Origin of the sequence: Pseudomonas sp. SWI44 (genome assembly GCF_002947915.1) — a bacterium.
GTDB lineage: Bacteria > Pseudomonadota > Gammaproteobacteria > Pseudomonadales > Pseudomonadaceae > Aquipseudomonas > Aquipseudomonas taiwanensis.
Genome location: NZ_CP026674.1, coordinates 5069478 through 5184296, shown reverse-complemented (window position 1 = coordinate 5184296; position 114819 = coordinate 5069478). Strand labels below are relative to the sequence as shown.

The window sequence follows — 114819 nt, the reverse complement described above, 5'->3', positions numbered from 1 at the left end:
GCGCCGCGTGCGGAAGCGGCCTTTTCCGGGTCCACCTGGGGCCCCGCCAGGATCGCCAGCGCCCAGGCCGCATACTGCTCGATCTGCTCTGGCCGGTCTTCGGGAAAACCGATCAGCGAATAAATCACACGGATGGGGAAATACAGCGCGAAGTCCATCAGATCGGCCGACCTGGCCGGCACCATGGGCTTGAGGTATTCCTCGCGAATCACCCGGTCGATCCGGGTTTCCTTCCAGCGGTTGACGGTATCGGGCATGAACACCGGCTGCAGCAGGCTACGGATGCTCTTATGCGCCTCACCATCCATCGCGGTCAGGATCAGACCATCGAAAAAGGCTCCCAGGCCCTCGGCGATAAAGCCGCTGGTAAAGTTGCCGGCATCGCGCATCACAGCCATCACGTCGTCATATTTGAACAAGGTGAAGGTAGGCCGCGTAGCGTCAAGCCCGGCGATCGATGGCACGCCGAGGCGTGCCATGAAGTTGTCTTGCAGGACGGGGGAATTGACTCGCATGTCGCGGTAGGTGGCGTGCAGGTCAATGTCGCTGGTGCCCCGATAATTGCTTGCTACATCACTGAATACCTTGGTCAGGTCGCTGTGTTCCGGTGTGGACATGATCATCTCCGGTTTTATTGTCATTATTTTTTATCGGGGCATGCTACAGCCCCTATATGCTGAAGTAAGGATAGGACCTATTCGAATAAAAATGAACAAATATACTTTTTCTGAACATATTTATTGATGCACGACAGCTTTCAATATGCCTGTTGCACCAGAGTCATGCGCCCACCGGCCAACATCAGCGCACAGTACATACCCAGTTCGGCTATCTGGGCGGCAGAAAAACACCCTTTGAGCTGGCTGAAATGCTGGTCATCGATGGCCAGATAATCGCTGGCGAACAACTCGGCGTAGCGCAGTGCCGCCCTTTCCTGCGGGCTGAACCACGCGCTGTCGCTGGCCATGCAGGCGATGTCCTGCTCGGTAACGGTGTCGGACTTGCGCGCCAGCTGGCAGGCCTGACAGGTGGTGATGCTGGCGATCCTCAGGCGCACCAGTTCGCGCAGACGCTCAGGCAGCAGGCTTTCGCTGTGCAAGTTTTCCATCAGTTCCAGCCAAGCCAAAGCGGCCGCAGGACGATGCGCCCAGACCTGGACCGGAGTAACAGAGCTGAGCATGCGGCTGCGCTGTCCACGCTCGACCGCGTCCTGCAACGCGGCCGGCATGTCACCCAGGGCAACCAGAGGCAGGCGGGCCACCTCAATCGAGCCGTTCGATAAGGGTAGCGGTGCCCATGCCACCGGCACAGCAGATGGCCTGCAGGCCGAAGCGGCCACCCCGGCGCTCAAGCTCGTTGAGCAAGGTGGTCATCAGGCGCGCACCACTGGCCCCCAGCGGATGCCCCAGGGCAATGGCTCCCCCGTTGACGTTCAACTTCTCATGGGGTACGCCAGTCTCCAGCATCCACGCCAGCGGCACCGAGGCAAATGCTTCATTGACCTCGAACAGGTCGATGTCATTGATGCTCAACCCGGCCTTGGCCAGCACCTTGCGGGTGGCAGTAATCGGCCCGGTCAGCATTAAGGTCGGGTCGGAGCCAACCGTGGTGAAAGCGCGAATGCGCGCACGCGCCTTGAGCCCAAGTTTTTTCGCCGTGTCGGCATTCATCAGCAGCAGCGCGGCAGCACCATCGGAGATCTGCGAAGAATTGCCTGCGGTGATGCGCCCGGACTCGGGGCGGAAGCTGGTCTTGAGCGTCGCCAGCTTTTCCCGCGAGGTATCCCGGCGAATGGTTTCATCGCGACGCAACACGCCAGCCGGCTCGGTCAGTGATTGCTCCTTCAGGTCATCGACCACGACCTGCACGATCTCGTTGTCGAAATACCCCGCGTCGCAAGCGGCCGCAGCGCGCTGATGGCTGGCAAAGGCGAAGTCATCCAGGGCGTCGCGGCTGAGCGACCATTGGTCGACGATCCGCTCGGCCGCCTCGCCTTGGCTGGTCAATTCATAGCGTTGCACCGCCATCCAGCCGAACGCCTCGCCGTGAAGGTCTCGGTTGCTGCCCATCGGAACGCGGCTCATGTTTTCCGCGCCACCGGCCACTACCACATCCACCGCGCCACTGGCGATGGCGCCAGCGGCCAGGTGCACAGCGACTTCACCCGAACCGCATTTACGGTCGATGGTCAACCCGGGAATGCTGACCGGCCAGCCTGCACCCAACAATGCGGTACGGGCGATATTGGCGGACTGCTCACCGATCTGCGTCACGCAGCCGAAGATCACATCTTCGACCTGCTCAGGAGCCATATCTACGCGTTCCAGCAAGCGGCTGATCACCAGCGAGCCCAGATGATCGGCGCGCACTCCCGCAAGGCTGCCACGAAACCTGCCGATGGGCGTGCGCACCGCATCAACGATAACGACCTCGTTCATAGTGCACTCGCCTTGAGGCCGGACCCTGGAACCTGCTTGCCATCGGCATAGCGATACACGCCCTGCCCTGTCTTGCGCCCCAGGCGTCCGGCCGCAACCATCTTGATGATCAGTGGGCAGGGGCGAAATTTCTCGCCCAGAGTCTGATGCAGGTAGCGCAGCACCGACAATCGCGTATCCCAGCCGGTCAGGTCGCCCAGCTCCAGCGGCCCCATCGGGTGATTGAAGCCCAGGCGCAGTGCTGTATCGATGTCTTCGGCGGTCGCGGTACCTTCTTGGAGCATCCACATCGCCTCATTACCCAGCAGCGCAGACATGCGACTGGTGGTGAGCCCTGGCGACTCATTGACGATGATGGAGGTCTTGCCGATCTGCTCGCACAGCGCGCGCGTGCGTATCACCACCTCGTCGCTGGTGGCCAGGCCACGTACCAGCTCCACCAGCTTCATCTTGTGCACCGGGTTGAAAAAATGCATGCCGATGACCCGGTCGGCACTGTCCACCGACGCGGCAATTTCGGTCACACTCAGGGCCGAAGTGTTGGTGGCGATGATCGCGTCGGCGGCCAGCAGCGGGGCTGCCTGGCTGATGACTGCCTTCTTCACCGCCAGTTGCTCGGAGACGGTTTCAACCAGCCAGTTCGCCCCGCTAGCGGCTTCGCTCAGGTCACTGGTGGTCAGCAAATTAGCCAGTGATTGCTGCGCCTGCTCCTCGCTGACCTTGCCCAGACGTACGCCATCGCCAAGGATCTTTTCGATGCTGGCCCGCGCGTGGGTCAACGAGGCCGGCTTGGTATCGACCACGACGGTGGCGAAGCCGGAACTGGCGAAAGCATGCGCAATGCCGGTGCCCATCAAACCGGCACCCACGACCACTACTTTCTCTTTATTGTTGGTGTTCATGTCTGGCTCTCGATTGGCTGCGGTTTTTTACCGACTACATTTCGCAATGTGCCGATGCCTTCGACGCTGGCTTCAACCACGTCGCCCTCCTTGAGATACAGCCCTGTGCCCATGCCCACGCCCGCCGGCGACCCGGTGAACAGTACGTCGCCCGCGGCAAAGCTGGAGCGTTGCTGCACAAAGCTGATTAACTGCCCCACGTCCCAGGTCATCTCCGCGGTGGAACCATCCTGGCGAACCTCGCCATTGACCTTCAGGGTCAAGCGCAACCGCGGGGAGCCCTCGGCAAACTCGTCCTTGGTGACGATCCACGGGCCTAGGCCCGTGGTCTGGTCCTGGCTCTTGGCGGCGAACAGGTCCATGCCGATGCCGGGCGGCCCGCTGCGCTGCAGGTCACGCGCACTCACGTCGTTGCCGACGGTGTAGCCCAGCACGCAGGCCAGCGGGTTTTCGACGTCGATCTCGCCCGTACCGATCACCGCCACCAGTTCAACCTCGTGGTCGAGTTCTTCGGTCAAGGGCGGAAAGCGAATTGGGTCCCTGGCGCCGATTAACGCACCGTAGGCCTTGAGGAATGCGACCGGCTGCGCCGGTGCATTCAATCCGAACTCCACCAGGTGCTTGGCATAGTTGGCGCCCGCCACCACTACCCGATTGATCGGTTCGATCGGTGGCAACAAGCGCACTTTCGACAGCGCTAGCGCCGGGCCGGCGAGCCGGACGGAGCTGATGCCCCGCCCCGCCGCCACGCCCGGCGCCCAGTCCCTGAAGTCGCCGGAAATAGGGGTTACCTGGTCCTGGGCGACATCGACCACGGCCCAGAAAATACCGACCGCCGAATGCTCACAGCGTGCCAGCCTCATCAGGCACCTACCTTGCCCAGCTTGGTGGGATCCAGATGCAGCAGGCGGCAGGCGTTCTCATAGCGGATCTTGCGCAGATCGGCATCCGAAAGCTTCAGGCCATGGGTCAGGTCATGACGCACCGCATCGCTGCCGCCGAAGTTGCTGCCGTACAGCACATGGTCGGCACCGATGATATCGACCAACGCCTGGCGCATCGGCACTTCGTGCAATTCGACATCGAAGTAGAAGTTCTTCATGTAGTCGAGCAACGGCTTCTTGTTGTATTTGACGTCCAGGTTCTCGTTGGTCTTGGCCAGGCGCCCAAGCTGATACGGCACGTAGCCGCCGCCGTGGGTGATGTACACCTTGAGGTCGGGGAAGCGGTCCAGCACGCCACCGCAGATCAGGTTCCAGAAGCAGCGACTTTCGTCGTACTGCATGCCGACGATGGCGGTGGTTTCGTAACGGTCGTCGTTGGCGTTCTTGCCCCAGGTGACCGACTGATTGTAGCCGTGGATGAACATCGGCAGGTCCAGGTCGCAGAGGGTGCGCCACACCACGTCAAGCTCCGGCGAATCGAACTCCAGGCCGCCGAAGTTGGCGCCACCGGCTACCATGCCCTTGGCCCCCAGCTCGGTACAGGCATAGCGCAGTTCGGCGGCGGCCGCCTCGGGCGCGTTCAACGGCACGTGGGCCCAGAACATCAGGCGGTCCGGGGCCGCCGAGCAGTACTCAGCCAGCGTCGTGTTGACGGTACGTGCAAATGGTACGGCGAACTCGGCCTCGGTCCAGTACATGTAGCAGTGCGACGGCACCGAGATTACCTGCAGGTTCTGCCCTGCCGCATCCATGCCGGCCAGGCGGACTTTCGGATCCGCCCAGCGCGCGAAGTACTCTTCAAGCTTGGGGCCGTTGCCAGAACGCACGGCAGCCTTACGCTCAGGCGAACCGAGCCCCAGAATCCATTCCCCCACCCGCAGCTTGATATCGCCATCGGCGTGCTGTTCGAAGAACGGCCCCCAGTGCGGGTGCTGGTTGTAGTAGCCCGGATGGGGTGCGTGAGCGTGCAGATCGATAAGCATGTGCAGGTACCTCGAAGTTGGCACTTTTTTGTTGGTTTGCAGCGGGGTGCCTTTGCGCGGTCACGGTCAACCGACGCGGGAAGGGGAACAGCAAGGCTCGCTACTAGGCCAGAGCTTAAAATTAATTTGAGCAGAAATCAAAATTCTGTTCATATTATTTTAAAGCCACCCTGAAACCCCCGAGGCAGAGCCTGCCCCCAACCTAGGCAAGAGGGCTTGAACTGACCAACAAGCGCGAAAATGAGGAAGAGGAATTTCGACAAAATCGAGTAGGAGGCGGCTTCACAGCCGCCGTCCTCTCACACCACCGTGCGTACGGTTCCGTACACGGCGGTTCAGGTTATGCGGCTAAGCCGGTTAATTGTATCCAGTATCGAGACCAGTCCGAGTCTATCCCATAGCTTCTTCGGTAGCGCCTGATTCACATGAGATGCCCCGGAATTCCACCACGGGCCTCGACCATTGGAAGCCGATTTACAGGCACGCTCCGCACTCAAGCCCAGGCGCATCAGGTTACGCGCCCTCGTTGAGGGCCGTTTCCACTGCCGCCAGATGACGCAGCGAAGTTTGTGCCTGACCCAGCCGTCCAATTTCTCAAGTGGGCGTTTGCTCTGGCTGAGCTTGAAATAGCCAGCCCAGCCTCGCAGGACAGGATTGATTCGCTCGATGACGGTCGCCACTTTGCGAGCCCTTACACTGCGCAGCAGTATTCTGAGTCGGTCGCGTAAGCGCCCCAGGCTCATTGTTGCCACGCGCAGCCTTGGTTGCTGGTGCCTGCTCATCCCGTAACCCAAGTAGTCACACTTCCAGGCCCCTGCCACTTGGCTCTTCTTCCGGTTCACCGTCAGTTTCAAACGTTGGCACAGGAAGCGCTCGACGCTGGCCAGCACCCGCTCACCAGACCGAGGAGTGCGCACATAAATGTTCGCATCATCGGCGTAGCGCACGAAGCGATGGCCCCGCCGCTCCAGTTCGCAGTCGAGTTCATCGAGCAAAATATTCGACAGCAACGGCGACAGCGGGCCGCCTTGCGGCGTCCCCTCCTGCCGTTGGCTGACGATTCCGTCTGACATGATCCCGGCTTCGAGGTAACGGCGGATAAGCCTGAGCACTCGCTTGTCTTCAACCCGATGCTGCAAGCGAGCCATCAAGATGTCGTGATTGACTCGATCAAAGAACTTTTCAAGATCAAGCTCCACACACCAGCGATGACCCGCCGCCACATGGGAGCGGGCCATTTCAACGGCTTGGTGAGCGCTTCTGCCCGGACGGAAGCCGTAGCTGAAGTCCGAAAATAGAGGGTCGAAGATGAGCGTGAGCTGCTGCAGCAGTGCTTGCTGAATTAGACGATCCACGACGCTAGGGATTCCCAGTTGCCGTGTGCCGCCCTGCGGCTTGGGAATTTCAACCGCCCGCACTGCCTGGGGATGGTATTCACCGGCCAGCAACCTGGCCTTGAGAGTTGGCCAATACTGTTTCACGTAGCCCGCCAAGTCAGCGACCGTCATGCCATCGGCACCCGGCGCTCCCTTGTTGCTGACCACGCGTTGATACGCACGCCTGAGGTTGGCCGGCGCAAGCACCCGCTCCATCAGCGTGTCCGGCTCCGCGTTCGTCCACGTTACTGACGCCGTCGATACCTTTGCACTGTCATGCATCACCCTCGGCTTCTGGCCGGGACTCAGGGTGACAGTTTCCGTTGTGGGAAATTTCTGCATTACGGTTACCAACGAGACAGTGACGCCTACTGGCGGCATAACCTGTTCGGCCCTTGGTGACGCGGTTAATCGCCACTTACTACGGCCTCGGCTGACTTCTGCACGCTCATCCCGTCGCCTCTCGACGCTCGGTAGCACAATGGCAAACGGGCAGATCTCCCAGGGTAATTCGCGTGACTTTCCTGCTTATGCCTGTCGGATTTACGTCACAGCGCTCCGTGCAAGTATTGGGCTTTGGCGATATGGGCCGACTTACCCCGCTGTGTCGCCTCTATCCGCTTCCTGTTCGTCAGGCCAGCATTTTGCCTCGGGCTTCCTTCAGATTCGCAGTCACCCACGACACCCTTGCCTCTGGCTAACACTTCCCCTTGCCGGGTGTGTAGAGGACTTTCACCTCCAAGTCACCCACTCGGCCACCACAGCCAAGCGGGTTGCGCTGACGCGCAACGCGCCATGCCTGGCGCACCCACAAAAAACCCCCGACTGACGGGGGCTTAGGGTGTACAGAATGGAGAAAGAAGGTATCAGCGGCGGGTGCGCGAGGTAGACCCCATGATCAATGCGCCAAGCAGCTTTTTCACGCGTACCGGGAATAGTCGGCGCCCCGCCGCCTCCGGCACCAGGATTTCGCTCAACACATAGCGAATGATCATTTCGCAGATCAGTTCCCGATCCAGGCGTACGCCCAGGCGGTCGTCCCAGTCATCGAAGACAATGCCCAGGCCATCCTGAAAGCGAACGATCGAGTCGTGAAAAATCCGCCGAAAGAACCCCAGCGCATAGTCTGGCGCGACCACCAGCAGGCGCCGCGCACGGCTTTGCTCAAGGTAGTTGTCGAGGTAGGCGAACAGTGCGTTCAGCCGCGCTTCCGGGTCACTGATGTGGCCCAGCTCCTGCGACAACGAGGTGTGGAAGCTTTCACGCTTGTGCCGTGAGAAGGTGTCCAGCAGGTCTTCCTGGGAAGAGAAATAGCGGTAAAAGGTACCGCGCGATACACCCGCGACCTGGCACACATCGAGGATGGAAATGCGATCGGCGCCCGACATCAGCACCACTTCTTCGGTCGCCTTGAGGATGTTGGCGATGGTTTCTTCCGAACGGCGGTTGGGCTTGACTTTATTGCCTGCCACCGTCGGGCCATTGCGCCGTTCAACGGTGTTGACGGCTTTGGCGCCGCTCGCAGGGGCGTCAGGTGCGGCTTTTTTCCTGGTTTTGGCAGCGGCCTTAGGCGCTTCTGCCAGCTGAGTAGCATTTTTTGGCATGGACTTGCAGGCTCGTGGAGAGTAATGATGAGGCAACGTTAGCACAGAATCTGCGCACAAATAATCGTATATGTTCAACTTTATGCTAAAGACAATTTGATATTTTGCATTTAGAATCAGATTCTCTATTTAAAACAAAAACCAGGCAGACCAGCAGTTTCGGGGCCTAAACGGAGAAAACTCATGGGTAGCAGTGGGAATCCAGACACTTGGGCGGTAGGAGAACGAGACACGGTCATTGATGCGCTAGAACGTGCGGTGGCACGGCATCCGGACCGAATCCTGCTGGATTTCAGTGGAGAGTTATACACATACGGTGAAGTTGATTCACTTTCGACAAAAATGGCCAACGCCCTGGCGTCGCTCGGTATCAAGCCGGGTGAAACTGTACTGACCATGCTCGACAACAATATCGATGCGGTCATCACCTGGCTGGCCATCAACAAGCTGCGCGCAGTAAGCGTGCCGATCAACACGGCACTCAAGGGCGAGTTTCTGCGCCACCAGATTGCCGACACTGGCACCTCGCTGGTGATCTGCGAAGCTACCTACCTGCAGCGCATCACACCGCTGGCAGAACAGCTGCATGACGTGCACCACATTCTGCACCGCGGCAACCTCGACAGCGTGCCCGAGTGCGCGATTCGCATTACCGCGCTGGACAGCTATCGCGGCCAGGACGCCACCCCGCAGGCCACTAAACCGCAACCTTCCGACCTCGCCTGCCTGATCTACACTTCGGGCACCACCGGCCCGTCCAAAGGCTGCATGATCAGCTACAACTTCATGTGTAACCTAGCCCGCTTGCAATTGCGTGCAGGACCTGCCAGTGCCGATGACGTCACCATTACACCGCTGCCGCTGTTCCACATGAATGCCCTGTGCGTGTCGATCATCGCCAGCATTCTGGTGGGTGCACGTGCCGCCATCCTGCCGCGCTTTTCGGTGTCCGGCTTCTGGCCGGAAGTGGAACGCTCGGGCGCCACTATCGCCTCGATTCTCGGCGGCATGGGCGGGCTCCTCGCACAGGCGCCAGACAACGAGGCCATGTTGCGCTGCGTCGGGCAGATACACACCGCTCGCGGCAACCCCTATACCGAAGAAACCAAGAAGATCTGGCGCGAACGCTTCGGCACGCCGCTGGTGGGTGGCAACGGCTATGGCCTGACCGAAGCCTGCGTGATCACCTCGCTGGCAGCCGGCGAATATGCAGCGCCCGGCTCCTCGGGCAAACGCATTGCCGACTTCGATGTACGCATTGTCGACGACCTTGACCAGGAAGTCCCCCCTGATACCGCCGGTGAAATCGTGGTACGCCCACTGCGCCCGGACATCATGTTCCAGGGCTACTGGCGCCGGCCGGAAGACACCCAGAAGCTGATGCGCAACATGTGGTTCCATACTGGCGACATCGGCAAGTTCGATCATGACGGCTTCTTCTACTTTGTCGACCGCAAAAAGGACTATCTGCGACGCCGTGGAGAAAACATCTCCAGTTTCGAGATGGAGGCGGCCTTCGGCGTGCATCCTGCCCTGGCCGAAGTGGCGGTACATGCGGTGCCGTCCGACAAAGGCGAAGATGACGTGAAGGTCACTGCAGTTTTGCATGAAGGCGCCACGCTGCACCCCGAAGACCTGTTCCACTGGGCCGTGGAGACGGTGCCCTACTACGCCCTACCGCGCTACATCGAGTTTCGCCCCAGCTTGCCGAAGAACCCACAGGGCCGTGTTTTGAAATACCTGCTGCGCGACGAAGGCAAAACCTCTACTACCTGGGACCTCGAGACTACCTCGATCAGCGTTGCCAAGAAGTAGCCGCTTCACCCAGCACGCGAAAAGCGCGGCACTAGCCGCGCTTTTTTTTTGGTTTCAGTATTCGCGCACGGGGATGCCTTTGGGCCGAGAGTTGTAGCCAGGCAGGTGCAGACCGCCGTCGACGTGAATGGTTTCGCCGGTAATGAAGCGCGACATCTCGCTGGCCAGGAACACCACCACCGGACCGATATCGGCCTCAGGCTCGCCACAACGCCCCAGCGGGCGCATGGAAGCAGACATTTCAGCGAACCCCGGGTTCTCTGCCGCCAGCTTGTGGAAAGTGGCGCCCATCGCGGTGGGCGCGATGGCGTTGGTGCGAATGTTGAAGCGCCCCCATTCAGAGGCCGCGCTGCGGGTCAGCCCCACGATGGCCGATTTTGCTGTGTTGTAGTCGCCATGCAGCCAGGCACCGATCTCGATATCGATCGAGTAGAAGTTGATGATCTTGCCGCCCCCGCGCGCCTTCATGTGCGGGAGCGCCGCCTTCATCGCCCACCAGGCTGCCCACACGGTCGAACCCAGTGTCTGCGCGAGCATCGCATCGGTCTTGTCTTCCAGCAACACGTTGGGCGTGGGCGCAAACGCGTTGTTGACCAGTATGTCCAGGCCACCGAACTCGTCTACGGCCAGTTGCACCGCGGCTTCGATATCGGCCTTGCTGCAGACGTCCGTGCGAATGAAAACCGCCCTGGCGCCAAGCGCCTTGAGATCCGCTACCACCGCTTCCCCGCTGGCTTCATCCAGTTCTGCGACCACCACCGCAGCTCCCTCTCTGGCGAAGTTCAGCGCGATGCCTCGGCCGATTCCGCCCCCTGCGCCGGTAATCAGCGCGACCTGTTCGTTCAGCAGGGCCATAACCGCTCCTTTTCTTGTTTTTAGTGAACATTATAGTATTTAGTGTTCAAATATAGCCGATTTCAGCGACCCCTTACACCCTTTGCAAAAGGACACCAGGATGACTGTATTTCGACGCCGCGTAGACATCATTGCCCACGCAGACCACGTTCGTGCGGCCCTGGAAGATGATTTTCACCACTTTCGCGTATGGGCCAGCCACACAGCCGGCCATGTCACGGCCATCGGTGGCGAAGCGCTGCGCTACCCCTATTCGCTGTGCCCGCAGGCTGGCGACCAACTGCAGGCACTGGTAGGCATGCCACTGGCGCGCATTGCGCATTCGGTCACCCGGCACACTGACGCCAGCCATCAATGCACCCACCTGCTCGACCTGGCCGGCCTGGCTATTGCGCGCGCCGCCCGCGGCGCCGGCGAGCGGCGCTACGAGATCCAGGTCGGCGCACGTATCGACGGGCATACCCGCGCCAGTCTGAGCTGCAACAGCGGGCAGGTCCTGAGCTGGGAAGTGAACGGTACGATGATCGAAGGGCCGCCACCCTTTGCAGGGGTCAACCTTCGCGAAGGGATGGCGCGCTGGGCGCTGGGCACCCTCAGCGAAGACACCGCCGAAGCGTCGCTGCTTCTGCGCCGTTGCACGCTTATATCGATGGGGCGCGCCTACAACCTCGACGAACAAGCCCACGCCGTCAGCAGCGGTCGCTGCTACAGCCAGCAACCGGCCCGCGCCGAACAGGCACTGCGTATGCAGGGCTCGACCTTGGATTTCAGCAACAACCCACAGGCATTGTGCGCCCAGGACCAGGCGTGGCTGCGTGCCATGCCCGGTGACCACGCGGCGTGACACGCCGCGTGGCCTTTACACGACGCTTTAGAGGAAGATGGCCAGGTTGGGGGTGCCCAGCACCGCCTGGTCCAGAATCACCTCGCGCCGCGCCAGCTTGAACCCGGCCGCCCCCAGGCGCAGCACATCGCGCCGCTCACCGCTGATGATGTCGACGTGGTGGTCTTTGAAACGGCTGCGCGTGAGCAACAGGTAACTGGTGACCACGAACTCGTCAGGCTTCTGCGTTTCCTCCACGAACACGTTGGTCACCAGCCGGCGGGTACGCGAAGGCGGGTCTTCTGCCCAGGCGCTCTTGCCGGACAAGCGCAGGATGCGCCCCATCATCGAGCGGTAGTCGTCGTGGTAGTGCTGCACGCTGCGCACGATGGTGGTCTTAAGTTCCGAGGCCAGGCGCGTTTGGCGCAGCGGCACGGTGTAAACCAGGTCGGTGTCCAGGCGCTCGGCCCATTCCTGAAGGCGAATCTGGTCGAGCAAGGTGGCCTCCTCGAAAAGGAAGGTCACCACGTCGTTGTAGACCGCCGACCCCACCGGCACTCGCCGTGTGCCGACCGGGGAGCCAGGCTGGATCTCCTCCACGCCGCGTTGCTGAACCTGCGTCATGAGCAATTCCTCATTGTTGTTCTTCTACTTGAAGGGTGACGAGTTGACGCGACAGCGCAGGAAGGGCCGCTTCGAAAAGCGAGCCTCCCCCATGCTCATGCCTCATCCGCGGCGGTCATCAGCTCGTGCCAGTACAGCCACCAGTGCCACTGCGTGTCGTCCTTGGTAAAGCCTTCGTTGACGATGCCCGGGCCGGGCCAGCCTTCAGGCGCACCCGTCTCGTAGCAGGCCTGATACTTGAGGGTGCTCTTACGCCCCATCGCGCCCTTGGCGGCCAACGTCATGTGCGGCCAGGTATCGGAGTCATCCTGCTCGACCATGCCGGAGGTGCCGAATAGTTGAATGGTCTGCTTGAGCATCTTGTCTCGCAGCTCTGGTGGCGCGCCCTTCTCGGCGAACACCCAGTTGACGAACTCCAACTTGTCAGGGCCTTGCGGCACATAGGCGTGCAGGGTCATGGAACCGACGACGCTGCCGTCGGGCTGTGGAATGTAGACAAACCCAAAAAGAATATTCGGGAACATTCCACCCACTTGTGGAGGCATGCTGGTGAGCACCTGCAACTGCTCGTCGCTCAGGTTGCGTGCCAGCTGCTCGACCATCCCGGCGGTCATACCGGCAGGTGGCAGTGCTTCAAGCTTCTGCTGCACGCTCAGCTCGGCCGGGTCCAGGCCGGTAAGGCGCTTGATCTTGCGGGCTAGGTCGATGCAACGCAGGGCATGGCCATGCGGCGAGCTGATCTCGACACCGATCATTTCCGGGCTCAGGTCGGCGGTTTCACCCTCGCCCTTCTTCGCATAGTTGCCCACCTCGCCCAGCCAGCGGTGCAGGGTCAGGGTGTGGAAGCCGTCCGCGGCGGACTGCTCGCCAGCGGTTTTCCAGTTGGCGTTGACGATGAAGCGCTGAGGCGGACCGAGCACTTCCATGCCCTTGTCGGAACGACAGAACAGCATGTCGTAGTACCACTTAGCGTCGCCCAGAAACTCCTCGAAGGACGGCCCCTCGGTGTTCCAGGTGGCAAACACCAGGCCGCCATACAACGTGACCCGCGCCTTTTTCAGCCCCAGCTCCTCTTTAGGCATCATCTTGCCGTGCATGCACTCGCGCTCCACCGGCGAACCGATGAAATCCCCGTTCGGACGGAATGCCCAACCATGGTAGATGCATTTATGGATCTGGGTGTTGCCGCAATCGGCGGTGGTGATGCGCATGCCGCGGTGCGGGCACACGTTTAAGGTGACGAACACCTCGCCTTGTTTGCCACGGGCGACGATCACCGAGTCAGAACCCAGGTCGCGAACCATGAAGTCCCCGGCGTTAGGGATCTCCGTTTCATGGCCCAGCAGTACCCAGATCTTGCCGAAGATCTTTTCCATCTCCAGCTCGTAGATTTCACGGTCGGACAGCACGCGCATCTGCACTTCGCGAGTGTTGGGATAAATGAGGTCCGAGACCTTGGTTCCATCAGACAATACGGGGCTTGTTCTTGTTAGCATGATTGCCTCCTGCTCAGGGTGTCACGGCGGGCCCGCAACGAAATATAAGACACTTTATTAATTTTTGTATACTTAATTCACGTTCAAAAAAGTAGACCCTTGGCGGTTCAGTGTCAGGCCTCAGTAGCCGCCTTGCGGCCAACCTGGGTGCGCAGCATGCCGATACCGTCGATTTCCAGCTCGACCACATCGCCAGGCTTGAGGTAACGCAACTGCTCCAGGCCACAGCCGTTACCCACCGTGCCCGAGCCCAGGAACTCGCCGGGGTATAGAGTCTCGGAGCGCGACACATGGGCGATCACGTCTTCAAATCGCCAGCGCATGTCCCGGGTGTTGCCACGCCCCCACTCCTCGCCGTTGACCCGCGCCACCATGTTAAGGTCGTAGGGGTCTCCCAGTTCATCCACAGTCACCAGGCATGGGCCCATGATGTTGGCAGTGTCGAAGTCCTTGCTCTTGGCTGGGCCGAGCATGCCGGGCATTTCCAGAGCCTGGGCATCGCGGGCGCTCATGTCGTTGAAAATGGTGTAACCGACGATGTGCGCGCCAGCGGCCTCACGACTGATGTCCTTGCCCCGCTTGCCAATGTAACAGCCGAACTCCAGCTCAAAATCCATCGCGCAGCTGAAGCTGGGCCACTGGAACTCGTCGTCGATGCCCACCACGGCAAAGCGGTTACCCTTGTAGTAGATGGGCTGCTTGTTAAAGGTCTCAATCACTCGGTCGTCGGCACGCGTATTCATGGCCTTGAAGGTCGCTTCGGGATCGTCGGTACGCAGCGCTCGGGCACGCCGGGCGGCGGCAAAACTCTGGCGTAGGTGCAGTTCGAAACAGGAGCAATCGCGCATTTGCGGTGGTGGCTGGATCGGTGCTCGCAACTTGACCGCAGAGCGCTCCAGCACAGCCGCCGAGGGCGCCTTGGCTACCAGGGCGCGGGCCAGCTCCAGCGCCGCATCACCGCCTTCTACCAACGCAAGGATGCTACCCAGAGCGGCGCTGTCGCCCCCTTGCATCACCCGATAGGCCGTTTGCAGATCGAGCACCTGGCGGTCCTGGTCGAGCAGTGCACCGGCACGGTCAACGCCATTGGCGTCCGTATAAGTGACCAGCCTCATACCCGACCGCTCACAGGCAATAACGCGCCGGTCACGACGGCCGCTTCATCGGACAATAGGAACGCGACCACCCCCGACAATGCCTGCGGGGTCACCCAGCGGCTGCTGTCGGCGTCAGGCATGTCAGCGCGGTTGGCTGGGGTGTCGATGATGCTGGGCAATACCGCGTTCACCGTCACGCCACGGTCTTTCAGCTCCTCGGCCAGGGCTTCGGTCAGCCGGGCCACCCCCGCCTTGGAAGCAGCATAGGCGCCCATGCCGGCAGCGGCCTTGACCGATGCCAGCGCGCCGACATTGACGATTCGCCCGGCGCCGGACTGCAGCAGGTAAGCCAGCGCCGACTGGGCGCTTACCACGGCGGTGCGCACGTTCATCTGGTACAGACGGTCCCAGGTGTTCAGGCTGCCACCCTCGAGGGTTTCCCAGGCAAACCCGCCGGCGACATTGACCAGGCCATCGACGCCGCCCCAGTGCGCTGCCACCTGTTCGAAGGCGGCAGCGGCCGACTCGGTCGAGGTCAGATCGACGCCGCCCAGCCGCAGCAGGTTGTGCGTATCGAGCAGGTCGGCAGGTGCCTCGCTGCGGTCCAGCAGGGCCACTCGCGCGCCCTGCGCCAGCAAGTACTTGCCCAGCGCGCTGCCCAAGACACCGAAACCGCCCGTGACGACTACCCTTTTGTCCAGTAATGACTGGGACATAGCCAAATCCTCTTGTTGTTTTACCGCGCGAACGGTCGATTCGTGCTTTCGCCCGAGCCAATATATGACACTTTTCCAAAATATGTGCAAATGATACTGTGTGACTTCATGTCAAACATTCACCACGGACTGCTGATGCCTAGAAAACTCCCTGCACTGAACGCCGACAACCGCGCCTTCTGGCAAGGCGGTGAAACGGGCCAGTTACTGATCCACCGCTGCGCCGCGTGCAGCCGCTACTTTCACCCGCCTGCTCCGCTCTGCCCGCAGTGCGCCAGCTTTGAGGTGGGCCCCGAAGTGGTGTCTGGCCGGGGCAAGGTGCTCAGCTTCACCATCAACTATCAGGGTTGGACGCCCGACCTAGAGGTGCCCTACGTGGTGGCGGTCATCGAACTCGCCGAACAGGCCGGCTTGCAGTTCATCAGCAACGTAGTGGGCATGCCGGTCACGGATGTGCACATCGACATGCCGGTTCGGGTCAGTTTCCTCAATGTCGAGGACGTGTGGCTGCCCCTGTTCGAGAGGGCTCAATGATGTTCGATCACCGTTACGAAAAAGACGTGGCCATCACCGGCATCGGCCAGTCGGAAGTCGGCCGGCCGTCGGACAAATCAGCCATGCGTCTGACCCTCGATGCGTGCCTGCAAGCGATTGCCGACGCAGGGCTGCAACGCAGCGATATCGACGGGGTGGCCTGCTGGCCCGGCGACAACAACAATGGCGACCCGTTTTCCCCGGTGGGGCCCAGCGCACTGAAGAGTGCACTGGGGCTCAACGTCAACTGGTTTGGCGCAGGCTACGAAGGACCGGGTCCCCTGGCTGGGGTGATCAACGGGGCGATGGCGATCGCCGCCGGGTTATGCAAGCATGTGCTGGTGTTCCGCACCATCACCGAAGCCTCGGCACGCGCAGTCAACCGCCAGGCCGGCGCCTTGACCGCCAAAACCCAGGGCCGCGACAACAGCTACGCCTGGCAATGGTTCACCCCATTCAATGTGCATTCGGGAATCAACCTGATGGCCCTGTATGCCCAGCGCCATTTTCACGAGTACGGCACCCGCCCCGAGCAACTGGCACAGATCGCCCTCACCTGCCGACGCAATGCCATGCGCAACCCCAAGGCGGTGTACCGCACGCCCATGACGATGGACGACTACATGAACGCGCGGATGATCTCCTCGCCCCTGCGCCTGTTCGACTGCGATGTGCACTGCGATGCCTCTACCGCGATCATCCTGTCGCATCGCGATGTCGCCCAGGATCTGCCGAACAGGCCGATCCGCATCGAGGCGATGGGCGCCGCGCTGAACCAGCCCTGGTCGTGGGACCAGATTTCACTGACCCGGATGGCCGCCTTCGATGTCGGCCAGATGATGTGGGCGCGCACCGACTACACCCCGCAGGACGTCGGCTCAGCGCAGCTGTACGACGGCTTCTCAATCCTGACCCTGATCTGGCTGGAAGCCCTGGGTCTGTGCCCGGTGGGTGAAAGCGGGTCCTTTGTCGAAGGTGGAGGGCGTATCGCGCTGCAAGGCAGCTTGCCGATCAACACCAATGGCGGGCAGTTGTCAGGCGGGCGCACCCACGGGCTGGGCTACGTGCACGAGGCGTGCCTGCAACTGTGGGGGCGCGCCGAAGGCCGGCAAACCCGCGACCATGGCGTCAGTACGGTGGCCGCAGGCGGCGGCCCGCTGGGGGGCAGCTTACTGTTGGTACGCGAATAGCGACGGGGTTCAGTAGAGTACGCAGGCCACTTCGTTGCAGAACTCGATCAGCGCCTTGCCCATCTCGGCAAGGCCCTCTTCGTCGCGCTGGCCGCGGAACATCACCGCCGAAACGGTGAACTCGATGCTGTTGGAAGGAGAATAGATCGGCGCTGCCACGGCCAGGATACCGCCGGAAAAATGCCCATCGTCCATCGCCCAGCCGCGCTCGGCAGCCACTTTGACGTCCTCGCGGTAATTTTCCAGAGACAACGGCCGGGCCCAGCGGATCTTCTCGAAATTACTTTCCACCAGCGGGTCGTGCATGTCGAGCTGAGTGGCGAACAGTCGCCCGCTTGCGCCCATCAGGATCGGCAGTCGTTGGCCTTCGGCCATGTCGATGCGCACATCGGTGGGGCTGGCCGCGGAGCTGACGATCACGATCCGGTCCGGACTCATCTTGCGCCACAGCGTGATGGTCACCCGCAGCCGCGACGCAAGGTTCTGTAACAACGGCTTGGCCATCTGCACGCGATGACCCTGGGTCACCAGTTGCTCCACCAGGCGCGCCAGGCCGGAGCCCACTGAGTAGCGTTTGGACAGCGGGCTGAAATCGACCACATCCTCCTGCACCAGGGTACGCAGGATGTTGAAGCAGGTACTGGGGTTGATGGAAAGCTGCCGGGCGATATCCAAGGAGCGTTCAGGTTTGCCGACCTGGCTCAGATGACGCAGGATGCGTATGGCGTTGGATACCGGCTTGACGAGGGTTGCATTGGCCGATTTGGCGGTGTCGCTCATGTCTGAAGTGTCCATACTGCGTCCGGTAACTAGTTGTTACCAACATTCTAGCCTGAGAATTACTCGCCCCGTAAAGTTTTACATGGGAATTTACCGCGATCCGGAGCCTATGGGTTCAGCGGCGGCTGGTAGATCAGCCGGCGGGTTTGCAGGTCTTCGCGGCGAAACTGCTGCAAAAGCCCTTCCAGAGCCAGGTCGGCCTGGGTCACCCGCACCTGCTGGCGCAAGTAGTCGAGCCAGGACTCGACGATGAACCGTTCGCTGTAGCGTTGCGTCTCGGCCATGTCGCGGTAGAGCCGCCAGTTCTGCGCGCCATTGCGCCGCCGCGCCTTGCCTACCGCATACACCGCCAACAGAAAATCATCTCGCTGCGGCGCAGGCACCTCGTATATCACCTCCACCGAAACCGGCCCGTCGGCGTGCGCCACTGGGGCCTGCAATTGAAGGTTGTCGGTCAGCGGCGCCTGTGCAAAGTCGGCTTCTTGGCCCAGTTCCACACGGCCGTTACGCGTCAGTAGCACCCCGGCGAACAGGCACAGCGTCGACACCAGCAGGCTTGCCTGCAGCCCCGCATACTCGGCCAGCGCCCCCCAGGCGGCGCCACCGAAGGCCATCGCGCCCATCAGGGTCAATACGTACATCGACGCTACGCGGGCGCGCACCCAGTTGGCGGCATAAGTCTGCACCACCGAAGAGAGCGTGGCGTTGACCGCCATCCAGCCGAACCCGGCACACAGCATCATGACGCACACTAGGTAGCGGTTGCTCGACAACGCAGCGGCCAGCGCGGCGGCGGCAAAGGCGGCGGTACCGCAGGCAATCAGTTGACGCAGGCCGAGCCTGCGATGCAGGCGAGGTGAGTTCAGTGCAGCCAGTACCGCCCCCGCCCCCAGGAATGCCATCAGCAGGCCGTAGCCACCGGCGCCCATGCCCAGTTGCTGGCGCGCAACCAGGGGCATCAGCGCCCACAGAGCACTGGCGCTGGCAGTGAACACCAGCACCTGCTGCATTGCGCTGGACAGTACCGCCGAATGGCGAATGTAGCGCAGCCCGCTGCGCATACCGCCTATCAGGGTTTCCGGCGGAAGCCCGTGGACAGGCGGTGCCGGCGCCAGGCGCAACAGAAAGAACATCACGGCGGCCATGCACAGCGCGATCAGCACGAACACAGACGTGTTGTTCCAGTAGGCAATCAACGCCCCGGCCAAGGCCGGCCCCAGGGCACGGGTGGCGTTGACCGCAATGCCATTCAGGGCGACCGCTGCCGGTACCTGATCACGCGACAGCACGCTGATCATGGTCACCATCCACGCCGCCATACCCAGCGCGCTGCCGGTGCCCAGCACGAAGGTGAAAGCCAGCAGCCCCCAGGCTTCGAGGCGCTCGAACCCGGCCAACAGGCTGAGCATGATGGCCGCGAACACCATCAGGCACTGGGTGACGATCAGCCAGCGACGTCGGTCGACCAGGTCGGCGAGCACCCCGCCCGGCAGTGCGAATAGAAAGACCGGCAGTGTCACCGCGCTTTGCACCAGCGACACCATGATTGGTGAGGCGGTGAGCGTGGTCATGATCCACGCTGCGCCGACCGTCTGCATCCAGATCGCCAGATTCACCACCGCACCGGCCAGCCACAAGCCCCGAAAGGCCCGGTTGCGAAATGGCGCCCACGCCGAACCCTCGCTCATCATTGCTCCTTAGAACGTCTAGCCCATCAGGGTTTAGTGATCCAGCGGCAGCCCCAGGCGCCCCACCGCGCGGGCCGGGCCGAGCGGGCACGGCGCAGCAATGGTATTGCGCAGCTGGCCGATGCCGGAGATTTGCGCCACCACCTGGTCACCCGGTTGCAGGAAGCGCCCGCTTTCCAGGCCCACCCCGTGCGTGGAGCCAGTGAACACCAGGTCGCCGGGGCGCAGCTTGATCCGTGCATCCAGGTAATTGAGCAGCTCGTCCAGGGGGAAGATCATGTGCTGGGTATTGTCGTGTTGGCGTACTTCGTCATTGACGCTCAGGCGCATCTCCAGCGCAGGCTGCTGCTCGCCGCCCAGCTCGTCAGCCGTCACGATCCACGGCCCTGCGGGCGTGGTGCAGTCCATGGCCTTCTGGGTCAGTAGGTCGAGCCGCCCGATCTGCTGGCCCGCATCGCGTGCACTGATGTCGTTACCCACAGTGAAACCCAGAAGGCAGGCGCTGGCGCGGGGTTCATCCTGCAGCGCTCGCCCCACTACCGCCACCAGCTCCACCTCGTAATCCAGTTGCCTGGTCAGCGGCGAATACCTGATCGGGTCATTGGCCCCGACCAAGGCCGACTCGGGCTTGAGGTAGGCCAGTGGGTGTGCCGGGGCCTGACTGCCCAGGCGTTCGAGGTGGCTCAGGTAGTTCAGGCCCATGCCGAACACGCGGCTGCCCGGTTCCAATGGCGGCAGCAAACGTGCCCGGGCCAACGGCAGGCGTTCGCCAGCCAGGTCCAGAGCGTCCAGGTGCAGCCCCGCGCCCAGCCGCGCCCAGCACGCGAACGGCGCCCGAACCCGCCTGCAGTGCTCGCTGCTGGCGTCTACCAATGCCCAGAACGCCTGCCCGCCCAGCTCGATCCGCGCCAGGCGCATGTCACTGCCGGGCCAGGTAGGTAGGCAGATACTCGGCGTCATGGACCTCTTCGGGAGTCTTGACACTCGGTCCCAGGATGGGCCCCACCATCTCGTGGCCCCACAGGCTCAGTTTTTCGGGGTTCAGCTCGTAGGGGTCGCCTTGCCACGGCTCGATTTCAGCAATGGTTTCGAAGGCAAAACCCGAGGGGTTGTAGTGATAGAAGGACAGGTGCGGGTCTTGCGCATGCTGGCCGAGCGTCATCATCATCGGCAGTTCGCGCTGGCGCACGATATCGTAGGTCTCGCCCACATCACGCACGTTGCGAACGAACAGCCCGACGTGCTGGACGCCCATTCGCCCGGGCCCATGGCCATAGGCGATGTCGTGGCTGGTGTGATGGTTGAGCCGGGAGCGGAAGAAGCCGGTACGCCCCTTGCCCGCTCCCGCGCCATACCAGCTGAAGCCCATGACATTGAGCAGGAAGTCTTCAAGTTCCGGGGTGTACTCCGGAGTGATCAGCACTACGTGCCCTGCACCGCGCTCGTCGGCCAGAAAGCCGCTGTGGGGGCGCCCTGGCTGAAATGAACGCGGCAGCCATTTCTGTCCGTAAAACAACTCATGTTGGTAGCCGACCGGGTCACGAAAACGCACCACCTCACGCACGCCGCGGGTCTCGCACAGCTGCGCGTCACCACGGGTGTAGGCCACGTTGGCGGCCTCGAGCTTCCTGATCCCATCCTCGAACGCCATGCGCCCGATGGCTTCCCAGCCGATATACGCGATGCGGTCCACCTTACCCGGATGGAATGCGAAGCGGTGACGGCGATCATCGATTCTGAAATACAGCGACGCCGGGTCGCCGGGCGGATTTTTGCCGATACCAAAGCCCATCACCTGCGGGCCATACTCGCGCCAGGCGTCAAGATCAGGGGTTTCGAAGCCCATATAACCGATACCAATGATGTCCAATTTGTTCACCTTGTTCTTGTTCGAGATGAAACGATGCCAACTATCGCTCGCGCTGTCGCAGCAGGGCTAGACCGCCAGCAGCCCGCCGTCTATGACAAAGTCCGAACCGGTAATGAAGGAGGCCTCTTCGGAAGCCACGAACACCGCCAGCGCCACCACCTCTTCAGGTTCGCCGGGGCGATCCATCAGCACACCGTCGAGCAGCATGGCGCGGGCCTTGGGGTTTTCCAGAAACGCTTGAGTGCCAGGCGTGGCGACGAAGCCAGGACTCAGGCTGATGGCACGAATACCGACGGCTGCTCCCTCCACGGCCAATTGCCGGGTAAACGACACTACCGCGCCTTTGGCTGCCGCGTGGGCACTGATACCGGCCACCTTCGAACCGCCCCACGCCGCAGTGGAAGAAACGTTGATAATCACTCCGCGCTGCTCGGCCAGGTATGCCCAGGCGTACTTGGTGGTATAGAACAGCAGGTCGATTTCATTACGCAGGGTGTACTGCCAGTCTTCGATCGACAGCTCACTCACCAGGCCGAAGCGCGCTGCTGAAGCGTTGTTGTAGAGAACATCAATGCGCCCGTGCTCGGCGACGGCCGCCTCGATCCACGCCCTGGCCTGCTCGTGATCGCCCAGGTCCACGGGGGCAGTGCCATACAAGGTAAACCCCTCGTCGCTCATCAGGGCACGGGTCTGTTCGTGGCCCTCGGCATTGAAGTCGCACCCGACCACGATCGCCCCTTCACGGGCAAAGCGCAGCGCTGCCGCACGGCCTTGGCCGCCTCCGGTGCCGGTAATCAGGGCCACCTTGTTGTGTAAACGTCCCATCAGCACCTCCTCAACTCGTTGGTAATGACACCCTCTCAAGTGAGTGTGTACTCAAGCGGGGCAGTCTTGGGCGTCGATGGGCTCCAGCCATACTGCTTCGGCCGGGCAAGCAGCAGCGCCCTCGCGGGCATCTTCTTCAAGTTCGGGGGGCACCCGAGCGTCATCGAAGTACACCAGGCCGTCGGCATCGAGCTTGTACACACTGGGGCAAATGGTGGCGCACAGGCCGTAACCACAGCAGCGGCTACGGTCGGCAACAGCTTTGAACTGCGCTTTTTCTGAACTCATTTTTTTCTCCTTATCAGGTTCAGCCTCAGCAAATTATGAACACTTATTTATTTTATGTGCAATTTATTTTTAGCGAGGATATGCTCGGCCTCAGTTGCAGCAGTGAACCACGGTTGCGCCCTGGCAAACGCTCTGCGGTCAGCGCGATGTTGAACATGGCGTGACCGAGGGTGATTCAACTGGGTGCGCAGCGCAGCACATTCGTTTGTCTGTGAGTCATACGGCTGTGCTGGACAAACCGGAAATCACGGTTTTCACACAAAAAATGCAGTGTTTGGCTCAACAAAACCTACAAGGAAGCCAACTCATGAACCCTTCGAAAAACCAGGCGGCCATCGACCTGCACGAGTTCCGGCACAGCTGGAGAATCCTGCTTCTGTCAGTTGCCGGCGTGGCCATCAGCATCAATGCCGCGCTTCTGTACGGTTTTGGCACGCTAGTGGTACCGCTGGGCGATGCCTTTGGCTGGGGCAAAAGCGAATTGCAGGCGTGCATCACCTTCCTGTTTGGCGGCGCGGTGGTGTCGCTGCAACTAGTGGGCTGGTTCAACCTGCGCTTTGGCATGAGGCGCGTCACCGTGGTGTCCCTGTTGCTGCTGTCGGTCGGCTACCTGGCCACCACCCAGGTCAGCTCTTCGATCTGGTCGATGTACCTGGCCTTTGCGCTGCTGCCGATCGTGGGCATGGGCGCACTGGCCGTGACCTGGACCCAACTGATCAGCCTTTGGTACGACCGAAATCGCGGCCTGGCGCTGGCCATTGGCCTGTCAGGTACCGGCGTCACCGCCGCCACCGTTCCCCGGCTGATGACGTGGGGCATAGAGCAGTGGGACTGGCGTGCGGCCTTCGTGATCCTTGCGCTGCTCAACCTGCTGGTGCTGCTGCCGCTGATCCTGCTGTGGTTCAAGCTGCCCAAGGCCGCCGATACCACCCGGCAGGACGCCCTGGAGCAATTGCCGGGCATGAGCTTTCGCGAAGGCATGGGCTCGCTGAAATTCTGGACCTGCAACCTGGCGCTGGGCCTGGTAATTTCGTCGATTGTCGGCATGGTCACCAGCACGGTGCCGATGCTCCAAGCCAAGGGGCTACCGGCGGCAGATGCGGCCACCATTTTCAGCGGCTTCGGTATTTCGCTGATCCTGGGGCGTATGGTCATCGGCTATCTGCTCGACCGCCTGTGGCCGCCGGTGGTCTCAGCGTGCAGCCTGCTGCTGCCCGCTGTCGGCTGCCTGGTATACCTGAGTGGCACCACCGAGTTCATGCCCCTGATGCTGGCAGCCGTGCTGGTCGGGTTCGGCGCCGGGGCAGAGTTTGATATCGCCGCGTTCCTGATTGCGCGCTACTTCGGCCTGCGTGAATACGGCCGGTTATTCGGTGTGCACCAGGGCCTCAATACCGTGGCATCGGCCTTGGCGCCGCTGCTGTTCGCCTTCCTACTCGCACGTACCGGCTCATACACCGCCATGCTGGTGTACAGCGCCGCATGTTGCGTGGTCGGCCCGCTGTTGCTACTGACCCTTGGACGAGTGCCGCGCTTCGACGCGCAGCCCTTGCCCAGCCACTCCTGAGCCCACAAGAAACGGAGCAGAACATGCCCACACTGACCTTTATCGAACATAACGGCACCCACCATCAGGTCAACGGCGAAGTCGGCCAGTCGGTCATGCAGGCCGCCACGTTCGCTAGCGTGCCGGGCCTGCCCGCCGATTGCGGCGGCGCCTGCAGCTGCGCCACATGCCACACCTACGTAGACGAAGCGTGGCTGCACAAGGTGCAGGCACCGGAAAGCATGGAGAGTGACATGCTCGAGTACGCCTTCGAGCGTCGTGACAACAGCCGCCTGAGCTGCCAACTGATTATCAGTGAAGACATGGAAGGCATGGTACTGCACCTGCCCTCTTCGCAATTCTGAATGCGTTGCAAGGAGTACTCATGACCCTCGCCTCAGTCGTTATCGTCGGTGCCGGCCAAGCCGGATTCCAAGTGGCCGCATCGCTGCGCCAGGAAGGCTATGAAGGCCGTATCACCCTGATCGGCAATGAACCCGGCCTGCCCTACCAACGCCCACCACTGTCCAAGGCCTACCTGCTCGGCAAGATCCAGGAAAACAACCTGCTATTCCGCCCGGCCGAGTTCTACGCCACCCAGCGCATCGAGCTGCTGCACGACCCGGCCACCGCCATCGACCGGCTCAACCGCCGCGTCGTGCTGGCTTCCGGCACCGCCCTGAGCTATGACCATCTGATACTGGCGACCGGCGCGCACAACCGCCCGCTGCCAGTGCCTGGCGCGGAGCTGCCTCAGGTGTTCGGCATCAAGACCAAGGCCGATGCCGACGCCCTGGCGCCGCTGGCCAGGCAGGCGCGCAACGTGGTGGTGGTCGGCGCAGGCTTTATCGGCCTCGAGTTTGCCGCGGTAGCCGCCGCCCAGGGTGCGCAGGTGCATGTGCTGGAGCTGGGCGAGCGCCCCATGGCGCGTGCGGTGTCGCGGGAAATGTCCGAGTTGTTTCGCCAGGCGCATGAGCAGTGGGGCGTGCACTTCGATTTCCGCCAAGGCCTTGCCCGCATTCTCGACGACAACGGCAAGGTGTGCGGCGTGCAAACCGCAGATGGCCGCACCCTGCCGGCTGACCTGGTGGTATTCGGCATCGGCGTTATCCCCAATACGCAACTGGCCACCGAGGCCGGCCTGGACATCGAGAACGGCATCAAGGTGGACGCCCACCTACTCACCTCTGACCCACAGATTTCCGCACTCGGTGATGTGGCCAGCTTTCCATGTGTACAGAACGAAGAGCAGCACACCCGACTCGAGTCGGTGCAGAACGCCATCGACCAGGCGCGTACCGTGGCCGCGCGCCTGATGGGTAAGCCCTCGCCCTATACCGCCCTACCCTGGTTCTGGACCGATCAAGGCGACCTAAAGCTGCAGATCGCCGGGCTGTCCAGCGGCTACGACAGCACGGTTGTGCTCGGTTCTGCCCATGACCGGCAACTTTCGGTGCTGTGCTTTCGCAATGAGCGCTTGGTGGCTGTGGAGTCTTGCAACCGCCTGGGCGACCACATGGCCGCGCGCAAGATTCTCGCCCGCGCGCCCAGGCTGACGGCGGCTCAAGCAGCAGCCGAAGGTTTCGACCTCAAGACTTGGGAAGCGGCTAACCGCGACTGACAGCCCTCACCCACATCTCGCCGCACTGTACCCCCAAGGGCCCAGCGCGGCGTTTGCGCAACCTGATGGAGCGATGCAATGAACAAGGTCTGGTTTGTTACCGGTGCGGGCCGCGGGTTGGGCGCCGCCATTGCCAGGGCGGCATTGGCGGACGGTGACTGCGTGGTGGTCAGTGGCCGGCGCCTGGCGCACCTGCAAGGCATGTTTGCCGAGTACGGCGACCGGGTGCTGGCGGTGCCCCTCGAAGTCAGCAATCAAGCGCAGGCATTGGCCGCCGTGGAGCAGGCAGTGGCCCGCTTCGGTCGAATCGACGTGCTGGTCAACAACGCCGGGTATGGCCAACTGGCACCCTTCGAGGACAACCTGCCGAGCGATGCCGAAAAGCAGTTCGCCACCAATGTGTTCGGTGTGTTCAACGTGTGCCGCGCCGTGCTGCCGGTGATGCGCGCACAACGTAGCGGCCACCTGTTCAATGTGTCGTCCATGGCCGGCGTGTTAGGCATGGGAGGCGCCGCACTATACTGCGCCTCCAAATTCGCGGTGGAGGGGTTCTCCGAATCCCTGGCCCAGGAGGTAGCGCAGTTCGGCATCAAGGTCACGCTGGTGGAACCCGGGGTGTTTCGCACCGACTTTCTCGATGCCAGCTCCGCAATGTTCGGTGAACGCGGGCTGCAGGACTACGCCGCGTTCACGGCCAAGGTCAAGGCTGCGTCGGCTGCCGGCAATCATCAACAGGGCGGCAACCCGGCGAAGCTGGGCGAAGCCCTGGTGCGCCTGGCCAACACCGACCAGCCACCATTGCGCTACCTGGCCGGTTCCGACGCCTACGGCCAGATCAGCGTCAAGCTCACCGGAATGCTCGCTCAGATAGAAGCCTGGCGCGAGCTCTCCTGTTCTACCGATGGTTCTACTGGTTGATGAAGTAACGCACGGACAACCGCCCCCCTTCGAACCGGTACAGCTCGATCGTCTCTATGCCACCGTCCTGCTCGCGAAAAGCGTTCAAGTGGTGGCACGCCACTTCATTGCCATTGATGATGCACTGGCGTACCTCGACCCGAACTTTGGGTTGCTGTTGCGCCCACATGCCCTCCAGCACCTGCCAAGCGTCATGCTGCGGCTTGCCAACATACTCGATACTCAAGCCATTGGGTGACACGCTGCGGTAGTGGGCAAAAAAGCCTTCCTTGTCGCCGCGGTTCCAGCAGTCGACCTGGCCGTGCAGAAAGTCTTCGATCACGTGTTTGTCCATTGTCATGTAAGGGTCGTCCCTAGGCAGTTTGTTGTTTGAGCTGACGCTGCAGCGCTTGAAATGCCGGTTCCATTCTCAGCCACAGCAGAATGATCGGGCCGATGATGGCGCAGAAGAAGCAGCTCACCAGTACTGCCGAATAGCTGCCGTACACATCGAACAGGTGGCCGAAAAGCATCGGCACCATGCCGGACACGATGGTGATCAGGCACAGGTGCAGGCCAAAGATGCGCGCGTAGTCCTTCAGGCCGAAGTAGCGCGCCATCAGAAACGCCGCCAGGTCAAACTCGGCGCCGGCACTGGCACCGATGCACAGGGTCGCCAGCATCAACAGCGGTACGTGCTGCGAGCCGCCAAAAAAGAAGATTGCGCACCCCAGTGCCGGTAACGCAAGGCTCACCGCCGCCACCAGCGACGGCGAGTAGCGGTCCAGCAGGTACCCCACCAGCAGGCGCCCGCCAATGATCGAAATGCCGAACGTACTGAAGATCTGGCTGGCCTGCTGCGCGCTCAGGCCCTTGCTTTGCAGCATCGGCACAATGTTGGTGACCATGCCCACTGTCAATGACACTGATAGGATCAACGCGATATTGAAACCCCAGTACTTGCCCGAGCGCAGCGCCTGTCTGAAGCTCATGCCCGACAACGACGGTTGCGGCTGCGCCGTCAAAGGGTCGGCCGCGGCGACCTCGACCGGCATGCGCAACCACATCAACGCCAGCGGCAGCGTGAACAGCAGCGGCATCGCCCCCAGGGCAATGAAACCGGCCTGCCAGCCATAGGCACCTATCAGCCGGGACAATAACGGAGGCAGGATCATCGCCATCAGACCGGTGCCGCACAGGATCACCGCCAGGGCCAGCCCCCGGTTACGCTCGAACCACAGGTTGACCAGCTGCGTCCAGGTGATGGCGATGGTACCGGCACAGACGATCGGCATGCTGAAGAACGCCAGGTACAACCAGGCGATTGCCCCCTGGATCTGGGTGATGGCGAAGTAGCCGACGATCTGCAGCATGATCGAGACGATGGCGACCCGACGCAGGCCGTAGCGCCGATACAGCCAACCGACCATCTGGGTGGAGATGGCCACCCCGGCGAACAGAAAGGAAATCGAGGCCTGCAAGTCGCCCCGGCTCCAGCCGAAGGCCTGTTCCAGCGGAATCACCAGGGTGCCGAACGCATACAGCAAGGCGGCGGTGATGCTGGTGCAGATGCCGAACAGCCCCAACAGCACCACGCGCCAGCCGCGCCTGAATTCGGAAAAATCGTTGCCAGCGCGTTGGCGCTCACGTGTGTCTGTAGTCATGCACTTTCACTCCCGTAGCAGCGCGGCGCGTTACTGGCCCTTGAGGATTTCTTCGACCTTGGGCAACGCCACCATGGTGGCGCCCCCGTCCACCAGCAACGAGGTGCCAGTGATATACGACGCCTCGTTGGAGGTCAGGAACAGCACCGCATTGGCAATGTCGGCAGACTCGCCCAGACGCCCGACCGGAAAATGCGCCGCCAGCTTGTGGGGCAGCTCCTCGCCCAGGGTTTCGAGCATGTGATCAGTGCCAATAAGGCCGGGCTCGACCACGTTAACCAGAATGTTCATGGCGCCGAATTCCACCGCCAGCCCACGGGCGAAGGCATTCATGAAAGCTTTGCTGGAACCATAGGCGATCAGCCGCGGGGTGTATTTGCGGTTGGCTTCACCGGAGGAGATAAAGATCAGCCGGCCCTTGTCGGGGGCCTTGGACAGGTACGGCGCGCTGTCCTTGGCCAGCCAGAACAGCGACTGGATATTGCTGCGCACGATGTGATCGAACGCGTCGTCCGGCATCTCGGCGATCAACCCGTGACGGGTGTCGGCGGCACAGTGCACCACGATATCCAGGCCGCCGAACTGCGCCACGCCGCCCTCGACCATCGACCTGATGGCATCGCGGTCGGCAATGTCGCCGCCCACCAGGCATGCCTGGGCGCCCAGTGCGCGGATCTGCTCGACGGTGTCTTCACCGTAGCGCGCAGTACGTGCCGAGACCACCACCCGCGCCCCTTCGCGCGCGTAGGCCAGTGCAATCGCCCGACCCATGCCACGACCCGCACCGGTTACCAGTACTACTTTGTCGCGAAACTTCATCGCGGTTCCCCGTTGTTGTTATTGGTTGAGGGTTTTGCTTTATGCATACGCCTGCCCACCGAGGCAGGCGCACAGTGCAGCGTTACAGATCCTTGCCAGGCACATTACGCGCCGAACCGTTGCGCCGGTCAGATTCACCCCAGCCCAGCCAGTGCGACGGCTCACGGGTATCGCCTACCCGACGCCAGCGCCCTTCCTGCTGGGCAGTGATCGGGAAGCCGCCGACAAAATCCATCATCTCGCCCCGCTCGTCCGGCAGGAACTCCCATTCTTCCTTGCCTTCCAGCACGATCCGCGCCGACTTCAGGAAGTAGCTACCGTCCTTGTGCTCGGTCTGGCCTTCGATGTCGGTGGTCACCCGCACTTCGCCTTTTTCATTGTTGAAGAAGGCATAGCCGAGATGGTCGTGGCCGACCATGAACGAGCCGGTATCCCAGGTGCCGTCCTTGTACACGGTGACGAACGACCACCAGATCACGTGCTTGTTGTTGTTCACCACCAGGTCTTTCTTGAAATGGATGGCGCCGCCTTCAGCCATGTAGAACTGGTCCAGCGCCAGCGCACCTTTGACCGGCCGACCCTCGCATACGCCCGCCACATCCCACAACTGCGAAACATAGAACGTACCCCACTCCACGCCCGGCAAGTACCATTGCAAACCCGGCCCGAGCAGGCGACCCTCGATAGCGAACAGGCCCTCCTCCTTCCAGGTCAGGCGTTCGCTGCTGGCAGTGATTTCCCAGGCATTGCCCGGTTCCCCCGGTTGGCTGGCCCAGCGCGCGGTATCACCGTCGAGGCTGTGCACGGGCATGGGCGTTAGCGCCTGTTTGGCCATCTTCTCGTGGTCCATGCGCAGGTTGACCTTGTCGACATGATTGTTCAGGTAAAAGAACTTGGTCGGGTTCGGCGTGCCGTTGGGGGCCATCAGCGAGCGAACGAAGGAATAGATGTTGCCTTGCTCATCGCGCACCGATCCGAAGGGTGAGCTCTTGCTCAGGTGCAGGCCGAAAAAGCCGCGCTCGGCCGACATCGAGGCGCCGCTTACCTTGTGCGGGCCCACCAGTTGCTGGAAGCCGAAGTCGCCGCGCTCTGGAATGGTCTTGAACGTTCTCATAGTGCCCTCTGTTGTTTTTGTAAGGCCGTAAAGCTAAATGTGGTATCCGAGGTAGGCTCAGTCCCAGATCACTGGCAACCTGGATACGCCGCGCAGCTGCGCGCCGCTAATCATCGGCAGCGGTTGGCTGGGGTCCAGGCGCAGGTTGGGCAACAGGTCGAGGATGGCGTTGACCGCGCAACTGATCTCGACCTTGGCGACAAACTGGCCGATACACATGTGCGGACCGAAACCGAAGCCGAAGGAAGGCTTGGGCTTGCGGTCGATGTCGAACACGTCAGGGTTTTCGAAGGCGTCTTCGTCGCGGTTGGCCGATACCACCATGCACTGCACGAACGAACCCTTGGGGATTTTTACGCCATGGAATTCGACGTCCTTGGCCGTCTCGCGCACCTTGAAGGTGGCCACCGGCTCGAAGCGCGTGGTTTCGTCCATCAGCTTGGCAATCAGGCTGCGGTCGGCCTTGACCCGCTCCAGCAGGCCCGGCGTGGTCAGCAGCAGGGTCATGACCGAGCCGAACATGCGCGTGGTGGTTTCACCTGCCGCCGGCAGCAACGAGCGAGTAAAGGTGATGACCTCATGGTCGTTCAGCGTGCGCCCCTCGTATTCGGCGCGCAGTAGGCGGCCCACCACGTCGTCGCCCTGGCTGCCCGCCTGACGGCGTTGCACCACCACTTCGGCCAGCGCGTCGTATAGCCCTTTAACCGCGATCCCGGCCTGGCGGCGCGCCTCGACCATCTTGCTCGGGTCGATCTGATTGCCCCCCACGATGGCCAGTGCCCAGGCCGCGTACTGCTTGTATTTGGACGGGTCGTCGGAGGGAAACCCCATCAGTGCGTACATGATGCGAATCGGCAGCTCCAGGCCGAACTTCATCAGGTCGGCCTTTTTCGCCGGCAGCATCGGATGGATATATTCCTCGCGGATCACCTGGTCGATCTGCGGACGCCACTTGTTGACCGTTTCGGGCATGAACGCCGGTTGCAACAAGGCGCGCACCTTGCGGTGCTCGTCACCGTCCATAGCCAGGATGATCAGTCCATCAAAAAACGCACCAAGGCCCTCAGCGATGAAACCGTTGGTGTAGGTGGCGCCGTCGCGCAGCACGCTCATCACGTCCTGGTACTTGAACAACGCGAAGGTCGGGCGCGTGCCCTGCTGAGTGCCCGCATTGGTCGGCACGCCGAACTGGGTGATGAAATCGCCTTCGTAGATGGGTGATTTCAATCGTTGCTCGCGGCACACCGCGTGAATGTCCAGATCGGTACCGCGGTACATTTCCGACACGGCGTTGTACGCCGTTGCCAGGTCCAGGGCTGCACTTTCGTTGCTCATCAGGATCTCCTGTGTTGTTTTTATTCTTGCCTGCGCACCGATATTTCTGCGCTTTACGTAGGATGTATCGCCTGCCAACCTATGGTATGCCCTTGTCTGTAAGGGGCGGCTCCGATTCGTTTGACTCGGGGTCAAACGAAGGCAGCCGGGTAAATGCTTCAAGGTGTGAACAACAAGGGCCAACACCGGCATGAGGAGTCCAGGGTGGTAGTCAAAGCAACAGACGGTGTCGAACAGGGCAAGCGCAGCACGATGAAACGGCTGCTCGCGGCTGCACGTGTCGAGTTCGCCAAGAAAGGCCTGGCTGGGGCACGGGTGGAAGAAATAGCTCGGGAGGCCGGCGTCACCAAACAGCTGGTCTACCACTACTACGGTTCCAAGGAAGGCCTGTTCGTAGCGGTACTGGACGAGTCGTCGAGCCACATCATGTCCGAGCTGGTGAACCTGGAGGTCGAGCAACTGCCACCGCCTGTGGCGCTGCGTGCCGTCCTCAATCACTTCTTCGACCAGTACCGGCTCGACCCCTTCCTCGGCAGCCTGGCGCTGGAGGGCATTCGCTATCACGACGCCCACGAAACACCTCGTAATCATTTCCAAGAAATGGCGCCGGCACTGATTGCCAAGCTCGACGCCATCCTACGCAGGGGCGCCGCCAGCGGGGATTTTCGCGCCGACATCAACCCACGCCTGCTACTGGCCTGTGCCTCGCTGGTGACCACGGGCTGGTTCACCAACCGCTATTCGATGTCGACCCTCGCTGGCCTGGATACCGACTCTGCCGAAGGCATGATTACCTGGCGCCAATACTCGGCCGACTTCGTCATTGCGAGCCTGTCTCTGAACGCAGAAAAGAAAAACGGCAGCCTCTGACGGCTGCCGGTTTCGTCTGTCTGCGGCCCCTGTAGACGGGGCGCTTTTCAGCGCCGCGACTTGCTCAGGTAGCGGCTGACCCGCCTGGCCGCCAGCCGGCCTGCCATGCCATTGACTCCACCCCCAGGATGGATGCCCGCACTGCCCAAGTACAACCCCGCCACCGGCAGCGTATCGCCACCCAGGCCGTGCGCCGGGCGCATGGTGCTGGAGCGCATCGAAGTGGTATCGATATGCACCACGCAACCATTCACGGTATTCAGGCGCGCGGTGAAGTCCGGGGCAGCCTCGATGCGTCGGCCGATGATTTGCCCCTCGATACCGTCGACATAGGCGTACAACTGCTCGATCACCTGATCAGCCACTCGCTCACGCAGGGCATCCCACCCTTCATTCGGGTTGACCGGCATCACCGGTGGGTAGATGTACAGCACATCCTGGCCCTCAGGCGCCTGTGACGGGTCGGCGGCGCTGGGTACGGCCATGGTGATGTAGGGCAAGGTCGGCACTTCGGCCCGCGCACAGGCGGCAAAGTTCTCCAGCACGGCCTCTTCGGTGCCGATCAGCAGACAGGTGTTGCGCAAGTCGACACCATCGCCGCGCACCGCCTCGAAGCGTGGCAGCGAAATCTGCCCGCGTAGGGCCACATCCACCTTCAACGGGCCCGAGCCCTTGGCGTTGGCCGGGGCCATGGCGATGCGGGTCAGCAGATGCTTGGGAAGCTGACCGGCAGTGACCATCTCCAGCGCCGGCCGGGGGTGGCAGCCGGCAATCACGGCGCGGGCAGAGAAGGTACGGCCATCGGCCAATTTCACGCCTTTGACCACGCCGTCACTGGCCACGATTTCACTGACGCTGGCCGACACCAGCACCTGGCCGCCCAACGCCTCCAGGCGGGCCCGCATGGCATTGCTCAACTGCTGCATGCCGCCCATCACCCGCCCCACACCGAAGCGGTGCAGGAACCCTAGCAGGGCGTAGTAGATGCCACCGCCGTCGGCTGTGATGTCGCCCGCAAGCCCGGTAAGCGCGCACATCGCCGAGCGGGTGATCGGATGCTCGAATCGTTCGCGCGCCGCCTGCAGAGCCGACCCAGTCATCAGCGCCATCAGTTCGGGCTTCAGGGCCCTATGCCTGATTGCTGTGGCGACCATCCGCAGCTTGACCCCCAGGTTGGCCTTGGCCGGATCGACCCGCATCATCGGCAGCGCGATCTCCAGGAACAGGTCGATGACCTTCATGAATTCAAGAAACGCGTCGGCGTCGCGGGTGCTGAAGCGGCGGATCTCGGCAGCGGTACGCTCGCGGTCACGCCAGAAGATCAGCGATTGGCCGTCCGGGTGCAGATACACATACCCCGGCGCCAGTTCCACCGATTTGAAGCCGTGTTGCTCCAGGCCAAGCTCCGCCGGCACGTGGGCGTGCACGCGCATCGACATCATGTCCAGCGCGCAGGGGTGAACCAAGTGCTGCGGCGCCTCAGGTATCAGGTAGCCCGAGGAGGCCATGCCACCCACCTTGTCCAGGGCTTCGAGCACCAGCACTTTCTTGCCCTCCATGCCCAGGTAGCAGCCAGCAGATAGGCCATTGGTGCCCCCGCCGACCACGATCACATCAAAATCAGGGTTTACTGCGGATTGCGTCTGGTTCATCACATGCTTCCAAGTCGAAGGTCAGCTGCGGCGACGCAGGTACGCGTCGCCGCGGGGGTCACATGCCAGTTCTGCCCATCTGCGCGAATAGCGAGCGCATGGCCACCAATGAAGGGGTGTGGGTACTGAACCCGCCATCGGCCACCAGTGTGCTGCCGGTAACGAAGGACGACTCGTCGCTCGCCAGGAACGCCACGACATCGGCGATCTGGCGCGGGGTGCCTAGTTCGGCGGTACAGTGGTTGTCGCGCAGGATGTCTAGCAACGCCGGCGGCATGGCGTGCTCGGAGGGCGCCAAACCGATCTGTACGGCATTGCCGCGAATGCCCTGCTTGCCGTACTGCGAGGCCACCATGCGCGGTAACATCATCAGGCCGGCCTTGGAGGTAGCGTATCCGGTCAGGGACATGTCACCCTGCATACCGAGCCCCGAGGTGGCGAAAATGATCGAGCCCTTGCCCAGTTCCAGCATGGCCGGGATCACGTGCTTGGTGCACAACACCGCGCCGCGCAGGTTAACGGCGATGGCGCGGTCCCAGGCCGCCATGTCGAGATTGACGAAATCGCGGTCTGCCTGGCGCTGCTCAGCATTGAGGATTGCCGCATTGTTGTGCAGTACGTCGATACGACCAAACCGCTGCCTGACCTGGGCAACCATCGCCTGGACGTCGGCCTCCGACGACACGTCGGTGCGAATCGCCAACGCCTGGTGCCCTTCGTCGAGCAACGATTGGGCAACCGTCGTGGCCCCGTCCAGGTTGATGTCGACCACGGCGATGCTCGCACCATGGGAGGCGAGCACGCGGGCGCATTCTGCCCCCAACCCGCCACCGGCGCCCGTGATGATGGCCACCCGTCCTGCCAGCTTGCCTGTACTCATGTGGATTTCCTTGTTGTAAGTGAGCCCGTCACTCGCCGGTGAAACGCGGCTCACGCCGGTCGCTAAAGGCCTGGGCAGCCTCGCGCGCGTCGTGGGTAGGTGCCAGCAGCGCGAACAAGTCGAGCTCCAGGTTCAGTCCGCTCTTGAGGTCCAACTCCAGCGCGGCACGGGCCGCCTGCTTGACGAAGGCCGATGCGGTGGGCGGCTTGGCGGCGATACGCCGGGCAAAGGTCGTGACCTCCTCCAGCAGGCCGTGGTTATCGCTGGCCACCCGACTTACCAGCCCGATGCGCTGCGCTTGTGCTGCATTCATGCGATCACCAGAAAGCAGCATGTCCAGTGCCTGGCCCGGTGCGACCACACGCGACAGACGTTGCGTGCCGCCGCCACCGGGGATCAGCCCCAGGCCGGTTTCCGGCAGCGCAAACACCGCATTGGGCGCCGCGAAGCGAATGTCGCAGGCCAACGCCAGTTCCAGCCCGCCGCCCATGCAGTAGCCGTGGATGGCCGCGATCACCGGCTTGGCGATACCGTCCAGAGCTTCGATCCAGCGCACCTTTTCCATGCGCTGGCGAACCTGAAGGCTGGATTCAGGGCCACGGCGTTCCTTGATGTCGGCGCCGGCGCAGAAGCCGCGCTCGCCTTCACCACGAATCACGATCACGCGAATCTCGGGATCTTGCTGCAGCAGGGTCAGCGCCTGCGGTACCCCCTGACGAATCGCGTCATTGATGGCGTTGATCTGGTTGGGGCGAGTCAGTACCACCCAGCCGACCCGTGCGTCACACTCCACGCGCACCGCCTCGTTGATCACCTGCTCGCTCAGCGCTGTGCTCATGCAGGGCACTCCTCAAACTCGAACACCTGACCATTGAGCTCTTGCGGGTCGACCTTGATCAGCGCCCGGCCGTCCACCGCCTGCGATGACTCAACCCACTCAAAACGGGTGCCGCGGGCGCGCAGGTCCTCGGCCTTGGCGGCCAAGTCGTTGACGCCGATGCGGATGTAGTAAGGGCCCGGCCCCCAGTTGTTGAGGTAATGGCCGGCATCAGTGTTCCAATAAGTGGCCTCCAGTACATCGAGGGTGGCGCTGTTGGGCACGCTGAACCCCATGCGTGCACGGCGATATCCTTCACCGGCGATATGCTCTACCGGCCCGCTCGGTTCCCAGTCCAGGTTGGTGGAAATCTTGCGCAGAGTTTCATCCAGGTCTCGCACCAGGAACCCACGGGCGGTCACGCGCACCATGTCGCCGGGCTTGAGATCTCGCGGCTTGACCGGCGGCAGTTGGTAGGTTTCGGCCGGCATCTGCAATGGCTCGGTCGGCATGATCTCGATGCACAGGCCCCCATCCACGGACGGCTGGTAACAGGGCTTCTCGGGGGTCGCACCGAGCCATAGACGATCGAATGGCATTTCCGGGGTACGCTGCGCCATGCGAAAAGGCAGGCGACGGCGCATCAGCTTGTCCACCAGCGCATCGAACTTGTCACCATGCAGCGCCAGCACGATGGAGTGGGTCAGCATGGGCCGATGGCGGCCCTGGTAGTCCTTTAGACTCTCCAGGAACTCATGGAACAGCGGGTCGCCCGGATTGGGGCGATCCAGGTGCCACTGCGGCTCAATGCGCGTGGGAGACACTGCCAGAGACTTGTGCACCCGCAGAAAGTGCGCAATGTACGGGTGATTGTCGAACGCCTGGCGCCAGCGTTCATGCTTGTAGATACCGAGCTTGTCGACCAGTATTTCCGTCATGGCGTCCGGGTCCGGCACCATCATGTCGGCACTCATCAGTAATTCGAACATTTCTCTCTCCTCAAAGGGGTTGGCAAGGCCTATACCCGGCCTTTTCAGTCAGCGGGCACGCCGCGTACGGTGGGCGCGGGCAATGCATGGCGTTTGGCCACGCTTGCAGGCTTGTCGGGGCGCTGCTGCACGCGGGCCTCGTCAAGATCCAGGGTGGTCCCGGCCTTGGCGTTGCGTCTGGGGTTGAGCAGGTAATGTGACAGTGCCGGGATCAGGACCAGCGCCCCGAGCATGTTCCACAGGAACATGAAGGTCAGCAGGATGCCCATGTCGGCTTGGAACTTGATGGGTGACCAGGCCCAGGTAATCACCCCGGCCGCCATGGTCAGGCCGACCAGCGCGACCACGCGGCCGGTGAAGTCCAGCGAACGACGGTAGGCGACTGCCAGGCTGGCGCCGCGCTCTTGCACCGCCAGCTGTACGCTGAGTAGGTACAGCGCATAGTCCACGCCGACACCGACGCCCACCGCAATGACCGGCAACGTCGCGACCTTCAGGCCGATGCCCAACCACACCATCAGCGCCTTGCAGATGATCGTGGTCATCAGCAGAGGGATCAGCGCAACCACCGTCGCGCGCCAGCTGCGGAACGTCAGCAGGCACAGCAGCGCCGTTGCGCCGTACACCGCCAGGTACATGGTGATGATGCCCTTCTCGACCTCGATGTTGGTTGCGGCCTCGATGCCGGCATTGCCCGCTGCCAGCAGGAACTCCACTGGGTTATCGGCGTCCGCAATGGTGTTGTTTTCCTTGGCGAACGCTTCCGATACTTTCAGAACCCGGCTCAAGGTGTCTGCCTTGTGATCGGCCAGGTAGGCGATCATTGGGGTAACCGAACACTGCTGATTGGTGATTCCAGGGGCGGAAATCATTGCCGCATCCACCGCCGCGTTGGTAATGGCCTGGTCGCGACTGATACTGAGCCATTTCGGGCTGCCCTCGGCCATGCCCGAACTGATCATGCGCACGGTTTCGGCCAGAGACTGGGTGGTCTGCACCCCCGGAGTCCGGTTAAGCTGCCAGGCCAACTTGTCCATGCGTTGCAAAGCCTGGTAAAGCCTGCAACTGTCTTCGTCGGTTTTCATGATGACCACGAACTGGTCACTGGAGAGCCCGTAATTCTGGGTAATGAAGGCATTGTCGCGGTTGTAGCGCGAGTCCGGGCGCAGCTCGGGAGCCCCTGGATCCAGGTCGCCCACCTTCAGGTGCATCATCACCATGCTGCCCAGCAGTGTCACCACCAGCGACAAAGCAATGATCGCGGTGGCCATCGGGCGCTCCGTAAAACGGTCCAGGCCACGCCAAACACGCCCCAAAATACCTTGTCCGGCCTCCCCCGCCTGGTCCTTGGCGATTGCGATGCGCGCGGCTTTGGCACTCACGCCCAGGTACGACAACGCCACCGGAATCAACAGCAACTTGGTGAAGATGAGTACCGCCACACCGATGCTCGTGGTCAGGGCCAGATCGCGGATCACTGGGATGTCGATGATGACCAGCACTGCAAAACCGACGATATTGGTCAACAGCGCGGTGAGCCCGGTCAGGAACAGGCGACGGAACGTGTAACGCGCCGCCACGTACTTGTGTGTACCGCGGCCGATGTCCTGGAGAATGCCGTTCATTTTCTGGGTGCCATGGGAGATGCCAATGGCGAAGATCAGGAACGGCACCAGAATCGAGTAAGGGTCCAGATCGTAACCCAGCAGTTGCATCAGCCCCAGCAGCCAGACCACGCCAGCCACCGCTACGCCTACCAGCAGCAGCGTACTGCGCAGGCAACGGGTGTAGAAGTAAACGAACACCCCTGCAATCACTACCGAGGCACCAAAGAACAGCATGACCGAATACAGACCATCGATCAGGTCGCCCACCAGCTTGCTGAAGCCAACGATGTGGATGCCGATCTTGTCGCTCTCTAACGCGCGAATCTTCTCTTCGAGCTGTTTGGAGAACACGCCGTAGTCCAGCGGCTCGCCGGTTTGCGGGTTGGTATCGAGCAGCGGTGCCACTAGCATGCTCGACTTGCTGTCGTTGGCCACCAGATTGCCGATGATGCCGGCGCGTGTGATGTTACGACGCAAGGCCTGGATGGATTGTTCGCTGCCGTCGTAGTCCGATGGCATCACCGCCCCGCCATCGATGCCCTCCTCCGTGACCTCCTTCCAGCGTACGATGGGCATCCACAACGACTTCATCCATGAGCGGTCTACGCCAGGAATCAGGTACAACATGTCGTTGACCTTCTGCAGGGCCAGCAGATAGTCGGCGTCGTAGATATCGCCCGTCTTGTTCTCGACCACCACACGAACGCTGTTCCCCAGGCCCGGCAACTGGTTCTTGTAAGCCAGGTAGTTCTTGATGTACGGGCTGGAGCTTGGAATCATCTTTTCAAAGCTGGCGTTCACCTGCAGCTGTGCAGCGAAGAAGCCCAGCACCACGGTGGCGAGCAGGCAGGCAACGATGACCAACATGCGGTTACGGAAGATCACCCGCTCAAACCAGCCGCCGGAGCTTTTATCGAAGTCCTCCAGGTGGGTGATCACTGGCATCCCGCTGTTGAATTTTTGCTCGACCATGTTTTCTTTCTCGTTAGGGAATCGTGCCGACGGCGTCAGTTAGCCCGGGCGATATCGATGACCTTGGCACCGGCAAAGCGTGCCACCACTAGCCGCCCGGCCTGCTTCGTGTCGCTTGCTGCATACACCTCGCCCACGCGCGTTTGTACCAGCGGAGTGACCTTGAGACTGTGGAGATCCAGACTGACCAGTTGCCCGCCCTGGCTCACCATCACTAGCGCCGGTCCTTGCTCCACAATGCTGACCAGGCTGGTGTCGATCCCGGTTTCTATCTGCTGCCACTGCTGGCCATCATCAACACTTGCGAACAAATTGCCGCGCAGCCCGTAGGCCAGCAGCAGGTTTTCAAAGGCGGCGATGCCAAAATAGGTGCCGGTGTAGGGCGTCTCGATTTTTTCAAAGCGCTGTTGGCCAGGCTCAAGGCGCAGCAATACACCCTGTTCTCCGCTGATGTAGAACGTGCCATTGCGCTCCGCCAGTCCATACAAATGCATTCTGCGTGGGTTGTCTGCGCGCTCGAGCCAGGGTTGCCAGGTGCTGCCGGCATCCTCACTTCGAAGGATCATGCCAAAGGCACCTACGACGAAGCCGCGACCGCTGGCGTCGAATAACACGTCCAGCAAGGGCGCCGGTATCACAGCGGGTGTCGCGGACGTAGCCACCGCGCGGTTTACCTCCTGGACCAGATCGCCGGCTTCCTGGTCGCCCTGTTCGGCCCGCCGGCCATAGACACTGCCAAGCAGGCTGAACAACTTGCGCCCATCCATCTGCACGACCCATGTGGCGCCGCCGTCACTGCTGTGCAACACCACTGAGTCGTGGCCGACAATCCAGCCGTTTCGCGCATCGATGAAGCGCACTTGAACGAAGTCACTGGACACCGGACTGGGGACTTGCTCCCAGCTGGTGCCATTGTCGTGGGAGCGTTGAATCAGGCCGTGCAGGCCGACACCGACCAGCACGTCGCCGGCGCGGGCCACGCTGATCAACGGTGCGGCCAGCGGCTGTGCGAGTGTCGGCGCCTGCATTTCAAGCGGATCAATGGTGGGCGTGCCAGCCTGGGTTGTCCCCATCATGGCCAGCCACAAAGGAATCAGAGCCGCACTCAACAAGTGCACACTCAAAGAATTAGGTCTTGCTAGGCCTTGGCTAATCATTGTTTTTATCCTCACCATGCCAGAGTCGCCCTGCTACCCGACAACAAGCGCCACTCATTGCCGGGCTCAGGAACAACGTTTTCAACTGCGAACCACTTTGCACGCGCGCAGCTCACAACCAGCCCGGAGGGCTTAGCGCTGGGTCTCCCGCGCGACAATTGCCTCGGGGTTCATGTCCCGTTCGGTTCGTGGTGTATCGACGAACTTGTAGCCGCCCTTCAACCCGTCGTTGAGCAGCGCCCACATGCCTTTGTTGAAGTCATATACGACGTTTTTCACGTTGTACGGCAAGTTTTTGTCGTACAACTGCACACCACTGAGGAAGATCGCGCGATACAAGGCACCGCTTTGGTCCCAGGCGTCGTACAGCCCAATCCCAAAGGTGTCCTCGTCTAGGTAATAAGTACGCTTGCTGTAGACGTGTCGCTTGCCCGGCTTGAGCGTGGCCTCGACAACCCATACACGGTGCAACTCCCAACGCTCGCACGCCGGATTGGCATGGTGCTTAAGGAATTGCTCGTCCTGGTTGCACTCGAAGTAGAACTTGTAGGCGTTGTAAGGAATGAACATCTCCTTTCGGCCCACCAGCTTGTAATCGAAACGGTCCTGACTGCCCGAGAACATTTGCAGCTCATCGAACAGCGTAACCCCGCCTTGACTAGCGACTGGCGTATCGAAAGCAAACTCCGGCGCCAGCTTCACCCGCCGCTGGCCAGGCGAATAACTGAAGGCTCGACGCGCTTTGGCCGCAGGGTCCAGATAATCGTTGAGTACGGTGACTTCACCCGAACGGCGTGCCGGATAGTTGTTCAGTGAATACACACGGGCATACATCATTGGATCGCGGTCGGCCTGCGTAGGCTGATAGTAGGGCTGCTCTTCGAACGTGGCTTGCTCGGCAGCCTTGGTCCGCTGACCATTCGCATCCATCACCCAGCTATTAGAGGAGCTGGTGGTGGAGTACCCGGGGCCGATCTTGTATCGCAGTTGCTGGTTCCAGATAACCTCGTTGCCAGTCTTCGGAATCGGGAATGGCAACCCTCCACGGCAGGCCGGGTCGACTGCCAGCCCGTCTCTCTGTGTGTTACAAGTGGTGGCGTTGCGTACCGTGGCATCCAACACCTCCTTTGGATATGCCGTGGTGCGGTGGCTCGGATAGATATCGAAGTAGTACTCCGGGTATTTCTTGAGGATTTCCTTTTGTCCTTCACTGAGCTTGTCAGCGTATTGGGCCATATTCTGCGAAGTGATGCGGAACAAGGGTTTCTCATTGCGGAATGGATCGGCCCAGAACCCGCTGTCTGGTTTGAAATCTGGCGGTGCAGTACGCAACCCGCCATCGTAGGCAGGGATCGTGCCCTCTGCATTTCCCTCTTTGATCGCACCGAAAAGGGTCAGGGTTTTACCTAGCTGCGCCGCTTCCTCCGGGCTGACCGCGGCCACGCTGCAGGTAGCGATGCCGAACAGCGCCAGGGACAAGGCCAATTGTCTTTTCATTCGGGCAGTCTCCGTTTTTATTGGATTTGTTCAGAAGGAGGTTTTGAATGTGAATGCCAACCAGCCCCGGTCTGTGTTACCAACGCCGCCATTGCCGCCGACGGTGCCATTTGCCAGGTTCTTGGGTTGGGCGCGGGTATCGGCATAACGTAGGCCGAATTCATACTGTTGCTGATAGGTGAACTTCACACCAGCCGACCAGGACATCGCACCTTCACTGCCGCCCCCAGCCGAGGCAGCGTTACCATGAATGCCATAGTTGATGGTCAGAGGTACGTCCATGTCCCAAGATGGGAAGATGCTCAGGTATTGCGGCGTGTAGTTGACTGCCACCGCGTAGTAGTCGCGCGTCGAGCAACCATCGGACGCGTCGCCGGAGCCGGCGACACCGGGTGTACGGGCGTCCGTACAGGCGGCATTGCCCTTGTACTTGAACAACTCGTCATGCTCGGTCACCTTGACCAGGTGACTGTAGGCAAACTCGCCAACCAAGGTCGCGTTATTGGCAATGAAGTTGCGTGGCATGCCATACACGGCGTTAGCGATAAAGTGGATGGTGTCACCACGCGGCCCCTCGTCATCCAGCGTGCTGACACCAGTGGCGTTCAATGCGCCGTTCTTGCGGTATGACAGCTCCGTGCCCACGGCCACCGAATCGAACACACGAGCAAAACTGATACCGGCAAGCTTGACCCCGCGGGGGTACACGACGCGGTACTCACCCAGGTTCGCCTTGACCTGCGGTGCGAGCCAAGGCTGATAGTCGTCGAACTGGCGGTAGTAGAAGCCGAAGGTCGATTCGATCGCCTCAACGTTGTATTTGGCCATCACGCCCCAGTTGGCATTACTGTCGCGACCATACTTGGAGGAGGCGCGCTTGAGTGCCCCAGCACCGGCTGGCATCTGATCCGGACCTTCGAACAGGAAGTCTGCACCGCCGAAGTAGGTCCCGCCGTAGGGAATACGGGTGTAGTCCCACTCATAGAAGTACTGGCCGGCGATGGAAAGATGATCAGTGACCTGGGCCTTGGCAGATATCTGGCCGATGGGCAGAAATACTTCTTTTGTCTCGATACCCGGGCTGGTAGCGGCTTTTACACCGTCGCTCGGGGCCTGAGAGTAGGAAACTGAGTGTGCACCGAACAGCAGGCCCTCGCCCCAGTAGTTGGTATGGCGACCGATCTTGACGTTAAGCGGTGTATCGCCTACCTGAAAGTTTTTCCACACGAACGCATCGAGGATTTCACCAGAAGGTCCTCTGACATAGCGCTTGACCTCATCGCTGTAGTGACCATTTTCGTAGCTGGTCTGGCCACCCACCTGGCTGTGGACCTTGGTGTCACGGTAGGCATTGTCGTACCAGCCAGCAGCACTCAGGCGTGCCCCCCATTCGTTCAGGTAGGAGAAATCCACTTCGCTCAACACATCGAGTCGATTTGTAACGATATCGCCTTTGTCGAATTTGCTGTCGGACTCGTCGTAGGTCGGGGTCCGCATGATGCGGTGGTCTTGGTCTTCCATGCGCACGCCCAAGTTGTAGCGGACGGTATTGTCCCAACGCAGGCGGTAGTCAGGGTTGCTCAGGTCAAACGAAACAGCGTGCGCTCCACTCATCCCGCCGAGCACTGCCAGCGCTATCGCGCTGCGGCTAAACACATGCCTTCCCTGCTTGGTCATGTCTTTCATACGGCACCTTTTATTTTTATTTTCAGTCGTTTGTATAAGGCCAAGTACTGGCTACAGCCGTGCTGACGTACTGCTACCTCACCTGCCTAAGCAGCTCGGGTGAGCTTGTCGGCAGGTTTCACCGGTGAAGCGCGCCCATGGCTTGATTTCAAATTAACCGAGAAAAACAAATAATTCCATATAAAGATTTCAATTCTGTATTTAGAATCTCAGTCGATTTTTTTGTTGCCGCTGATCGCCCCCGGTGTCCGAGGGCATGGAGAAAAGCATGGTCAATACTGCACACAAAAATGCTAACTGTTCAATTATGTTTTGCTCAACCGGCTTTTTTCCGGTAAACAAGCCACTGAAGACACCCGCAACGTGCCTGCGTCAATCCAACAAGAATCACAAGGAGCTTGCCCCGCATGAACATCGATCTGAGCGGAAAACGCGTGATTGTCACTGGTGCTTCACGCGGTATAGGCCTAGCGATAGCCCGTGCCTTCGCACTGGAAGGTGCCCGTGTGGCCATCTGCGCACGTAGCTTGGCGGCCGTCCGCGAAGCGGAAGCACAACTGCAGGAACATGCGCAGGCGGTACTGGCCCGAGCCGTGGATGTCACGGACACTCAGGGTGTTCAACATTTCGTCGGTGAGGTAGTGCAGACCTGGGGAGGCGTGGACATTTTGGTAAATAACGCGGGCCAGGGGCGTGGGGGCAACCTAGAGACCCTCACGCCGGAAGTCATCCTTGAACACGCCAATGTGTTGCAGATGGGGCATTTTCGCTTCGTCCAGGCTGTGGTGCCGTTCATGCGGCAACAGCGCTGGGGGCGGATCATCGAGATCAATGCCCTGGCCGGCACCGTGCCGACACCCGACGGGATCCCTTCGGTGATCAACCGTGCATCATGTGTAGCGCTTTCGCGCTCGCTGGGCATGTCGCTGGCCAAGGACAATATTCTCGTCAATAGCCTGAACATGGGCTGGATCGACACTGGCCAGTGGGACCGCCACTACAAGGAGATGGGCCCCGGGGTCAGCCGTGAGGAGTTCGATGCGATGGTTATGAAGGTGGTGCCGATCGGCCGTTATGGCAAACCGGAAGATGTTGCAGGCATGGTGTTGTTCCTTTCCAGCGAATACGCCAGTTTCATCAGCGCGGCTTCGATAGACATTGCCGGGGGCATGGGTGGCCAGATTGCCTACTTCCCGACACTCAAGCGTGATTTTGCCGCGGCACTGGCCGCTCGAAACACCGACAGCCACTAGAGCGCCCGTAATGAAGCTGCTGTTTCCAGTGCTTGCCACACTGATCTGGGCTGCCAGTACCGTGGTCAATCGCCTGTCGGTGGGGGTGATAGATCCCGCGGCCATTTCGTTCTATCGCTGGTTGACCGCATTGCTGGTGTTGTCACCAGTCATGCTGCCCAGGGTCTGGAGAATGCGCCAGAGGATACGGCCATACCTGCCCAAACTATGGCTACTGGGATTGCTCGGCATGTCGCTGTATCAGTCTCTGGCCTACTTTGCTGCACATACGGTCAGTGCCACCTCAATGGGATTGATCCTGGCGACCATGCCCTTGCTGACGGTACTGGTAGCCTTCCCGCTGCTGAACACACGCCCCACCCTGCCGTTACTGACAGGCACGGCAGTTTCATTCGCAGGGTTGGCATGGTTGCTGACCGCGGGCCACCTGCCATCGCTCTGGCAGCGCGGGGTGGGTCTGGGTGAATGGCTGATGCTGCTGGCGTCACTGTCCTACGCCCTGTATTGCGTGCTGGTGAAGCGCTGGCAAATCCCCCTGCCCACCTGGGAAAGCCTTTATGTACAGATACTCTGCGGCACGTTAATGCTGGTACCGCCGTTTTTGCTTACATCATCGATGGCCCTAAGCGCTCAGAGCTTGCCGCTGGTTTTGTTTGCTGGCCTATTCGCTTCGGCGTTGGCACCGGGCCTGTGGATGCAAGGCCTGCAACGCCTGGGCCCGGAAAAAACCGCGGTACTGATGAATCTGGTCCCTCTCTTTACCGCAGCCTTGGCGATTGGGTTTCTCGGAGAGACATTGCACCTGTATCACGCGGTAGGCGGCGGCCTGATTCTGCTGGGGATTGCCCTGGCCCAATGGCAACCCGTACGGGTCACCGCAAGCACCCTGCCCTAAACCACCAGCAGTCGGTTGCGCAGCGCGTCCAGGCCGCAACGATCCATGCCGCTGAAGCGCGCCAGGTAGTGCTCCAACCCGCCATATTCAGCCTCGATCACCGCATAAGCCGCATTCAGATACTCAGGCCGAGCATCCAGCACCACATTGATCGCCGCTTCGCTGACCGGCTGGCCCACCATGCGGCTAACAGCAGTGTGCATGGCCTGCTGACACTGGGTATCCAGCTGGCAGAACCGCCGCGCCGAGCGCAGGTAGTCCGCCATGATCTGTCCATGTTCGACCCCAAGCGCATGCAGCAAAAGCGCTACTGCCACACCCGTGCGGTCCTTGCCGGCAACGCAGTGAATCAGTATCGAGGGCTCTGGCACCGTAAATAGGCTGAACAGCGTCGGCATATGCCGCGCCAGCAGTCCTGGCAACCTCCGGTACACCCCCAGCATCATGCGCTGCGCGCCCTCCACCGCCGGATTCTCGGCCAGCATCTCGGCGATGCCTGGGTCCGCTCGCAAGTCCCCCTCGATAGTCAGATGAACCTGTTGCAAACCCACAGCCGGCAAGCCACTGGGATAACACTCGCGCTCGCCCGCACTGCGCAGGTCACACACGACCTTCAGGCCCAAACACCGTAATACCTGCCAGCTCGCGACCGACAGCCGATGCAACTGGTCCGAGCGTAACAGGCTATGGCCTGCGATCCGGCGACCACACAGGGTGCGCATGCCTGCCAGGCTGCGAAAGTTATCTAACCCTGGCAGGTGCAGCACGTGCGTTTTGACCATGTTCAATCCTCCAACAGGTGTGCATACGCTGGCGTCAGCGGACGAGCGCCCTCGCCCAGCACCGGAGTACGCCGTGGCTTGCGTCCGTGTGTCAGCAGGCGAAGCGTGTCGAAGTCTTCGGCGGCGGTAAAAAATCGCTCCACCATCGGCAATCCTGACTGTCCCCAGTCATCCATGTTCGACATCCATGTCTGCATGCCCCACACCGGCCAACGCCGCAGTTGCTCCCAGGCGGCGTGCTGGTCGAGTACACCAACCGCTCCCAGACTGATCAACTTCTCGCGGTACACCTGCAGCAGCCGTTGCGCATCGGCGCGGCGTTCTTCTATCGTCAACGCGCCGAGCATGAAGTACGCCACATCGCGCCACGGCCGCCCGCGGCGTGCCAGTTGCCAGTCGAGCCAGATGCGTTGCCCATCACCACGCTGAAAACTGTTGCCCTGGTGCGAGTCGCCATGGATCAAGCAGATGGGCGACGTCTGCGCCCGCTCGAAAGCAGCCAACTCATCGAAGGCATGGCTGAACAGCTCTGGCGTCTCGTACATCCAACGGGGTAGCCGCTGCCGGTAGTCGTCCTTGCGCAGGTTGACCTTGATGTAGTTGTACATACGCAGCAGGCCATCGTTGTCTACCGGGTTGGCCATCGACACTGGAAGCCAGCCCTGGCGGTGCAAACGCGGTTCGGCCCAGCTCGCGGCATGCAACGTGGCTAAAGACTCCAGACCCTGGGCGACACCATCCACGCCCAGGTGGTCAGTACTGTGGCCGAATTGCCCGGCCGCCAGCCCAAGATCCTCCATGACCACCACGCCGCGACCACCGCCATCGGCGTCCCAGTCAGTGAAATACGTGGCAGGCAAAGGCGCACCGGACCACGCGCGGGCCAGATGATAGAAACGCGCCTCCAATTCACAGATATCGCCGCTCTCGAAGCCTTCCGACCAGTTCGACTTCAGGCAGACATGCGACGGTATCCCCGCACGCTGGCCGACCTCGTTCAGCTCGAGCCTGGCGCGCAGCTTGGTGGTATGCCCATTGCGGACCTCCACCACCGCCAACGCCTGCACCTCGATACCGGGGTAACACGGCTGCAGCAGTTGCGTCAGCCAGGCGGCGCTGATGTCGCCGAGTTGCCGCGTCAGCCGCCCGACACGTTGCGGATAAGGCCGCCCAGCACTCATCGCCAGCAGGCTGCGCGTCATGGCGTCACGGCACGCGCAGCGTGGGCCGGCACTTTCAGTTTGAGCAGTTCGATTGCGTTGCCGCTGCGGATCCGCTCGCGGTCCTCCACCGATAACCCCAGCCCGGCGGTCAGGTCACCGTGGTCATAGGCCCCACCAAAGTTTGTGCCGTACAGCAAGCGTTCAGCGCCCACCACTTCAGCGACACCGCGACGCAAACCAGGTGCGTGCACGTCGAGATCGAAGTAAAAGTTCTGCAGATAGTCCAGCAGCGGCCGCTGGTTGCGCGTATCAGGCGCCATCGCTTGGTTGAGCTCGCTGAGTCGGCCCAGCTGGAAGATCGCCATGCCCCCCGCATGGGTGATATAGGTCTTCAGGGTTGGAAAGACATCCAGTGCTCCACCACAGATCAGGTACCAGAAAAACAAGGTCTCATCGACGCAATCACCCACGATGGAGGTCGTTTCGAACTTGTCATCAGTGTGTTTCTCGCCCCAGTAGATCGACTGGTTGAAGCCATGCACCATGATCGGTACATCCAGCTGTGTGAGCTTCTCCCACACTGGGAACAACTGCTCGTCATGAGCTTGCAATCCGTTGAAGTTGGCACCGCCTACGCATACACCCTTGGCCCCCAATTGGGTTACCGCTCGCTCGATTTCCTTGGCGGCGTTGCGTGGGTCGGCCAGATTAGCATGGCACCAGAAGTCGAAATGGTCAGGGTCGGCGCGGCAGAACGCTGACATCTCGTCGTTGCAGATACGCGCGTACTCGTTGGCAAAATCACCAGCCCAATACATGAAGCAATGCGAAGGCGTGGAGACCACCAGCTTGTCGACACCCCGCTCGGCCATCAGCTTGCGACGACTGGCGTGGGTCATGCGCGCCAATAGGTTGACTTGCGCCTCAGCGTCGCTCGTGGCTTTGGCCGGCTGCTTGGTGCCGAGGGAAAAATGGCCAACAGTCAACCCCTGCACCTTCATGAAGGGGCCCCAGAATTCGTGGCGGTTGAGCATACCCTCTGTCAGCAGGTGGGCGTGTACATCGATCAGCATGGCATTCTCCTTGTTTTAATCGGCCAGCAGGCCGAACGGTCACCGCTCGGCACTTTCGGAACCAATGCAAATATAGACATTTATCTTGCTTTTGTTCATTTATATTTATTTTGCGCATAGCAGCCTGAGGAACAGCGCTAGGCCAGCAAGGTTTCACGACGTACACGCCATGATCAGGAACTGTCGAAATGCCTGGACCGATATCGATAAGTGCTTGTCGGGTCGCCAGATCAGCCCCAGTTCCATGGGCGGAATGACATCCGCCAATGGCCGAGCCTCGATCCTCTTACCCTCCAGAGACCAGGGTCGGTAAAGCATGTCGGAAAGAATAGTGACGCCAAAGCCATGGCCGACCAGGCCGCGCAGCGCCTCCATGGAAGAAGTACGAAAAGCCACGTTGGGAGCCAACCCACGAGACGCCCAGTAGCGAAACGTCGAGCTGTCACCTTCGTCCACGGTGGCAAGGATGTAGGCGTGCTGCGCCACGTCTTCGAGATTGATTGAGGAGGCAGTCATTAAGGGGTGCTGGTTGGCCAACCAGAGTTGCCGGCGGGATCGAATCAACACCTGGTGGGAGAAAACATGCAGGCTGGGGGTGTTGGACACGATCACCAGGCCAAGGTCGAGATCGCCATTGTTAACGGCCTGCTCGATGCTGTGGCGATCTATGTCGACGAGTTCGATCTCCACCTGCGGATAGCTGCGCTTGAATCGTGCAAGCAGCGCTGGCAGGAAGTAGCCCAGCACCGTGTAGGAAGCCCCCACACGCACGCTTCCCCGTGTCGAGTGGCTGAGGAACAGCGGCTCGCTCAGGGCGTCCTGCAGCGTATCGAGGATATGCCGCGCATGTTGGGCAAACTTATTGCCTTCGGCCGTCAGTGTCACGCCATAGGGCAAGCGGTCGAACAGGCTAACGCCCATAGTCTCTTCCAGATGCTGCACCGCGGCGGTAATGGCCGACTGTGACACGTGCACCTTGAGAGCCGCCTGGGAGAATTGACCCGTATCAGCCGCCGCCACGAAGTACCGAAGCTGGCGCATGGAAACGTCTTTGCCCTTGATCATCTGCTATGCCGAGCCCGCCGCCAGAACCAATGAAACCGCTTGCCGCTGCGGCCTTCAGCGGCGGATCGTGGCCGTGATCTTGGCGTGCGGTCCATCTATCTGAGCAGCCCAAGCCTCTGCGGCCTGGTCAAGGGTGAAATCTAGGTAGTCCACGTGTATCTGCTGTTCCCTGGCGATCTTCAACAGTCGCAGCCAGATCTGTTCGCGGTCCGTAGGGGGACGCTGGCCGGTCCCGATGCACGACAGGCTGCGAAACAGTAGGTCGGCGATATCCAGGTTGAGCTGGCGGCCAGCACCAGTGCCAATGGTCATAATGCGTGCGCCCCAATTGGTGGCCTTCAGGGACGTCAGCAAGGGTTGTCCGCACACCAGGTCGAGTACCACATCGAAGCCACCGGCCGCCGCCTCCTTAAGTGCGTCAACATCATCGCTGCCGCCCAAGGTAACGACCTCGTCGGCGATTCCGCGCGACTTCAGGCGGCCAAGTGCCTCCTGTGAACGCGCGGCACCAACGACCTTGCCAGCACCCATGCCACGCGCAAGCTGCAGGGCAATCTGTCCCAAGGTGCCGGTGGCGCCGAGGATCAAGACCTTTTCGCCCTTCTGGATCTCAGCCTTTTCCAGCGGCACGATGGCCCCGGTAGCGGCGATACCCATGCTGATCGCGGTTTTGTCGTCCACGTCGTCCGGCACATTCCACACTTCGGCTTGCGGCACCAAAGTGCGCTCGGCCCAGGCACCGTAGGGCAGCACCGAACGCTCACCGAAATATACTCGCCGCCCATCCGGCGCTCGTCCCACGCCCTCACCACGGATGACACAAGGGTATTCGACACCCAGGCGATAGGCCCCGAGTACATCCCACCCCCCGAGGCCGGCCGTGTCCACGTCGATCAGTACCGCACCGTCTTGCGCTTGCGGCTCATTGAACTCACGTACCTGTGGCAAGGCATTGCGTTCGGAAATGATGGCTGCACGCATGGCTTTCTCCCTTGTCTGTTTTGTTTTCAAGCGTCTTCATGATCGATAATTGAACATTTTTTGATTATTTGTCTATATTTAATTAGTATCCAAGCCCGACAGCCCCGGCTTGAGCTGCACAGCACCGCCAATGCCGACCCATGCAGGTATTTGAAACACCAATACCTCACCGCTGTTTTCGTGATTTTACGATCGCTCCCCTGCTTTCTAGAGTCGGCCTCGACAAGGCATCGCCCTTTACCGGTGCAGCCATACAAGAACAACGCCTGGAGGATAAACATGAGTACCCCGGTTTCTCTGGAAGACAAGTACGTACAACACAGTGGACATGTACTGCTCACGGGGATTCAGGCGCTGGTGCGCCTGCCCCTGATGCAGCGGCTACGCGATCGGGCCAACGGTCTGAATACCGCCGGGTTCATTTCCGGCTATCGCGGCTCGCCGCTAGGCGGCTTCGACCAGGCCCTATGGAAAGCACGTGACTACCTCAAAGCACACCACACAGTGTTCCACCCTGGTATGAACGAAGACCTTGCCGCCACCTCGATCTGGGGTACGCAGCAGGTCAATTTGTTCGAAGGTGCCATGTATGATGGCGTCTTCGGCATGTGGTACGGCAAGGGCCCCGGCGTGGACCGTTGCGGTGATGTTTTCCGCCACGCGAACGCATCTGGCACATCAAAATTTGGCGGTGTATTAGCCATCGCAGGCGATGACCATGGCGCCCGCTCCTCTTCCCTTCCCCACCAGACCGAGCACATTTTCAAGGCAGTGATGATGCCGGTGTTGGCGCCCTCCGGCGTACAGGAATACCTCGACTACGGCATGCATGGTTGGGCCATGTCGCGCTACTCAGGCTGCTGGGTCGCCCTCAAGGCTGTGGCCGACACGGTTGAAAGCGCGGCGGTCGTCGATATCGACATTCACCGCGTACAACCTGTAATCCCGACCATAGCGTTGCCCGAAGGCGGTCTGAACATCCGCTGGCCCGACCCACCCCTGGCCCAAGAACAGCGCCTGCTGGAGCATAAGCTGTATGCCGCCCTGGCGTATGCCCGTGCCAACCGCATCGATCGCATCGTCATGGATTCGCCGAATGCCCGAATTGGCATTGTCACTTCTGGAAAGTCCTATCTCGACGTGTGCCAGGCCCTGAACATCCTCGGGATCGACGAGCCCCAGGCGCAGAAAATCGGTCTACGCCTGTACAAGGTCGGCATGGTCTGGCCGCTGGAAGCTGAAGGTGTACGCCAGTTCGCCGAAGGCCTGGAGGAGATTGTGGTGGTGGAAGAAAAGCGCCACATGATCGAGTACCAACTCAAGGAAGAGCTCTACAACTGGCGTGAAGACGTACGTCCGCGCATCGTTGGCAAGTTCGACGACAAGGGTGAATGGAGCCTGCCGCACACCGATTGGCTGCTGCCGGCTATCAATGACCTGACGCCGGCGATGATCGCACGCGCCCTGGCCAAGCGAATCCTGCGTCTACACCCAGGCGGTTCGCTTCAAATGCGCCTAGCCCTATTGGAGGCACAACTGGCCTGCAAAGGCCAGTTCAGCAACCTGATGGAGCGCGTGCCGCACTACTGCTCTGGCTGTCCGCACAATACCTCGACCAAGGTGCCGAAAGGTAGCCGCGCGCTGGCCGGTATCGGCTGCCACTACATGGCCGCCTGGATCTACCCGCAAACCCAAACCTTCAGCCAAATGGGTGGCGAAGGAGTAGCCTGGATCGGCCAAGCGCCCTTTACCACCACCCAACATGTCTTTGCCAACCTGGGTGACGGTACCTACTTCCACTCCGGCATTCTCGCCATTCGTGCCGCCATCGCGGCAAAGGCGCAGATCACCTACAAAATTCTCTACAACGATGCCGTGGCCATGACAGGCGGGCAGCCGGTGGACGGCAACCTGAGCGTGGCACAAATCAGCCGCCAACTGGCTGCAGAAGGCGTTCAGCGCCTGGTGGTGGTCAGTGACGATGTCGAGAAGTACAAAGGCATTCCTGATCTGGCCCAAGGTGTACCGGTAGTACGCCGCGACAAGATGGACGAGGTCCAGGAGCAATTGCGCCAGTTCCAGGGAGTGTCGGCAATCATCTATGACCAGACCTGCGCAGCGGAGAAGCGCAGGCGTCGCAAGCGCGGTAAGTTCCCCGACCCAGCACGTCGAGTGGTGATCAACGAAGCGGTATGTGAAGGCTGTGGCGACTGCAGCAGCAAGTCCAACTGCATGTCGGTGGTGGCGGTGGACACAGAGTACGGCCGCAAGCGCGAGATCGACCAATCTTCGTGCAACAAGGACTTCACTTGCCTCAACGGCTTTTGCCCAAGCTTTGTCACCGTCGAAGGCGGAACGCTGCGCAAGCCACAGGCCCTGGCAGCCAAGGCCGACGATGAATGGGACCTGCCCGCTCCTTCGGTCGTCGCCCTCGAAGAGCCATACAGCATCCTGGTGACTGGTGTGGGCGGCACAGGTGTAGTAACCATCGGTGCCTTACTGGGCATGGCGGCGTTTATCGAGGGTAAGGGTACGCTCAACCTCGACATGGCTGGCATGGCACAAAAAGGCGGCGCCGTCTGGTCACACATTCGCATCGCTGCCCGCCAGGATCAGTTGTTCGCCCCGCGGATCGCCGAAGGTGAAGCAGCCTTGTTGTTGGGCTGCGATCTGGTTGTCAGTGCCAACACCGAAACGTTATCCAAGTTGCGCCAAGGTGTGACGCACGCCCTGGTCAACAGCGAGCAAAGCATTACCAGTGCGTTCGTGCGTACCTTTGCTCTGCAGGCGCAAAGCGGTGATCTGGCCAGCCACCCTGACCCGCAATTCCATACCCAAGGCATGTCAGCGCAAATAGCCGAAACCGTTGGCCCAGCGCGGGCGGACTTTGTCGACGCAAGCAGAATTGCCACGACGCTGATGGGCGATTCAATCGCTACAAATACCTTCATGCTGGGCTATGCCTACCAGAAAGGCTGGTTGCCGGTCGGCGAAGAGGCGCTGGAACAAGCCATCGAGTTGAATGGCACCGCGGTAGCCTTCAACCTGGCAGCCTTCGCCTGGGGCCGACGCAGTGCCCACGATTTGCCACGGGTACTGCGCATTGTCGAAGCCGGCAAAAAGCAAAGCGCCGACCGCATACTTTCGCAAAACCTGGAAGAAATGGTTAAGCGGCGCATGGGCGTCCTGACGCAATATCAGAATAACGCCTATGCCCAACGTTACCGGCAACGCGTGGAGCAGTTCATGGAGGCCGAAACTCGGCTGCTGGGCCAGCCGGACGAGCTGTCCAAAAGCGTTGCCCGCCACTACTTCAAGGTCCTGGCGATCAAAGATGAATATGAGGTAGCCCGACTGTTCAGCAACGGCGACTTTCTGACAAACATCCAGTCAATGTTCGAAGGCAACTACCGCCTGCGTTTCCACTTGGCACCGCCGCTGCTCAACGACAACCGCATTAGCAAAGAGCCCAAAAAACGCAGCTACGGGCCCTGGATGCTGCAAGGCTTCAAGCTGCTGGCCAAACTCAAGAGCCTACGCAACACCTGGCTCGACCCGTTCGGCCATACCCATGAGCGCAAGGTTGAGCGCGACTGGTTGCGTAACTATGAAAGTATTCTGGATGAAGTGCTGGCGGGCCTGCGCAGCGACAACCTGCAACTGGCCCGTGAGCTGCTGGAGCTGCCAAACAGCGTGCGCGGTTACGGGCCAGTAAAAGAGCGCTTTCTACATCATGCTCACCAGCGTCAAGCGCAGCTACTGGAGCAATGGCGTAATGGCTCGACTGCACAGTTTCATGACGCCAGCCAAGCCATCGACAAGATTTCCATCATTCAACTCTAAACAGGGACAATCATGAACGAGGAACTGACCCGAAACTACCGCGAAATTCTGCAGGGCATCGGCGAAAACCCGCATCGCGAGGGCTTGTTGGACACGCCAACGCGCGCGGCGAAAGCCATGCAGTACCTGTGCCATGGCTATCAGCAAAGCCTTGAGCAGATAGTCAACGGCGCACTGTTCGACTCGGACAACGACGAGATGGTCATCGTCCGTGATATCGAATTGTATTCGTTGTGCGAGCACCACCTGTTGCCGTTCATTGGCAAGGCGCACGTTGCCTATATCCCCACAGGCAAAGTGCTGGGGCTGTCGAAGGTGGCGCGTATCGTCGATATGTTTGCTCGCAGACTGCAGATTCAGGAAAACCTGACCCGCCAGGTTGCCGAAGCGATCGCCGAAGTCACCCATGCCGCCGGTGTGGCGGTGGTGATCGAGGCGAAACATATGTGCATGATGATGCGTGGTGTGGAAAAGCAGAACTCGGTAATGAGCACTTCGGTCATGCTCGGATGCATGCGCGACTCGTACAACACTCGCCAAGAGTTCCTACAACTGATTCGTAGCCGTTAGCTCTGACTGATTTTGTGGGGAGCGGCGCATGCCGCTCCTCACAAAATCAGATTTCGAAGCGGAAGCGACTCACTGCCAGGCTCAGTTCATCCGAAAGCTCACGGAGTGATACTACCGCTCCGGACACTTGATGTGTAATCGCATCGCCCTCCCCAGCCATGCGGGCGATGTGCTCGATGTGCTCCGCGATCCCCCGCCCGCCCTCGCTTTGCACACTCACCGCATCAGCGATCTGGTCTACACCTCTAGTCGAGTCCCCAACTAGGTCCGCAGCTTGCTGCAAGGTGCTCTCCAGTTCACTCAGTAGCCTGCCACTGTCATCCAGCGCCACAGTGCCTGCACGCAGAGCGTCGCCAACCGCCTCGGACTGGCCTTCAAGGTTAACTGTCAACTCATTGATTGAATTGGCCGCTTGGGCCGAGCGTTGCGCTAACTGACGCACTGCATCTGCTACCACACTGAAACCGCGCCCACTTTCACCTGCCCGCGCCGCTTCGATCGCCGCATTGAGCGCCAGCAAGTTGGTTTGCGCAGAGAGATCCTTGACCTGGGTGATACTGGCGGTAATCGCCGAGGTGCTTTCGACAAAAGCACCTACCGAGCCGCGAATGGCTAAGAATGCCAGGCGTACGCTGTCGATGTTTTCGAGTAGACGCGACAGCGCCAGATGTCCCTCCTGCGTGCCTCGCAAGCTAGCCTCGGCCGAACCTCGCAGGCTCTGGGCATGATTGGAGATGTCGGCAATACTGGCGCTCATATGCTCGATGGTCATCGATACTACCCCAACCGCACCGGTCTGTGCCGAGGAGCTCTCGGCCACCTGCGCCGAGGCGCCTACCAACGTCTCAGCCGATGCACTGACCGAGGCGGCTACCGCGGCAACCTGACGCATCGCCTGCTGGAAACTGTCAATTAGCTCATTGAACGCCTGCGCAGTGTGAGCGATCTCGTCGCCACCGATCACGCGCACTCGGTGCGTCAGATCACCGTCTCGCAACCTAATCGATGCCTGCTCGATTTCCCGGATGGGACGCAAGATCTGCCCCCGTAACAAAAGACTGACCAGCAACGCCAGAGCACTGGCGGCCAGTGATATCACTACTAGCATCTTTGATACCTGACGCTGCAAAGCTTCGGCCTCGGCAAACGCGTCAGAGGTCAGTTGCGCCTGCAGCGCTAACAGGCGGTTGAACTGCGCTTGCAAGCCGTTGCTGTCAGCGCGCACCCGTCCCAACAACGAAGCAGCCTGAATCTGATCTTTCAAGGCAGTGCGCTGAAAATCGTCCAGTCCCTCGGTCACTACAGCAGCCTGCTCCTGCACCGCCCGATAGAGTGCCTTTTCCTCGTCACCCAAGCGGGTCTCACGGGCTGCATTGCCAAGGCCAGTGCGCATGTCGTCGACACTCGCCCGTATATCCTCGAAGTAAGATTCCAGTTCCTCCAGCTCGGTCTGCCCACCGGATTCAAGAATGCGTGCCCCCGTGGCATAGGCGCCAACCATCGCCGCCTGCAGAGCAGTCGCGGTTTCCAAGACCTGCCTATATTGCTGGAAGCGCAACTGTTGAATTTCTTCGATCACTGCCTGCTGCCTGGCCAGCCCGTGGTAGGCGACACCCGAGACAACCAATAATGCAAGTACGAACAAGATGGGCAGGACCAAAAGCTTGGCGCCAATGGAGAATTTCTGTGCAAAGAGCATGAGCAATGACCGTTCTTCTTGTTATGAGGAAGCCTCTAGCTTGGCAAGCTATCACGCATAATTCTATATGCAATATTATATTCTTAATAGAGAACAGGATAAACTGGCCACCGCGGCTCTAGAATTGGCCAACCTCCACCTACTCAGTGCTCTACAAGGCCCTAAAATGGCCCCACTCGCTTCAACGCGAGGCGGGACAGACCCTGCGCCTTACCAACGCTCCACTGGTTTGTTCCGCTCACCTGGCTCTGCCCTCGGTTCAGGTGACACTTCAGGCGCCTTAGGGCGCCTTTTTTCGGCCTGGGACCGACCAGCTGAATACGTCAGGTGTAAAAAACGCAACCCGCAGGTTAATGCCAGTCAGTTAAGCAATTTGGGGCCGCTTCGCGGGCAAGCCCGCTCTCCCAGGGATAGCGCATTTTCTGAACTCAGCGCCAACCCTGTGGAAGCGGGCTTGCTCGCGAAGGGCTGCAAAGCAGCCCCAGTAATGTTGTAGAAACCTTAACTGACTGGCATTAACCCGCAGGTTGCCTTTGTCAAAGCCTGGTCTAGCCAGCTCAATGGGTCTGCTCTACCAGCCCCAGCGACTTGAGCACGTCATCGGATTGCAGGAACGTGTGTGGGCTGAGCATCTTGCCGCCTTGCTCCACCCATCCCATGAAGTTCTCGCCAGCATCCCAGCCAAGCAAGCGCTGCACTTCGCTAGGCAATCCCTTTAGCGTCTCGAAGGGTATGGACAAGTACTGGTTTTCTTCCTGGCGTACGCATCCCAGGTCGATGCCCATGGTCAGGCCCGTGCGAGGTGCATCGCTGGAGTTAGTGCCGCCGCCGTGGTAAGTCGAACCGATGAACAGAAGCGCGGAACCTGCAGCCATCTCCGCGTTCACGGCCTCTTCGGGTTGAGGGCAGCGCTCATCGTCCCACTCGTGGCTGCCGGGGATCACCTTGGTCGCGCCCGTGGCTTCGGTAAACTCGGTTATCGCCAGCATGATCTGCAGCCGTGCTTCGCGTCCGTAGTTGGGATGACGCCACAGGAAGCTGGTGTCATCGCGGTGCAGCGGTTGCTTGCCCTGGCCTGGATGATTTTGGATGGCTTGAGTCATACCAATCTGGATTTACGGAGTGACCGTGGTGCGTTGCTGGCCAAACCAGACCGATACGGGCTTTTGCAGGATTTTGCGTGCGGCCCCAAGGTACAAGGGATGCAGGACGACATCGACCATGCGCGAACAGCGCGCGAACAGCCGACTAGCGCGACGTGTGGAGGTGCCGACGAAAAAGTTTTCATGACCAAAGCTCGAAGTATCCAGCGCAGCGTCGATCTGCTGCTTGAGTTCGCTGAGCACATCGCTGGCCATAAAGTCCGCAATAATAACGCCGCCATCGCGCTCGATGATCTCGACGACGTGCTCAACGGATGCAGTACCCGGCAGAGTCACAAGGGAAGCGGTAGACATGATTGAGGCCCTCTGGAAATGTGGTGTGCAACCGCCTGGAATGTAGGGTGAGGTGCACGCAGCTGACAGGTTCGTAGCAGACAAAAAAAGGAGCGATGGGGCCATTCAAGAAAATGCCCGCACGCCCCTTTCAAGGTAATCAGAAGCTCCAGGTCACAATGGTTTCAAAGAGTTGGGAACGGTTGTTGTCACCGTAGATCTGCTTGGCGGCATCGCCGGGCAATGCCATGCCATACACGGCACTGACCGTCAGCGAGGGTGTCACTGTCCAGTTCACATACACATCTAACTCGTTGGCAAAATCGCGGCTGGTCACACCCTCGGGTGCTTTATCCAGACGGAAGCGATAGCCCATAACGCCAAAGTCGATATTCTCGCGTGGCTGCAAGGCCAGCTTGAGTAAATCGATATTGACGTTACTGTTGAACAGCATGTACTCACCGACGATCTCACCTTGGTACCAAGTGCCGTACTCACCGCCATAGCCATAGGTCATCGGGTCGTAGTCGTCGGAGTACTGAGTCCGGCGATAGGTCAGCGTCGGCGTCCATGGCACGTCGGTGAAGGCATAGCTGGCTTGTGCGTACCAACCATGAGCGGACTTGTCGGCATCACCCCCCTTCTGCCAGACATACTCACCAGCCAGGCTGACTTGCGGGAGCGCCGTAAATGGCGTGCCTTTGGCACGCACGTCGTACACATCCACGCCATCCCGTGCTGCGTTGTCAGCGTCCAGCGTGTGGTAATAAGTGGCCCCCAGCGTACCCAAGCTGTCACGCCATTCGAAATTGCCGCCGCGCAAGCGCAGGTTCTCTTTGTAGTCAGCGTATTCAAGGTCAGCGCTGGCCGTCAGGTCGAACACATCCGCATGAATCTTGCCGGTATCCAACTGGGCGATAAGGGTATTTTTGAATGCGGTGCGTGGGCCAATCCAGGCGGCTGCGTCCTTGCCTTGGTCAGCATGGCCATCACCGATCAGAAAACCGTTGTCGATCATGAAGTTCTGACGACCGCCGCTCAGCGTCAGCGCATCCTTGCCTAGCGAGGGGAACAAATCCGCACTTTTCCAGCCGACAAAGGCCGTTTCCAACCCAACGGACTCCGGGTCGTCATGGGTAAATCCACCAGCGTCACTGTCGCCTCGCGTCATTGCACCGACCGCCGAAACGCCACCAAATACCGTCCCGAACGCGGTTTGCGGCCCGGTGACTTTTACATCGGGCAAAACAAAGCCTTCAACACGGCTGGAGGTACGGTCCACCTCAAGCCCAATACCGCTGGTGCGGCCGCCAAACGCCTGATTCTTGTGATAGAGGTACGCCGCGCCCACCGTCACCGAGGGTTCGACCAACACATCCCCGATTTGAAAGCTGTCGAGAGCGAACCCCGAGCCCGCATAAAGCACTCCGACACCTGCCGCCACACTGCGAACCAACACTTTCATAACTACCCCTCTTCCCGATCACTGCGTGATGCCAATCATGGCGACTTGCTATTGATTGTCTGGTTTGAGGGGGTTGGGCTAAAGGCGTAAACGGGTCAAAAAAGGGGATCTTAGGGGACACTTGCCACCGAGAACACCCGCACCTTTTTCAGTGCCTGACCTTCGAGCGATATTGCGAAGGCGTGCACCCGCTCCAGCGCTGAAAAGCCCTCCTGAAAGCAGCAGCCTCGCTGAAGCCCAGGTGCTCGGCAATGCGTGCAATAGGCACTTGCCGTATCAACAGCTCTTGAGCGCGTTGATAGCGCACTTCACCCAGCAGCTCATTAAAACTGGTGCCTGCGGCACGTAAATGACGCTGTAGGGTTTTGCTTGAACAGGCCATGCTCACGGCAATGTTGTTCAGAGTGGGCGCCGGCTCGAACTGCGTGGCAATAGCGGATCTCACATTGGCAAGAAAATCACGAGGGCTTTCCAGGTGGGATTTGAGCTCTGAACAATGCCTCTTCATCTGGTCATGGGAAACAGAATGCGCACACGGCAATGGCTGGTCGAGCCAGCGGGCATCGAAAGACAAGCTGTTGGGACGCGAGGAATCGAACGACACCGGGCAGGCGAAGTAACGCTCATAGGTCTGCGCATCGGCCAATTCGGGAAAGCTGATATTGACGCTCAACACCGGCAACGGCTGGTAAAGTAAATCAGCCATCAGACTTTGCACTGCCGTCAGGCAAAACTCGATCGCCAACCCGCGCAACTCATCCTCCACCTCGAAGGTGTCGGTAACGCTCAGGGTTGCCACACCACACTCTTGCTTCAAGGCCAATTGGAAGCCTGTCCCCAGCGGCAACGGGAACTCGAACAGCAAACCCAATGCTGATCGCAAGTCACTACTGGAAAGCAGAGTGAAACCGAAGATGCCATAGGCCGCCAATCGACACCGACTGCCCAGCTCCAGGCCAAGATGCGCATTGCCTGACAAGGCAAGGGCATTGCGCAAGATAGTGTATTCCTGAGAGGGTGTTATCAGCCGCAGGCCCGCCTGCAACTCCTCGACCTCAAGATCCGTGCCCTGTAGCAACCTCTGGGTGGTATGACCCGCCTCAATCATCAGCGAGTCGACCATTGCAATGAAATGCAAGGTGGCGAGCCGATCGATGTCTTCAAGAGTTCCTCCCATAATGCTCACTTCCCATGCTGATTCAGCAGGGAGAATAAACGCAGGTCAGAAATCAGAAACAGGTGCGCAGCGACCAGAAAACGGGGCGCAGAGGCCTAAAGACTCAGCCAACGCGAATCATGTTGAGCCACATCGTGCGCATCGTTTCGAGTGTATCGTCCCAGTGCTGCTGGTCGGCAGCGATCTGCTTGTTGTACAGCAACAACCCTTCGATTTGCGAAGCGATCAGCGTCGCGTAGACATCAGCCTTACTGTGGGTCACCGCAGGGTTCACATCTCTGATCAGGCTGGCCAGGATGCGGCAGAACTCGCCGTATATATGCTTGAGGTGTTCATTGACGTCCTTGTCATGTTCGGCCAGCGCCCACGTCTGGAATGAAAACGACGCGATCCAGGGGTCCAGTGTCGTGACCATGTCTTCATCGATGATTTTGATAAAGCGCTGCTCTGGCGTCAGCGACGTCTGATTGGCAATGTCGTGAAAACGGGTGACAAACACCTCTATTTTTGCCCTGATCATTGAAAGCAACAGGTTTTCGGTGGTCCCGCAGTAGTGCTGCAGGTTGCTGAGGCTGATACCCAACTCATTGGCAACGCGACGCGAGGAAAACTGAGCGTAACCATCACGCACGAACAGCTTGGCGGCGGTCTCGATGATGTCCTCGATACGCTGCACGCGTTTTTTTTCACGGGGGCTGGCCGCTCTGTCGAACAAAGTCTCGCTCCGTGTGGTTTCACTCAACATCGCGTAATGCTCCAAAAGCGTGTCTTTCACTAATGCCTGCAGGCAAGACCGCGATGCAACATCACGGACCTAGATGCGCCGGGCGTCCTACCCAACATAGCCAAATTGTAAGTAGGACACCTGACTTAGGTCAAGCGACCTTATTTTAAGATCATATGACCTTCACCATAAAACAAAAGGCCCCGGCGGGGAGCCAGGGCCTTGTTCTACAAGGCTGGGCTACAAGCCCACACTGACCTTCTTCAGTGCCAACTGATCAACGTTACGATAACCGCCTTTGTCACTCAAGGCGATCACCAGGCGCATAGCCACATAATACGTCACGAGGCACAGTGCAAAAGAAGGCATGGCTGCGCCGATATAGCGGAACGAACCGCCTACTGCCAATGTCATCGGGTTGAACAGCGACAGATAGGTCCATATCCCGAGTGCGATGGTCCCCATCGCCACCCAGTTCACCCCACCCCAAAACCAGTAGGCGCTTTCACGGGTCTTGACGAACAGATGGGCCGGCAGGACTTTCTGGCGACGCAGCAACAGGTAATCGGTGAGCAGGATCGCAGCAATACCGACAAACATCGCCCCGTTGTAGGCCAGCCAATTCATCACATGAGCGATCAGCCATTCCGTTTCAAAAGCCACGACGATGCCTGGAAGCAACAGCAGCGCGATGATGATGTCCCAGCGTAACTTGGCAAAAAACCTGATCTGCTGGACTGAAACCCCAGCCAGGTAAAAGAAGCTGATCAAGGTGCCCAGGTTCGCCAGTAGCAGGATCGTCACGATCAACGTACCCAGACCATTACCGGCCGTCTTGACCACCCACTCGGCAGGCTCAGTGGAGCCTGTGGCCACGGCGGCCAACGCACCTACAGCCGTCGTGAAGCCCGCACCAATCAACCCGGCCCCCAGCAGGCAAGGCGTGACCAGGTGTTTACGCTTGTGGATCAAACGTGCCATGCCGCCAAAGAACGGCACAATCGTCAGTGCATTGGAGGCACCAAACTCTACGCCGTAGGCCAGTTGCAACAATGGATCGGTGGTGTAGGCCAGCTTCGGATCAACATTGGTATGCAGTAACGTTGAAAAACTGACATCCCGGGTCACGAGGTATAACAAGACGGCCGCAATGATCAGAATCGCAGGTGACGTGAAGCGCGTCAGCATGGCGATCATGGCAGGGCCTTTCCTAAGCAACAGCCAGATCAGCGCCAGCATGGCAATCGAGACACCGGCCACGAAGGTATTGTCGATGCCGCCGCCAGGGTTGAACAGCACCTGCTGCAAGCGCCCTGCAGCCTGCCCGGTCATGGCGATCAGTACAAACGACCAGCCCAACGTAGTTATCAGGATCATCACCAGCAACAATGACGAGCCGCGAGTGCCCAATACGCTCTTGGCCGCATCCACCGGGTCGACACCATGACGATAACTCAACATCCCCGACGCCAGGTACATGGGCGCCAGTGTCATCATCAGACCGATCACATAGCCGAGGATACCGATGGACGTGCTGCCAATGTAGGCAATCGATGCACCGAACAAGTAGTTAAAACTAGCCGCGCCGATCGCAATGGCCGCCCCCAACAAGGTGCCGAATCCGTTGTATAACCGCGCAGAACCCGGCACTGGCAAACGCCCTGCCAGGGTTTCCCGAGAGATGAGCCCACTTACGTCTTCACCTGCATTACTCATGGCAAACCTCTATCAGATGGAAAAGCCCACAAGGGCCCAAAGGACAACACCGGCAACAAACCAGCCCACGGCCGTCAGGATGATCGAGCCAGTCGGCAAACTGGTTTCGTCTTTGAGGTTTTCGTCAGAGGTCAAGGCGATCAGGCTTTTGACCAGGTCAAGGTCGAGGTCGCCGATCGTCTCATCGATCAGAAAGGCATGTTCGCCGGGAAGATGAAGGCTGGATGCATCACGCATGAACTGCTCCTGAAGCGGTAGAGGGCAGGATGTCTGGAAAATCGTTCTTATTGTGTGTGTCAGCATCCCTGCATTCGCGACCTGTCCAGTCACTTCCACGCCATCCGTGACGCTTCGATTATGAGCCTGGCAACCCTGCCAAACAGGTGCAAAGGGGACATTTTTACGGCCATCGCGCCCCTCCCTGCCGGCCAGCCGCTGGACGGTATCGTTCAACTCGGGCGGCGGAATACTTCAAAGACTGCCGGTAACTCATCGGCCTCGTGACCTTGCGCAGCCGTCTTGTCGACGTACGCTGAAAACAGCTGCAGCAAGCGGTGTTCCACGCCCGAATCCTTAGCCCGTTTGAGCAACGACTGCACACCTAGCGAATGCACATGAATAGAGGCTTCATTGCCTGAATAGTCCTGCTGTTCGATGGCTTCAATGGTGCGTTTCCAAGTGCTGTCTATCACGGGCCTGAAGGCATTCAAGGCTGTTTCGAAGTCCTTGATATCGACCTGCTCGGCCAACAGCATCGCCGCACTCTGCATCAACGCGAAAGTATTGCCGTAGTACATCGTCAATAGACTGCCATCGAGCAAGTTGGCCGACGAAGGTTTGCTACCGACATACGTCATCCGCCCTCCCAGCAGTTTCATTTGCGCCTCGCACCTGGCCCACACGGCACTGTCACCCGAGACCAACAGCAGGCATTCGGGGCCGCCGACCTTGGTCGGGTAATCCATGATCGCGCCATCCAGATAGTCGGCCCCGACTTCTGCCGCCCAGCGAGCCCCCTGCTCGGCCTCTTTGCCATCGCCAGTGGTCAACTGCACAACCGTCTTGCCCTTGAGAAGCGGCGTGATTTCATCGCGATGAAACAGTGCATCGCTGGTGGCGTAGTCCGCGAGGCAAACGATGATGAGGTCAGACGCGCGGATCGCAGCGGCAAAGTCGCAAGCCGCCTTCGCACCCATGGCAACCAACGCGTCAGCCTTGGATGCCGAGCGATTCCACACGGTGATCTGCAGCCCGGCATCGATAAAAGGCGGGACCAATGCCGCGCCCATCTGGCCAAGACCAATGAACGTTGCTGTTGAGTGCATTGAATCTTTCATGCCACTTCCTTCTCGCTGATGAACAGTCGACGGCCTCTGCCGCGTTGCCCAGGAACTCTAGGCATCGGTCGCTCAGCGAAAAAGGTGATTTATGGCCAACAAAGCATCCTGGCAGGACAGCGAGCTGGCATACCCGGCACCTGGTTCTGTCACGTTGTAGGGTGGCCGCGTAGACGTCGAAATTTGGCCCCGGCACACCTGTTTGATGGCGTCATGGCCGCCCTACCATGGGCTCACCGGCAACACAGCTGAAGGGCCCTGCGCGTTGCGCGGCTCCCATCTCAACTTGGGCCTCAACTCGCTATTAAGAGAGTGACCGATGAGCATCATCCAGGCACAACACATCATGTTGAACGACCCGGGCCATCTCCGCGTCGCCTACGAGCCGAAATATGGTCACGGCTCGGCCTTCATCAATGGCACCTATGTGGATTTGGACAACGCAGCGATCCCGATGAGAGACTTGGGCTTTACCCAGGCCGATGCCTGCTACGACGTTGTCAGCGTCAGCAAGGGCTATCTGTTTCGCCTGGAAGACCACCTTGCGCGCTTCGAGAGTGCCTGCGCCAAGTTCCAACTGACCAACCCCTACAGCAAAGCGCAAACCACCGAGATCCTCACCAACCTGATCAAACAGGCGGGCGCCAAGGAAGCGTACGTCTGGTGGGCTGTGACACGTGGGCTCATGCGCGTCGGTGGAGACCGGATCAACCCCCAGTCCTTCGAAAACCGCTTCTACGCCTTTGTCGTGCCCTACGTCTTTCTTTCCAACGATGAACAGCGCTCGCGCGGCATCGATCTGCTGGTCAGCACGCAATACATTCGCATCCCACCCGAAGCCGTCGACCCAACCGCAAAAAACTTCCACTGGATGGACCTCAAGCTGTCGTTGTTCGAAGCCAAGGCCGCCAACAAGGAATGGTCGGTGCTCTGTGATGCCAATGGCTATCTGACCGAAGCCCCAGGCTCCAATATTTTCCTGATCAAGGACGGGGTGTTGTACACGCCGGACTCCGGCTGCCTAGAAGGCATCACACGCAAGACCACACTGGAGTTGGCGAAGGATGTCGGCATGCCGATCCATGTCGAGCGTGTCCATGTCGAACAGTTGATCAATGCCGACGAAGCCTTCCTCACCTCTACTGCCGGCGGGATCATGCCGATCAACAGCGTCGATGACACCGTACTGGGCGGCCATGCGGGCCCAGGCGCGCTGACGACCCAACTGCACAATCTTTACTGGACCAAACGCTGGGATGGCTGGCTCGGGACTGCGGTGGATTACAGCGTACCCGCCAACGTCTAGTCGGTCGGCCGGGTGCGATAGCCGCTGTTCGGCATCGCCCCGTCCCATCACTTCTCATACTCAACAGGTTTCCGTCATGACCAGTGCATTCAAGAAAATCACTCTCGACACCCCGAAAGAAGAAGTCCTGAAAATCCTCAAAGAGGATGCCGGGGTCATCATCAAAGGCATGCTCACGCTCGATCAGGTCACTCGCTTCAACACGGAAATACAACCTGAACTGGACAAGATTCCCGCAGGCTCGTCCAAGACCAACGAAGGTGCCCAGGATTTTCACGGGGCCAATACCAAACGCTTGACCAACCTGGTCACCCACAGCAAGACATTCCGCGAAGAAATCATCGATCACGACAAGGTTCATCAGTTGGCACACGCCATTCTGAGCCCCTGGTGCGATACCTACTGGATGGGGACCGCGCAAGTCATCGAGATCGGCCCGGGCAGCAAAGCCCAACCGCTGCACCGTGATTTCGAAAACTACATGGCGTTCAAGGAGATGGGCATCAAAGCCCCGGACGTCATCTGCAACTTCCTGATCGCACTGAGCCCCTGCACTGAAGAAAATGGCGCGACGCGCATCATTCCTGGTAGCCAGTACTGGCCCGACTACAATGATCGCGGCACGCCGGAAATGACGGTCCCCGCGGAACTTGAACCCGGTGACGCTCTGTTTTTCACTGGCAAGATCGCCCACGGCGGTGGCGCCAACATAACCACAGACCAATACCGCCGTGCGGTGGCCTTTACCTTCAACCTCGGCTGGCTGGTCCCTGAGGAAGCCTACCCTTTCGTAGTCGATATGGAACTGGTCCGCACCCTGTCACCGCGCGTGCAGCAGATCCTCGGCTTCCGCTCCTTTACCGCCGACCTCTACGGCCTGCCGGGTCTGTGGCAAGTCAACTACGAGGAAATTGCCGACTACATCGGCCTCAACCCTCCTCGCTGATACCTACACCTCTTGCCGCCACGCACTGATCTTCTTGATGTCGGCGCGTGGCGCTCACCTTTCAATGTCTTACAGTCTTGAGGACTGCGCATGTCAACGTCTGGTAAGTCTTCCGTCAGCGTCCTGGGCCTGGGTGCCATGGGCGGTGTACTCGCCCGCACCCTGTTGCAATCCGGGCATGCTGTAACCATCTGGAATCGCAGTCCTGAGCGCGCGACGACCTTGGTCCAGGAAGGAGCCAGCCTCGTCCGCAGCGCCAACGAAGCGATCGAGGCAAGCAACCTGATCATCATTTGCATGATCGACAAAGCCGCTTCAGAGGACGTATTGAGCCGCCTGGACCCGTTGCTGGACATGCACGGCAAAACTATCGTCAACATGAGCACCGGTACAGTGGACGATGTGCAGCGCATCGCCAGCTTGGTGGAACACCGCAATGGGTTTTACATCGACGCCGGCATCATGTGCTACCCCAAGGACATCGGCGGTCAACACACCACCATCCTCTATTCGGGCAACAGCGACGCCTACCACAGCCATGAACACATCCTGAAACGGCTGGCAGGCAACTCGAAGTTTCTGGGCAGCGATCCGACCGCCTGCACCCCGGCCTACCTTGCGCTCTACGCCTTCTACTTCGGCGCCTTTGCTGCCTGGCTGGAAGGGGCTGTACTCGCTTCATGCGCTGGCATTTCAATTCAGGATTTCAAGGCCCTGTCGCCGATCATGAGCGACATGCTGGTAGACGGCATCAACACTGCCGCCGACCGTATCGCAGCCAGCAACTACAGCGGCGAGCAAGCGTCGGTCGATGTGCATGTCGCAGGCCAGGAAGTGGTGCTCGAGGCACTGCAAGGTGCAAACGCCCCCCACGCCAGCACCGACGCCTATCTGACCTACTGCAGGCTGGCCCAGGCCGCTGGCATGGGCGAATTGGATATTGCATCGCTGTTCAAAGCCATGCAGCCGTGAGTCGATAATCTCCAGGATTCCCCCATGAGCACCTCACACAAGCGTATTGCCGTCATCGGCCTCGACCACTTCGGCAGCAACATTGCCCGGACGCTTTCCAGACACGGATTCGAAGTAGCCGGGCTGGACCCGCTACGCGGCAATCAAGTAGCGCCTTGTGAAGGTTTCAAACTGCTGCGCAACCTGGAGCAGGCGATCGACAGCAGCGATGTCGTGATCACCTGTTTTCCCGATCAACTGTTGATGAATGCACGCTTGTGCAGCCCTGAAGCAACCTTTGGCCTGCACGGCAAGGCGCTCATCAGCTTCAACACCGCGCAGACACGCCCCGCCGCATCGGCCCGGTCGATGGGCGAATGGACCCGCAGCGAACAGATCGACTACCTCGAAGTCAGCCTCAACAGCCAGGCCGATGCGATAGGCCAACATGACTGCGAACTGCTCTGCTCTGGCTCTCTGAAGGCTTATCAGAAGCTTCAGACACTGTGCAGGACACTGGGCGTCAGGCTGACTTATCTGGGCAACGATTGTGGCGCAACCCTGAAGGGCTGACCCCGCCTCTTCCCTACCTGCTGACGGTGATCCATGCATATGAACCTGTCGATCAAACTGAAAATCGTTTTCTTGACAGGGCTCTGCCTGTTGCTCTGTCTGGCCGCGGTGATCGCGGCCAACCTCTATCAAATGAATCGAACCGATCAAATGGCCGAACAACGCAGCAGCGCGCTACTGGAAGAGAGTGCGCGCCTCCAACTGACCACTAGCGGCGCCGTACAACGCCAGCTGATTGAGAAAAAATTCAGTGACGCGTTGTTATTCGGGCAAGAGTTCAACAGACAGTTGCTGGCCTTGCGCTCTCAGATATCCACGGGCCGTGCGCAGGAACATGAGGTACGCAAGGAGATCATCGAGCAAAGTCATAGAGCGCTGGCCGCGCACCCCGAAATGCTCGGCCTGTTCGTCACATTTGAGCCTGGCCGGCTCGGTGGCAACGATGGCGCATTCATCGGCATGGACGAACTCGGCGGCAATGACAGCGGGCGTTTTTCAAGCTACTGGTCCCAGGTCGATCCGTCCCAACCGCAATACGCCGTCTATCCGGAAGAGCTGTTTACCCGCACCACCCCCGACGCCAGCGGTACTCCGTACAACTACTGGTATACCTGTGCGCTGAAGACGCGTGCGCAATGCCTGACCTCTCCCTACCAGGATATTCTGAACGGCCAGTCCGTGACCGTCATCTCAATGGCCATTCCTCTGCTGGACGCTGGAAACGTCATTGGCATGACCGTCGTCGATATCAACATTTCCGATCTTCAGAAGCAGAGCCAGGAACTAGCTGGCGGACTGTATGGTGCAAACGTTGTAGTCAGCATTATCAGCAATACCGGCGTAGTCGCAGCAAAAAGCGATGATGCGCACGCCAGCGGCAAAAACAGCGCTGACATATGGCCAGGCACAGGCAAGACCTACAGTGCTGCTCAGCTTCCGCCCCAACCCCAAGCGACACGGCGAGGCGAGCATTACCAGTTGCTCGTACCTTTCAATCCTATACCAGGCAATGCGGCATGGGCGGTGAATATCGATGTGCCCTGGAAAGTATTGATGTTACCTGCCCGTACGTTGACCACGATATTGACCGAGCAACGCCAGGCCGCAACGCTGAATGTCGTATTACTAGGAGGGTTGTTGGCCTTCATCGGGTTGATCTTGATCGCATGGAGTATTCGCAGCGCGTTGGCGCCGCTCCATTCGATCACCCAGCGGATCCAAGACATTGCGGTTGGCGACGGCGATCTCACTCAACGCATCAGTTACTCGCAACAGGACGAGCTGGGCTTGCTGGCCGGTTGGTTCAACCGTTTTCTTGACAAGCTGCAACCGATCATCCGAGACATTCAGCAAACTTCGCTGCAAACCCAACATGCCGCAAGACAAGCCTCCCACCTGGCGACTCATTCGCACGAACAGTTGCTGCAACAGGCAAGCGAAGTCGACCAGGTGGCCACCGCCTCCAATGAAATGGCCGCGACGGCCCATGAGGTCGCACGTAGCACTGCGTCAGCCGCGCAAGCCGCGTATGACACTGATCAGGCGGCAAGCCGGGCACGCAGCGAAGTGGGCCGCGCCACCCAGGTTATTGAAACCTTGGCCTCGGAAATGAACGACAGCATGCTTCTAGTCGAGAGCCTCGCCTTGAGCAGCGCGAAAATCAGCGATGTGCTGGATGTGATTCGAAGCATCGCTGAACAGACAAACCTGCTGGCCTTGAACGCAGCCATTGAAGCTGCCCGTGCAGGAGAGGCAGGCCGCGGTTTTGCCGTGGTGGCCGATGAGGTGCGGACACTTGCGCGACGAACTCAGGAGTCGGTGATTGAAAGCCAACACGTGATCGAACTGCTGCAAGACAATACCCGCACCGTTGTCAGTGCAATGCATAGCAGCCAGGGGCTGACTACCCAAGGTGTGGAAGAGGTACGCCGTGCGGTCGAGTCTCTGCGCGCGATCAGCACCGCCGTTGGCTCTATCAATGAAATGAATGTACAGATAGCCACCGCCACGGAGGAACAAAGTGCGGTTGCTGAAGAGATCAATACCAACGTCAATGCCATCCGCGACCTGAGCCTTACCCTCGGTAAAGGCGGTAGGGAGTCCTCTCAACTCAGTGAAAGCCTGGATGGCCTGGCCATCGATCTCACCCAGAAGACGCAACAGTTCCGCGTATAGGGCCATGTTATTCACTTAGAGCTGCTTTGCAGCCCGCACGGATGGCCCGGATTCATGGGCCTTGCAAGGGTCCTGTAGGAGCGGGCTTGCCCACGATGGGCCGCACAGCGGCCCCAGGATCGTATGGATACCACCTAAATGCACAGCACTACGCGTGACTGGGCATTCTTCTCTTCTTCCTTTTATCGAAATTATGCGCACTGACATTCATCTGTCACTTGACCTAGGTCGGTCGACCGTATTTAATCAGTCACATGACCTAGTAATTGCGAAAGCGATTTCCGGGTTTGATCCAAATTCAATTCCTACCTGATAGACCAACAAAAACAGGGGACTGCGTGATAGCCCCGAGGGCAGGAGAAAAAAATGAGGTCAAAGACCCACAGCGTCACCGTGTTGGCCCTCAGCCCGGTGACGTCCGTTTCAAACGGTTTCTTTCAGTCCAGCGTCATTGGCCTGGTGTCACAGTACGATCCCCTGCCGCTATTGGACCTTCCCAAACTGCCCACACCACCCCCGGTTATCTCGAATAAATCCATGCGAGCGATGCGTTGCGCCAGCGCGATTTAACGCCGTCATCTTTGCTTGGTTACATCAGTGAGGGCAGTACAATGGGACTGATCGAAACGACACCTATCACATTGGACGACAAGGTTTTTTCCACCGCGGAGATCCTGGCGGCAGCCAGCTTGGTGAATGCGGATGAATACTTGGTGAATGAGTGCCTGGCAGCAGGCTCCATGACGCTTTCTGACCTAAGCAACCCGCAGACCAGGATTTCGCTCAATCAGCAATCGCGGATTCATGCCGCGTTCAATCTCAAGGCCAGTAACCCACTACTGAGCCTGCAGGTCGGCAAGCGTCTGCACCTGACCTCATACGGCATTGTCGGTTTCGCCATGCTCAGCAGTGCCACCTTGCGCGAAGCTCTGGAAACCGCACGGCAGTTCGGGCTGCTGATCAATCTGAAGATGGGCCTGCAGTTGAGCGTCGAGAATGGCGTGGCCCTGCTTGAGCTCAGTGATCAGTACGGCTTGATCAGCCCTGAGAATGCCTTCTGGTATTACCTGGAAGTGTCAAAGCTGCTAACGCTGCTTCATGACATCCTGGGGCGCGACTTCAGCTGCGAGGGCATTGACCTGGGCATTGATGCCGCATCTGACCAGCAAACGACCATTCGGGAAAGTCTCGGTGTGGAGGTACGTTTCAACTGCGAGCGCACCGCCATTCGGTTTTCACCGCATTGGCTCGATAACAAGCTGCCACAGTCCAACACCATCACTCACGCCAGTTGCAAAGCCAACTGTCAGTCGCAACTGAGTGAAATCGTCCAGAAATACGACATCAGCTACCAAGTCCAGAATCTGTTGCTCAGTTCCGGCCCATGCATCGCATCACTGTCCGAAATCGCCGACCAGTTGCACCTGTCGCCTCGCACGCTGCGCCGACGCCTCGATGCCTTAGGCACCTCCTATAACTCGCTGCTGGTGGAAGTACGCAAGAAGTTGGCCATTCGCTACTTGCTCAACACGCCCATGACGACCGAGGCGATTTCAGAACAACTCAACTACAGCGATGCGGCGAACTTTCGCCATGCCTTCAAACGCTGGACCGGGCGCTCACCACGCGAATACCGCGTGCTCAACAACGCAGGCAAGCATGCCTCACGGTTTGGGCAAGGTAAGACCGGTGTGGGCTTAGGGCTTTCAAACGCCGTTGGGTTAGGCGCGAGCTTGTAACGCACCGTTATTGGTACTTCAGAAACGAGGATGGCTTTTGATGGATATGAAACTGGCTGGGAAGGTCGTTGTGATCACTGGGGCAAGCACCGGACTTGGGCGCGGTATTGCGCTGAAACTGGCTGAGGAAGGCTCATGTCTGGTGGTTGGTGACATTCAGGAGGCCAGCAATCCTGACGGCTTCGACAAACAGCCTGAATTGACTACTGCCGAGCTGATTATCGCGCGTGGCGGCCAGGCGCTTTACCAGCGTTGCGATGTGACCCGTAGCGAAGACCTGACAGCCCTCGTCGACGCCGCTACCCGTCGATTCGGGCGCATCGACATCATGATCAATAACGCCGGTGTCTATCGCGATGGCAAACTCATTCACGAGTTTGCCGAGGCGGACCTGGACCTGTGCCTGAACGTCAACGTCAAGGGCACGTTCTTCGGAGCCCAAGCAGCTGTCAGAGCCTTCCTGCAACAAGGTGGCGGCGGCAACATCATCAACTTGGTCTCCACAGCGGGCTTACAGGGCCACCCCTGGCAGTCGGTATACAACATCTCCAAGGCTGCACAGGCCAACATGACCCGATGCCTGGCCATTGAATACGGTCACGAAGGCATTCGCGTCAATGGCATCTGCCCAACGTATGCCAAGACCGCATTAACCCGTGCCCTGATGGAACAACCTGGGTATGTCGATGACTTCGCCGAAACCATTCCGCTCAAGCGCTGGGGTGAAATCAATGACGTCGCCGACCTGGCTGTGTTCCTGGCCTCGGAGCGCTCCAGCTATATCCATGGCGCCCTGGTACGCATCGATGGTGGTGAAACCCTTTCGCGCTATTCGGTCTGACCTAGCAAGGCTGCGCCTTGCATCGTCAGCTGGCGATGGGCCGCGTTGCGGCCCAAACCACTGCGAGGGGTTACAGCGAGCTGACCAGATGCCCTCCATCCACCGCCAACGTCGCCCCCGTCATGAAGCTGCCCGCAGCGCTAGCAAGCAATAGCAACGGGCCATCCAGTTGCTCCAGTTGCCCAAGCTTGCGCATCGGCACCGCCGCCTTGATATACGCCTGGCCTTTCTCTGAAGCGAAGTAGCTGTCGTTCATTTCAGTCTGGAAATACCCAGGGGCAATGGCGTTGACCCTGATGTCATACCGCGCGAATTCCAGTGCCAGTGCCTTGGTCAACTGCAACACCCCGGCCTTGGCCGCGCAGTAGTGGCTCAAGCCCGTGCCCACACGCTCGCCAAGGATAGATGCGATGTTGACGATGCTGCCGCCCCGACCTGCCTTGGCCAGGCGCTGAGCCGCACATTGGGCCACCCGCCAGACACCGTCGAGATTGGTGGAGATCATGGTGCTCCACTCCTGCTCGCTGACGTCCAACGCTTTGACCGCGCCTCCTACACCGGCATTGTTGATGACCACATCGACCACACCGAACGCTTGCTCAGCCCGATCGAAGGCAGCCTCGACACTCGCCCGCGAGGTGACATCCAGAGCCACCGCAATCACCTCGCCGCCTTGAGCGCGCAACTGCTCGGCCAACGTGTGCAAACGCTCCTCTCGCCGTGCGGCAAGCACCACTTTTGCACCGGCACAGCTGACCACTTGCGCGAAGTGCGCGCCCAAACCGCTGGAAGCCCCCGTGACCAGCACCACTTTTCCTTGCAATGAAAACAGGTTACTCATCACAACACCTCGAACAGGCCAGCGGCACCCATGCCGCCGCCCACACACATGGTAATCACGACGTACTTGACGCCTCGCCGTTGCCCTTCCAATAACGCATGGCCCACCATTCGGGCACCACTCATGCCATAAGGATGGCCAATAGCAATGGCACCACCGTTGACATTCAATCGTTCGTTGGGGATGCCCAGCTTGTCCCGGCAATAAATCACCTGGCAAGCGAACGCTTCGTTCACCTCCCACAGGCCGATATCTTCCACTCGCAGCCCATGCTGCCTGAGCAACCTGGGCACGGCCAGCACAGGCCCGATACCCATTTCTTCAGGTGCGAGCCCGGCCACGGTGATGCCTCGATACAGACCCAAGGGTTCAAGGTTGCGGCGCTCAGCCAAGCGGCCGTCCATCAGCACGCAGGCACTGGCGCCGTCAGACAACTGGCTGGCATTGCCGGCTGTGATGCTCCCGCCCTCAACCACCGCTTTGAGATTACCCAGGTCCTCGAGCCGGGTACTGGGGCGGTTACCTTCGTCCAGATTGAGCGTGACGGGCTCAAGGCTGACAACGCCCGTGATCTTGTCGACAAATGTCCTGGTAGCGCTCACCGAAATGATCTCGTCGGCGAACAGGCCGGCGCGCTGCGCTGCGGCGACCCGTTGCTGCGACTGCAGCGCATAGGCATCCTGACTGTCGCGACTGATGCCGTAACGTTGCGCAACCCTCTCAGCGGTTTGCAACATGGGCATGTAGGCATGAGCGACATGCTTCTCGACGCGAGGATCGCGTTCAGCGAACGCCCACTCCATGTTTCTGGATTGCACGGCGCTGATATTTTCCTGGCCCGCACCGATGACCACCCGCATGCCATCGTGAATGATCTGTTTGGCCGCGGTCGCGATCGCCATCAGGCCCGAAGCGCATTGGCGATCAATAGTTTGCCCGGCCACACTCAATGGCAAGCCGGCGGCCAATGCGCTCATGCGCCCCAGATTCCAGCCTGCGGTACCACTAGGCATGGCGGTGCCCATCACCAAGTCTTCGATTTCACCGGGTTCGACCCCTGCCCGCTCTACGGCAGCCGCAATGGCAAACGACGCCATGCTGGGAGACTTGAGACTATTGAAAGAGCCCTTGAACGCCTTGGCGATGGGGGTTCGGGCAGTTGAAAGAATGACAGCGTCCGACATGATCAGATCTCCTTGAGTGGGTGCCTTAAAGGCGCTGAATGCGAGCGTGCCCAGCGGCCACCAGGCGTTGCAGCAAAGGGGCCGGCTCAAACCACATCTGCCCGTACCCGCCCAGTTGCTCACGATAGTGCTCGATACCTGCCAGGACCCGGCCTAGCCCGAGTCGCTCGGCATAGTGCAGAGGGCCGCCGAGCCAGGCCGGGAAGCCGTAGCCATTGATCCACACCAGGTCGATATCACCGCTGCGCTGGGCAATACCGTCATCCAGCAGTTGGATGCCTTCGTTGATCAGCATGAACAGGCAGCGATCATGAATTTCCTCATTACTGATCGCTCGACGCGCAATGCCGAGCTCATGGGCCAGCACCTCCGCGCAGGCCACCACCTCATAGTCCTCGATACGCTCGCGACCTTCATAGCGGTAGAAACCGCGACCGGTCTTTTGCCCGTAATGGCCGTGGCTGTACAACTCATCCGCCAGCTTGAAATAGCTGGCGTCATGGGCAATCGCTTCACGCCGGGACTCACGCACCAGGTAGCCGACATCGATCCCGGCCAAGTCGTACATCGACAGCACGCCCATCGCCAGACCCAGGTCGGTCAGCACGCCGTCCACCTGGGCCGGGGTTGCGCCTTCCAGTACCAGCCGGTGCGCTTCACGGGCATAGGGTTCGAGCATTCGGTTGCCGATAAAGCCAAAACACACACCGGAAACAACGGCGATCTTGTCGATACGCCGGGCAAGGTCCAGGGTGGTCGCCAGCACTTGCGCCGATGTCTCGCGTCCGCGCACCACTTCCAGCAGGCGCATGATGTTGGCGGGGCTGAAGAAGTGCAGCCCGATCACGTCTTGCGGGCGTCGGGTGACGGCTGCAATCAAGTCCACATCCAGGGTTGACGTGTTGGTCGCCAGAATGGCACCCGCCTTGCACACCTCATCCAGGGTGCGGAAGACGTTCTGCTTGATCGACAGGCGCTCGAACACGGCCTCAATCACCAGGTCGGCCTGGGCAATGTCGGCGTATTCCAGGGTTCCTGTGATCAGGGCCATACGTGCGTCGAGTTGCTGCGGGGTCAGCTTGCCGCGTTTGACGCTGCTGTCGTACTGCTTGCGAATCTGCGCGAGCCCCCGGTCCAGCGCTTCGCCCTTGAGTTCCAGCAGGGTGACCGGGATGCCGGCATTGGCGAAGTTCATGGCGATGCCGCCGCCCATGGTCCCCGCGCCGATCACGGCAACACGCTGCACCGGGCGAAGCGCGATATCTTTGCTGACGCCCGGTATCTTCAAGGCTTCGCGCTGGGCGAAAAACTGGTGGCGCAAGGCCGTTGACTGGGCAGAGGATTCGGCCTGCGCAAACAGCGCATGCTCTTTGGCCAAGCCCGCTTGCAACGAACCACTGCAGGCCGCCTGAACAGCTTGCAGGGCAAGGACAGGCGCCAACTGCCCCTTCCAACGCCGAGCGTGGGTGGCGGCGTATTCGTCGAAGAATTGGCTCGGTAACCCTTGTGCCGGGTCCGCATGGCGCCAGGCTGGCTGGGCCGGTGCTGATTCGGCCACTCGGGCGGCGGCAAACGCTGTCGCCGCCGCCAGCAGGTCTTCCCCTTCTGCAACCACCTGGTCAACCAATCCCAGCGCCAGAGCCTTGGACGCCGACACCGGCTCACCGCTGATGATCATCTCCAGTGCCGCTTGCGCACCGATCAGGCGGGGCAGCCGTTGAGTACCGCCGGCGCCGGGCAACAGGCCGATGCGAGTTTCCGGTAGGCCCAACGTGGCATTCGCAGCGCTGATGCGGTAACCACATGCCAGCGCGGTTTCAAGGCCGCCCCCCAGCGCAGTACCGGCAATCGCTGCGACCAGCGGTTTGGGCGACTCGGCCAGCCGACACAACAGGCTGGCAAGGTCTGGCGTCGCGAACGCGGCCGGCGAACCAAACTCGCTGATATCGGCACCGGCGCTGAAAGCCCGGCCCTGCCCATGAATCACCACGGCGCACACCTGGGCATCGGCCAGGGCCCGCTCGAACGCCTCGGCCAGTGCCGCGCGCAGCGGCTGGCCCAGCGCATTGACCGGAGGTCGAGCCAGCCCGATCAGGGCCACCTGGCCTTCCAACCGGTAATCAATCAGTGTCGTCATGAGCGTATTCCTGAAAACTGAAGGCTATTGAGGGAGGTCAGAACCAGCGGTTCTGCATGTCATGGCAAGCGCTGTTACCGGCACAGAGCAATTGGGCGATGCCCTGAAGTTGGACCAACTCCCATTCCATGTAGTACTTCGCCGTGTGCAGCTTGCCGCGGTAGAAGTCGCTTTCTAGCTCAGCAGCACCGTCGAGCAGGGCGCGTTCGGCAATCAGCGCCTGGCGCAACCACACCCAACCCACCAGCACACGACCAAACAGGTCCAGGTAGGCCGTGGCATTGGAAAGGCCTAGGTCTGCATCCTCTGCGACCTGTTGCTGCAATGAGGTGGTCACCTCTTTCAATATCGCCAGGCCTTCGGCCAGTCGCTGGGCCAACGCTCCGCATTCATTCAACCCGCCTGCCTGCTGCAGGCTGTGGCTGACCTGTTCGAGGAACAAGGCATAGCCCCGACCGCCCTTCAAACCCAGCTTGCGGCCGAGTAAGTCAAGGGCCTGGATACCCTCGGTGCCTTCATGAATGGGATTGAGACGATTGTCTCGGTACAACTGCTCCAGCGGATACTCGCGGGTATAGCCCGCACCGCCGAGGATCTGGATGCCAAGGTCGGAGGCCACCAGGCCATAACGCGACGGCCAGGTCTTGACCATTGGGGTGAGTAGATCGAGCAGTTGCGCAGCGTCATCGCGAGCCTGCTCGGTGCTCTCGGTGTGGGCATCTTCAACTAGGCTGCTGGCGTAGAGGCACAGCGCCAGGGAGCCCTCGGCATAGGCCTTTTGCATCAGCAGCATGCGCCGCACGTCAGCGTGCTCGATGATCGGCACCTGGCGCGTCAAAGGGTCCTTGCAGCTGGCCAGACGCCCTTGGGGCCGCTCGCGGGCGTAATTAAGCGCATGCAGATAACTCTGGTAGCCAAGGCTGGCAGCCCCCAGGCCGACACCGATCCGGGCTTCGTTCATCATCTGGAACATATAGGCCAGGCCTTTGTTGGCTTCGCCCACCAGATAGCCGACCGCGCCATCGCGCTCGCCGAAACTCAGTACGGTCGAGGTGGTGTTGCGGTAACCCATCTTGTGCAACAGCCCGGCAAGGGCCACATCATTGCGCGGCCCGATCGAGCCATCCGCATTGACGTTGTACTTGGGCACCACGAACAACGAGATCCCCTTCACCCCGGCAGGTGCGCCTTCGATGCGGGCCAGCACCAGATGCACGATGTTTTCGGTGATCTCGTGGTCCCCCCCCGAGATAAACATCTTTTGCCCGAACACCCGGTAGCTGCCATCGTCAGCCGGCACCGCACGGGTGCGCAGGTCACCCAACGCCGAACCCTGGCCCGGCTCGGTCAACGCCATGGTGCCACTGAAACGACCAGCGAACATGGCCGGCAGGAAACGCTGCTGCAGCTCGCGGCTCGCGAAACTCTTGATCAGGTTCGCCGCGCCAATACTCAGGAACGGGTACCCCGTGGTGGCGATATTGGCGGCATTGAAGTACGCCATGCAGGCACGTAGAAGCACTTCCGGCAATTGCAGGCCACCGTCGGCAAAGTCGTGGTGCGCAGACAAGAAACCGGCATCGGCAAACGCTGCCCAGGCCTGTCCGGTTTCAGGAATCAAGCTGACGCGCTCACCATCGAAGATGGGCTCGTTATGGTCGGCCTTGTGATTGTGCGGTGCGAAAAACTCGGCCGCCACCTGACGTGCAGTTGCAAGCGTGGCGTCGAAGACCGAACGGTCATGCTCGGCGTAACGCTCACGCCCGAGCAGGGCCTGAGTATCAAGAAACTCGTACAGCAGAAACTGAAGATCGCGTTCGTTGAGCAACATAAAAGTGAATCCCGCCGTGAAGAGTCATGAGCGAAAACGTCTTTGATGTTGTATCAGCGTACGCTGGGCCGTGCTTCAAACCATGGGTGGAGTTTGGGATGGAATTGTCACGACCCTGGGTGGAGGGTCAGCTCAGCAAACCCACACTGCGGGCCTTACGCACGGCCTCATCGCGGTCATTGACCTCAAGCTTGCGAAACAGGTTATTGATATGGGTCTTGACGGTACTCAGGCTGACAAACAGGGATTCGGCGATTTGGGCATTGCTCTGCCCCTTTGCCATACGTTGCAACACTTCACGCTCACGCCGAGTCAGAGGCTCGGCCAGACGCTGGGCCGGTTCGAGCGTTTTGAATAGGCTCGGCATCAGCTGCTTCAACTGTTGCGGGCTGGGCAGAGCTCGTTGCAGCTCATACTGCTTACGAGCTTCAGGCGAGATCAACTGCTGGAACAGATCACTCAGGCTTCCCCCTTCAAAATGCAGCAATTGGCCCAACTGGTGCTCGCAGGCCAAGGCAAGCGCCTCGTCCAGCACGCGCATAGCATGTGGCTGATCGCTCTGGTCCATGGCCATACTGCCCTCAAGCAGCAACAGGTCCAGTTTGAGCCTTCGGTGGTGCTGCTCCTCGGCCAACTCGTTGAGTGCCTGCAAGCGTTGCACCACCACCGCCCGCTGCCCAAGGTGACGTTGCACCCAGGCATAAGCGAGGGTCTCGTCGGGCTGAACATCCTCAGCGTATCGCTGTTTGCACCAATGCCACTCCCCCAGCCAATCCAGGAGAAAATTCTGATCGCCATGGCGAACGGCATGCCGGAGCCTCCAGGCGCCTGCCAGCCGATACACGCGCCATTGCCCGAACGTCTTGGCCAGGCGCCGTGCCTCATCCCAACGCGCAACGGCACGGGCAGGATCTCCGAGCGCGTCGAACAGACAGGCCTGATGATGGAAAATCAGCGCCAGCGCAGCACTGTGCGGGAAATCCATCGCGATTTTCTCGGCCTTGGCCAGGCTGATGGAGGCAGCGTTCAAGGCATTGCGTTGCATCAGAATCAACCCTTGGCCCAAATGCAGGAAGGCGTCGTAGAAACTACCCGACCTCTTACGCCCATGATGTTCAAGGGCGCCTTCGAAGAAGCGCTGCCGGGCGTGCTCGGTCTTGCCTTGGGCCAGTTCGATCTGGGCAGCCTGCAAGTGTAAGCGATCGGTGTAGCCCTTAAAGCCCAGTGCCGACAACTGCCTCAGGGCCTCTTCGTTCTGGCGCTGGGCATCGTCCAAGCGGCCCAGCGCTGCCAGGCAGCCGGCACTGTTGGCATACAGGATTGCAGTCGCTGCATTGGCTGCGGGGTAGTACTCCAGGGCAGTACGCACCACATCCACCCCGTGACGCAGGTTGCCACCCAACCACGACAGGTGGCTGCGCAGAAATGCAATCGTCTGCATCACCCGATCAAGGTGATACTGACCCGGCTGCCGACTCAGGCGCTTCAACGCACCGATACAAACGCGCGTGCGCTCAATGTCGTTGGTCACGATCAGGGTCGAGGCTTCGGTCATGGCCAAGTTCAGGTGGTCGGAATCGCTGTCACGCAGCGCATGGCCGAGAAAATCGACGATTGCGTTGATTTCACCCTCACGTAGCAGGTCAAAGGTGTGTTGCTCCACCGTATGATACAACGCCTGGGTGTTTTTTGCCCGACCGTACTGATACACCGCCTGGGCATAAAAGGCATTGGCCAACAGCCAATCAGCCGCTTGCTGATGCAGTTGCAACAGTTTCTGGGCATCACGCCGGCGCAGCCGTTGTTGCGCGGTCAAGCGCAAGGCCGGATGGTACTGATAGCGCAAACGCTCACCCGCCCGTTCCTCGATGAACATGTCCAGGTGCAACAGCTTGCGCAACTGCAACTCGGGCTGTCGGTCACCACTCAGGACCGTCGCCAGTTCAAGGTCAAAAGCGCCCACCACTGAGGTGCGCTCAATGAACCCGACCAGCCCCTGAGGCAATCGTCGCAGCAGCTCCTCTTCGATGAACAGCCCGATTTGCCGATAGGAATCCTGAACGGCCCGCGCAAGCCGTTCGGACTGGCTGTCGACACCAGGTAAATCTCGATAGGCCGAGCACCAGAAAAGCACGCCGCTGATCCAGCCCTCGCTCCCTGCCTGCAAGCGATAGAGAAACGCAGGCTCCAGCGCCAGACCCTGGGCCAGTGACAATTGCTGGGTTTCTTCGCCATCGAGCGCCAGGTCACGCGGGCCCAGTACCTGCAGACGCCTGTCCCGCCTCAGATGACTCAGCCCCAGTGCCGGTAAGCCCTCGCTGCTCGCGACAATCTGCAAATACCTGGGCGGATGGTGCAGCAGCGCGTCGAGATAGCCGAGCACCCGCGATGAACGCAGCAGGTGCAGATCGTCCAGGCACAGCGTGTAGGGTGCAGTCAGGCTGTCGAGGTGGCTGCGGATGGCCGCCCAGGCCTGCTCCCTGTCCATGGCATCCGGCAGCCCCTGTTTGAACAACAGTTGATACAGGTGGCCTAGGAAGTTGACCGGTTCGTTATCCGACCGGTCGATACGGTAAAAGCCCTGAGCGGTACCCAACTGCTCCAGCAGTTGGCTCATCAGCACCGACTTGCCATAGCCCAAGGGCGCACGCAACAAGGTCAGTACGCTTTGCGCATGTAACGATTCGACGATCATCCCCAGCCCCCGAAGCCGCGGGATCAGCGTGCAGGGTAAGGGCGCCGGGCGGAATTTGCTCGTATCGATGGGTATCTTCATTAGGACCACGGGAGTGCCTGCACGCTTGCCTCCGAGCGTTTCAGAATTGTGTACGAATCAATTTCTTGTCCAGCTTGCCGACGCTGGTACGGGGAATGTCCGCCACGACACGCACCTCAGTAGGAATGGCCCACTTGGACAGCGCCCCCTGGTTCACATAGCTCATCAAGTGCGTCTTCAGCGCCTCGACATCCAGCGCTGCGGTCGACGGGGTCTGCACTATCAATGCCACAGGGCGCTCCCCCCAACGAGCATCCGGCAACCCCACCACAGCGCATTCCCTGACGTGCGGATGGCGGCTGATCAGGCTTTCGATATCCAGGGAAGAGATCCATTCTCCACCCGTCTTGATCAAGTCCTTGAGCCGATCATGGATATGAACCAGCCCATTGGGATCGATGCTGGCGACGTCCCCTGTGTGCAGCCAACCACCCTGCCACAGCTTCTCGCTGCTGTCAGGGTCCTTGAAATAACCAGTCGTAAGCCAAGGACTGCGTACCAGCAACTGCCCGACCTGATGACCATCTTGAGGCAATGCTTGATGCGCTTCATCCACCAACTTCATTTGCACCAGCGGCGCAATCACTCCCGCACTGCAGCGCCAGTGCAACTGTTGTTCTTCGTCGTCCGGGGTAAGGTCAGCCGGCAAACAGGTCAACGAAATGATCGGGCAGGTTTCCGACATACCGTACGCCCCCCGCACGTCGACGTTCATGGCCAAGGCCTTGCGCGCAAGGCCGGCAGACAACGCCGAACCACCCACCAGCACATGCCAGCCGGATAGATCGGCCTGTGATACCTCAGCCGCATCCAGCACCATGGCCAACAAGGTGGGCACGCAGTGGGAGTAGCTGACACACTCGCTTTCGATCAGCGATGCCAAGAGTTTCGCTTCGTACCGCCCAGGATACACCTGCTTGCACCCCATCATCGTCGCGATGTAAGGCACGCCCCACGCATGCACATGAAACATCGGGGTGATGGGCATGTAGACCTTGTCACGGCTAAGCAAAGGCGACCCGGCGCTGGCATGGGCAGTGGCGCCGGCCAGAGTGTGGAGCACCAGTTGTCGATGGGTGAAATAAACTCCTTTAGGGTTGCCGGTGGTGCCGGTGGTGTAGAACAGGGTTGCCACTGCATTTTCGTCAAACTCCGGGAATTCGAAGTGCGTAGGCTGACAAGTCAACAGCGCCTCGTACTCGCCCAGCACAGGCAATGACGTTTCAGGGCAATGTTCCTGACCCTCGCAGAGTACATAACCCCGAACGCTGGGAAGCTGGCTGTCGATCGACTCTAGTAGCGGAATGAAATCGCGATGGGTCAGCACGAGGGTGTCTTCGGCATGCGCCATGGTGAACTGCACCTGCTCGGCCGCCAGGCGCACGTTCACCGTGTGCAGCACCGCTCCCAGCATCGGGATAGCGAAAAAACACTCCAGATAACGATGGCTGTCCCAGTCCAGCACCGCCACCGTATCCCCTGCCTTGACGCCCAATTCGACCAGCGCATGGGCCAACTGATGAACACGGCGATTGAGCGTCGGATAGTCGTAGCGACTGATGTCTCGATAGACGATCGAATTGCTTCCCGCTGCGCGCACACCGGCCTCAAGCAGGCCTGCAATCAGCAGGGGCGAGGGTTTGAAGCTTTCAGTGCTCGCCAGAAACTTCGGTTGATGAGGCAGGTTCATCATTCCTCCAGTGGCTTTGGATCTTGTCGTTATTGGCCATGTTTATAGCGCGATGCCATGCCTGGATCTTCAACCCCAGGGTGGGATTGCAACAGGTTCGAGATGGACAAAATCACCCGCCCCGCTTCTGCCCAACCTGCTTTCTCCTCCCGTGTATCCGGCAATTTCCACCTTCAGGTTGAAGCAGGGCCAGCCACCGGTGCTCTTAAATGAGCCATCGACCGCGAACCCTCTTCCTCAGGAATCCCAGCTCATGAGCATCTTCAAACCGTTCACTTTCGACACCGTTGCCTCGATCGTTGCCGAATGGGGGGCCGCACGCCGCCTGGGCAACCTACTGGGAGACTGGACCGAGCGTCGCAACCTACTGATTGTTACCGACAAGTTCCTGCACACCGCAGGCCTGCTCGACGCTGCCAAGGCATCACTGCTTGAGGCCGGCTTTGCAGTCAGCGTATTCGACGATGTGGTCGCCGACCCGCCTGAAGCCGTGCTGCATGACTGCGTCGGCCAGGCCCGCGCTGCGAACGTGGACCTGGTGCTGGGTCTGGGCGGTGGTTCGTCCATGGACATCGCCAAGCTGGCCGCCGTGCTGATCCCCTCCAGCCAGGCATTGTCCGAGCTGTATGGCATCGGCAAGGTCAAGGGCAGCCGCTTGCCGCTGGTGCAGGTGCCGACCACTGCAGGCACCGGCTCGGAGGTGACCAACATCACCATCCTGACCACCGGCGAGACGACCAAGATGGGTGTGGTGGCCAACCAGCTCTACGCCGACAAAGTCATCCTCGACGCCGAGCTGACCATCGGCCTGCCGCCGCTGACCACTGCCGCCACCGGCATCGACGCCATGGTGCACGCCATCGAGGCCTACACCAGCCGCCACCGCAAGAACCCGGTGTCCGACGCCTTGGCCCGTGAAGCCCTGCGGCTGTTGGCCGGCAACCTGATCGCAGCCTGTGAAGATGGCAAGAACCGTCTGGCCCGCGAGGCCATGCTGCTCGGCGCAACCCTGGCCGGCCAGGCCTTCGCCAACGCCCCTGTGGCGGCGGTGCACGCCCTGGCCTACCCGCTGGGTGGCCACTATCACATCCCCCACGGTCTATCCAATGCCCTGATGCTGGGCCCGGTGCTGCGCTTCAACTTGAGCGCCGCAGCACCGCTGTATGCCGAATTGGCTGATGTGCTGCTGGGCGCCAGCAGCGCCACCATCACCAGCCGCGCCACGCGGTTTGTGGAATACATGGAAGACCTGATGAACGCCTCCGGCGCACCTCGCCGCCTGCGCGACGTGCAGGTGACCGAGGACAGCCTGGCGCTGCTGGCCAGCGATGCCATGAAGCAGGAACGCCTGCTGCAGAACAACCCGGTCGAGGTGCGTGAAGCAGACGCCCTGGCCCTGTACAAAAAAGCCTTCTAAGCCGGCCTTCTTTCAAGGAACACGCGTATGTCCACTGCACAGAACACCTACGATATCGTCATCCTGGGCGCCGGCTTTGGCGGCCTGGGCATGGGCGCCCAGCTCAAGCTCCAGGGTATCGACAACTTCATCATCCTGGAGCGCGGCCCGCGCATCGGCGGCGTGTGGCGTGACAATGCCTACCCCGGCGCGGCGTGCGATACCGAGTCGCACCTGTACTGCTACAGCTTTCACCCGCACCTGCGGGTCAGCAAGATGTACGCCGACCGCGATGAGTTGCTGCGCTACATGGACTCCATGGCCGAGCGCTATGAGCTGATGCCGCACGTTCTGCTCAATAGCGAATTGACCCAGGCACGCTGGGATGAACAGGCCAATACCTGGGCCTTCGAACTGGCCGACGGCACGCAAGTGCAGGGCCGTTTCTTCGTACCCGCCTGGGGGCAACTCAACAAGCCTGCCATTCCGGCGTTCAAAGGGCTGGACAGCTTTGCCGGCGACTACTTCCACTCAGCCCAATGGCCGGAAGGACTGGACCTCACGGGCAAGAAAGTCGCCAGCATCGGGGCAGCGGCCAGCGCCGTGCAGTACGTGCCGGAGGTGGCCAAACAAGCAAGCCATCTGACCGTGTTCCAGCGCAGCGCCAACTGGATCATGCCGCGCAACCAGATCGTCTTTACCCCAGAGCAGCTGGACGCCTACGCCGCAGACCCTTCGCTGTTCGAGGAAAGCCGCCGCAACCTGCACGCGTTCCGCGAAAACGGCTTTGCGCGGACCCGCCACGGCACCGAGGCGCAACAGGAAGGCATCGCCATGGCCACCGGTCACCTGGCCGCCCAAGTACCGGATGCAGCGCTGCGTGCCAAGCTGACTCCAGATTATGAGTTCGCGTGCAAACGCATCCTGCGGTCCGACGACTATTACCCGGCGCTGATGCGTGACAATGTCAGCCTGGAAACCTCTGCAGTCGACCACTTCGTGCCCCAAGGTATCGTCGACAAGAACGGTACCCTGCATGAACTGGACGCCGTGATCTTCGGCACCGGCTTCGAAAGCCAGGCGTTTCATGGCGACCTGCAAGTGACCGGCATCGACGGTCAGACCCTGAGCCAGCAATGGGCACAAGGTGCCGAAGCCTATTTGGGCATGAGCGTGCCGGGCTTCCCCAACCTGTTCATGATCTACGGCCCCAACACCAACCTGAACCACAACTCGATCATCACCATGCTGGAGATTCAGCAGCGCTATATCATTCAGGCCATCCAGGGCCTGGGCAAATACCCGAGCGCCGCCGTGGACGTCAAGCTCGACACCTTCAACGCTTACAATGACGCCCTGCAAACCAATATGCAGTCCTCGGCGTTTTCATCAGACTGCTCCAGCTGGTACAAGAACGCCGCCGGCAAGGTGATCAACAACTGGTCGGGCACCGTGGACGAGTACAAGGCCCTGGCCGCCGACTGGAAGGTCAACGACTACCGCCTGCTTCAGGTCGCGGAGGCGGCAGAGTGAGCGGCGACGCCAACGCGTACGCCGTGCCACTGAACGAGGTCGCCGCCGACGCGGTCGACCTGGTTCGGGCGTTTCGCGACAATGGCGAAATTTCTTTCCAGGACGTGCCGCTGGCAGCGGCGCGCGCCAACTACATCAAGGCCTGCGCCGCCAATGGCCTTCCGGCCCAGGCCGTGGCCGAGGTCTATACCCTGGACTATCCGGTGGCCGGTGGCAGCGCCGCCCTGCGCGTCTACCGCCCTGCCGGTACACCCGCCCAGGCAGTGACTGCGCTGGTGGTGTTCATCCACGGTGGCGGCTGGGTGATTGGCGACCTGGACAGCCACGACGGGCTTTGCCGCGCACTGGCCAACCAAAGCGCGGCCACGGTGGTGGCTGTGGAGTACCGACTGGCGCCGGAGCACCGTTTCCCAATACCGCTGCAGGACTGTGCCGAAGCGCTGCGCTACATCGCCAATCATGCCGAACAGCTCAAGGTGGACCCGGGCCGCACGCTGCTGGCCGGTGACAGCGCGGGCGGCAACATGGCCACGGTGCTGGCCAACGACCCAGAGAGCCAGACGCTGGGCCTGAATATCAAGGGCCAGGTGCTGTTCTACCCGGTCACCGACCTCAGTGCCAGCCAGCCCTCGTACCAGCGCATCACCCGCGGCTTTCCGTTGACGGCCAACTCCATGCGCTGGTTTCGGGCGCAGTACACCGGGCCGCTTACGGACTGGCGCGAAGCACACCTATCGCCGCTGCTGCATGCTGAAGGCCGTCGGCAGCCGCCGCTGTTCATCCTCACCGTGGGGCATGACCCGTTGGCGGATGAAGGCATTGCCTACGCAGCGACAGCTGCTCGGGCAGGGACCTACGTGGAGCATGTGCACCTGCCTGCCCATGCCCACGGATTGCTGACCAGCGCAGGGAAGATCGCCACGGGCCAGCGCGTGCTGACCCAAGCCGCACGCTTCGCTGCCCAAATACTGTCCTGACACCTTGTATGCCGCCAGGCTGCGCTGGCCCCTGCGTACGCTGCAAATCCCCAGCGAGGCAATGGGCCAGCGCAGCCTTCGGCAGCGGCTACAGGGCTTGTGCCAGCTTTTGCGGGCGTGGTGTACGTGCACCTATCAAGCCCAATACCGGCGCCAGCAGGAATACCAACGGCAGGTGGTTCACCCACCACAGGTCGCTGCCGGTCATTACGCCGTAGTTGTCAATCATCAACACAAACGCCACCAGCATGGCGATGCCACCCAGCAACGGCGCCACGGCCGTGCTCCACGTTGATTCAGGATGACTGTTGAGACGGAAATAGCGCAGCACCGCAAAGCTGGTCAGCGCCTGCAATAGCACGATGCCCAGCACGCCCATGCCGAACAACGCCACGCCCATCTGCAGGTAAGGGTGCTGGCCCGCCCCGACAAACGCACACGTCACCAGTGCCAGCAACCCCAACTGCCCCACCGTACCATTGAAGGGCGAATGGTGCTTGACCTGGGTCTTGCCCAGCCAGGCCGGCAGGATGCCGCTGCGGGCCAGGGAAAAGTGATACCGCGCGGTGCTCATGTGCAACGCCAGGAAACCGGCGAAAAGGCTGGTAATCACCAGCACCTGCATGATCTGCGTGGCCAGGGCGCCCATGTACTGGGTGTTGATCACGAACAGGTAAGACGAAGGGTCAGCCGCCGCCGCGGTCTTGGCCTGCTCCACGCCCACCGCTGAGACCATCGCCCACGTGGTGGTCAGGTAGAACACCGCGATCAACGCGATGGCAATGTAGGTGGCCCGGGATACGCTGCGGCGGGCATCTCGTGCCTCTTCACCGTAGATCACCGTGGCCTCGAAGCCGATGAACGAGCCCAGGCCCAGGATCAGACTCAACCCGGCGCCACTACCCAACACGATGTGCGGATCGAACACGCTGAGTGAAAAACCATGGAAACCTTTGCTCCACAGTACCGCGAAGTCGAAGGCAAACAAGCTGATCACTTCCAGCAACAGCGCCACGGCCAGCACCTTGGCACTGGCGCTGACGTCGAAATAGCCCAGCACCAGGGTTGCCACGAACCACAGCAGGCCAAACCACTGCCAGGCGATATCGATGCCGGTGAGGTCCTTGAGCACCAGGCTGCTGAAAAACGACAGGCTGCCAAAGGTGCCGATAGTGATTGCGTTGTAGGTCAGCACTGCCAACCAGGCCGCCATGCGCCCTGCCCGCTCGCCAAAGCCGGCAGCGATGTAGGCGTAGAACGCGCCGGCATTGGTGATGCGCTGGCTCATCTTCAGGTAACCGACGGCAAACACGGAAAAAATCAGCGCCGCAACAATGTAGGTGCCAGGCGTGCCAGCGCCAGTACCCAGGGCAATAGACAACGTGGTCAGCGACACGACGATGCCCATGGGGGCAACGGCCGCGAGCACCAGAAGCACCAGGTCCTTGGTGCCCAGCGTGTCGCGTTTCAGGGAATGGGAATCGGGTTGGGGCATGGTCCTGGCCTCGAAAATGTAGGGTCGAAGCGCAGGCTACGGGGCCGGGCAGGCACTGGAACAGGTTGCCAACGGCCAATCTGCAGGGCCCCGGCTGACCGCTGTCCCTTTCGAACCTGTTTTCGCCCGTAGCGGCTTCTTAGACTGGCTGCAACATCGAAAAACCGGGGCCCTGCCCTTCTTCACGACCGTTAACGCCGATGGAGGCGACTCAATGCGATTCCACAACAAAATAGCCATTGTCACCGGTTCGAGCTCAGGCAACGGCCGCGCCATTGCCCTGGCCCTGGCTGCCGAAGGCGCCCACCTGGTGTGTTCGGACCTGTCCAAGAGCGCCCGCCCCGAAGGCTTCGAAAAAGACCTGCACATCGATACCGACGACTTGATCTGCCAGAACGGCGGCGAAGCCATCTTCGTCAAAGCCGACGTGTCGCGCTACGCCGACATGGACAACCTGGTGCAGGAAGCCGTCAAGCGCTTCGGCCGCCTGGACATCATGATCAACAACGCCGGCGTGGCGGTGGAGCTCAAGACCATCGTCGAGGAAACCGAGGCCGACTACGACCTGACCATGAACGTCAACACCAAGGGCACCTGGCTGGGCTGCAAGTTCGCCATTACCCAGATGATGAAGCAGGAGGTCAGTGCCACCGGCACCCGCGGCAAGATCGTCAATATCTCCTCCATCGGCGGCCTGGTGGGCCTGGCGCAGGAAGCTTCATACTGTGCCTCCAAAGGCGCGGTCAACAACCTGACCCGGCAACTGGCCGTGGACTTCGCCCAGCACAAGATCAACGTCAACGCCGTGTGCCCAGGCTTCCTGGCCACTGCCATGGTGCGCCAAGAACTGGACAACCCGGAAATCAAGAACCTGCTCGAAGACCTCACCCCATGGCCACGCATTGGCAACGTTGATGACGTAGCCAAGGCCGTGACCTTCCTGGCTTCGGAAGATGCGCAGTGGATGACCGGTTCGCTGCTGACGGTGGATGGTGCCTACACCGCACAATAAACAACCGCATTAAAAAGGGGGAATGCCTGCAAGGCATTCCCCCTTTTTTATTCCTGCGTCCCACCCACCTGTAGCCGCTGCCGAAGACTGCGCAGGCCCTGTGCCTCACTCAAAATCTGAAGTGTACTCAGGGGCCCGCGCAGGCTGGCGGCAGCGGCTACAACGGTCTGTAGCCGCTGCCGAAGGCTGCGCAGGCCCCGTGCCTCGCTGAAAATCTGCAGTGCACTCAGGGGCCCGCGCAGCCTGGCGGCAGCGGCTACAGGGTTTGGTTCAGGGACCAGCGTTACGCCTCGGCTACGGCCGCTTTCGCGGCGCGTTCGGTGGCGGCGATGAAGCCATCCACGTCTGCTTCGGTCATCACCGTGGACAGGAACGCCTTGCCGGTCTTGGCAATGTGGTACCCCTCCAGCACCAAGTGGCGCTGCAGTCGAGTCACCCATTTAGCCTCTTCCTTGCTGGAATAGCCGGAGCGGTAATCATGGATCTCGCGCTGGTGCCCAAATACCATGAACATCGACGAGAAGCCGGTCACCTGCCCCGGGAAGCCAGCGTTGGCGAACGCCTGGGTCACGCCGGCACGCAGGCGGTCGCCCAGCACGTCCATACGGTCGGACTCGGCCTGGGTGTACAGGTCCAGGGCAACTTTGCCAGCGGTCATGGTGATGGGGTTGGCGGTGAACGTGCCGCTCCACGGCAAAAGCGGCTTGCCCTCGCGGTGATCGAACACCTGCATGAACTTACGTGAACCCGCCACCGCGCCTACCGGGAAGCCACCGCCGATGATCTTCGCCAGCACGGTCAGGTCCGGCTTGATATTGAAACGCGTCTGCGCGCCACCGCTGTGCACACGGAAGGTGATTACTTCGTCAAGGATGAACACGGCGCCAATTTCGGTGGCAACGCGACGGACCATGCCGATGAATTCTTCGGTGACCGGCACGAAGCCGAAGTAGCTCGGCGCTGGGTCAATCAGGATGGCCGCAATGGCATCGCGGTTGGCGAGGATGATGCGCTCGGCCGCCTCGACGTCATTGTAGGGAATCACCACCACATCGTTCTTGACGCCGTCAGGCACGCCCTTGGAATAACCCGTGGAGGTAGGGTCAACGCCCCAGTTCTCGGGCGAGGAGTCCAGGCTCACTTCGGCGTAGTCGTAGGAGCCGTGGTACACGCCTTCGCACTTGACGATCTTTGAACGCCCGGTGAGTGCACGCGCCGCCTTGATGGCGCACATCACCGCTTCGGTACCGGAGTTGGAGAAGCGAATCCATTCAAAGCTTTCGGCGCGGGAGCAGATGGTCTCGGCCAGCACCACTTCAGGTTCGGTAGGCAGGGTGAATGCCGTGCCCTTGGTGACCTGTTCCTGAATGGCGGCAACGATGGCCGGGTGCGCATGGCCGTGAATCAGCGAAGCAAAGTTGTTCAGCAGGTCCAGCCGACGAGTGCCATCGACGTCAGTCACATAGGCTCCCGAGCCGCTGCCGGCGTAGACCGGAAACGGTTCCTGCCATGGCAGGATTCGGGTGATGCCGCCGGGCATGACCTTGCTCGCGCGGTCGTACAGGGTTTTGGATTGACTGTGGTTTTCGGGCCATTTGGCAGACATGGGTAGTTCCTTGAAAAGGCAGTAGGCGGAAATCAGAGGTGGCGCTTGAACCATTCGACGGCAGCCGTGCTGGAGGCCTCGAACTCGCTCAGGTAGGGGTCGAAGTGGCCGCACTTCAGCAGCACCAGGTTTTTCGGCTGCAAGGCAGACTCGTAGGCCTTGAGGGCCGCGTCCGGCACAGTGACAGTGTCTTTCAGCGCCACGATCATCTGCAGCGGCGTAGGGCTGATGCGATCTACGGCGTAGCCAGGTTCATACTCGTTGAGCATCTCGATACTCTTGAGCGTGACTTCGTTGCGCCAGGCCGGCGCCACACTGCGCTGGCTACCGGTGAAGAAGTCAAAGCAATCCTGGCCGGGCAAGGCACAGTCGGATTTCGGGTCTTCGTTGACCACTTCCATCACCAGCGCATGGTCGCCGGCATAGCGCGCGGCGCGATCGGCCTCGAAGGCCTCGATCAGGCCAGGCATCAGGTCTGGGCGCACGGCCATGCGCACATCGGCCGAGCCACTGATGGCTGGAACCTGGGAAGACACGCACTTCACTCGACGATCGAACGCCGCCACCTGCAAGACGTGGCCGCCACTGTAGCTCGAACCCCAGATACCGATCCGCGAAGCATCAATGTTGTCGAGGCTGCTGACATAGGTGATCGCATCGCGGTAATCGCGTACCTGCAAAAGCGGGTCGGCCTCCTGACGCGGCTGGCCCTCGCTGGCGCCGAAGTTGCGGTTGTCGTACACCAGTACGGCAAAGCCCTGGGCGGCGAACACTTCGGCGTAGCGGTCCAGGTACTGTTCCTTCACCGCGGTGAAGCCGTGCGCCATGACAATGGCGGGGTGAGCGTCAGCGTCGCTCTGTGGAGTAAACAGCCACCCCTTTAGCGTCAGGCCATCGGTGGTCTTAAAGCTGATATCTGCACGCATGAAGTTCTCCTGCCAATCAATTAACTGCCGTGAATTCGGCCACTAGCGGAGATGGTGAATCGCAATGTCATGGGTGCACAGGTGCATGGCGGCCAAACTTCTGTGGATGGAAGCCAGGCGCACAGGTGGCCAAAAAGACGCACGAACTTGGCCGTCTTCCACCTGTTGACGGTCGTCGAAGCTGCCTAAGATCCGGTCATGCTCCGCAGGGTTGCAGGAGCATGTTCAGTTTTTACAGATCGGAGAACATCATGCTCGCCTCTGAAATCCAAGCTCCTGCAAAAATGAAGGAAGTACCCGCTGGAACAGCGCCTGAAATCGTCAAGAGCATCATTGATGAAGACGGTGGCGTGATTATCAAAGGGCTGTTCGCCGCCCAGGTCGACCGCTTCAATGCCGACATGGAAGCCACCGTCGCCGGTTGGGCCGCAGGCTACGACGGCCCAGAATGGATGACTGAATTTGCCGGTAAGAAAACCAAGCGCATCACCCAGTTGGTCCGACGCAGCAAGACCTTCCGTGAGGAAATGATCGATCACGAAATCATGCTCTCGTACATCGATACCCTGATGCTTGAAACCAGCGACTCCTATTGGATGAACGCTGCGCAGATCATTGAGATCCAGCCTGGAGAGAAGCAACAGTTCCTGCACCGCGACCTGGAAAACTACCCAGTCTTCCGCAGCTATGGCCCTGCCGGTCCAGAAGTGATGTGCAACTGCATCATCGCTATTTCCGACTACACCGAAGACATGGGTGCCACACGCGTCATCCCAGGAAGCCACAAGTGGCCAGATTTCAATGACCGGGAGCGAATGGACAATACGCCGAGCATTCCTGCCGTCATGGAGAAAGGGGATGCGATGATTTTCTCGGGCAAGGTGGTACATGGTGGCGGCGCCAACATATCCAACCGCCCCCGCCGTGCACTGACCCTGGCATTCTGCCCAGGCTGGTTGGTTCCAGAGGAAGCCTACCCATTTGCAATTCCGCTGGAAATGGCCCGAACCCTCAGCAAACGTGCCCAGCAACTGACCGGTTTCCGCTCGATGCACAACCAGAAAATGGGTGGCGGCACCTTGTGGAGCCTGGACTACATCGAGTTGGCCAAAGTGCTCGAACTGGACGACTGAGTACGGCAGCCACCCTTCTCCGTCATCCCCGCAAGTGGTCCGTGTGCGCCGCTCACGATAGATTCACTGGGGCTATGCGGTCGCTTTGTCTTTGCTGAGGTTATTTTGGGACATACGACGCCCTCGATATGCCTTTTAGCCAACGCCTGGACAACGGTATCAACCTGTAAGGCGACCTGCGTGCCCATCAGATCGCCGCGCGCCTGGGCGAACAGTTGCCAGCCTGGGACCAAGGCGGGCTTGTATTGCCATGGCCCCGCTGGATTGATGGAATGGGTGGAACAGGTAACCGTGGCAAGCAGCTGGCCCGCCTCGGCGCTGTACCGCCAACGCTTTCAGGCCCCAGCCTGTACTCCGACATCCGGGCACGCCTACTCGCTGGTCTCGCAGCGCAGCGGTCGAGAAGTCGATGTGTAGACCGTGGAAAGCCTTGTGCAAGCAGCGGCGCGGGTCGATGTGGAGCTACCGGTCTGGCATGGACATCTGCGGCGACTGCGCAGCCAGATCATCTAAGGCGAGCCCGAACATCGCGACGAGTATCTCAGCGATGCTCAGCGTAGCGGCGGCGAATGGATTGCACCCTGTATATCGGGATGCCGAAGTGCGCGTTTGGTGCTGGACGGTTGAGGAATCTAAACATTTTATATCTCATAGACAGCACCATCTTCACATCGCAGTAATAGCATGGCTAGACGCTGTGCGTAAAAAACTTGCGATCTCCGGCGTGTTTCGCGCTACCGGCCACCTGTCGATCTCCTCGCTTGCTGGTTACGCGAAGAACACTGCGTAGAGGACGTTGTCCGAAACCGAGACCGGAATGGTCTCGAACTACCAACATTTTGATTGGCGAGGTTCTGAAATAGCAGATAGTAATCCGCAGGCTCGAATGGGCCTAGGGCCAAAGCAGGTTAGGTAGAAGGAGGTAATTTACATGGAGTTACGTCATTTACATCGTTTCTTGACTCTTGCCGAAGAGCTGCATTTTTCACGAGCAGCCGAGCGCCTTCACATTGAACAACCTCCTCTTTCCCGTGCTATCACAGAGCTTGAGCAGAACTTAGGTGTCAAGCTTTTTGAACGAACCCGGCGCGGTACAAGGCTGACCTTCTCCGGACAAGTCTTTCTTGAGGATGTCCCGCGCATCTTTGTTGCACTTGACCAGGCAATTAGCAATGTCAGGGCAGCCGAACAGGGCTATCATCGGACTTTACGCATCGCAGTGTCCGCCCCTCTCCCGCCGACCCCACTTGCATCATTCCTTGCTCGCTGCAGAGAAGAAGAGCCGGAAACCAACATCCGAATATTTGAAACATCCTCCCCTCAACAACTTCGTGGCCTACGAGACGCCCTATATGATATTGGGCTTGCAAGGTCTTCGTCAGTAGACGACGGTTTTGTGGCCCTCCCTATTTGGGAAGAATCAATGTACTTGGCAGTCTCTGTGCGTCACCCGCTGCTCACCTACAAAGAAGTGCCTCTCCCCTTAGCAATGGGATATCGTTTGATCATAATGGATGAGAAGGTCCACGAAGGTACCTTTACTCAGGTCGAGCAAGCCCTAACGATGCTGCAATGCCCACCGGCTATCGTAGAACGAGTCACCTCAACTGATCTGATGATGACACTAGTTGCCGCCGGCTATGGCGTCGCCTTCATTGGTGAGTATCAAGCAAATTCGTGTAAATATGAGGGTGTTATCGCACGACCTATTTCAGATCCTTGCCCGCGACTAACAACCTATCTTCTTCGCCCCTCCGAGGTTCACACAGACCCTTTACAGCGCTTAATTGATCGGCTCAGCCCCGCCCCTGAAGCTACTGAAGATGATGTATGAAAATTGTTTACCCTTATAAGCACCCGCCAATTGTGTACTCTCCCGAAAGGTTTACCTCCTATACCGGCGAAGCTACAGCCATCCAACCAAACAACACAACCCCGAGAAACATCGACCCTATGAAATTATATCGCGCAGTGCCCCTAACAACGTTTAACTGACACTACAGCAACAAGAACCCCGCGCCACCGCCCCAGGCCGTAACAGTTCACGTTTCCGTTTCCATATAAGGTATTCTGCGCAGCGCAATAGCAACACCATCAAACCCTCAGAGCTGGACCGCCCAGCCATTGGAAACCAGCTTTTCCGATTGAAATAGCTATTACCAAAAAAGCATTACTGACTAAAAACTTAAGTCTTGATACCAGCAACCCTACAAATACACTCACCCCACGCACGACACCACATATAATTTCCGCCAATAAAACCTGGATCCAATAGCGACCGTTAAATTAATGGTCAAAAATAGGCAGGCACGCCAAACAGGGAGGTGGGAAATGTGCGATCCAATATGCCGTGGCTGCAAAGTTTATTATCGCCCAATTGAAGCTGCCATTCGCTGGGCTGGTCTTCTAAGGCGGGAAACCTACATCTTCAGAAAAATAGGACACAAACAAATCTTGGATCCAGAGGATTTTCCGCGTTGGCCTGTGCTGCGCTTGTATGAGGAACGCCTTTACGACGCAATGGCCAATCACGATCTGCCTTATGGAAAGGAGGGTATCACTATGGCCAACCCGCCCCTTCTTAGCGATCCCGATCTGACCCTACGCCATGTCGACCTTAAAGCATGGATGTCTCATTTTTATCCAGATCAGAAACCCGAGTTTCTCTTTGACGATGTTGAACGCAGTTTACACGCTGCCGTCAGCGTAGAGGCTATCCAAGCTCTATTAACCAACCGTACCGTATTGATACAGCAGCTTGCCGACCGTAACGAGGAGTGGGAAGCTCTAAAAACGCGATTCCAAATATTACAACACGACCAAGAAACTCAAATTAAAACAGCTGCTAAACAGAGCCTACTAGGACCTCGCAGCGAAGCGACCTATCTGTGCATAGTGGGTGGTTTGCTTGGGCTACTCCTCGGGCAATCCCCTTCGGGCAAACGATTCTCCTCCTTCGCATCAATGGAGTCGGTCATTGATGCGTTGGTGGCGCATCATCCAGGGCACCCAGGCATGTCCGAAAGAACCCTCTGGACAAAGCTTGCCCAAGCCAAGCGTCATTTAGAAAAAGCATAACCCCACTGCAATTGCAGAACCCAGTATCTGCAATTGCAGTGTGTTCGACCAGCGCAGCGTGCCAAATACACAACACGACCAACAGCTGCCACCAAGCAGCAAGGAGTGTTCTGTATGACTGCTCAGACCCAACACACCTCGACGGAACAACACCGTATTCTGCGTCGCCCAGACGTCGAGGCCAAAACAGGCTTCAAGCGTTCGCATATTTACAACCTGATGAAGGCAGGCAAGTTTCCCCAATGCCGGCGCATCGGCACCCGCGCCGTCGGCTGGGACTCACTGGAAATCGAGCAGTGGGTTCAAGATCGACTGTCGGTCAGGGAGTAGCGCCATGAAAGTCCTTTCGCTGATCTCGACCAAGGGCGGCGCCGGCAAAACTACCGTCGCCGCCAACCTGGGCGGCCTACTCGCCGACTCCGGGTTGTGGGTGTTGTTGCTGGACCTGGATAGCCAACCGACGCTGTCCAGCTACTACGCCTTGTACGAGCCTCGTGAGGCGGGCAGCTACGAACTCATCTCACAGAGACTCACAACCCCTGAGCAGGTGATCACCGCCACCGTTATCCCGCACCTTGAGTTGATCGTGTCCAACGACCGAGCTGGACATCTGAGCACCTTGCTGTTGCACGCGGCCGATGGCCGCCTGCGACTGCGTAACTTGCTGTCAGCCTTTGAGGATCGGTATGACGTGCTCATCATTGATACGCAAGGCGCACGCAGCGTATTGGTTGAGATGGCCATCCTCGCCTCCGATTGCGCCTTGTGCCCGCTGCCGCCGGAAATGCTGGCGGCACGCGAGCTACGTCGTGGCACACTCGGGATGTTTGAAGAGCTGGAGCCCTACCGCCACCTCGGCGTCACGTTACCCCCGGTAAAACTGCTGCTCAATCAGGTCAACGCCAATCGGCGCGATACCTGCCGGATCATGCAGAGCCTGCGCACCACCTTTGCAGCCGACCCACATGTCAGCATGTGCAACACAGTGATTCCAGACCGTGTGGCCTACCTCAATGCCGCTTCAATGGGGCTACCGGTGCACCGAGTCGAAACGAAGGCCGTGCCTGGCGCGCGCAGTCGTTGTGCGGCCGAAGTAATGCGGGCGCTAGCTCGGGAACTGTTTCCGGAATGGGACCACCAGTTGGCCCATGCCAGCCGACTCTCACGGTCATGTCCCAGTGGTATCAAATCGTCTGGATGCCCCGCCGGCCCACCAGCGTCGAGCCACTCATGAGACAGGTGGTATTGGCTGGACTCTGCATGCTCTGTGCGCATTGCCTCCGGCCGTTTACTCGTTCTCCCGTTGAGGATATCCGCCGCGCCCACCCGTTCATTGTAAGCAAAGGCAGCGCAATCTGGGAGAGCCATGGTTGGTTCGTCTGTACTGGTAGATCAGGGCCAGGTTATGAAAACGCCAACATCCGATGAAATCACCCGCAAGCTTCAGCAAGCGCATTTTCCTCAGCGGGCACCGCAGGAACCGACAGCCGACCCTGACTGCGACACGCCGATGGTCGTAACCCTTGAGCAACTCCGGCCCTACGAACATAACCCGCGCTTCATCCGCAACCCGTTGTACGCGGAACTGAAAGCCTCCATCCGCGACCGCGGCCTGGACCAGCCCCCGTCCATCACGCGCAGGCCCGGCGAACAACACTTCATCATCCGCAACGGCGGCAACACCCGCCTGAGTATCCTCGCGGAACTGTGGCAGGAAACCCGACAAGAGCGCTTCTTCCGTATTACTTGCCTGTTCCGTCCTTGGCAATCGGAACATGACACTTTGCTGGGCCATCTGGCCGAAAGCGATCTGCACGGCCAGCTTATGTTCGTCGAGCGAGCACTTGCCGTCGCCAAGTTCAGAGAAATGCTTCTGGAGGAACACGATAACCTCAGTCAGCGTGAGCTCGCGGCGCGATTAACGGCCGGCGGCTACCCGATCTCGCAACCTCACATCAGCCGGATGCTAGACACGCTAGACCATTTGCTGCCAGCGATTCCACAAACCTTGTATGCAGGGTTGGGCAAACCCTCCATCGAGCGGATCATCAGCCTCCGACGGCGCGCCGAATCGGTTTGGAACCGGTACGTCGGCGTCCCACTCGAGTTCAGCCCACTCTGGCTGGAGGTGCTGTCTGGGTTTGACAGCGAGACAGCGGATCTGGACCCCGCTGAACTGCAGGACGAGTTGCTCGCGCATATGGCGAAGCGCTTGAACCAGTCACCTCGTCTATTGGCGTTGGAACTGACCCAGGATACCGCTCAGCCATCACGTCCACCGCTTGCGGCAGAGGTTTCCCACCCGCATCCATATGACTTGGGCCAAGACACTCATACAGTAATCGGAGGTGTGCCTGAAGAATCACCCCAACTCAGCGCGCCAGATCCGGGCAACCCTGCGCGCCCCGTTGAAACGGAAGCAGAAACCAAAGTAGCGCAATGCCTCGACGCCCAACGCCAAGAGGAGAGCTCGCCGGTATCCCCACTCCTCTCTCAACCCAGCGAGGCCGCCAGTGATGTGCATATCTGGTTGTCGGATTCACTGGACGCCGTATGGCCGCTACCCCATACCCTGGACAATCTGCCGCAACTGCGCCATGCCTGCGCGGGTCTGGCGGGCGAGCTTGCCAACTATGCCAACGCGCGGCAGATAGTCAGCGCAACCGACGAAGGCCTGGGTTTCACGCTGGTGCCGGATACAGCAGGCTTTTCAACCCCCCGCAGTACCGGCATCCAGCTGCTGCTGGGCGCGTTGCTGCGCTTGCAGGATGAAGTCGTCTGGGAACAACGCCAGCAGCTCCCCGCTGCGCTATTCGGCCAACTGCTGCTCGGGGCGTATGACCTGCCGCTGATCGATCGCCCACCTCTCTCTGTCGGGCTTGAGCGCCTTCCCGATGTTCAATTGGCACAACTGTTGTCGCTGATCCGGCTATCCCGACGCCTGATCGAACTCACGCTGTCGTCCACTCGCTAACACCCGGAGGTGTCTCATGAGCACACCGTTCAATCTACTGAACCATGCCATGTTGAACCAGGTGCTACATGAATTGCGTCATGGCCGCCTGCAGCGCTGCAAAGCCCTGGGCCTGGCCGACGAAGACATCGAGGTGCTTCAATCGCTACCGCCAACTACTTTGTCCCACCTCGCGCACTCGTCGATTGCCTGGGTCGAAGTTAAGGTCGACACGACCGTGCTGCGACGCCTCATCGCCCAGGCCGACCGAAACGAACAGAACGAGCGGCTAATCAACCGGGCGCTCAAGCTGGGCGCGAGCTCCAACATCATGTATCGATGCTTTGGCCTGGACCATTCGGAAACCGCACTGCGTCGCCGCGTGCTGAAGATTGAGACCCACCGCGGCCGACCGGTTCAGCTCAGTGAAGCGCAGGAACATGCGGTGTGGAACCGCTGGAGCCAGCTGCGATCGGAAGATCCGGACAACGATCCGCTGGACACAATGATGATGCTCGCCGAAGAGCAACACATCAGCCTGACCCTGGTCTGGCAACAGGTCGAATTGTACGGAGGTGCGCCATGCTGAGCTTCTACCAGGTCGACTGGCAGGACGTGGTGCGTCAGTGCTATGACGCGCTCCGGCGCCGTATCGAGTGGCAGGCGGCACAAGCCAAAATGGCCAGCTCGGCGGAGGAGATACCGCTGCGCACGATCTACTACGGCGACAACAATCCATTGCCGCAGGCGCTGCTGCTCGATCGCCGGCTAACCCCATTGGAGCGAAACACCTGGCTGGTGCTGCGCTGGCTGATCACCGAACGCCAGGTCAAAACTCCCCGCTACCAGGACCTGCAGCCGTACCTGGCGACCAGTCCTTGCGGCACCCAGGCGTCGCGCGAAACCATCGCACGTGCGCTCAACGTCTTGCGTACCACTCGCTGGCTCAGCCTGGTGGCCCGCTCTCGCGATGCCCAAGGTTGCCTGCGCGGTTGCGTCTACGTGCTGCACGGAGGTCCGTTGACCCCGGCCGAGCAGTTAGAGTTGGATGCCGGCTATGCGGCTCTGCTGCAGCAGAACCTCACCCATGCCACCAAAGGCGTGCGTGATGTGGCGCAACATGTGATTGAGGAAATCCTTGCCGACCCGCAGGTCGCGCAGGTCGCCAAGGTTAGACTCAGTACACCGCTTCCTTCGGCACAGCAGCAAGCGTTGCCGCTGACAAGTGCGGAAGATTCCGAACCCGGCGACCGCCACCCCGTTCGGAATCCGAGCGCCTTGCCTACCGATTCCGATCCCTGCGGCAATGCGCCGGTTGCGGCTGTAGTTCGGAATGCCGACGGCGGCCGTACAGTACAGAAAGACCAAAGCCAAAAAAGTACAGTACTGGCGCAGGTGGAGTTTGGCCGAGTGCGTTGGCCCGAGGATTTACCCCTCAACCCGACCGAGCGGCGCATGGCCACCCAGGCGATGCGTCAGCTCGAGCCTGAACAACAACAAGCGGTCATCAACGAAGCGGCGGTGCGCTGCGCCCGCGGCGAGATCCGAAAGCCGGTCGCCTACCTGATGGGCTTGATCAAGCGCGCCTGCCAAGGGGAGTTCACCCTGTGGGCCGCCCGCGCCGAAGCGACGAAACTCGCGACCGCGCCTTCCCGCGTACAGAAACCGAAGCCCGTGTCGGAGTCAGTCAGCGAGCGGCCACGGCGCAACGGTCAACGCATGGCTTCCCCGCTTGCACTCGCTTGCCTTGAGGAATTGAAGCAACGCTGCCGGGGCGTCGGTACGGCTTCTTAGGCGCTGGACATCTGTGGAATTGATGTCACTGCCATCAAATCCACAGATGTCCAGCGCCTGTAAAATACGCGCTAACCAGCTTCGCGTTGATTCGCATCGGTCTTGCCGGATCAGCCCATCGTCAGCGTCATTCCGACGGCGAGGTACTGGCGATGGCCGATCATTATCAGCTCAACCTGGGCTCTTTGCGCAGCAGCATCACCCTCACCCTGCACACCCATCATGCGGCGCGGCTGTGGCAAGGCCGTAGCCGCCGCGACGGGGTGCACCCAATTCTGGGCATGCCCGGCTACATCGCGGTCACCAACCTGCTCAAGCAAGCGAGTAGCCAGGACGATCCGTACGCTGACTGGTTCATGCTGCAGTTGGAAGAAAAGCTGCTGCAGGCCAAGGCCCAGCTACGCACGCTGACCCAGCAAGTCAGCCACGTCGAGCGCGCCCTGCCGACCCAGGTCGATGTCGGCGACAACCTCAACATCCACCCCGTCACCCTGCCGCTGTTCATCGGCAGCCAGCTGGGCTTTCTCGCGATCTACCTGCTGACCGACTACGACGTCCTGGTCCGTCGGGTACTACTCGCCCACCACACCGCGCTGATCGGTCGCATGGACATGGAATCCTGGATCGATGGTGGTGCCCATGTCCTGCGCAGCCTGTTGGGCCTGGCGCAGCACTACCGCGTGGCAGGCGTCAGCCGGGATGACATGGCCGCCAACAACGCCCGCGCGCGCGAAGCCATCGACAAATTCGGCCTGCCGCCGCAGGACATTCTGGAAGGGTCCCGTCGTTCCCAGTTCGCCCCACCAATCGCCCGCAGCGCCACTGCAGCGGTGACCGAAGCCCTCGAAGCGCCAGAGGCCGCGCCTCCGCCGACACCGGATGCGCCAGTCGACGGGGGTGACGTATGACCCTGGCTGACGCGATTGCCCGACGTTTGTCCGCAGAGGCCTATCGCGAGTTCGCACAAGGTGCCTCCCTAAAAGGCCTTTTAAAGCCTTTTAAGGGTAAGGGGGAGCTGCAGCAGTTCGCCGAGACGATCCTGCGCCTGCGCACCCAGGTCGCCGAATTGATGGGCGTGATGCTGGCGATCATGGCGCAGCCGCCCTTCTCGCTGCTGGACCTGCGACTGGTGGTCCAGCACAGCGCGACCGGCACCGACTTTTTGCGCTGGCGCAGCCCGGACTTTCAGCGGATGGGCGTGGCGGTATGGCAGGAGGCGATGGTTCATCCGTTACTCCACCCCGAGCTGCGGCAGGCGCTGTATCAGCTGGAGACCAACCGCGTGGTGCTGAACCTGCAGATGAGTAGCCTACAGTCGCTGTATCGCCAGGCCATCGCCGGAGCCAGCAAGCTCGAGGTCGCCGAACTCGCCCTTTCCCGTTCCCCCACCGAGGAGTAGCACGCATGAGTACGTTCTTTGTTGGCGAAGGCAATATCGGCAGCGTTCCGGAATTTCAGGAGTTCAACAACAACCCGGAGGAACCACGGCGCCTGTTGCGCTTGAACGTGTATTTCGACAACCCAGTACCGCGTGAAGGCGGCTACGAAGATCGTGGCGGCTACTGGGCCCCAGTCGAGCTCTGGCACCGCGACGCCGAACACTGGAGCACCCTGTTCCAGAAAGGCATGCGCATCCTGGTCGAGGGCCGGACGGTCAAGGAGGAGTGGGAAGACAGCGAGGACAATGCGCGGGTGACCTTCAAGGTGGAGGCTCGGCGTATTGGCATACTGCCGCACCGTCTGGCTTCGGTGTCCATGCGCGAGAAAGCCCAGGAAAACGCCGGCTCCGGGCGCAAAGGGGCAGGCAAGAAGGCGTCGCGCAAGACCACTTGAGCGGATGGATTTCAGTGGAATCACGGCCCGCAGCGCGATATCGCTGGAGCTGTGCAACCTGCCTGGCGGGCAACCCCGACGCCTGCAGACGTTCAATCTCCCCGGGGTTTCCCCCGTTAGGCACCCTTCAACAACTGCGACACTTCCTCCAGGTACTGGTCCAGGGCAAGGAATGCCCGCCAGTGCGCCGGACTTTCCTGGACCCAGTCGATCAACCTGGCGCGCGCCTCGACGTTATCCGGCTCCAGGTGGGTGGCCATGAACAGCTCATAGGCCTTGAGCGCTAGCGCATCCGCCTCAGTCTGGTTTGATCCGTGCAAATCGCAGCCTCCGTGTGGACAGGCGGGTGATACAGCTATTTTTTGGGTCGTTCATATCTTGGGATGGTTGGTTAGCCATATGAGTTGAACCGGAGAGCGCCCCCGTTGCCAGTCAAAGAGCCTAGCCCACATCACATCGGTCGCCAGTTGACGGAGCACCGTCGCGCCCGTCACCTGACCCAGGCGAAGGTGGGCGAGCACCTGAAATTTCCGGTGAAGCCGTGTCGCGACTCGAACGTGGCCAGGTTGAGCTCTCCGTGTGTAAGCTGCTGCAACTGGCCGACCTTTACGGTTGCCCCGCCGATGAGCTGCTACTGGCCATCAGCCCTCGCCCCCAGAACGTGCAGATCACGTCGATCATCAAGGCGCTGGGCGAAGCAGATAAGCAGTTTGCCTTGGAGTTTCTGCAAACGCTGGCCACCCACCTGGCGCAGCGCAAGTAACCGCCTGCCGGATCTCGCTTCACATCAACAGGAGCTCGGCGGCTTCGGATTATCACTGGTGCTCCCTCCCCACCCCGCCACCCTGTCGGTACCCACCGAGAGGGCCTGCGTATGCGCCTGTTTATTTGCGAGAAACCATCTCAAGCCCGTGATATCGCCCGGGCGCTGCAAGCCAGTCGGCGTGGCGACGGCTGCCTGCACGGAACGGGCGTCACCGTCACCTGGTGCGTTGGCCATCTGTTGGAAACGGCGCCCCCTGAGGCCTATGGGGACTACAAGCGCTGGTCACTGGACGATCTGCCCATCATCCCAGCGCGTTGGCAGCTGATCGTCAAACCCAAGGTCACCCGCCAACTGAAGGTCATCCACCAGCTGCTGCGCACCTGCAGCGACGTGGTGATCGCCACCGACGCCGATCGCGAGGGCGAAATGATCGCCCGGGAGATTCTCGAGCGCTGCCAGTACCAGGGGCCGGTGCTGCGCCTGTGGCTTTCCGCCCTCGATGATGCGTCGATCCGCCGGGCCTTGGGCACCCTGCACCCGGGCGAGCAGACCTTACCGCTGTACCACTGCGCGCTGGCCCGCTCCCGCGCGGACTGGCTGGTGGGCATCAATCTGAGCCGGTTGTTCACCCTGCTCGGTCGCCGTGCCGGCTTCGACGGCCTGCTGCCGGTGGGACGGGTGCAGACGCCGACGCTGCGTTTGGTGGTCGAGCGCGACCGAGCTATCGCGAGCTTTGTACCGCAACCGTTCTGGACCGTCGATGCTCACCTGGAAGTCGATGGCACAGGCTTTCTGTCCCGCTGGCAGCCACCCGCCGCGGTTTGCGACGACGCCGGGCGTTGCATCGACGAGGTAGCCGCACAGGCGGCAGCGCGACGTCTGAGCCAGCAGGGGTCAGCCAGGGTCCACAGTGTGGAGGTCGAACACGTTCGTGAAGGCCCACCGCTGCCCTTTGATCTGGGCACCCTGCAGGAGGTCTGCTCCGCCAAGTTCGGGCTCGGTGCGCAGGAGACCCTGGGGATCGCCCAGGCGCTGTACGAGACCCACAAGGCGACCACCTACCCGCGTACCGACTGCGGCTACCTCCCTGAGAGCATGCTCGATGAGGTACCGCGTGTCCTTCACGCCCTGGCGGCGGCCGCGCCTTCACTGGGACAAACGCTGAAAGACGTCGACCCTAGCCGCCGCTCCCGCGCCTGGAACAGCAGCAAGATCACCGCGCACCACGGCATCATTCCCACCGCCGTTTCGCTGGACCTGGCGCAGCTCTCCGAGCGCGAACGGGCAGTGTACACATTGATTCGCGCCCGCTACCTGGCGCAGTTTCTGCCCGAGCATGAATACCTGAAAACCCAGGCGCTGCTGCACAGCCAGGGTGATCAGTTACTCGCCCGCGGCAAGCAGATTTTGACCCGTGGCTGGAAAGCGGTGATCAACGAAGGCGACGGCCACGAGCCGGTTGAGCAGGCCCAGCACCTGCCGAGACTGCGTGAGGCGGCAGCACTGACATTGACCGACGCGACGATCAACGCGCAACGCACCCAGCCGCCCAAGGCTTACACAGAAGGCACCTTGGTCAAGGCGATGAAAACCATCGCCAACCAGGTGGACGACCCTCGGCTCAAGCAGAAGCTCAAGGACAGTTGCGGGCTCGGCACCGAAGCTACCCGCGCCGCTATAATCCAAGGCCTGATCGATCACGGCTACCTGACCAAGAAGAAACGCAGCCTGGCCGCCTCGGCGGCGGCCCATACCTTGATCGAGGCGGTACCGCCGGAGGTGGCCGACCCGGTGCTGACGGCGCTGTGGGAACAGGCGCTGGACCGCATCGAGTCAGGGCAACTGAGCGTCGAGACCTTCCTCGCCAAGCAGGCGGAGTGGCTGACCCGGCTGGTGCGCAGTCACGCCTCGCTCAGCCTGCGACCTCCTCCTAGCAAGGGGCCGCTCTGCCCGGTGTGCCGCAGTGCCATGCGTCAGCGCAAGGGTCGCACCGGCAGCTTCTGGTCCTGCACCCGCTACCCGGACTGCAAGGGCACCAAGCCGGTGGCGAAATCCAAACGGGGGAAAAACCCGTGACTTGACGAGGCACCATCGCGCTGGTGTAGTGAAGGTGCCCTTCGCCACGAGGCGATCCAAGACCGATTCGCTCCGGGCAGCTCGGTCAGACTCGTAGAGTTCGGAGCCACACTTCACTGCATCTTCGGATGGCTTCTCAGTGTCCTAGGTCCCCCAGGTGGATGACCCGTGCGGCTTGTGCCAGGCCGCAGGGGTCATCCGCTTCGGCGACGATGCTCAGCTCCGGTGCCCGCCGGCGAAACACTGGGCACCTTTTGTGCGCGGATGCGTGCCAGTTGATGCCGACCCAGACCACGACAAGGGTCGGGTGATCCAGGTGGATCAACCGCGGAAGTTTTGCGACGAACTTCGCTGGTAGGTTGCCGGATCAAGGGTGGTCCAATTCTTCCTAGCCTGATGACCGTCGGGCTATTTTTTCGCCTTCGAAAATCCACAGAACACCACCGTATTCCGCTGGCCAAAACCGCCTGCAATCCACGGTTGACGGGTATTTGCGCGCGTTTTATAGATGGGCTGCACACCGCTGTCGTTGACAGCGTCCAGGTAGCCAGAACCTTCAAGGCTACGCCCGTTTCGGGTGGTTCTCCCCAAGTGCGATGCGCGCTCGGCAGCTCGCACGGTCACCGTCCCCTCGGTGATGAGCGCTCTCTACACCGACACGTTTTTGCACCTCCCCTTGCGGAACTCACCCGCCACCAGGGCCGGTGGAGGTCCGCGTTTCAGCTGAACAGGAGCGCCATCATGACGACTGCAAGCAATAACGCCCCCACCACCTACTTCAACCTGCACACCCAAGGCATTGGATACCTTAACCGTGTGCGCGAAGTCCCGGTACGCCGCGGCCAAGCCTTCATGGCGTGTGACATCGCCGCCTTGCACGGTGCCTCGGACGACGTCGAGTACACCCGCTTCGACTGCAAGGTCGCCAGTGGTGAAGCCGACCGGCTGATCCGTGAACACCTGGAAGACGTCCGTGCTGAACGCAAGGTCCTGATCGCGTTTCGCATTGGCGACCTCTGGGTGGATCCCTTCCTGTACGAGAAAGGCGAGCGCAAGGGGCAACCCGGCGCCAGCCTCAAAGGCCGGCTGATCTTCATCGAGTGGATCAAGGTCGACGGCCAGTTCAGCTACCGTGCGCCGGTTCGCACCGACGCGGCCACCGTCTCTGACAGTGCCGAGGAAACGGAACGGGTAGATACCAACGATGACGCCAATCAGCGTCAGCCAACGCCGACCGCCGCACATAAATCCACCACAGCACCTCAGCCTGCCTGAGGCAGCTTGACCGCCAACAACAGGTGCTCCTACGAGCGCCTGTTGTTCACTCACGTCGGAGGTTGCCATGGAAAGCTTCTGGCTATGCGAGGACTGCCTACAGGCGGTCGCCTATGACGACTTCAGCGCGCTGTCGCTGTACTACAGCGAGGCTGAGGTCGAGCAACGCATCGCACACCTACGCACCGAACTGCTGGCCCTGCTGCCACTGAGCGCCGATTTCGACCCACACACCGGCGCCGGTTTCGAGGCCTGTTCCACCCGACCGTGCGAGGGCTGCCAGAGCTCGCTCCACGGTGCCCGTCATCGCTTCACGCGTCTTTGAGTCGCGCATTTCACCAGCCTGGGGCACTCCCCCAGGGGGCGCTCCATCTCCCACGAGGAATTGCCCATGAACACTGCCCTGAACCTGGTCGACCCACTCGACCCCGTGTTGGCCCAACGCGTCCGTGAGGATACGCTGATCACCGAAGCCTTGCAGTTGCTGGACCAGCGTCACTTCCAGCGCGGCGAGCAGCTGATCACCCCCGCCGATGCCGCGGCCTACCTGAAACTGCGACTCGCCCCGTACCACCACGAGGTGTTTGCCCTGCTCTGCCTCGACTCGCGTCACCGCGTGTTGAGCTTCGACATCCTGTTCACCGGCAGCATCGACGGGGCCTCGGTGTATCCCCGCGAGGTGGTCATCAAGGCACTGGAGCACAACGCCGCCGCCGTGATCTTCAGCCACAACCACCCTTCCGGCTGCTCGGAACCGAGCGGTGCCGATCGGGTGCTCACCACACGCCTGACCGAGGCCTTGGCCCTGGTTGAGGTCCGCGTCCTGGACCACATCATCGTCGGCGAAGGCACCCCGCTTTCGTTGGCCGAATACGGCTGGCTCTAACAGCCACCTCTGTCCAAGGGGGCCACCGCCAATTCGGGGTGGCCTCTGCGCCTTCGGAGAACCATCATGCACCCTTCCCTTCGCAACCCGTTTCTTCGCGGTTTCCACGATCTTCGCTTCGAGCGTGTCGTCCAGATCAGTTATGCCGACAACTGCCCGCCCTGCTACCGTGCGCTGCACCCGGCCCAGAACCCGCTACCCAATGAGTCCATCAACTTGCAGCCATGCCTGTTCGATGACGACTATGCCGTTATCACCGACAGCGAAAGGGTGCCACCATTTGTGCACCTGCGCTGCCCGGCGGTCGGCCGGGTGAGTACGGTGCTCTACCAGGTCATTGGCAGTCACCTCGAACGCCTGCTGCACCTCGGCGACCTCCCCAGCGAGGAAGCTGCACGTGACCTGATCGAGCAGTTGTCCTTCGCCACCGGGCACTACAGCCGCAGTTGGGAAATCAGCAGCGCTCACCTGCCGGCGGAAGCGTTCGAGTACCTGCAAGTACGCGCGTGGTGCAATTCACCGGCGAGCTTCTTCGAGTGCTTTGAACTCAACAGCAGCCATGCCGTGGGCTGCAAGTTGTATTCGACACCCTGGGTAGCAGGAATGGAGACAGAAAGCCGCAGTTGCAGCATCGACGAAGTCCGTGCACGCCTGCGCGATGATCATGTACCGCCCGCGTTACTCCAACTGCTCCTGCTGGCAGGTCAGGCGGACACCCGTTTTCTGATCTTCGACCCCGACGCCGCAGCGCTTCCGGAGCTGCCCCTGTTCACTGAAAACTGATCCAAGGCGCCCCACATGGGCGCCTTTTTTGTGGCCCCTGTCGGAAATCTGGCTGACTAGATTCGGTTTTTCAGTGGGGACCCGCCCGCACTTTCGCCAAGGTCTCGACAACTTTTGTCGAGACCTGGTCATGTATACCTCCTCCCTCCCTATCCTCGGTCTGATGATCGCGCTGGTTGGCTGCAGCACCCCACCACCGGCGCCCACGCCTGCACCAGCTGAGCCACCGCTCTCCTCGCTCAAGCCGAAGCCTTCGATACCGGCTTGGGTCCGCCAGGACCGCTACACCTTGGTCAGTACCCGGCCGACGCTGGAGCAGCGCCAGCCCCTGTACCAGCTCATCAACGTGCAAATCGCTCCGGCCCTGCACGCGCATGTCGGCGAAGCCCTGCGCCACGTGCTACAGCGTTCAGGCTACTCGCTCTGTCCCGACAGTGGGGTGGTGGATCGGTTGTTCCGCCGTCCTCTGCCTGCCGTGCACCACCAGCTCGGCCCGATCGCGCTGCTGGACGCCTTGACCATCATCGGTGGCCCGGCCTGGCGGCTCGATATCGATCCGGTCAAGCGGACCGTGTGCTACGCCCTACGCTTACCAGCGCCCGAACCACCCTTCTCGACCTTGGAGATTGCGCCATGAAGGTTCAACACTTTCAGGCCCTGGTGATCGGCGCGCTGTGCCTCGGCGCCGCGGTGCTCGCCGCCGAAACGTACAACCATCACCAGCAACTGACCGAGCTCCAGGCCGCCGCCCGCGATACCCCTGCCGATCCTGCGCCGGCCCTGCGCCGCGACATCGATGTACTGAGCAATACCCTCGCGACGCTGCAGCCGCAGGTAGCAGCGCTGGGCGAGGCGCAAGGCCAGAGTGCCTCAGCGCAGGCAGGCCTCAGCCAGCAACTGGCTGAGCTGAGCGCTTCACTGAAAGTGCTTCAAGCGACACCCCGTGGCCCGAGTAACGCCGATTTGACCAGACTGGAACAACGACTGGCCGCGGTTGAGACGGCGATCGAGAAACTGTCGACGCCCGCCGCTGTACCAGCGGCCGCCACCACACGGCCGGCTGCCTCCGCCGTCCAAAAAACCAAGGCCAAAGCCCCGACGCCGCCCTTCACCCTGCTGGGGATCGAGACCCGGGGTACCGTCAGGTTTGTGGCCGCCCTGCCCGCCGGTGCGCGGTCATTGTCGGCTGTGCACCTGCTGCAGCCCGGCGACAGTTTGAACAACTGGCAGTTGCGTGCGATCCGCGAGGACCAGGCCGTGTTCCACGTCCCGGATCATGGCGACCGCACACTGCCGCTGCCGTGAAGAGGTGCTTATGGTTCGGCTCTTCGCCCTCTCGCTCAGCCTGCTCCCCGCCGGCCTGCTGGCAAGCTCGGCCTGGAGCGCGCCGACGCTGGTCGACTCTGCCCCGCAGTACAGCGAGCAGAAGCGACTGGATCAGCAACATTCCGCTGCGGCTCAAGCCAAGGCCTGGGGGCTGACCGATGACGAGTGGGCCACGTTCAAGCGTCTGCAGGCTGGCCCCCGCCACTACTGGTCGCCACAGCTCGACCCGCTCACCACCCTGGGCGTGGAGGCCGACTCGGACCAGGAACGACAGCGCTATGCCGAGCTGCAGGTCCGCCTCGAAGCCAAACGCGCCGAACGCGAGTTGGCCTACCAGAAAGCCTACACCGCCGCCTGGGCGCGCCTGTTCCCGGGAATGCTGCCCGTGCAGGGGATGAGCGACGATGCAGCGCCCATGAGCAGCAGCCGCACTGCCTTGTTCGTGGAAGAACATTGCCCAGCCTGTATGACCCGTACCCAGCAGTGGCTGCGTGCCGGCGCGCGCCTGGATGTGTACCTGGTCGGCAGCCAAGGTGACGATGCGCGCCTGCGACAGTGGGCGCGTGACGCTGGCATTACCCCCGCCCAAGTCAGCAGCGGCCAGGTGACCCTCAACCACGACCGCGGTCGCTGGTTCGGGCTGGGCGCCACCCGCCCGTTGCCGGCACGCTTCCAACAGGTAGACGGAAAATGGCAGCGTCTCGACTGATCCTCGCCCTGGCCTTGACCGCGGTCAGCGCCGTTCAGGCGGGCGCCCTGCCGCCGCCAGCCTACCAGTTGGCCGCCGCGCGGGCTGGTATCCCCGCCTCCGTGCTGTTCGCCATCGCCCTGCAGGAAAGCGGCACGCCGCTGCGCGGTCACCTCATGCCCTGGCCCTGGACCTTGAATGTTGCCGGCACGCCGCAGCGCTTTGCCAGCCGCCATGAGGCCTGTGCCGCGCTCCGCCAGGCGCTGGCCGACCACAATCCCAAACGCATCGATGTCGGACTGGGACAGACCAACCTTGGCTACCACCCGGACCGCTACCCCAGCGCCTGCGACGCCCTCGACCCACGCGCGAACCTCGCCGTCACCGCCGACCTGTTGCGCACGCACTATGCCGACACGGGCGACTGGGTGGTGGCGGCCGGCCGCTATCACCGGCCAGCCGGCGGTGCACCCGCGGCGCGCTATCGCAGACAATTCAGCCGACACTGGCAGCGCATCGAGGCGGTTGTGTCTTTGCCTGGAGGGGCACTGCCATGAGCCGCTCGTGCCTGATGGCGCTGGTCATCTGTCTGTCGATACCGCTCACCGTGGTCGCCGCCCCTAGCATGCCCCCCGATCCCAGCAAACTGAAATGGGTGCTGCCAGTGCGCAGCGAGCGCCTCACGCCGGGTACCGTGCCGCCTAGAACGCTGGACCTCCCCGCCATCACACCACTGTTCCTGGTCGGGCAAGACGCCTTCTCCCTGAACTGGTTGTCCCGCCATGCGCAGGCGTTGCGGGACCTGGGCGCCAGCGGACTGGCCGTCGAGGTCGCCGACGTCCAGGCCTTGCGCCGCATCCAGGCGGCGGCCCCTGGGGTGAACATCTGGCCGGTGAGTGGCGACGACATCGCCGAGCGGCTGGAGCTGGAGCACTACCCCGTGCTCATCACCCCCACCGGCCTGGAACAGTGAGGGTGCGCCATGGATGACCATGCGATGGAGTCCTTGCTGCGGCCGGCGGTGGAGCTGTACACCGTGGGCATCTGCGCCGGTGCCGGCGCCCTGTGCCTGCACTCACCCTGGGCGGTGGCACTGTCGCCCGAGGTGGGCACAGGGATGGCCCTGGCCTACACCGCGTTCGGCCTCAAGCGGCTCAATGAGGCTCGAATCGTCTTGCGTTATCGACGCAACATTCGTCGCTTACCGCGCTACTCGTTGACCAGCCGGCAGATTCCGGTGAGTGGCAAACGCCTGTTCATAGGCCGCGGCTTTCGCTGGACCCGACTGCATACGCAGCGCCTGCTCGAGGCGCAGGATCCGGCGCTGGCCCGCTACGTCAACCAATCAGCCGCTTTTCAATGGGCGCGCCGGATGGAACATGCACTGGAGAAGGCGCCACCCGGGTTGTCGCTCTTGCCCCACCTGACCGCATGGGACAGCCCGTTCAATCCGGTGCGTCCGCTGCCTCCGGTCGGCGGCTCACCGTTGTTGCATGGCGTAGAGCCGGATGAGCAGGAGGTCTCGTTGCCATTGATCGAACGCGTGGGCCACACGTTGGTACTGGGCACCACCCGGGTGGGTAAAACACGTGTGGCTCAGGTGTACATCACTCAGGATATCCACCGGCCCACTCGGGAAGTGGTGATCGTCTTCGACCCCAAGGGCGATGCCGAGCTCCTCACCAGCATGTATGCGGATGCAAAGCGAGCTGGTCGCGAAAACGAATTTTACGTCTTTCACCTGGGCTGGCCGGAGATCTCCGCGCGCTACAACGCCATCGGCCGCTTCGGCCGCATCTCGGAAGTCGCTACGCGGATCGCTGGTCAGTTGAGCGGTGAAGGCAACTCCGCAGCGTTCCGTGAATTTGCCTGGCGCTTTGTCAACATCATCGCCCGCGCCCTGATTGAGCTGGGCCGGCGCCCGGACTACCTGCAGATCCAGCGGCACGTGGTGAACATCGATGCATTATTCATCGAATATGCCCAGCACTTCTTCGCCCACCATGATCCGCAGGCCTGGGAAGCGATCGTGCAGATCGAGGGTCGCCTCAACGAGAAGAACGTGCCGCGGCACATGATTGGCCGGGAAAAGCGCGTAGTCGCCATCGAACAGTATCTAACCGCCAAGCGCATCTTCGATCCAGTGATGGACGGCCTGCGCTCGGCCGTGCGTTATGACCGCACCTACTTCGACAAGATCGTCGCCTCACTGTTGCCGTTGCTGGAGAAGCTCACCAGCGGCAAGACAGCTCAGCTGCTCGCCCCCAACTATACCGACCTGGACGACCCGCGGCCGATCTTCGATTGGCTGCAGGTCATCCGCAAACGCGGCATCGTCTACGTCGGCCTGGATGCGCTGTCCGATGCCGAAGTCGCGGCCGCCGTCGGTAACTCGATGTTTGCCGATCTGGTTTCCGTGGCCGGCCATATCTACAAGCATGGCATCGACCACGGCCTGCCGGGCTCCTCCAGCGCGGCGGACAAGGTCGCTATCAACCTGCACGCTGACGAGTTCAACGAGCTGATGGGCGACGAGTTCATTCCGCTGATCAACAAGGGCGGTGGTGCCGGTATCCAGGTCACCGCGTATACCCAGACCTTGAGCGATATCGAGGCGCGTATCGGCAGCCGGGCCAAGGCCGGCCAGGTCATTGGCAACTTCAACACCTTGCAGATGTTGCGGGTGCGGGAAACCGCGACTGCGGAACTGCTGACCAATCAACTGCCCAAGGTCAATGTACAAACGCGTACCCTGGTCTCCGGGGCGACGGACACCGCCGACCCCGACGCCCGTACCGATTTCACCTCCTCCTCGCAAGACCGGGTCACCACCACCGCCGTGCCGCTGATCGAGCCCGCACACATCATCGCCCTGCCGAAGGGCCAGATGTTTTCGTTCCAAGAAGGCGGGCAACTGTGGAAGGTACGGATGCCGCTGACCAAACCGGCCAGTGAAGATGACATGCCAGCGGACCTACAGACCCTCGCTGCACGCATGCGCGAGTCCTACAACGCCAATGCGGGTACCTGGTGGATCAGCGCCGGAGGTGCGCCGACGGTCGACTTTGATCCCGAGATGCCCCCGCCTGGACGTAGACGTGCCTCGTAAGCGGCCCGACAACAATCGAGTACTGTGGAGCCCG

The 114819-nt window shown here is 60.5% G+C and carries 103 protein-coding genes and 1 pseudogene (1 of these 104 cut by a window edge); 48 read left to right on the top strand and 56 right to left on the bottom strand.

Annotated elements, in window-relative coordinates; all coding sequences use genetic code 11:
- The 8 genes from C4Q26_RS24495 to C4Q26_RS24455 form a co-directional block, all read right to left on the bottom strand.
- Positions 1–617, bottom strand: the 5' portion of a protein-coding gene (locus tag C4Q26_RS24495; protein ID WP_104883784.1) for a cytochrome P450. The gene continues 661 nt to the left of window position 1, outside the view; the window shows 617 of its 1278 coding nt (coding positions 1–617); its start codon is at positions 615–617; its stop codon lies off the left edge, out of view.
- Between the two features lie 140 nt (positions 618–757).
- Positions 758–1261, bottom strand: a complete 504-nt coding sequence (locus C4Q26_RS24490) for a carboxymuconolactone decarboxylase family protein (protein WP_177429849.1) — start codon at positions 1259–1261, stop codon at positions 758–760.
- 1 nt (position 1262) lies between these two features.
- Entirely contained in the window at positions 1263–2438 is a 1176-nt protein-coding gene (locus C4Q26_RS24485; RefSeq protein ID WP_104883783.1) for a thiolase family protein, read from the bottom strand.
- The gene (locus tag C4Q26_RS24480) at positions 2435–3340 is read right to left on the bottom strand and encodes a 3-hydroxyacyl-CoA dehydrogenase (protein WP_104883782.1); all 906 of its coding nucleotides are present in this window, start codon (positions 3338–3340) and stop codon (positions 2435–2437) included. The genes C4Q26_RS24485 and C4Q26_RS24480 overlap by 4 nt, the downstream gene beginning before the upstream one ends.
- Positions 3337–4203: a fumarylacetoacetate hydrolase family protein gene (locus C4Q26_RS24475; RefSeq protein WP_104883781.1), complete on the bottom strand. Its 867-nt coding sequence runs from the start codon at positions 4201–4203 to the stop codon at positions 3337–3339. Before C4Q26_RS24475 ends, C4Q26_RS24480 begins: the two co-directional genes overlap by 4 nt.
- The gene (locus C4Q26_RS24470; protein ID WP_051095689.1) at positions 4203–5267 is read right to left on the bottom strand and encodes an amidohydrolase family protein; all 1065 of its coding nucleotides are present in this window, start codon (positions 5265–5267) and stop codon (positions 4203–4205) included. Before C4Q26_RS24470 ends, C4Q26_RS24475 begins: the two co-directional genes overlap by 1 nt.
- Positions 5268–5602: 335 nt before the next feature.
- Positions 5603–7024, bottom strand: a complete 1422-nt coding sequence (gene ltrA, locus C4Q26_RS24465; RefSeq protein ID WP_104883780.1) for a group II intron reverse transcriptase/maturase — start codon at positions 7022–7024, stop codon at positions 5603–5605.
- A gap of 485 nt (positions 7025–7509) precedes the next feature.
- The gene (locus tag C4Q26_RS24455; protein ID WP_104883778.1) at positions 7510–8247 is read right to left on the bottom strand and encodes a TetR/AcrR family transcriptional regulator; all 738 of its coding nucleotides are present in this window, start codon (positions 8245–8247) and stop codon (positions 7510–7512) included.
- A gap of 183 nt (positions 8248–8430) precedes the next feature.
- On the opposite strand from C4Q26_RS24455, the gene C4Q26_RS24450 reads away from it, so the two are divergent.
- Positions 8431–10062 (top strand): ATP-dependent acyl-CoA ligase, encoded by a 1632-nt coding sequence (locus C4Q26_RS24450; RefSeq protein ID WP_104883777.1) that lies wholly within the window; start codon positions 8431–8433, stop codon positions 10060–10062.
- A gap of 54 nt (positions 10063–10116) precedes the next feature.
- Here C4Q26_RS24450 and C4Q26_RS24445 read toward each other — a convergent pair whose 3' ends face one another.
- Positions 10117–10917, bottom strand: coding sequence for an SDR family NAD(P)-dependent oxidoreductase (locus tag C4Q26_RS24445; RefSeq protein ID WP_046785919.1), 801 nt, complete (start codon positions 10915–10917; stop codon positions 10117–10119).
- Between the two features lie 100 nt (positions 10918–11017).
- Between C4Q26_RS24445 and C4Q26_RS24440 the strand changes: the two genes are divergently transcribed.
- Positions 11018–11761: a DUF2889 domain-containing protein gene (locus C4Q26_RS24440; protein ID WP_104883776.1), complete on the top strand. Its 744-nt coding sequence runs from the start codon at positions 11018–11020 to the stop codon at positions 11759–11761.
- A 27-nt stretch (positions 11762–11788) separates the two neighbouring features.
- Here C4Q26_RS24440 and C4Q26_RS24435 read toward each other — a convergent pair whose 3' ends face one another.
- The 4 genes from C4Q26_RS24435 to C4Q26_RS24420 form a co-directional block, all read right to left on the bottom strand.
- Positions 11789–12364, bottom strand: coding sequence for an aromatic-ring-hydroxylating dioxygenase subunit beta (locus tag C4Q26_RS24435; protein ID WP_051095694.1), 576 nt, complete (start codon positions 12362–12364; stop codon positions 11789–11791).
- Positions 12365–12459: 95 nt separating this feature from the next.
- Positions 12460–13860 (bottom strand): aromatic ring-hydroxylating dioxygenase subunit alpha, encoded by a 1401-nt coding sequence (locus C4Q26_RS24430; RefSeq protein WP_104883775.1) that lies wholly within the window; start codon positions 13858–13860, stop codon positions 12460–12462.
- 113 nt (positions 13861–13973) lie between these two features.
- Positions 13974–14975 (bottom strand): fumarylacetoacetate hydrolase family protein, encoded by a 1002-nt coding sequence (locus C4Q26_RS24425; protein ID WP_104883774.1) that lies wholly within the window; start codon positions 14973–14975, stop codon positions 13974–13976.
- On the bottom strand, positions 14972–15673 hold the full coding sequence (locus tag C4Q26_RS24420) for an SDR family NAD(P)-dependent oxidoreductase (RefSeq protein WP_046785914.1): 702 nt from the start codon (positions 15671–15673) through the stop codon (positions 14972–14974). Before C4Q26_RS24420 ends, C4Q26_RS24425 begins: the two co-directional genes overlap by 4 nt.
- A gap of 135 nt (positions 15674–15808) precedes the next feature.
- Between C4Q26_RS24420 and C4Q26_RS24415 the strand changes: the two genes are divergently transcribed.
- Positions 15809–16207, top strand: a complete 399-nt coding sequence (locus C4Q26_RS24415) for a Zn-ribbon domain-containing OB-fold protein (RefSeq protein ID WP_104884070.1) — start codon at positions 15809–15811, stop codon at positions 16205–16207.
- Positions 16207–17397: a thiolase family protein gene (locus C4Q26_RS24410; RefSeq protein ID WP_051095800.1), complete on the top strand. Its 1191-nt coding sequence runs from the start codon at positions 16207–16209 to the stop codon at positions 17395–17397. The genes C4Q26_RS24415 and C4Q26_RS24410 overlap by 1 nt, the downstream gene beginning before the upstream one ends.
- 9 nt (positions 17398–17406) lie before the next feature.
- Here C4Q26_RS24410 and C4Q26_RS24405 read toward each other — a convergent pair whose 3' ends face one another.
- The 6 genes from C4Q26_RS24405 to C4Q26_RS24380 all read right to left on the bottom strand — a co-directional run bounded on the left by C4Q26_RS24405 (position 17407) and on the right by C4Q26_RS24380 (position 22848).
- Positions 17407–18177: an IclR family transcriptional regulator C-terminal domain-containing protein gene (locus C4Q26_RS24405; RefSeq protein ID WP_196996667.1), complete on the bottom strand. Its 771-nt coding sequence runs from the start codon at positions 18175–18177 to the stop codon at positions 17407–17409.
- A gap of 107 nt (positions 18178–18284) precedes the next feature.
- Positions 18285–19865, bottom strand: a complete 1581-nt coding sequence (locus tag C4Q26_RS24400; protein WP_046785912.1) for an MFS transporter — start codon at positions 19863–19865, stop codon at positions 18285–18287.
- 33 nt (positions 19866–19898) lie between these two features.
- On the bottom strand, positions 19899–20783 hold the full coding sequence (locus tag C4Q26_RS24395) for a fumarylacetoacetate hydrolase family protein (protein WP_104883773.1): 885 nt from the start codon (positions 20781–20783) through the stop codon (positions 19899–19901).
- A gap of 1 nt (position 20784) precedes the next feature.
- Positions 20785–21735 carry a VOC family protein gene (locus C4Q26_RS24390; protein WP_046786388.1) on the bottom strand — a complete coding sequence of 317 codons (951 nt, stop codon included), beginning with the start codon at positions 21733–21735 and terminating at the stop codon, positions 20785–20787.
- A 66-nt stretch (positions 21736–21801) separates the two neighbouring features.
- On the bottom strand, positions 21802–22560 hold the full coding sequence (locus tag C4Q26_RS24385) for an SDR family NAD(P)-dependent oxidoreductase (protein WP_046785910.1): 759 nt from the start codon (positions 22558–22560) through the stop codon (positions 21802–21804).
- 51 nt (positions 22561–22611) lie between these two features.
- Entirely contained in the window at positions 22612–22848 is a 237-nt protein-coding gene (locus tag C4Q26_RS24380; protein ID WP_046785909.1) for a ferredoxin, read from the bottom strand.
- A 307-nt stretch (positions 22849–23155) separates the two neighbouring features.
- Here C4Q26_RS24380 and C4Q26_RS24375 point away from each other — a divergent pair, with 307 nt between their 5' ends.
- The 4 genes from C4Q26_RS24375 (at position 23156) to C4Q26_RS24360 (ending at position 26933) form a co-directional block, all read left to right on the top strand.
- A complete protein-coding gene (locus C4Q26_RS24375; RefSeq protein ID WP_104883772.1) occupies positions 23156–24415 on the top strand; it encodes an MFS transporter in 1260 nt (419 codons plus the stop codon).
- A gap of 23 nt (positions 24416–24438) precedes the next feature.
- On the top strand, positions 24439–24759 hold the full coding sequence (locus C4Q26_RS24370; RefSeq protein WP_046785907.1) for a 2Fe-2S iron-sulfur cluster-binding protein: 321 nt from the start codon (positions 24439–24441) through the stop codon (positions 24757–24759).
- Positions 24760–24779: 20 nt separating this feature from the next.
- Positions 24780–26015, top strand: coding sequence for an NAD(P)/FAD-dependent oxidoreductase (locus C4Q26_RS24365; protein ID WP_104883771.1), 1236 nt, complete (start codon positions 24780–24782; stop codon positions 26013–26015).
- Positions 26016–26093: 78 nt separating this feature from the next.
- A complete protein-coding gene (locus C4Q26_RS24360; RefSeq protein ID WP_054573044.1) occupies positions 26094–26933 on the top strand; it encodes an SDR family NAD(P)-dependent oxidoreductase in 840 nt (279 codons plus the stop codon).
- On the opposite strand, the gene C4Q26_RS24355 is transcribed toward C4Q26_RS24360, so the two are convergent.
- From C4Q26_RS24355 to C4Q26_RS24335, 5 genes are all read right to left on the bottom strand, one after another.
- Positions 26923–27273, bottom strand: a complete 351-nt coding sequence (locus C4Q26_RS24355; RefSeq protein ID WP_046785904.1) for a nuclear transport factor 2 family protein — start codon at positions 27271–27273, stop codon at positions 26923–26925. The two genes, C4Q26_RS24360 and C4Q26_RS24355, sit on opposite strands and share 11 nt — an antisense overlap.
- A gap of 13 nt (positions 27274–27286) precedes the next feature.
- Complete coding sequence (locus C4Q26_RS24350) at positions 27287–28576, bottom strand: MFS transporter (RefSeq protein ID WP_104883770.1); 1290 nt, start codon at positions 28574–28576, stop codon at positions 27287–27289.
- Between the two features lie 30 nt (positions 28577–28606).
- A complete protein-coding gene (locus C4Q26_RS24345) occupies positions 28607–29395 on the bottom strand; it encodes an SDR family NAD(P)-dependent oxidoreductase (protein ID WP_054573042.1) in 789 nt (262 codons plus the stop codon).
- 82 nt (positions 29396–29477) lie between these two features.
- A complete protein-coding gene (locus tag C4Q26_RS24340; RefSeq protein WP_104883769.1) occupies positions 29478–30509 on the bottom strand; it encodes a hypothetical protein in 1032 nt (343 codons plus the stop codon).
- Positions 30510–30566: 57 nt separating this feature from the next.
- Complete coding sequence (locus C4Q26_RS24335) at positions 30567–31844, bottom strand: cytochrome P450 (RefSeq protein ID WP_169774697.1); 1278 nt, start codon at positions 31842–31844, stop codon at positions 30567–30569.
- Positions 31845–32048: 204 nt separating this feature from the next.
- Here C4Q26_RS24335 and C4Q26_RS24330 point away from each other — a divergent pair, with 204 nt between their 5' ends.
- Positions 32049–32714 carry a TetR/AcrR family transcriptional regulator gene (locus C4Q26_RS24330; RefSeq protein ID WP_054573070.1) on the top strand — a complete coding sequence of 222 codons (666 nt, stop codon included), beginning with the start codon at positions 32049–32051 and terminating at the stop codon, positions 32712–32714.
- A 47-nt stretch (positions 32715–32761) separates the two neighbouring features.
- On the opposite strand, the gene C4Q26_RS24325 is transcribed toward C4Q26_RS24330, so the two are convergent.
- The 8 genes from C4Q26_RS24325 to C4Q26_RS24290 all read right to left on the bottom strand — a co-directional run bounded on the left by C4Q26_RS24325 (position 32762) and on the right by C4Q26_RS24290 (position 43971).
- Positions 32762–34366 (bottom strand): NAD(P)/FAD-dependent oxidoreductase, encoded by a 1605-nt coding sequence (locus tag C4Q26_RS24325; RefSeq protein WP_046785901.1) that lies wholly within the window; start codon positions 34364–34366, stop codon positions 32762–32764.
- 58 nt (positions 34367–34424) lie between these two features.
- Positions 34425–35246, bottom strand: a complete 822-nt coding sequence (locus tag C4Q26_RS24320) for an SDR family NAD(P)-dependent oxidoreductase (protein ID WP_046785900.1) — start codon at positions 35244–35246, stop codon at positions 34425–34427.
- Between the two features lie 28 nt (positions 35247–35274).
- Positions 35275–36084, bottom strand: a complete 810-nt coding sequence (locus C4Q26_RS24315) for an enoyl-CoA hydratase/isomerase family protein (protein WP_104883768.1) — start codon at positions 36082–36084, stop codon at positions 35275–35277.
- A complete protein-coding gene (locus C4Q26_RS24310) occupies positions 36081–37052 on the bottom strand; it encodes a lactoylglutathione lyase (RefSeq protein ID WP_046785898.1) in 972 nt (323 codons plus the stop codon). Before C4Q26_RS24310 ends, C4Q26_RS24315 begins: the two co-directional genes overlap by 4 nt.
- A 44-nt stretch (positions 37053–37096) precedes the next feature.
- Positions 37097–39631 (bottom strand): RND family transporter, encoded by a 2535-nt coding sequence (locus C4Q26_RS24305; protein ID WP_104883767.1) that lies wholly within the window; start codon positions 39629–39631, stop codon positions 37097–37099.
- A gap of 35 nt (positions 39632–39666) precedes the next feature.
- On the bottom strand, positions 39667–40707 hold the full coding sequence (locus tag C4Q26_RS24300; protein ID WP_256583320.1) for a YCF48-related protein: 1041 nt from the start codon (positions 40705–40707) through the stop codon (positions 39667–39669).
- 213 nt (positions 40708–40920) lie between these two features.
- A complete protein-coding gene (locus C4Q26_RS24295) occupies positions 40921–42285 on the bottom strand; it encodes a DUF1329 domain-containing protein (RefSeq protein ID WP_046785895.1) in 1365 nt (454 codons plus the stop codon).
- Between the two features lie 30 nt (positions 42286–42315).
- Positions 42316–43971 carry a DUF1302 domain-containing protein gene (locus C4Q26_RS24290; RefSeq protein WP_046785894.1) on the bottom strand — a complete coding sequence of 552 codons (1656 nt, stop codon included), beginning with the start codon at positions 43969–43971 and terminating at the stop codon, positions 42316–42318.
- Between the two features lie 407 nt (positions 43972–44378).
- Here C4Q26_RS24290 and C4Q26_RS24285 point away from each other — a divergent pair, with 407 nt between their 5' ends.
- Both C4Q26_RS24285 and C4Q26_RS24280 read left to right on the top strand, forming a co-directional pair.
- On the top strand, positions 44379–45224 hold the full coding sequence (locus C4Q26_RS24285) for an SDR family oxidoreductase (protein ID WP_104883765.1): 846 nt from the start codon (positions 44379–44381) through the stop codon (positions 45222–45224).
- A 10-nt stretch (positions 45225–45234) separates the two neighbouring features.
- Positions 45235–46119 (top strand): DMT family transporter, encoded by an 885-nt coding sequence (locus C4Q26_RS24280; RefSeq protein WP_104883764.1) that lies wholly within the window; start codon positions 45235–45237, stop codon positions 46117–46119.
- Here the strand turns inward: C4Q26_RS24280 and C4Q26_RS24275 are convergent.
- The 5 genes from C4Q26_RS24275 to C4Q26_RS24255 form a co-directional block, all read right to left on the bottom strand.
- Positions 46116–46901 carry a tyrosine-protein phosphatase gene (locus C4Q26_RS24275; RefSeq protein WP_104883763.1) on the bottom strand — a complete coding sequence of 262 codons (786 nt, stop codon included), beginning with the start codon at positions 46899–46901 and terminating at the stop codon, positions 46116–46118. The genes C4Q26_RS24280 and C4Q26_RS24275 overlap by 4 nt on opposite strands.
- A gap of 2 nt (positions 46902–46903) precedes the next feature.
- Positions 46904–48103 carry a phosphotransferase family protein gene (locus C4Q26_RS24270; protein WP_104883762.1) on the bottom strand — a complete coding sequence of 400 codons (1200 nt, stop codon included), beginning with the start codon at positions 48101–48103 and terminating at the stop codon, positions 46904–46906.
- Entirely contained in the window at positions 48100–49137 is a 1038-nt protein-coding gene (locus C4Q26_RS24265) for an amidohydrolase family protein (RefSeq protein WP_075045774.1), read from the bottom strand. Before C4Q26_RS24265 ends, C4Q26_RS24270 begins: the two co-directional genes overlap by 4 nt.
- A gap of 153 nt (positions 49138–49290) precedes the next feature.
- The gene (locus C4Q26_RS24260; protein WP_104883761.1) at positions 49291–50202 is read right to left on the bottom strand and encodes a LysR family transcriptional regulator; all 912 of its coding nucleotides are present in this window, start codon (positions 50200–50202) and stop codon (positions 49291–49293) included.
- 54 nt (positions 50203–50256) lie between these two features.
- Positions 50257–51183, bottom strand: coding sequence for a zinc-binding dehydrogenase (locus tag C4Q26_RS24255; protein WP_104883760.1), 927 nt, complete (start codon positions 51181–51183; stop codon positions 50257–50259).
- Between the two features lie 279 nt (positions 51184–51462).
- Between C4Q26_RS24255 and C4Q26_RS24250 the strand changes: the two genes are divergently transcribed.
- Both C4Q26_RS24250 and folE read left to right on the top strand, forming a co-directional pair.
- Positions 51463–55026 carry an indolepyruvate ferredoxin oxidoreductase family protein gene (locus C4Q26_RS24250; RefSeq protein ID WP_104883759.1) on the top strand — a complete coding sequence of 1188 codons (3564 nt, stop codon included), beginning with the start codon at positions 51463–51465 and terminating at the stop codon, positions 55024–55026.
- Positions 55027–55038: 12 nt separating this feature from the next.
- A complete protein-coding gene (gene folE / locus C4Q26_RS24245; protein WP_104883758.1) occupies positions 55039–55596 on the top strand; it encodes a GTP cyclohydrolase I FolE in 558 nt (185 codons plus the stop codon).
- Positions 55597–55642: 46 nt separating this feature from the next.
- Here folE and C4Q26_RS24240 read toward each other — a convergent pair whose 3' ends face one another.
- The 9 genes from C4Q26_RS24240 to C4Q26_RS24205 all read right to left on the bottom strand — a co-directional run bounded on the left by C4Q26_RS24240 (position 55643) and on the right by C4Q26_RS24205 (position 65150).
- Positions 55643–57295 carry a methyl-accepting chemotaxis protein gene (locus C4Q26_RS24240; protein WP_104883757.1) on the bottom strand — a complete coding sequence of 551 codons (1653 nt, stop codon included), beginning with the start codon at positions 57293–57295 and terminating at the stop codon, positions 55643–55645.
- 557 nt (positions 57296–57852) lie between these two features.
- Entirely contained in the window at positions 57853–58398 is a 546-nt protein-coding gene (locus C4Q26_RS28480; protein WP_256583319.1) for a phytanoyl-CoA dioxygenase family protein, read from the bottom strand.
- A gap of 12 nt (positions 58399–58410) precedes the next feature.
- Entirely contained in the window at positions 58411–58752 is a 342-nt protein-coding gene (locus C4Q26_RS28475) for a phytanoyl-CoA dioxygenase family protein (RefSeq protein ID WP_256583318.1), read from the bottom strand.
- A gap of 139 nt (positions 58753–58891) precedes the next feature.
- Positions 58892–60196, bottom strand: coding sequence for an alginate export family protein (locus tag C4Q26_RS24230; RefSeq protein WP_104883756.1), 1305 nt, complete (start codon positions 60194–60196; stop codon positions 58892–58894).
- A 148-nt stretch (positions 60197–60344) separates the two neighbouring features.
- Positions 60345–61373, bottom strand: a complete 1029-nt coding sequence (locus tag C4Q26_RS24225; RefSeq protein ID WP_104883755.1) for an AraC family transcriptional regulator — start codon at positions 61371–61373, stop codon at positions 60345–60347.
- Between the two features lie 103 nt (positions 61374–61476).
- A complete protein-coding gene (locus C4Q26_RS24220) occupies positions 61477–62148 on the bottom strand; it encodes a TetR/AcrR family transcriptional regulator (RefSeq protein ID WP_158664916.1) in 672 nt (223 codons plus the stop codon).
- A 189-nt stretch (positions 62149–62337) separates the two neighbouring features.
- On the bottom strand, positions 62338–63813 hold the full coding sequence (locus C4Q26_RS24215) for a cytosine permease (protein WP_104883753.1): 1476 nt from the start codon (positions 63811–63813) through the stop codon (positions 62338–62340).
- Between the two features lie 12 nt (positions 63814–63825).
- Positions 63826–64050: a hypothetical protein gene (locus C4Q26_RS24210; RefSeq protein ID WP_104883752.1), complete on the bottom strand. Its 225-nt coding sequence runs from the start codon at positions 64048–64050 to the stop codon at positions 63826–63828.
- 212 nt (positions 64051–64262) lie between these two features.
- On the bottom strand, positions 64263–65150 hold the full coding sequence (locus C4Q26_RS24205; RefSeq protein ID WP_104883751.1) for an NAD(P)-dependent oxidoreductase: 888 nt from the start codon (positions 65148–65150) through the stop codon (positions 64263–64265).
- 319 nt (positions 65151–65469) lie between these two features.
- Here C4Q26_RS24205 and C4Q26_RS24200 point away from each other — a divergent pair, with 319 nt between their 5' ends.
- The 8 genes and pseudogenes from C4Q26_RS24200 (at position 65470) to C4Q26_RS24165 (ending at position 73681) form a co-directional block, all read left to right on the top strand.
- Positions 65470–66456, top strand: a complete 987-nt coding sequence (locus C4Q26_RS24200) for an aminotransferase class IV (protein ID WP_104883750.1) — start codon at positions 65470–65472, stop codon at positions 66454–66456.
- A 76-nt stretch (positions 66457–66532) separates the two neighbouring features.
- The gene (locus C4Q26_RS24195) at positions 66533–67402 is read left to right on the top strand and encodes a phytanoyl-CoA dioxygenase family protein (protein WP_104883749.1); all 870 of its coding nucleotides are present in this window, start codon (positions 66533–66535) and stop codon (positions 67400–67402) included.
- 90 nt (positions 67403–67492) lie between these two features.
- A complete protein-coding gene (locus tag C4Q26_RS24190) occupies positions 67493–68374 on the top strand; it encodes an NAD(P)-dependent oxidoreductase (protein WP_104883748.1) in 882 nt (293 codons plus the stop codon).
- A 24-nt stretch (positions 68375–68398) separates the two neighbouring features.
- Entirely contained in the window at positions 68399–68926 is a 528-nt protein-coding gene (locus tag C4Q26_RS24185; RefSeq protein WP_104883747.1) for an NAD(P)-binding domain-containing protein, read from the top strand.
- 33 nt (positions 68927–68959) lie between these two features.
- Positions 68960–70195 (top strand): annotated as a pseudogene (locus tag C4Q26_RS28925) (cache domain-containing protein); the annotation flags it as partial.
- 201 nt (positions 70196–70396) lie between these two features.
- Positions 70397–71101 (top strand): methyl-accepting chemotaxis protein, encoded by a 705-nt coding sequence (locus C4Q26_RS28920; protein ID WP_371919611.1) that lies wholly within the window; start codon positions 70397–70399, stop codon positions 71099–71101.
- A gap of 551 nt (positions 71102–71652) precedes the next feature.
- Positions 71653–72840: an AraC family transcriptional regulator gene (locus C4Q26_RS24170; RefSeq protein WP_158664914.1), complete on the top strand. Its 1188-nt coding sequence runs from the start codon at positions 71653–71655 to the stop codon at positions 72838–72840.
- Positions 72841–72880: 40 nt separating this feature from the next.
- Entirely contained in the window at positions 72881–73681 is an 801-nt protein-coding gene (locus tag C4Q26_RS24165; protein ID WP_104883743.1) for an SDR family NAD(P)-dependent oxidoreductase, read from the top strand.
- A gap of 70 nt (positions 73682–73751) precedes the next feature.
- Here C4Q26_RS24165 and C4Q26_RS24160 read toward each other — a convergent pair whose 3' ends face one another.
- From C4Q26_RS24160 to C4Q26_RS24135, 6 genes are all read right to left on the bottom strand, one after another.
- On the bottom strand, positions 73752–74522 hold the full coding sequence (locus C4Q26_RS24160) for an SDR family NAD(P)-dependent oxidoreductase (RefSeq protein WP_104883742.1): 771 nt from the start codon (positions 74520–74522) through the stop codon (positions 73752–73754).
- On the bottom strand, positions 74522–75706 hold the full coding sequence (locus C4Q26_RS24155; RefSeq protein ID WP_104883741.1) for an acetyl-CoA C-acyltransferase: 1185 nt from the start codon (positions 75704–75706) through the stop codon (positions 74522–74524). Before C4Q26_RS24155 ends, C4Q26_RS24160 begins: the two co-directional genes overlap by 1 nt.
- Positions 75707–75731: 25 nt before the next feature.
- Positions 75732–77843, bottom strand: coding sequence for a 3-hydroxyacyl-CoA dehydrogenase NAD-binding domain-containing protein (locus C4Q26_RS24150; RefSeq protein ID WP_104883740.1), 2112 nt, complete (start codon positions 77841–77843; stop codon positions 75732–75734).
- A gap of 37 nt (positions 77844–77880) precedes the next feature.
- Positions 77881–79674, bottom strand: coding sequence for an acyl-CoA dehydrogenase (locus C4Q26_RS24145; protein WP_104883739.1), 1794 nt, complete (start codon positions 79672–79674; stop codon positions 77881–77883).
- Between the two features lie 127 nt (positions 79675–79801).
- Positions 79802–82369, bottom strand: a complete 2568-nt coding sequence (locus tag C4Q26_RS24140; protein ID WP_158664913.1) for a LuxR C-terminal-related transcriptional regulator — start codon at positions 82367–82369, stop codon at positions 79802–79804.
- A gap of 121 nt (positions 82370–82490) precedes the next feature.
- Entirely contained in the window at positions 82491–84140 is a 1650-nt protein-coding gene (locus C4Q26_RS24135; RefSeq protein WP_104883737.1) for a fatty acid--CoA ligase, read from the bottom strand.
- A 253-nt stretch (positions 84141–84393) separates the two neighbouring features.
- Between C4Q26_RS24135 and C4Q26_RS24130 the strand changes: the two genes are divergently transcribed.
- From C4Q26_RS24130 to C4Q26_RS24120, 3 genes are read left to right on the top strand one after another with little or no spacing between them, the layout of a single operon-like run.
- Complete coding sequence (locus C4Q26_RS24130; RefSeq protein WP_104883736.1) at positions 84394–85557, top strand: iron-containing alcohol dehydrogenase; 1164 nt, start codon at positions 84394–84396, stop codon at positions 85555–85557.
- A gap of 27 nt (positions 85558–85584) precedes the next feature.
- Positions 85585–87069: an NAD(P)/FAD-dependent oxidoreductase gene (locus C4Q26_RS24125; RefSeq protein WP_104883735.1), complete on the top strand. Its 1485-nt coding sequence runs from the start codon at positions 85585–85587 to the stop codon at positions 87067–87069.
- A complete protein-coding gene (locus C4Q26_RS24120; RefSeq protein WP_177429848.1) occupies positions 87066–88046 on the top strand; it encodes an alpha/beta hydrolase in 981 nt (326 codons plus the stop codon). The genes C4Q26_RS24125 and C4Q26_RS24120 overlap by 4 nt, the downstream gene beginning before the upstream one ends.
- A gap of 88 nt (positions 88047–88134) precedes the next feature.
- Here C4Q26_RS24120 and C4Q26_RS24115 read toward each other — a convergent pair whose 3' ends face one another.
- Positions 88135–89541 (bottom strand): APC family permease, encoded by a 1407-nt coding sequence (locus C4Q26_RS24115; RefSeq protein ID WP_104883734.1) that lies wholly within the window; start codon positions 89539–89541, stop codon positions 88135–88137.
- Positions 89542–89755: 214 nt separating this feature from the next.
- On the opposite strand from C4Q26_RS24115, the gene C4Q26_RS24110 reads away from it, so the two are divergent.
- The gene (locus tag C4Q26_RS24110) at positions 89756–90553 is read left to right on the top strand and encodes an SDR family NAD(P)-dependent oxidoreductase (protein WP_104883733.1); all 798 of its coding nucleotides are present in this window, start codon (positions 89756–89758) and stop codon (positions 90551–90553) included.
- Between the two features lie 283 nt (positions 90554–90836).
- On the opposite strand, the gene C4Q26_RS24105 is transcribed toward C4Q26_RS24110, so the two are convergent.
- Together C4Q26_RS24105 and C4Q26_RS24100 are read right to left on the bottom strand one after the other, a co-directional pair.
- Positions 90837–92159 carry an aspartate aminotransferase family protein gene (locus C4Q26_RS24105; protein WP_104883732.1) on the bottom strand — a complete coding sequence of 441 codons (1323 nt, stop codon included), beginning with the start codon at positions 92157–92159 and terminating at the stop codon, positions 90837–90839.
- Between the two features lie 32 nt (positions 92160–92191).
- Positions 92192–93085, bottom strand: coding sequence for an alpha/beta hydrolase (locus C4Q26_RS24100; RefSeq protein WP_104883731.1), 894 nt, complete (start codon positions 93083–93085; stop codon positions 92192–92194).
- A 251-nt stretch (positions 93086–93336) separates the two neighbouring features.
- Between C4Q26_RS24100 and C4Q26_RS24095 the strand changes: the two genes are divergently transcribed.
- The 11 genes from C4Q26_RS24095 (at position 93337) to C4Q26_RS24045 (ending at position 103876) form a co-directional block, all read left to right on the top strand.
- The gene (locus tag C4Q26_RS24095; protein WP_218274782.1) at positions 93337–94218 is read left to right on the top strand and encodes a phytanoyl-CoA dioxygenase family protein; all 882 of its coding nucleotides are present in this window, start codon (positions 93337–93339) and stop codon (positions 94216–94218) included.
- 931 nt (positions 94219–95149) lie between these two features.
- Positions 95150–96052, top strand: coding sequence for a LysR family transcriptional regulator (locus tag C4Q26_RS24090; RefSeq protein ID WP_104883730.1), 903 nt, complete (start codon positions 95150–95152; stop codon positions 96050–96052).
- A gap of 497 nt (positions 96053–96549) precedes the next feature.
- Positions 96550–97296, top strand: a complete 747-nt coding sequence (locus C4Q26_RS24085) for a hypothetical protein (RefSeq protein WP_104883729.1) — start codon at positions 96550–96552, stop codon at positions 97294–97296.
- Between the two features lie 114 nt (positions 97297–97410).
- Positions 97411–97626 (top strand): AlpA family transcriptional regulator, encoded by a 216-nt coding sequence (locus tag C4Q26_RS24080; RefSeq protein ID WP_104883728.1) that lies wholly within the window; start codon positions 97411–97413, stop codon positions 97624–97626.
- Positions 97627–97630: 4 nt separating this feature from the next.
- Positions 97631–98530, top strand: a complete 900-nt coding sequence (locus tag C4Q26_RS24075) for a ParA family protein (protein WP_104883727.1) — start codon at positions 97631–97633, stop codon at positions 98528–98530.
- A gap of 171 nt (positions 98531–98701) precedes the next feature.
- The gene (locus tag C4Q26_RS24070; RefSeq protein WP_104883726.1) at positions 98702–100270 is read left to right on the top strand and encodes a ParB family protein; all 1569 of its coding nucleotides are present in this window, start codon (positions 98702–98704) and stop codon (positions 100268–100270) included.
- Between the two features lie 16 nt (positions 100271–100286).
- Complete coding sequence (locus C4Q26_RS24065) at positions 100287–100838, top strand: DUF2857 domain-containing protein (protein WP_104883725.1); 552 nt, start codon at positions 100287–100289, stop codon at positions 100836–100838.
- Positions 100832–102043: an STY4528 family pathogenicity island replication protein gene (locus C4Q26_RS24060; RefSeq protein WP_104883724.1), complete on the top strand. Its 1212-nt coding sequence runs from the start codon at positions 100832–100834 to the stop codon at positions 102041–102043. The genes C4Q26_RS24065 and C4Q26_RS24060 overlap by 7 nt, the downstream gene beginning before the upstream one ends.
- Positions 102044–102195: 152 nt before the next feature.
- The gene (locus tag C4Q26_RS24055) at positions 102196–102951 is read left to right on the top strand and encodes a PFL_4669 family integrating conjugative element protein (RefSeq protein ID WP_256583317.1); all 756 of its coding nucleotides are present in this window, start codon (positions 102196–102198) and stop codon (positions 102949–102951) included.
- Complete coding sequence (locus C4Q26_RS24050) at positions 102948–103442, top strand: DUF3158 family protein (protein WP_104883723.1); 495 nt, start codon at positions 102948–102950, stop codon at positions 103440–103442. The genes C4Q26_RS24055 and C4Q26_RS24050 overlap by 4 nt, the downstream gene beginning before the upstream one ends.
- Positions 103443–103447: 5 nt before the next feature.
- Positions 103448–103876: a single-stranded DNA-binding protein gene (locus tag C4Q26_RS24045; protein ID WP_104883722.1), complete on the top strand. Its 429-nt coding sequence runs from the start codon at positions 103448–103450 to the stop codon at positions 103874–103876.
- Positions 103877–103992: 116 nt separating this feature from the next.
- Here C4Q26_RS24045 and C4Q26_RS24040 read toward each other — a convergent pair whose 3' ends face one another.
- Positions 103993–104196 carry a hypothetical protein gene (locus tag C4Q26_RS24040; protein WP_104883721.1) on the bottom strand — a complete coding sequence of 68 codons (204 nt, stop codon included), beginning with the start codon at positions 104194–104196 and terminating at the stop codon, positions 103993–103995.
- Positions 104197–104417: 221 nt separating this feature from the next.
- Between C4Q26_RS24040 and C4Q26_RS24035 the strand changes: the two genes are divergently transcribed.
- From C4Q26_RS24035 to traD, 12 genes are all read left to right on the top strand, one after another.
- The gene (locus C4Q26_RS24035) at positions 104418–104639 is read left to right on the top strand and encodes a hypothetical protein (protein ID WP_371919557.1); all 222 of its coding nucleotides are present in this window, start codon (positions 104418–104420) and stop codon (positions 104637–104639) included.
- 111 nt (positions 104640–104750) lie between these two features.
- On the top strand, positions 104751–106718 hold the full coding sequence (locus C4Q26_RS24030; RefSeq protein WP_104883720.1) for a DNA topoisomerase III: 1968 nt from the start codon (positions 104751–104753) through the stop codon (positions 106716–106718).
- A 741-nt stretch (positions 106719–107459) separates the two neighbouring features.
- Positions 107460–107993, top strand: a complete 534-nt coding sequence (locus C4Q26_RS24025) for an STY4534 family ICE replication protein (RefSeq protein WP_104883719.1) — start codon at positions 107460–107462, stop codon at positions 107991–107993.
- Between the two features lie 67 nt (positions 107994–108060).
- Positions 108061–108318: a hypothetical protein gene (locus C4Q26_RS24020; protein ID WP_104883718.1), complete on the top strand. Its 258-nt coding sequence runs from the start codon at positions 108061–108063 to the stop codon at positions 108316–108318.
- Between the two features lie 66 nt (positions 108319–108384).
- Positions 108385–108879, top strand: a complete 495-nt coding sequence (locus C4Q26_RS24015; protein WP_104883717.1) for a JAB domain-containing protein — start codon at positions 108385–108387, stop codon at positions 108877–108879.
- A 66-nt stretch (positions 108880–108945) separates the two neighbouring features.
- Entirely contained in the window at positions 108946–109662 is a 717-nt protein-coding gene (locus C4Q26_RS24010; protein WP_104883716.1) for a hypothetical protein, read from the top strand.
- A 130-nt stretch (positions 109663–109792) separates the two neighbouring features.
- Complete coding sequence (locus tag C4Q26_RS24005) at positions 109793–110299, top strand: PilL N-terminal domain-containing protein (RefSeq protein ID WP_104883715.1); 507 nt, start codon at positions 109793–109795, stop codon at positions 110297–110299.
- Entirely contained in the window at positions 110296–110967 is a 672-nt protein-coding gene (locus C4Q26_RS24000; RefSeq protein WP_104883714.1) for a hypothetical protein, read from the top strand. The genes C4Q26_RS24005 and C4Q26_RS24000 overlap by 4 nt, the downstream gene beginning before the upstream one ends.
- 10 nt (positions 110968–110977) lie before the next feature.
- Positions 110978–111697 (top strand): TIGR03759 family integrating conjugative element protein, encoded by a 720-nt coding sequence (locus tag C4Q26_RS23995; protein ID WP_104883713.1) that lies wholly within the window; start codon positions 110978–110980, stop codon positions 111695–111697.
- Positions 111679–112233 carry a glucosaminidase domain-containing protein gene (locus tag C4Q26_RS23990; protein ID WP_104883712.1) on the top strand — a complete coding sequence of 185 codons (555 nt, stop codon included), beginning with the start codon at positions 111679–111681 and terminating at the stop codon, positions 112231–112233. The genes C4Q26_RS23995 and C4Q26_RS23990 overlap by 19 nt, the downstream gene beginning before the upstream one ends.
- Positions 112230–112649, top strand: coding sequence for an integrating conjugative element protein (locus tag C4Q26_RS23985; protein WP_104883711.1), 420 nt, complete (start codon positions 112230–112232; stop codon positions 112647–112649). The genes C4Q26_RS23990 and C4Q26_RS23985 overlap by 4 nt, the downstream gene beginning before the upstream one ends.
- A 9-nt stretch (positions 112650–112658) precedes the next feature.
- Positions 112659–114785 carry a type IV conjugative transfer system coupling protein TraD gene (traD, locus tag C4Q26_RS23980; RefSeq protein ID WP_104883710.1) on the top strand — a complete coding sequence of 709 codons (2127 nt, stop codon included), beginning with the start codon at positions 112659–112661 and terminating at the stop codon, positions 114783–114785.
- The last annotated feature ends 34 nt before the right edge of the window (positions 114786–114819 follow it).

Excerpts from the sequence above, each read along its gene's own strand:
- C4Q26_RS24470 (WP_051095689.1), bottom strand. The coding sequence starts at position 5,267 with ATGCTTATCGATCTGCACGCTCACGCACCCCATCCGGGCTACTACAAC.
- C4Q26_RS24025 (WP_104883719.1), top strand. The coding sequence starts at position 107,460 with ATGACGACTGCAAGCAATAACGCCCCCACCACCTACTTCAACCTGCAC.
- C4Q26_RS24110 (WP_104883733.1), top strand. The coding sequence starts at position 89,756 with ATGCGATTCCACAACAAAATAGCCATTGTCACCGGTTCGAGCTCAGGC.
- C4Q26_RS24230 (WP_104883756.1), bottom strand. The coding sequence starts at position 60,196 with ATGAAAGTGTTGGTTCGCAGTGTGGCGGCAGGTGTCGGAGTGCTTTAT.
- C4Q26_RS24240 (WP_104883757.1), bottom strand. The coding sequence starts at position 57,295 with ATGCTCTTTGCACAGAAATTCTCCATTGGCGCCAAGCTTTTGGTCCTG.
- C4Q26_RS23990 (WP_104883712.1), top strand. The coding sequence starts at position 111,679 with ATGGCAGCGTCTCGACTGATCCTCGCCCTGGCCTTGACCGCGGTCAGC.
- C4Q26_RS24185 (WP_104883747.1), top strand. The coding sequence starts at position 68,399 with ATGAGCACCTCACACAAGCGTATTGCCGTCATCGGCCTCGACCACTTC.
- C4Q26_RS24435 (WP_051095694.1), bottom strand. The coding sequence starts at position 12,364 with ATGACGCAGGTTCAGCAACGCGGCGTGGAGGAGATCCAGCCTGGCTCC.
- C4Q26_RS24440 (WP_104883776.1), top strand. The coding sequence starts at position 11,018 with ATGACTGTATTTCGACGCCGCGTAGACATCATTGCCCACGCAGACCAC.
- C4Q26_RS24090 (WP_104883730.1), top strand. The coding sequence starts at position 95,150 with ATGGAGTTACGTCATTTACATCGTTTCTTGACTCTTGCCGAAGAGCTG.
- C4Q26_RS24370 (WP_046785907.1), top strand. The coding sequence starts at position 24,439 with ATGCCCACACTGACCTTTATCGAACATAACGGCACCCACCATCAGGTC.
- C4Q26_RS28920 (WP_371919611.1), top strand. The coding sequence starts at position 70,397 with ATGGCCGCGACGGCCCATGAGGTCGCACGTAGCACTGCGTCAGCCGCG.
- C4Q26_RS24405 (WP_196996667.1), bottom strand. The coding sequence starts at position 18,177 with ATGAGCGACACCGCCAAATCGGCCAATGCAACCCTCGTCAAGCCGGTA.
- C4Q26_RS24360 (WP_054573044.1), top strand. The coding sequence starts at position 26,094 with ATGAACAAGGTCTGGTTTGTTACCGGTGCGGGCCGCGGGTTGGGCGCC.
- C4Q26_RS23995 (WP_104883713.1), top strand. The coding sequence starts at position 110,978 with ATGGTTCGGCTCTTCGCCCTCTCGCTCAGCCTGCTCCCCGCCGGCCTG.
- C4Q26_RS24300 (WP_256583320.1), bottom strand. The coding sequence starts at position 40,707 with ATGATGGGGACAACCCAGGCTGGCACGCCCACCATTGATCCGCTTGAA.
- C4Q26_RS24410 (WP_051095800.1), top strand. The coding sequence starts at position 16,207 with ATGTTCGATCACCGTTACGAAAAAGACGTGGCCATCACCGGCATCGGC.
- C4Q26_RS24060 (WP_104883724.1), top strand. The coding sequence starts at position 100,832 with ATGCTGAGCTTCTACCAGGTCGACTGGCAGGACGTGGTGCGTCAGTGC.
- C4Q26_RS24315 (WP_104883768.1), bottom strand. The coding sequence starts at position 36,084 with ATGAGCACAGCGCTGAGCGAGCAGGTGATCAACGAGGCGGTGCGCGTG.
- C4Q26_RS24045 (WP_104883722.1), top strand. The coding sequence starts at position 103,448 with ATGAGTACGTTCTTTGTTGGCGAAGGCAATATCGGCAGCGTTCCGGAA.
- C4Q26_RS24205 (WP_104883751.1), bottom strand. The coding sequence starts at position 65,150 with ATGAAAGATTCAATGCACTCAACAGCAACGTTCATTGGTCTTGGCCAG.
- folE (WP_104883758.1), top strand. The coding sequence starts at position 55,039 with ATGAACGAGGAACTGACCCGAAACTACCGCGAAATTCTGCAGGGCATC.
- C4Q26_RS24055 (WP_256583317.1), top strand. The coding sequence starts at position 102,196 with ATGGCCGATCATTATCAGCTCAACCTGGGCTCTTTGCGCAGCAGCATC.
- C4Q26_RS24450 (WP_104883777.1), top strand. The coding sequence starts at position 8,431 with ATGGGTAGCAGTGGGAATCCAGACACTTGGGCGGTAGGAGAACGAGAC.
- C4Q26_RS24015 (WP_104883717.1), top strand. The coding sequence starts at position 108,385 with ATGAACACTGCCCTGAACCTGGTCGACCCACTCGACCCCGTGTTGGCC.
- C4Q26_RS24310 (WP_046785898.1), bottom strand. The coding sequence starts at position 37,052 with ATGTTCGAATTACTGATGAGTGCCGACATGATGGTGCCGGACCCGGAC.
- C4Q26_RS24375 (WP_104883772.1), top strand. The coding sequence starts at position 23,156 with ATGAACCCTTCGAAAAACCAGGCGGCCATCGACCTGCACGAGTTCCGG.
- C4Q26_RS24365 (WP_104883771.1), top strand. The coding sequence starts at position 24,780 with ATGACCCTCGCCTCAGTCGTTATCGTCGGTGCCGGCCAAGCCGGATTC.
- C4Q26_RS24430 (WP_104883775.1), bottom strand. The coding sequence starts at position 13,860 with ATGCTAACAAGAACAAGCCCCGTATTGTCTGATGGAACCAAGGTCTCG.
- C4Q26_RS24165 (WP_104883743.1), top strand. The coding sequence starts at position 72,881 with ATGGATATGAAACTGGCTGGGAAGGTCGTTGTGATCACTGGGGCAAGC.
- C4Q26_RS24265 (WP_075045774.1), bottom strand. The coding sequence starts at position 49,137 with ATGCTGATCGATGTACACGCCCACCTGCTGACAGAGGGTATGCTCAAC.
- C4Q26_RS24135 (WP_104883737.1), bottom strand. The coding sequence starts at position 84,140 with ATGAACCTGCCTCATCAACCGAAGTTTCTGGCGAGCACTGAAAGCTTC.
- C4Q26_RS24305 (WP_104883767.1), bottom strand. The coding sequence starts at position 39,631 with ATGGTCGAGCAAAAATTCAACAGCGGGATGCCAGTGATCACCCACCTG.
- C4Q26_RS24100 (WP_104883731.1), bottom strand. The coding sequence starts at position 93,085 with ATGCGTGCAGATATCAGCTTTAAGACCACCGATGGCCTGACGCTAAAG.
- C4Q26_RS24005 (WP_104883715.1), top strand. The coding sequence starts at position 109,793 with ATGTATACCTCCTCCCTCCCTATCCTCGGTCTGATGATCGCGCTGGTT.
- C4Q26_RS24270 (WP_104883762.1), bottom strand. The coding sequence starts at position 48,103 with ATGACGCGCAGCCTGCTGGCGATGAGTGCTGGGCGGCCTTATCCGCAA.
- C4Q26_RS24105 (WP_104883732.1), bottom strand. The coding sequence starts at position 92,159 with ATGTCTGCCAAATGGCCCGAAAACCACAGTCAATCCAAAACCCTGTAC.
- C4Q26_RS28480 (WP_256583319.1), bottom strand. The coding sequence starts at position 58,398 with ATGACTCAAGCCATCCAAAATCATCCAGGCCAGGGCAAGCAACCGCTG.
- C4Q26_RS24115 (WP_104883734.1), bottom strand. The coding sequence starts at position 89,541 with ATGCCCCAACCCGATTCCCATTCCCTGAAACGCGACACGCTGGGCACC.
- C4Q26_RS24145 (WP_104883739.1), bottom strand. The coding sequence starts at position 79,674 with ATGTTGCTCAACGAACGCGATCTTCAGTTTCTGCTGTACGAGTTTCTT.
- C4Q26_RS24210 (WP_104883752.1), bottom strand. The coding sequence starts at position 64,050 with ATGCGTGATGCATCCAGCCTTCATCTTCCCGGCGAACATGCCTTTCTG.
- C4Q26_RS28475 (WP_256583318.1), bottom strand. The coding sequence starts at position 58,752 with ATGTCTACCGCTTCCCTTGTGACTCTGCCGGGTACTGCATCCGTTGAG.
- C4Q26_RS24000 (WP_104883714.1), top strand. The coding sequence starts at position 110,296 with ATGAAGGTTCAACACTTTCAGGCCCTGGTGATCGGCGCGCTGTGCCTC.
- C4Q26_RS24320 (WP_046785900.1), bottom strand. The coding sequence starts at position 35,246 with ATGAGTACAGGCAAGCTGGCAGGACGGGTGGCCATCATCACGGGCGCC.
- C4Q26_RS24030 (WP_104883720.1), top strand. The coding sequence starts at position 104,751 with ATGCGCCTGTTTATTTGCGAGAAACCATCTCAAGCCCGTGATATCGCC.
- C4Q26_RS24340 (WP_104883769.1), bottom strand. The coding sequence starts at position 30,509 with ATGAGAACGTTCAAGACCATTCCAGAGCGCGGCGACTTCGGCTTCCAG.
- C4Q26_RS24445 (WP_046785919.1), bottom strand. The coding sequence starts at position 10,917 with ATGGCCCTGCTGAACGAACAGGTCGCGCTGATTACCGGCGCAGGGGGC.
- C4Q26_RS24285 (WP_104883765.1), top strand. The coding sequence starts at position 44,379 with ATGAACATCGATCTGAGCGGAAAACGCGTGATTGTCACTGGTGCTTCA.
- C4Q26_RS24250 (WP_104883759.1), top strand. The coding sequence starts at position 51,463 with ATGAGTACCCCGGTTTCTCTGGAAGACAAGTACGTACAACACAGTGGA.
- ltrA (WP_104883780.1), bottom strand. The coding sequence starts at position 7,024 with ATGCCGCCAGTAGGCGTCACTGTCTCGTTGGTAACCGTAATGCAGAAA.
- C4Q26_RS24085 (WP_104883729.1), top strand. The coding sequence starts at position 96,550 with ATGTGCGATCCAATATGCCGTGGCTGCAAAGTTTATTATCGCCCAATT.
- C4Q26_RS24350 (WP_104883770.1), bottom strand. The coding sequence starts at position 28,576 with ATGACTACAGACACACGTGAGCGCCAACGCGCTGGCAACGATTTTTCC.
- C4Q26_RS24325 (WP_046785901.1), bottom strand. The coding sequence starts at position 34,366 with ATGAACCAGACGCAATCCGCAGTAAACCCTGATTTTGATGTGATCGTG.
- C4Q26_RS24225 (WP_104883755.1), bottom strand. The coding sequence starts at position 61,373 with ATGGGAGGAACTCTTGAAGACATCGATCGGCTCGCCACCTTGCATTTC.
- C4Q26_RS24455 (WP_104883778.1), bottom strand. The coding sequence starts at position 8,247 with ATGCCAAAAAATGCTACTCAGCTGGCAGAAGCGCCTAAGGCCGCTGCC.
- C4Q26_RS24050 (WP_104883723.1), top strand. The coding sequence starts at position 102,948 with ATGACCCTGGCTGACGCGATTGCCCGACGTTTGTCCGCAGAGGCCTAT.
- C4Q26_RS24425 (WP_104883774.1), bottom strand. The coding sequence starts at position 14,975 with ATGAGGCTGGTCACTTATACGGACGCCAATGGCGTTGACCGTGCCGGT.
- C4Q26_RS24415 (WP_104884070.1), top strand. The coding sequence starts at position 15,809 with ATGCCTAGAAAACTCCCTGCACTGAACGCCGACAACCGCGCCTTCTGG.
- C4Q26_RS24335 (WP_169774697.1), bottom strand. The coding sequence starts at position 31,844 with ATGAGCAACGAAAGTGCAGCCCTGGACCTGGCAACGGCGTACAACGCC.
- C4Q26_RS24385 (WP_046785910.1), bottom strand. The coding sequence starts at position 22,560 with ATGGGACGTTTACACAACAAGGTGGCCCTGATTACCGGCACCGGAGGC.
- C4Q26_RS24200 (WP_104883750.1), top strand. The coding sequence starts at position 65,470 with ATGAGCATCATCCAGGCACAACACATCATGTTGAACGACCCGGGCCAT.
- C4Q26_RS24255 (WP_104883760.1), bottom strand. The coding sequence starts at position 51,183 with ATGCGTGCAGCCATCATTTCCGAACGCAATGCCTTGCCACAGGTACGT.
- C4Q26_RS24095 (WP_218274782.1), top strand. The coding sequence starts at position 93,337 with ATGCTCGCCTCTGAAATCCAAGCTCCTGCAAAAATGAAGGAAGTACCC.
- C4Q26_RS23985 (WP_104883711.1), top strand. The coding sequence starts at position 112,230 with ATGAGCCGCTCGTGCCTGATGGCGCTGGTCATCTGTCTGTCGATACCG.
- C4Q26_RS24010 (WP_104883716.1), top strand. The coding sequence starts at position 108,946 with ATGCACCCTTCCCTTCGCAACCCGTTTCTTCGCGGTTTCCACGATCTT.
- C4Q26_RS24195 (WP_104883749.1), top strand. The coding sequence starts at position 66,533 with ATGACCAGTGCATTCAAGAAAATCACTCTCGACACCCCGAAAGAAGAA.
- C4Q26_RS24125 (WP_104883735.1), top strand. The coding sequence starts at position 85,585 with ATGTCCACTGCACAGAACACCTACGATATCGTCATCCTGGGCGCCGGC.
- traD (WP_104883710.1), top strand. The coding sequence starts at position 112,659 with ATGGATGACCATGCGATGGAGTCCTTGCTGCGGCCGGCGGTGGAGCTG.
- C4Q26_RS24275 (WP_104883763.1), bottom strand. The coding sequence starts at position 46,901 with ATGGTCAAAACGCACGTGCTGCACCTGCCAGGGTTAGATAACTTTCGC.
- C4Q26_RS24070 (WP_104883726.1), top strand. The coding sequence starts at position 98,702 with ATGAAAACGCCAACATCCGATGAAATCACCCGCAAGCTTCAGCAAGCG.
- C4Q26_RS24140 (WP_158664913.1), bottom strand. The coding sequence starts at position 82,369 with ATGATCGTCGAATCGTTACATGCGCAAAGCGTACTGACCTTGTTGCGT.
- C4Q26_RS24075 (WP_104883727.1), top strand. The coding sequence starts at position 97,631 with ATGAAAGTCCTTTCGCTGATCTCGACCAAGGGCGGCGCCGGCAAAACT.
- C4Q26_RS24355 (WP_046785904.1), bottom strand. The coding sequence starts at position 27,273 with ATGACAATGGACAAACACGTGATCGAAGACTTTCTGCACGGCCAGGTC.
- C4Q26_RS24080 (WP_104883728.1), top strand. The coding sequence starts at position 97,411 with ATGACTGCTCAGACCCAACACACCTCGACGGAACAACACCGTATTCTG.
- C4Q26_RS24215 (WP_104883753.1), bottom strand. The coding sequence starts at position 63,813 with ATGAGTAATGCAGGTGAAGACGTAAGTGGGCTCATCTCTCGGGAAACC.
- C4Q26_RS24190 (WP_104883748.1), top strand. The coding sequence starts at position 67,493 with ATGTCAACGTCTGGTAAGTCTTCCGTCAGCGTCCTGGGCCTGGGTGCC.
- C4Q26_RS24130 (WP_104883736.1), top strand. The coding sequence starts at position 84,394 with ATGAGCATCTTCAAACCGTTCACTTTCGACACCGTTGCCTCGATCGTT.
- C4Q26_RS24065 (WP_104883725.1), top strand. The coding sequence starts at position 100,287 with ATGAGCACACCGTTCAATCTACTGAACCATGCCATGTTGAACCAGGTG.
- C4Q26_RS24280 (WP_104883764.1), top strand. The coding sequence starts at position 45,235 with ATGAAGCTGCTGTTTCCAGTGCTTGCCACACTGATCTGGGCTGCCAGT.
- C4Q26_RS24160 (WP_104883742.1), bottom strand. The coding sequence starts at position 74,522 with ATGAGTAACCTGTTTTCATTGCAAGGAAAAGTGGTGCTGGTCACGGGG.
- C4Q26_RS24380 (WP_046785909.1), bottom strand. The coding sequence starts at position 22,848 with ATGAGTTCAGAAAAAGCGCAGTTCAAAGCTGTTGCCGACCGTAGCCGC.
- C4Q26_RS24395 (WP_104883773.1), bottom strand. The coding sequence starts at position 20,783 with ATGCGCCTGGCGCGGATCGAGCTGGGCGGGCAGGCGTTCTGGGCATTG.
- C4Q26_RS24475 (WP_104883781.1), bottom strand. The coding sequence starts at position 4,203 with ATGAGGCTGGCACGCTGTGAGCATTCGGCGGTCGGTATTTTCTGGGCC.
- C4Q26_RS24020 (WP_104883718.1), top strand. The coding sequence starts at position 108,061 with ATGGAAAGCTTCTGGCTATGCGAGGACTGCCTACAGGCGGTCGCCTAT.
- C4Q26_RS24420 (WP_046785914.1), bottom strand. The coding sequence starts at position 15,673 with ATGTCCCAGTCATTACTGGACAAAAGGGTAGTCGTCACGGGCGGTTTC.
- C4Q26_RS24295 (WP_046785895.1), bottom strand. The coding sequence starts at position 42,285 with ATGAAAAGACAATTGGCCTTGTCCCTGGCGCTGTTCGGCATCGCTACC.
- C4Q26_RS24260 (WP_104883761.1), bottom strand. The coding sequence starts at position 50,202 with ATGATCAAGGGCAAAGACGTTTCCATGCGCCAGCTTCGGTACTTCGTG.
- C4Q26_RS24480 (WP_104883782.1), bottom strand. The coding sequence starts at position 3,340 with ATGAACACCAACAATAAAGAGAAAGTAGTGGTCGTGGGTGCCGGTTTG.
- C4Q26_RS24400 (WP_046785912.1), bottom strand. The coding sequence starts at position 19,865 with ATGAGCGAGGGTTCGGCGTGGGCGCCATTTCGCAACCGGGCCTTTCGG.
- C4Q26_RS24155 (WP_104883741.1), bottom strand. The coding sequence starts at position 75,706 with ATGTCGGACGCTGTCATTCTTTCAACTGCCCGAACCCCCATCGCCAAG.
- C4Q26_RS24290 (WP_046785894.1), bottom strand. The coding sequence starts at position 43,971 with ATGAAAGACATGACCAAGCAGGGAAGGCATGTGTTTAGCCGCAGCGCG.
- C4Q26_RS24150 (WP_104883740.1), bottom strand. The coding sequence starts at position 77,843 with ATGACGACACTGATTGATTACCGGTTGGAAGGCCAGGTGGCCCTGATC.
- C4Q26_RS24345 (WP_054573042.1), bottom strand. The coding sequence starts at position 29,395 with ATGAAGTTTCGCGACAAAGTAGTACTGGTAACCGGTGCGGGTCGTGGC.
- C4Q26_RS24485 (WP_104883783.1), bottom strand. The coding sequence starts at position 2,438 with ATGAACGAGGTCGTTATCGTTGATGCGGTGCGCACGCCCATCGGCAGG.